General features: G+C 42.4%; 117 protein-coding genes, 1 tRNA gene and 1 pseudogene (2 of these 119 running past the window's edge). 44 read left to right on the forward strand and 75 right to left on the reverse strand.

Annotated features, from left to right (window positions below; all coding sequences use genetic code 11):
- The 3 genes in view from C7457_RS04375 to argS are tightly spaced (each overlapping or abutting the next) and all read right to left on the reverse strand, a layout consistent with a single transcriptional unit that may run on beyond the window.
- Positions 1 to 468: the 5' end (the start) of a TatD family hydrolase gene (locus C7457_RS04375; protein WP_121170358.1), read on the reverse strand. Its footprint begins 927 nt before the window's first position; 468 of the gene's 1,395 nt are visible here — the first part of the coding sequence; it begins with the start codon at positions 466 to 468; the stop codon falls past the left edge of the window.
- Positions 465 to 1,112, reverse strand: coding sequence for an SPOR domain-containing protein (locus tag C7457_RS04380; RefSeq protein ID WP_121170360.1), 648 nt, complete (start codon positions 1,110 to 1,112; stop codon positions 465 to 467). The genes C7457_RS04375 and C7457_RS04380 overlap by 4 nt, the downstream gene beginning before the upstream one ends.
- Entirely contained in the window at positions 1,112 to 2,752 is a 1,641-nt protein-coding gene (gene argS, locus C7457_RS04385) for an arginine--tRNA ligase (protein WP_121170362.1), read from the reverse strand. The genes C7457_RS04380 and argS overlap by 1 nt, the downstream gene beginning before the upstream one ends.
- A gap of 58 nt (positions 2,753 to 2,810) precedes the next feature.
- Here argS and hypF point away from each other — a divergent pair, with 58 nt between their 5' ends.
- The 15 genes from hypF (at position 2,811) to C7457_RS04460 (ending at position 17,095) form a co-directional block, all read left to right on the forward strand.
- Positions 2,811 to 5,057: a carbamoyltransferase HypF gene (hypF, locus tag C7457_RS04390; RefSeq protein WP_121170364.1), complete on the forward strand. Its 2,247-nt coding sequence runs from the start codon at positions 2,811 to 2,813 to the stop codon at positions 5,055 to 5,057.
- The gene (locus tag C7457_RS04395) at positions 5,041 to 6,213 is read left to right on the forward strand and encodes a nickel-dependent hydrogenase large subunit (RefSeq protein ID WP_121170366.1); all 1,173 of its coding nucleotides are present in this window, start codon (positions 5,041 to 5,043) and stop codon (positions 6,211 to 6,213) included. The genes hypF and C7457_RS04395 overlap by 17 nt, the downstream gene beginning before the upstream one ends.
- Before the next feature lie 16 nt (positions 6,214 to 6,229).
- The gene (locus C7457_RS04400; protein WP_121170368.1) at positions 6,230 to 6,967 is read left to right on the forward strand and encodes an NADH-quinone oxidoreductase subunit B family protein; all 738 of its coding nucleotides are present in this window, start codon (positions 6,230 to 6,232) and stop codon (positions 6,965 to 6,967) included.
- 11 nt (positions 6,968 to 6,978) lie between these two features.
- Positions 6,979 to 7,878, forward strand: coding sequence for a Coenzyme F420 hydrogenase/dehydrogenase, beta subunit C-terminal domain (locus C7457_RS04405; RefSeq protein ID WP_121170370.1), 900 nt, complete (start codon positions 6,979 to 6,981; stop codon positions 7,876 to 7,878).
- On the forward strand, positions 7,878 to 8,165 hold the full coding sequence (locus tag C7457_RS04410; protein ID WP_121170372.1) for an ArsR/SmtB family transcription factor: 288 nt from the start codon (positions 7,878 to 7,880) through the stop codon (positions 8,163 to 8,165). The genes C7457_RS04405 and C7457_RS04410 overlap by 1 nt, the downstream gene beginning before the upstream one ends.
- A 192-nt stretch (positions 8,166 to 8,357) precedes the next feature.
- Positions 8,358 to 9,437, forward strand: coding sequence for a hydrogenase small subunit (locus tag C7457_RS04415; RefSeq protein ID WP_121170374.1), 1,080 nt, complete (start codon positions 8,358 to 8,360; stop codon positions 9,435 to 9,437).
- Between the two features lie 29 nt (positions 9,438 to 9,466).
- Positions 9,467 to 11,212 (forward strand): nickel-dependent hydrogenase large subunit, encoded by a 1,746-nt coding sequence (locus C7457_RS04420; RefSeq protein WP_121170376.1) that lies wholly within the window; start codon positions 9,467 to 9,469, stop codon positions 11,210 to 11,212.
- A 49-nt stretch (positions 11,213 to 11,261) separates the two neighbouring features.
- On the forward strand, positions 11,262 to 11,909 hold the full coding sequence (cybH, locus tag C7457_RS04425) for a Ni/Fe-hydrogenase, b-type cytochrome subunit (protein WP_121170378.1): 648 nt from the start codon (positions 11,262 to 11,264) through the stop codon (positions 11,907 to 11,909).
- 65 nt (positions 11,910 to 11,974) lie between these two features.
- A complete protein-coding gene (locus C7457_RS04430) occupies positions 11,975 to 12,508 on the forward strand; it encodes a HyaD/HybD family hydrogenase maturation endopeptidase (protein ID WP_121170380.1) in 534 nt (177 codons plus the stop codon).
- A complete protein-coding gene (locus tag C7457_RS04435) occupies positions 12,509 to 12,745 on the forward strand; it encodes a HypC/HybG/HupF family hydrogenase formation chaperone (RefSeq protein WP_121170383.1) in 237 nt (78 codons plus the stop codon).
- Positions 12,746 to 13,096 (forward strand): hydrogenase maturation nickel metallochaperone HypA/HybF, encoded by a 351-nt coding sequence (locus C7457_RS04440; protein ID WP_121170385.1) that lies wholly within the window; start codon positions 12,746 to 12,748, stop codon positions 13,094 to 13,096.
- Positions 13,097 to 13,098: 2 nt separating this feature from the next.
- Positions 13,099 to 13,791 (forward strand): class I SAM-dependent methyltransferase, encoded by a 693-nt coding sequence (locus C7457_RS04445; RefSeq protein WP_121170387.1) that lies wholly within the window; start codon positions 13,099 to 13,101, stop codon positions 13,789 to 13,791.
- Position 13,792: 1 nt separating this feature from the next.
- The gene (gene hypB / locus C7457_RS04450; RefSeq protein WP_121170389.1) at positions 13,793 to 14,551 is read left to right on the forward strand and encodes a hydrogenase nickel incorporation protein HypB; all 759 of its coding nucleotides are present in this window, start codon (positions 13,793 to 13,795) and stop codon (positions 14,549 to 14,551) included.
- A gap of 55 nt (positions 14,552 to 14,606) precedes the next feature.
- The gene (locus tag C7457_RS04455) at positions 14,607 to 15,854 is read left to right on the forward strand and encodes a TolC family protein (protein ID WP_121170391.1); all 1,248 of its coding nucleotides are present in this window, start codon (positions 14,607 to 14,609) and stop codon (positions 15,852 to 15,854) included.
- Positions 15,851 to 17,095, forward strand: a complete 1,245-nt coding sequence (locus C7457_RS04460) for an efflux RND transporter periplasmic adaptor subunit (protein ID WP_121170393.1) — start codon at positions 15,851 to 15,853, stop codon at positions 17,093 to 17,095. The genes C7457_RS04455 and C7457_RS04460 overlap by 4 nt, the downstream gene beginning before the upstream one ends.
- A gap of 16 nt (positions 17,096 to 17,111) precedes the next feature.
- Here the strand turns inward: C7457_RS04460 and C7457_RS04465 are convergent, their stop codons facing one another.
- Positions 17,112 to 17,741 carry an energy transducer TonB gene (locus C7457_RS04465; protein WP_121170395.1) on the reverse strand — a complete coding sequence of 210 codons (630 nt, stop codon included), beginning with the start codon at positions 17,739 to 17,741 and terminating at the stop codon, positions 17,112 to 17,114.
- Entirely contained in the window at positions 17,725 to 18,162 is a 438-nt protein-coding gene (locus C7457_RS04470) for an ExbD/TolR family protein (RefSeq protein ID WP_121170397.1), read from the reverse strand. The genes C7457_RS04465 and C7457_RS04470 overlap by 17 nt, the downstream gene beginning before the upstream one ends.
- 60 nt (positions 18,163 to 18,222) lie before the next feature.
- On the opposite strand from C7457_RS04470, the gene C7457_RS04475 reads away from it, so the two are divergent.
- Complete coding sequence (locus C7457_RS04475) at positions 18,223 to 18,720, forward strand: MotA/TolQ/ExbB proton channel family protein (protein WP_121170399.1); 498 nt, start codon at positions 18,223 to 18,225, stop codon at positions 18,718 to 18,720.
- Here C7457_RS04475 and gatB read toward each other — a convergent pair.
- Positions 18,717 to 20,177: an Asp-tRNA(Asn)/Glu-tRNA(Gln) amidotransferase subunit GatB gene (gatB, locus tag C7457_RS04480; protein WP_121170401.1), complete on the reverse strand. Its 1,461-nt coding sequence runs from the start codon at positions 20,175 to 20,177 to the stop codon at positions 18,717 to 18,719. The genes C7457_RS04475 and gatB overlap by 4 nt on opposite strands.
- Before the next feature lie 116 nt (positions 20,178 to 20,293).
- Between gatB and C7457_RS04485 the strand changes: the two genes are divergently transcribed.
- The 4 genes and pseudogenes from C7457_RS04485 to serS all read left to right on the forward strand — a co-directional run bounded on the left by C7457_RS04485 (position 20,294) and on the right by serS (position 27,240).
- Positions 20,294 to 22,240 carry a transglycosylase domain-containing protein gene (locus C7457_RS04485; protein ID WP_121170403.1) on the forward strand — a complete coding sequence of 649 codons (1,947 nt, stop codon included), beginning with the start codon at positions 20,294 to 20,296 and terminating at the stop codon, positions 22,238 to 22,240.
- A 37-nt stretch (positions 22,241 to 22,277) separates the two neighbouring features.
- Positions 22,278 to 22,457, forward strand: a pseudogene (locus C7457_RS09015) (DNA gyrase subunit A); the annotation flags it as partial.
- On the forward strand, positions 22,434 to 25,961 hold the full coding sequence (gyrA, locus tag C7457_RS04495; protein ID WP_425480005.1) for a DNA gyrase subunit A: 3,528 nt from the start codon (positions 22,434 to 22,436) through the stop codon (positions 25,959 to 25,961). The pseudogene C7457_RS09015 and the gene gyrA, both read left to right, overlap by 24 nt.
- Position 25,962: 1 nt before the next feature.
- Positions 25,963 to 27,240: a serine--tRNA ligase gene (gene serS, locus C7457_RS04500; protein ID WP_121170404.1), complete on the forward strand. Its 1,278-nt coding sequence runs from the start codon at positions 25,963 to 25,965 to the stop codon at positions 27,238 to 27,240.
- Position 27,241: 1 nt separating this feature from the next.
- Here the strand turns inward: serS and C7457_RS04505 are convergent, their stop codons facing one another.
- The 32 genes from C7457_RS04505 to purC all read right to left on the reverse strand — a co-directional run bounded on the left by C7457_RS04505 (position 27,242) and on the right by purC (position 57,623).
- A complete protein-coding gene (locus C7457_RS04505) occupies positions 27,242 to 27,661 on the reverse strand; it encodes a hypothetical protein (protein WP_121170406.1) in 420 nt (139 codons plus the stop codon).
- Between the two features lie 8 nt (positions 27,662 to 27,669).
- Complete coding sequence (locus tag C7457_RS04510) at positions 27,670 to 28,629, reverse strand: prepilin-type N-terminal cleavage/methylation domain-containing protein (RefSeq protein ID WP_121170408.1); 960 nt, start codon at positions 28,627 to 28,629, stop codon at positions 27,670 to 27,672.
- Positions 28,626 to 29,048, reverse strand: coding sequence for a type IV pilus modification PilV family protein (locus C7457_RS04515; RefSeq protein ID WP_121170410.1), 423 nt, complete (start codon positions 29,046 to 29,048; stop codon positions 28,626 to 28,628). Before C7457_RS04515 ends, C7457_RS04510 begins: the two co-directional genes overlap by 4 nt.
- Positions 29,039 to 29,479, reverse strand: a complete 441-nt coding sequence (locus C7457_RS04520; RefSeq protein WP_170137351.1) for a pilus assembly FimT family protein — start codon at positions 29,477 to 29,479, stop codon at positions 29,039 to 29,041. Before C7457_RS04520 ends, C7457_RS04515 begins: the two co-directional genes overlap by 10 nt.
- Position 29,480: 1 nt before the next feature.
- Entirely contained in the window at positions 29,481 to 32,996 is a 3,516-nt protein-coding gene (locus tag C7457_RS08770; RefSeq protein WP_170137352.1) for a pilus assembly protein, read from the reverse strand.
- Entirely contained in the window at positions 32,993 to 33,265 is a 273-nt protein-coding gene (locus C7457_RS04525) for a hypothetical protein (RefSeq protein WP_121170414.1), read from the reverse strand. Before C7457_RS04525 ends, C7457_RS08770 begins: the two co-directional genes overlap by 4 nt.
- 175 nt (positions 33,266 to 33,440) lie before the next feature.
- Complete coding sequence (lptB, locus tag C7457_RS04530; RefSeq protein WP_121170416.1) at positions 33,441 to 34,181, reverse strand: LPS export ABC transporter ATP-binding protein; 741 nt, start codon at positions 34,179 to 34,181, stop codon at positions 33,441 to 33,443.
- A complete protein-coding gene (gene lptA / locus C7457_RS04535; RefSeq protein ID WP_121170419.1) occupies positions 34,159 to 34,644 on the reverse strand; it encodes a lipopolysaccharide transport periplasmic protein LptA in 486 nt (161 codons plus the stop codon). Before lptA ends, lptB begins: the two co-directional genes overlap by 23 nt.
- Position 34,645: 1 nt before the next feature.
- A complete protein-coding gene (gene lptC, locus C7457_RS04540; protein ID WP_121170421.1) occupies positions 34,646 to 35,170 on the reverse strand; it encodes an LPS export ABC transporter periplasmic protein LptC in 525 nt (174 codons plus the stop codon).
- A complete protein-coding gene (locus tag C7457_RS04545; RefSeq protein WP_121170423.1) occupies positions 35,167 to 35,634 on the reverse strand; it encodes a KdsC family phosphatase in 468 nt (155 codons plus the stop codon). Before C7457_RS04545 ends, lptC begins: the two co-directional genes overlap by 4 nt.
- The gene (locus C7457_RS04550; RefSeq protein WP_121170425.1) at positions 35,628 to 36,185 is read right to left on the reverse strand and encodes a metallophosphoesterase; all 558 of its coding nucleotides are present in this window, start codon (positions 36,183 to 36,185) and stop codon (positions 35,628 to 35,630) included. The genes C7457_RS04545 and C7457_RS04550 overlap by 7 nt, the downstream gene beginning before the upstream one ends.
- 38 nt (positions 36,186 to 36,223) lie before the next feature.
- Complete coding sequence (locus tag C7457_RS04555; protein ID WP_121170427.1) at positions 36,224 to 37,441, reverse strand: cytochrome c peroxidase; 1,218 nt, start codon at positions 37,439 to 37,441, stop codon at positions 36,224 to 36,226.
- A 64-nt stretch (positions 37,442 to 37,505) separates the two neighbouring features.
- Positions 37,506 to 38,141: a dethiobiotin synthase gene (gene bioD, locus C7457_RS04560; RefSeq protein WP_121170429.1), complete on the reverse strand. Its 636-nt coding sequence runs from the start codon at positions 38,139 to 38,141 to the stop codon at positions 37,506 to 37,508.
- Positions 38,104 to 38,391: a hypothetical protein gene (locus C7457_RS04565; RefSeq protein ID WP_121170431.1), complete on the reverse strand. Its 288-nt coding sequence runs from the start codon at positions 38,389 to 38,391 to the stop codon at positions 38,104 to 38,106. The genes bioD and C7457_RS04565 overlap by 38 nt, the downstream gene beginning before the upstream one ends.
- Positions 38,372 to 38,743: a flagellar export chaperone FliS gene (gene fliS / locus C7457_RS04570; RefSeq protein WP_121170433.1), complete on the reverse strand. Its 372-nt coding sequence runs from the start codon at positions 38,741 to 38,743 to the stop codon at positions 38,372 to 38,374. Before fliS ends, C7457_RS04565 begins: the two co-directional genes overlap by 20 nt.
- A gap of 14 nt (positions 38,744 to 38,757) precedes the next feature.
- On the reverse strand, positions 38,758 to 40,089 hold the full coding sequence (fliD, locus tag C7457_RS04575; RefSeq protein ID WP_121170435.1) for a flagellar filament capping protein FliD: 1,332 nt from the start codon (positions 40,087 to 40,089) through the stop codon (positions 38,758 to 38,760).
- A 9-nt stretch (positions 40,090 to 40,098) separates the two neighbouring features.
- On the reverse strand, positions 40,099 to 40,464 hold the full coding sequence (locus tag C7457_RS04580) for a flagellar protein FlaG (RefSeq protein ID WP_121170437.1): 366 nt from the start codon (positions 40,462 to 40,464) through the stop codon (positions 40,099 to 40,101).
- 52 nt (positions 40,465 to 40,516) lie between these two features.
- A complete protein-coding gene (locus C7457_RS08935; protein ID WP_121170439.1) occupies positions 40,517 to 42,028 on the reverse strand; it encodes a flagellin N-terminal helical domain-containing protein in 1,512 nt (503 codons plus the stop codon).
- A gap of 56 nt (positions 42,029 to 42,084) precedes the next feature.
- Complete coding sequence (locus tag C7457_RS04590; protein WP_121170441.1) at positions 42,085 to 43,968, reverse strand: motility associated factor glycosyltransferase family protein; 1,884 nt, start codon at positions 43,966 to 43,968, stop codon at positions 42,085 to 42,087.
- Between the two features lie 16 nt (positions 43,969 to 43,984).
- A complete protein-coding gene (gene pseI / locus C7457_RS04595) occupies positions 43,985 to 45,037 on the reverse strand; it encodes a pseudaminic acid synthase (RefSeq protein ID WP_121170443.1) in 1,053 nt (350 codons plus the stop codon).
- 24 nt (positions 45,038 to 45,061) lie between these two features.
- On the reverse strand, positions 45,062 to 46,231 hold the full coding sequence (locus tag C7457_RS04600; RefSeq protein ID WP_121170445.1) for an ATP-grasp domain-containing protein: 1,170 nt from the start codon (positions 46,229 to 46,231) through the stop codon (positions 45,062 to 45,064).
- Positions 46,203 to 47,219, reverse strand: coding sequence for a PseG/SpsG family protein (locus C7457_RS04605; RefSeq protein ID WP_121170447.1), 1,017 nt, complete (start codon positions 47,217 to 47,219; stop codon positions 46,203 to 46,205). The genes C7457_RS04600 and C7457_RS04605 overlap by 29 nt, the downstream gene beginning before the upstream one ends.
- Entirely contained in the window at positions 47,210 to 48,046 is an 837-nt protein-coding gene (locus C7457_RS04610; protein WP_121170449.1) for a cytidylyltransferase domain-containing protein, read from the reverse strand. The genes C7457_RS04605 and C7457_RS04610 overlap by 10 nt, the downstream gene beginning before the upstream one ends.
- 164 nt (positions 48,047 to 48,210) lie before the next feature.
- Complete coding sequence (locus C7457_RS04615; RefSeq protein WP_121170451.1) at positions 48,211 to 49,320, reverse strand: Gfo/Idh/MocA family protein; 1,110 nt, start codon at positions 49,318 to 49,320, stop codon at positions 48,211 to 48,213.
- A 23-nt stretch (positions 49,321 to 49,343) separates the two neighbouring features.
- Entirely contained in the window at positions 49,344 to 50,429 is a 1,086-nt protein-coding gene (locus C7457_RS04620) for an FkbM family methyltransferase (protein WP_121170453.1), read from the reverse strand.
- Positions 50,430 to 50,516: 87 nt separating this feature from the next.
- Positions 50,517 to 51,524, reverse strand: coding sequence for a UDP-N-acetylglucosamine 4,6-dehydratase (inverting) (gene pseB, locus C7457_RS04625; protein WP_245939582.1), 1,008 nt, complete (start codon positions 51,522 to 51,524; stop codon positions 50,517 to 50,519).
- A gap of 122 nt (positions 51,525 to 51,646) precedes the next feature.
- Entirely contained in the window at positions 51,647 to 52,828 is a 1,182-nt protein-coding gene (locus C7457_RS04630; RefSeq protein ID WP_121170455.1) for an RNA-guided endonuclease TnpB family protein, read from the reverse strand.
- A complete protein-coding gene (tnpA, locus tag C7457_RS04635) occupies positions 52,829 to 53,251 on the reverse strand; it encodes an IS200/IS605 family transposase (RefSeq protein ID WP_121170457.1) in 423 nt (140 codons plus the stop codon). It abuts the gene before it with no gap.
- A gap of 157 nt (positions 53,252 to 53,408) precedes the next feature.
- Positions 53,409 to 54,557 (reverse strand): UDP-4-amino-4,6-dideoxy-N-acetyl-beta-L-altrosamine transaminase, encoded by a 1,149-nt coding sequence (gene pseC / locus C7457_RS04640; protein ID WP_121170459.1) that lies wholly within the window; start codon positions 54,555 to 54,557, stop codon positions 53,409 to 53,411.
- Positions 54,558 to 54,596: 39 nt separating this feature from the next.
- Positions 54,597 to 55,721, reverse strand: a complete 1,125-nt coding sequence (gene ribD, locus C7457_RS04645; RefSeq protein WP_245939584.1) for a bifunctional diaminohydroxyphosphoribosylaminopyrimidine deaminase/5-amino-6-(5-phosphoribosylamino)uracil reductase RibD — start codon at positions 55,719 to 55,721, stop codon at positions 54,597 to 54,599.
- Positions 55,722 to 55,833: 112 nt separating this feature from the next.
- Positions 55,834 to 56,817 (reverse strand): tryptophan--tRNA ligase, encoded by a 984-nt coding sequence (trpS, locus tag C7457_RS04650; RefSeq protein ID WP_170137364.1) that lies wholly within the window; start codon positions 56,815 to 56,817, stop codon positions 55,834 to 55,836.
- Between the two features lie 80 nt (positions 56,818 to 56,897).
- Positions 56,898 to 57,623, reverse strand: a complete 726-nt coding sequence (gene purC / locus C7457_RS04655; RefSeq protein ID WP_121170463.1) for a phosphoribosylaminoimidazolesuccinocarboxamide synthase — start codon at positions 57,621 to 57,623, stop codon at positions 56,898 to 56,900.
- A 109-nt stretch (positions 57,624 to 57,732) separates the two neighbouring features.
- Between purC and purF the strand changes: the two genes are divergently transcribed.
- Positions 57,733 to 59,121 carry an amidophosphoribosyltransferase gene (purF, locus tag C7457_RS04660; RefSeq protein WP_121170465.1) on the forward strand — a complete coding sequence of 463 codons (1,389 nt, stop codon included), beginning with the start codon at positions 57,733 to 57,735 and terminating at the stop codon, positions 59,119 to 59,121.
- On the opposite strand, the gene C7457_RS04665 is transcribed toward purF, so the two are convergent.
- Positions 59,122 to 59,198, reverse strand: a tRNA-Arg gene (locus C7457_RS04665).
- 34 nt (positions 59,199 to 59,232) lie between these two features.
- Between C7457_RS04665 and C7457_RS04670 the strand changes: the two genes are divergently transcribed.
- From C7457_RS04670 to rplT, 6 genes are read left to right on the forward strand one after another with little or no spacing between them, the layout of a single operon-like run.
- Positions 59,233 to 59,505, forward strand: coding sequence for a hypothetical protein (locus C7457_RS04670; RefSeq protein WP_121170467.1), 273 nt, complete (start codon positions 59,233 to 59,235; stop codon positions 59,503 to 59,505).
- Positions 59,502 to 61,529: a peptidoglycan D,D-transpeptidase FtsI family protein gene (locus C7457_RS04675; protein WP_121170469.1), complete on the forward strand. Its 2,028-nt coding sequence runs from the start codon at positions 59,502 to 59,504 to the stop codon at positions 61,527 to 61,529. Before C7457_RS04670 ends, C7457_RS04675 begins: the two co-directional genes overlap by 4 nt.
- A gap of 41 nt (positions 61,530 to 61,570) precedes the next feature.
- Entirely contained in the window at positions 61,571 to 63,547 is a 1,977-nt protein-coding gene (gene thrS, locus C7457_RS04680; RefSeq protein WP_121170471.1) for a threonine--tRNA ligase, read from the forward strand.
- Positions 63,548 to 63,563: 16 nt separating this feature from the next.
- Positions 63,564 to 64,085, forward strand: a complete 522-nt coding sequence (infC, locus tag C7457_RS04685; protein WP_121170473.1) for a translation initiation factor IF-3 — start codon at positions 63,564 to 63,566, stop codon at positions 64,083 to 64,085.
- A 41-nt stretch (positions 64,086 to 64,126) separates the two neighbouring features.
- Positions 64,127 to 64,324 carry a 50S ribosomal protein L35 gene (rpmI, locus tag C7457_RS04690; protein WP_121170475.1) on the forward strand — a complete coding sequence of 66 codons (198 nt, stop codon included), beginning with the start codon at positions 64,127 to 64,129 and terminating at the stop codon, positions 64,322 to 64,324.
- Between the two features lie 59 nt (positions 64,325 to 64,383).
- Positions 64,384 to 64,737: a 50S ribosomal protein L20 gene (gene rplT, locus C7457_RS04695; protein ID WP_121170477.1), complete on the forward strand. Its 354-nt coding sequence runs from the start codon at positions 64,384 to 64,386 to the stop codon at positions 64,735 to 64,737.
- Positions 64,738 to 64,761: 24 nt separating this feature from the next.
- Here rplT and C7457_RS04700 read toward each other — a convergent pair whose 3' ends face one another.
- From C7457_RS04700 to rsmD, 4 genes are read right to left on the reverse strand one after another with little or no spacing between them, the layout of a single operon-like run.
- Complete coding sequence (locus tag C7457_RS04700) at positions 64,762 to 65,868, reverse strand: aminopeptidase (RefSeq protein WP_121170713.1); 1,107 nt, start codon at positions 65,866 to 65,868, stop codon at positions 64,762 to 64,764.
- Between the two features lie 19 nt (positions 65,869 to 65,887).
- Positions 65,888 to 67,642 carry an excinuclease ABC subunit UvrC gene (uvrC, locus tag C7457_RS04705; RefSeq protein WP_121170479.1) on the reverse strand — a complete coding sequence of 585 codons (1,755 nt, stop codon included), beginning with the start codon at positions 67,640 to 67,642 and terminating at the stop codon, positions 65,888 to 65,890.
- A complete protein-coding gene (locus C7457_RS04710) occupies positions 67,639 to 68,277 on the reverse strand; it encodes a 6-carboxytetrahydropterin synthase (RefSeq protein WP_121170481.1) in 639 nt (212 codons plus the stop codon). The genes uvrC and C7457_RS04710 overlap by 4 nt, the downstream gene beginning before the upstream one ends.
- Positions 68,277 to 68,855 carry a 16S rRNA (guanine(966)-N(2))-methyltransferase RsmD gene (gene rsmD, locus C7457_RS04715; protein ID WP_121170483.1) on the reverse strand — a complete coding sequence of 193 codons (579 nt, stop codon included), beginning with the start codon at positions 68,853 to 68,855 and terminating at the stop codon, positions 68,277 to 68,279. The genes C7457_RS04710 and rsmD overlap by 1 nt, the downstream gene beginning before the upstream one ends.
- Positions 68,856 to 68,907: 52 nt before the next feature.
- Here rsmD and C7457_RS04720 point away from each other — a divergent pair, with 52 nt between their 5' ends.
- Together C7457_RS04720 and C7457_RS04725 are read left to right on the forward strand one after the other, a co-directional pair.
- Positions 68,908 to 69,492, forward strand: a complete 585-nt coding sequence (locus tag C7457_RS04720) for a LolA family protein (protein WP_121170485.1) — start codon at positions 68,908 to 68,910, stop codon at positions 69,490 to 69,492.
- 174 nt (positions 69,493 to 69,666) lie between these two features.
- The gene (locus tag C7457_RS04725) at positions 69,667 to 71,703 is read left to right on the forward strand and encodes a molybdopterin oxidoreductase family protein (RefSeq protein WP_121170487.1); all 2,037 of its coding nucleotides are present in this window, start codon (positions 69,667 to 69,669) and stop codon (positions 71,701 to 71,703) included.
- On the opposite strand, the gene C7457_RS04730 is transcribed toward C7457_RS04725, so the two are convergent.
- From C7457_RS04730 to C7457_RS04745, 4 genes are all read right to left on the reverse strand, one after another.
- Positions 71,700 to 72,056 carry a NifB/NifX family molybdenum-iron cluster-binding protein gene (locus C7457_RS04730; RefSeq protein WP_121170489.1) on the reverse strand — a complete coding sequence of 119 codons (357 nt, stop codon included), beginning with the start codon at positions 72,054 to 72,056 and terminating at the stop codon, positions 71,700 to 71,702. The genes C7457_RS04725 and C7457_RS04730 overlap by 4 nt on opposite strands.
- Before the next feature lie 109 nt (positions 72,057 to 72,165).
- Complete coding sequence (locus C7457_RS04735) at positions 72,166 to 73,083, reverse strand: transglutaminase-like domain-containing protein (protein WP_245939585.1); 918 nt, start codon at positions 73,081 to 73,083, stop codon at positions 72,166 to 72,168.
- A gap of 12 nt (positions 73,084 to 73,095) precedes the next feature.
- On the reverse strand, positions 73,096 to 74,295 hold the full coding sequence (locus C7457_RS04740; protein WP_121170491.1) for a porin: 1,200 nt from the start codon (positions 74,293 to 74,295) through the stop codon (positions 73,096 to 73,098).
- A 10-nt stretch (positions 74,296 to 74,305) separates the two neighbouring features.
- Positions 74,306 to 77,821, reverse strand: coding sequence for a 4Fe-4S dicluster domain-containing protein (locus tag C7457_RS04745; protein WP_121170493.1), 3,516 nt, complete (start codon positions 77,819 to 77,821; stop codon positions 74,306 to 74,308).
- A 148-nt stretch (positions 77,822 to 77,969) separates the two neighbouring features.
- On the opposite strand from C7457_RS04745, the gene C7457_RS04750 reads away from it, so the two are divergent.
- The 3 genes from C7457_RS04750 (at position 77,970) to C7457_RS04760 (ending at position 79,863) form a co-directional block, all read left to right on the forward strand.
- Positions 77,970 to 78,623, forward strand: a complete 654-nt coding sequence (locus tag C7457_RS04750) for a DUF2155 domain-containing protein (protein WP_121170496.1) — start codon at positions 77,970 to 77,972, stop codon at positions 78,621 to 78,623.
- 85 nt (positions 78,624 to 78,708) lie between these two features.
- Entirely contained in the window at positions 78,709 to 79,113 is a 405-nt protein-coding gene (locus C7457_RS04755) for a CBS domain-containing protein (RefSeq protein WP_121170498.1), read from the forward strand.
- A complete protein-coding gene (locus C7457_RS04760) occupies positions 79,114 to 79,863 on the forward strand; it encodes a segregation and condensation protein A (protein ID WP_121170500.1) in 750 nt (249 codons plus the stop codon).
- Here C7457_RS04760 and C7457_RS04765 read toward each other — a convergent pair.
- From C7457_RS04765 to C7457_RS04790, 7 genes are all read right to left on the reverse strand, one after another.
- Complete coding sequence (locus C7457_RS04765) at positions 79,832 to 80,623, reverse strand: site-specific integrase (protein WP_121170502.1); 792 nt, start codon at positions 80,621 to 80,623, stop codon at positions 79,832 to 79,834. The genes C7457_RS04760 and C7457_RS04765 overlap by 32 nt on opposite strands.
- On the reverse strand, positions 80,599 to 82,161 hold the full coding sequence (locus tag C7457_RS04770; protein ID WP_170137353.1) for a lytic transglycosylase domain-containing protein: 1,563 nt from the start codon (positions 82,159 to 82,161) through the stop codon (positions 80,599 to 80,601). The genes C7457_RS04765 and C7457_RS04770 overlap by 25 nt, the downstream gene beginning before the upstream one ends.
- Before the next feature lie 204 nt (positions 82,162 to 82,365).
- Positions 82,366 to 83,205, reverse strand: a complete 840-nt coding sequence (locus C7457_RS04775; RefSeq protein ID WP_121170506.1) for a 4Fe-4S binding protein — start codon at positions 83,203 to 83,205, stop codon at positions 82,366 to 82,368.
- Positions 83,205 to 83,357 (reverse strand): hypothetical protein, encoded by a 153-nt coding sequence (locus tag C7457_RS08775; RefSeq protein WP_170137354.1) that lies wholly within the window; start codon positions 83,355 to 83,357, stop codon positions 83,205 to 83,207. The genes C7457_RS04775 and C7457_RS08775 overlap by 1 nt, the downstream gene beginning before the upstream one ends.
- Positions 83,335 to 84,222, reverse strand: coding sequence for an Mrp/NBP35 family ATP-binding protein (locus C7457_RS04780; protein ID WP_121170508.1), 888 nt, complete (start codon positions 84,220 to 84,222; stop codon positions 83,335 to 83,337). Before C7457_RS04780 ends, C7457_RS08775 begins: the two co-directional genes overlap by 23 nt.
- 10 nt (positions 84,223 to 84,232) lie before the next feature.
- On the reverse strand, positions 84,233 to 85,009 hold the full coding sequence (locus tag C7457_RS04785; RefSeq protein WP_121170510.1) for an inositol monophosphatase family protein: 777 nt from the start codon (positions 85,007 to 85,009) through the stop codon (positions 84,233 to 84,235).
- Positions 84,993 to 85,241, reverse strand: a complete 249-nt coding sequence (locus C7457_RS04790; protein ID WP_121170512.1) for a hypothetical protein — start codon at positions 85,239 to 85,241, stop codon at positions 84,993 to 84,995. The genes C7457_RS04785 and C7457_RS04790 overlap by 17 nt, the downstream gene beginning before the upstream one ends.
- A 63-nt stretch (positions 85,242 to 85,304) precedes the next feature.
- On the opposite strand from C7457_RS04790, the gene C7457_RS04795 reads away from it, so the two are divergent.
- Entirely contained in the window at positions 85,305 to 85,934 is a 630-nt protein-coding gene (locus C7457_RS04795; RefSeq protein WP_121170514.1) for a response regulator transcription factor, read from the forward strand.
- Positions 85,888 to 86,787 (forward strand): sensor histidine kinase, encoded by a 900-nt coding sequence (locus tag C7457_RS04800; RefSeq protein WP_121170516.1) that lies wholly within the window; start codon positions 85,888 to 85,890, stop codon positions 86,785 to 86,787. Before C7457_RS04795 ends, C7457_RS04800 begins: the two co-directional genes overlap by 47 nt.
- Here the strand turns inward: C7457_RS04800 and C7457_RS04805 are convergent.
- Genes C7457_RS04805 through C7457_RS04815 form a run of 3 tightly spaced genes read right to left on the reverse strand, consistent with a single transcriptional unit; the run spans position 86,771 to position 88,678 of the window.
- Positions 86,771 to 87,757 (reverse strand): hypothetical protein, encoded by a 987-nt coding sequence (locus tag C7457_RS04805; protein ID WP_170137355.1) that lies wholly within the window; start codon positions 87,755 to 87,757, stop codon positions 86,771 to 86,773. The genes C7457_RS04800 and C7457_RS04805 overlap by 17 nt on opposite strands.
- Positions 87,687 to 88,076, reverse strand: coding sequence for a hotdog domain-containing protein (locus C7457_RS04810; protein ID WP_121170520.1), 390 nt, complete (start codon positions 88,074 to 88,076; stop codon positions 87,687 to 87,689). Before C7457_RS04810 ends, C7457_RS04805 begins: the two co-directional genes overlap by 71 nt.
- A gap of 8 nt (positions 88,077 to 88,084) precedes the next feature.
- Positions 88,085 to 88,678 (reverse strand): YfjI family protein, encoded by a 594-nt coding sequence (locus C7457_RS04815; RefSeq protein ID WP_121170522.1) that lies wholly within the window; start codon positions 88,676 to 88,678, stop codon positions 88,085 to 88,087.
- Positions 88,679 to 88,762: 84 nt separating this feature from the next.
- Here C7457_RS04815 and prfA point away from each other — a divergent pair, with 84 nt between their 5' ends.
- From prfA to C7457_RS04835, 4 genes are all read left to right on the forward strand, one after another.
- Positions 88,763 to 89,839: a peptide chain release factor 1 gene (gene prfA, locus C7457_RS04820; protein WP_170137365.1), complete on the forward strand. Its 1,077-nt coding sequence runs from the start codon at positions 88,763 to 88,765 to the stop codon at positions 89,837 to 89,839.
- 67 nt (positions 89,840 to 89,906) lie between these two features.
- Positions 89,907 to 91,037: a radical SAM/SPASM domain-containing protein gene (locus C7457_RS04825; RefSeq protein ID WP_121170526.1), complete on the forward strand. Its 1,131-nt coding sequence runs from the start codon at positions 89,907 to 89,909 to the stop codon at positions 91,035 to 91,037.
- Between the two features lie 9 nt (positions 91,038 to 91,046).
- Positions 91,047 to 92,093 (forward strand): uroporphyrinogen decarboxylase, encoded by a 1,047-nt coding sequence (hemE, locus tag C7457_RS04830; protein WP_121170528.1) that lies wholly within the window; start codon positions 91,047 to 91,049, stop codon positions 92,091 to 92,093.
- A 1-nt stretch (position 92,094) separates the two neighbouring features.
- Entirely contained in the window at positions 92,095 to 92,988 is an 894-nt protein-coding gene (locus C7457_RS04835; RefSeq protein ID WP_121170530.1) for a hypothetical protein, read from the forward strand.
- Here C7457_RS04835 and C7457_RS04840 read toward each other — a convergent pair.
- From C7457_RS04840 to murJ, 12 genes are all read right to left on the reverse strand, one after another.
- The gene (locus C7457_RS04840; protein WP_121170532.1) at positions 92,985 to 93,311 is read right to left on the reverse strand and encodes an ATP-binding protein; all 327 of its coding nucleotides are present in this window, start codon (positions 93,309 to 93,311) and stop codon (positions 92,985 to 92,987) included. The two genes, C7457_RS04835 and C7457_RS04840, sit on opposite strands and share 4 nt — an antisense overlap.
- Before the next feature lie 21 nt (positions 93,312 to 93,332).
- Positions 93,333 to 93,584 (reverse strand): 4Fe-4S binding protein, encoded by a 252-nt coding sequence (locus tag C7457_RS04845; protein ID WP_121170533.1) that lies wholly within the window; start codon positions 93,582 to 93,584, stop codon positions 93,333 to 93,335.
- A gap of 87 nt (positions 93,585 to 93,671) precedes the next feature.
- On the reverse strand, positions 93,672 to 95,033 hold the full coding sequence (locus tag C7457_RS04850; protein ID WP_121170534.1) for a sigma-54-dependent transcriptional regulator: 1,362 nt from the start codon (positions 95,031 to 95,033) through the stop codon (positions 93,672 to 93,674).
- A complete protein-coding gene (locus tag C7457_RS04855; protein WP_121170535.1) occupies positions 95,011 to 96,009 on the reverse strand; it encodes a two-component system sensor histidine kinase NtrB in 999 nt (332 codons plus the stop codon). The genes C7457_RS04850 and C7457_RS04855 overlap by 23 nt, the downstream gene beginning before the upstream one ends.
- 17 nt (positions 96,010 to 96,026) lie before the next feature.
- Positions 96,027 to 96,428: a hypothetical protein gene (locus tag C7457_RS04860; protein WP_121170536.1), complete on the reverse strand. Its 402-nt coding sequence runs from the start codon at positions 96,426 to 96,428 to the stop codon at positions 96,027 to 96,029.
- 15 nt (positions 96,429 to 96,443) lie between these two features.
- Entirely contained in the window at positions 96,444 to 97,172 is a 729-nt protein-coding gene (gene rlmB / locus C7457_RS04865; RefSeq protein ID WP_121170537.1) for a 23S rRNA (guanosine(2251)-2'-O)-methyltransferase RlmB, read from the reverse strand.
- A complete protein-coding gene (gene gspG, locus C7457_RS04870) occupies positions 97,172 to 97,585 on the reverse strand; it encodes a type II secretion system major pseudopilin GspG (protein WP_121170538.1) in 414 nt (137 codons plus the stop codon). The genes rlmB and gspG overlap by 1 nt, the downstream gene beginning before the upstream one ends.
- On the reverse strand, positions 97,566 to 97,826 hold the full coding sequence (locus C7457_RS04875) for a DUF4911 domain-containing protein (RefSeq protein WP_121170539.1): 261 nt from the start codon (positions 97,824 to 97,826) through the stop codon (positions 97,566 to 97,568). Before C7457_RS04875 ends, gspG begins: the two co-directional genes overlap by 20 nt.
- Entirely contained in the window at positions 97,823 to 99,253 is a 1,431-nt protein-coding gene (locus C7457_RS04880) for an ASKHA domain-containing protein (protein WP_121170540.1), read from the reverse strand. The genes C7457_RS04875 and C7457_RS04880 overlap by 4 nt, the downstream gene beginning before the upstream one ends.
- A gap of 8 nt (positions 99,254 to 99,261) precedes the next feature.
- Complete coding sequence (locus tag C7457_RS04885) at positions 99,262 to 100,176, reverse strand: branched-chain amino acid transaminase (protein ID WP_121170542.1); 915 nt, start codon at positions 100,174 to 100,176, stop codon at positions 99,262 to 99,264.
- Positions 100,173 to 100,934 (reverse strand): prolipoprotein diacylglyceryl transferase, encoded by a 762-nt coding sequence (gene lgt, locus C7457_RS04890; RefSeq protein ID WP_121170544.1) that lies wholly within the window; start codon positions 100,932 to 100,934, stop codon positions 100,173 to 100,175. The genes C7457_RS04885 and lgt overlap by 4 nt, the downstream gene beginning before the upstream one ends.
- Entirely contained in the window at positions 100,935 to 102,449 is a 1,515-nt protein-coding gene (gene murJ / locus C7457_RS04895) for a murein biosynthesis integral membrane protein MurJ (RefSeq protein ID WP_121170546.1), read from the reverse strand.
- Between the two features lie 15 nt (positions 102,450 to 102,464).
- On the opposite strand from murJ, the gene C7457_RS04900 reads away from it, so the two are divergent.
- The 6 genes from C7457_RS04900 (at position 102,465) to C7457_RS04925 (ending at position 108,949) form a co-directional block, all read left to right on the forward strand.
- Positions 102,465 to 103,742, forward strand: a complete 1,278-nt coding sequence (locus tag C7457_RS04900; protein ID WP_121170549.1) for an NAD-binding protein — start codon at positions 102,465 to 102,467, stop codon at positions 103,740 to 103,742.
- A 1-nt stretch (position 103,743) separates the two neighbouring features.
- The gene (locus C7457_RS04905) at positions 103,744 to 105,195 is read left to right on the forward strand and encodes a TrkH family potassium uptake protein (RefSeq protein WP_121170551.1); all 1,452 of its coding nucleotides are present in this window, start codon (positions 103,744 to 103,746) and stop codon (positions 105,193 to 105,195) included.
- 89 nt (positions 105,196 to 105,284) lie between these two features.
- Positions 105,285 to 106,658 carry an FAD-binding oxidoreductase gene (locus tag C7457_RS04910; protein WP_121170553.1) on the forward strand — a complete coding sequence of 458 codons (1,374 nt, stop codon included), beginning with the start codon at positions 105,285 to 105,287 and terminating at the stop codon, positions 106,656 to 106,658.
- A gap of 51 nt (positions 106,659 to 106,709) precedes the next feature.
- On the forward strand, positions 106,710 to 107,471 hold the full coding sequence (locus C7457_RS04915) for a motility protein A (protein WP_121170555.1): 762 nt from the start codon (positions 106,710 to 106,712) through the stop codon (positions 107,469 to 107,471).
- 4 nt (positions 107,472 to 107,475) lie between these two features.
- Positions 107,476 to 108,177 carry an OmpA/MotB family protein gene (locus C7457_RS04920; RefSeq protein ID WP_121170557.1) on the forward strand — a complete coding sequence of 234 codons (702 nt, stop codon included), beginning with the start codon at positions 107,476 to 107,478 and terminating at the stop codon, positions 108,175 to 108,177.
- Positions 108,178 to 108,184: 7 nt separating this feature from the next.
- Complete coding sequence (locus tag C7457_RS04925; protein WP_121170559.1) at positions 108,185 to 108,949, forward strand: OmpA/MotB family protein; 765 nt, start codon at positions 108,185 to 108,187, stop codon at positions 108,947 to 108,949.
- Here C7457_RS04925 and C7457_RS04930 read toward each other — a convergent pair.
- The 6 genes in view from C7457_RS04930 to C7457_RS04955 are tightly spaced (at most 56 nt apart) and all read right to left on the reverse strand, a layout consistent with a single transcriptional unit that may run on beyond the window.
- Positions 108,930 to 109,889, reverse strand: a complete 960-nt coding sequence (locus C7457_RS04930) for a sigma-70 family RNA polymerase sigma factor (RefSeq protein WP_121170561.1) — start codon at positions 109,887 to 109,889, stop codon at positions 108,930 to 108,932. The two genes, C7457_RS04925 and C7457_RS04930, sit on opposite strands and share 20 nt — an antisense overlap.
- Positions 109,890 to 109,900: 11 nt before the next feature.
- Positions 109,901 to 111,334 carry a DegQ family serine endoprotease gene (locus tag C7457_RS04935; protein WP_121170563.1) on the reverse strand — a complete coding sequence of 478 codons (1,434 nt, stop codon included), beginning with the start codon at positions 111,332 to 111,334 and terminating at the stop codon, positions 109,901 to 109,903.
- A gap of 20 nt (positions 111,335 to 111,354) precedes the next feature.
- The gene (locus C7457_RS04940) at positions 111,355 to 112,215 is read right to left on the reverse strand and encodes a C40 family peptidase (protein ID WP_121170565.1); all 861 of its coding nucleotides are present in this window, start codon (positions 112,213 to 112,215) and stop codon (positions 111,355 to 111,357) included.
- Between the two features lie 28 nt (positions 112,216 to 112,243).
- Entirely contained in the window at positions 112,244 to 114,850 is a 2,607-nt protein-coding gene (gene secA / locus C7457_RS04945; protein WP_121170567.1) for a preprotein translocase subunit SecA, read from the reverse strand.
- A gap of 56 nt (positions 114,851 to 114,906) precedes the next feature.
- Positions 114,907 to 115,161: a hypothetical protein gene (locus C7457_RS04950; protein ID WP_121170569.1), complete on the reverse strand. Its 255-nt coding sequence runs from the start codon at positions 115,159 to 115,161 to the stop codon at positions 114,907 to 114,909.
- Positions 115,162 to 115,188: 27 nt separating this feature from the next.
- Positions 115,189 to 115,343, reverse strand: partial view of an MBL fold metallo-hydrolase gene (locus tag C7457_RS04955; protein ID WP_121170717.1) — the end only. It continues 595 nt past the right edge of the window; only the last 155 of its 750 coding nucleotides appear in the window; its start codon lies beyond the right edge, outside the window; the stop codon is at positions 115,189 to 115,191.

Genomic DNA, 115,343 nt, shown 5'->3' on the forward strand with positions numbered 1-115,343 from the left:
ACCGCTAAAGCAGTGAATAACTCCTTTTAATTCCCCTTTGAATTCCTTTTTAATAAATTCGGCCATCTCCTTAGCAGCATTTCTGGTGTGGATTATAACGGGCAAGTCTAGCTCCCTAGCTGCCTCAACCTGCATCTTAAAGATTTCGTACTGCTTCTCCTTGGGAGAGATGTTTCTATAGAAGTCAAGTCCCATCTCACCGAGGGCAACTACCTTAGAAGAGCTCCTTACAATCTCAACCAACCTTTCATAGTCTTTCTCTGAGTAGTTCTTTGCCTCGTGAGGATGAATACCTACAGAGGCATAAATATTCCTCCCTTGACCGGCAACCTCTATGGCCTTTTTGCTATCCTCAAGGTCGCATCCAACCGTTATAACAGCATCAAGCTTTTCTTCACACTCCTTAATTACCTCTTCCCTGTCCTCATCAAACTGAGGAAAGTGTATGTGTGCGTGGGTGTCTATCAATCCTTCCTCCACTTGAGTATGCTTTTGTAACCTGAGTTTAAGAGCTCCTTCCTAACGGCATTTGCCTCTTGCCAGCTCTTAAAATAGCCGACGATAACTCTTGCGTAATCACCTAAAAATTCAGTTTTTGCATTGAATCCCTTACTCTTTAACTCACTTGCAAGCCTTACTGCATTTGCTCTGTTCTTAAAGACACCAACCTGAAGGTAGTAAAGCTTTTCTGCCTTTTCAAAAGTACCAGTGGACGACTCAGCCTTTAAGGTCCCTGTTCCTTGAGGTTTAGAGGAACTCTCCTTTTCCTCTACTTCTCCTACACTCTCCTCTGTTTGATTAGTTTGGGAAGGAGTAGCAACTGGTTCCTCCTCTTTAACAACTTTCTCACTTTCCTCACTCTTCTCCTTCTCCTCCACCTGTTCTTGCTCTTTAGGAGCCACTATTTTTTCCTCTATTTGAGGCTGGGGTCTTGAAACGGGAGCTATACGGGCAAATGTTTTAACTATCTGTTTCTTCTCCAACTCGCACTTTGCCCTCTCCTCCTTTATACCAGCCTGCTTTCCAACAAAGTAGCCAACGGCGTAGGAAAAAACAAAAATAACAACGGTAGCCAAAGAAACTAAAATCACCAGTTTCCTATCCCTCTCCATCACATCCTCCTCGGTGCTTTAACGTTTAGTATCCCAAGACCAATTTCAATCGTCCTCCTTACCCCCTCAACTAAGTATAACCTCGCTTCAGTAAGTTCCCTATCCTCCCTATTTACAACTCTATGCTTGTTGTAGAACCTGTGGAGGGTTGAGGCTAGATCAATGAGGTAGTACGTTAACCTATGAGGTTCCCTCTTCAGTGCAGCCGCCTGAAGTTCATACCTTAAGAGGTAACACATTGAGATAAGCTCCCTCTCCTCCTCTGAGGAGAGGAGGTTAAGGTTAGTAGAAGATGGTTTAAATCCTTCTTCCTTTGCCTTATCAAGAACGCTACAGAGTCTAGCATGGGCATACTGAACGTAGTAAACAGGGTTTTCGCTCTTAGTTGACAGTGCAAGGTCAATATCAAAGTCTAAGGGAGTATCGTGCCTCTTAAGTAGGAAGAAGAAGCGAACTGCATCAACTCCAACCTCATCCATAAGCCACTTAAGGGTAACAAAATCCCCCTTCCTCTTTGACATCTTTACTTCTTTGCCACCCTTAAAGAGTTTAACAAGCTGTATCAAGATAACTTCAAGCCAGTCTGGATCTTTACCGAGGGCCTCAATTGCAGCCTTAACCCTGGGAATATAACCGTGATGGTCGGCCCCCCAGATATCTATAGCCCTATCGTAACCCCTTTTAATTTTATCCCAGTGGTAAGCTATATCTGAGGCAAAGTAGGTAAACTCACCGTTTGAACGCCTAACTACCCTATCTTTATCGTCTCCAAACAGGGTCGTTTTAAGCCAGAAAGCTCCCTCCTTCTCGTAAATCAGACCCTTCTCCTCTAAAATTCTCAAAACTTCCTCGACCTCTCCCTTCTCGTAGAGACTCTTTTCGCTAAACCAGTTATCAAACTCAACCTTCAGCTCTTTAAGGTCTTCTTGGATTTTCTTAAGGAGGAACTCTTTACCAAACTCTGAGGCAACCTTTATTGCCTCTTCCTGGGGGAGCTCTAAGAAATCTGGCCTTAATTTTAAGAGCTCCCTTGCAACCTCAAGGATGTACTCGCCCCTGTACGCATCCTCTGGGAACTCAACTTCCTCACCCTTTAACTCCTTTGCCCTTAGGTAGATTGAAAGGCCAAGGAGGTAAATCTGCCTTCCAGCATCGTTTATGTAAAATTCCCTCTCAACCTCAAATCCAGACAACTTCATAATCCGCGAAAGGACATCACCGACAACGGCACCCCTACCGTGCCCTACGTGTAAAGGTCCTGTAGGATTTGCAGAAACGTACTCAAGGAGAACCCTTTCTCCCTTACCTATATTGGTAGTGTAAAAATCCTCCTCTACGACCTCCTTAAGTATCTGTGAAAAGAGCTCCTGGCTAAATGTGAAGTTAATAAATCCAGCCCCTGCAACTTCAACCTTTTCAAACTCTGGAAACTTTGAAAGTTTCCTAACCACTTCCTCAGCAATTGCCCTTGGACTCTGTTTAACGACCTTTGAGAGGAGGAAAGCAACGTTAGTAGCAAGGTCCCCAAACTCCTTCCTCTTTGGCTTTTCAAATGAAGCCCTCTCAAGGATTTCCAGAGCGTCATCACCGTATATTTCAGATACAACTTCTTTAACTTTCTCTTTAATCAGCTCCTTCATAACTTAAACCCCGTAACAGTTAGAAGTTTTAAGCCAAATTATAAAGGAAGGGAAAGAGATGCGTTTAAAGGTAAATGTAACGGGAGTTGTTCAAGGGGTAGGTTTTAGACCCTTCGTCTACAGGCTTGCAAGAGAACTGAATCTAAAGGGTTTCGTTCTGAATAACGAACTTGGAGTAACGATTGAAGTAGAGGGAAGTAAGGAGAAACTAATTGAATTTTTAGGGAGACTTCAGGAGGAAAAACCTCCAGCGGCAGCAATTTACAGCATAAGCTCCCAGTTTCTTGAAGAGGTAGGGTACAGAGAGTTTGAAATTAAGAAGAGCCAGAAAGGAGGAGAAGTAAAGGTCTCTATTCTCCCAGACCTTGCAACCTGTAACGACTGTTTGAGGGAGCTCTTTGACCCTAAAGACCGAAGGTACCTCTACCCTTTCATAAACTGCACCAACTGCGGACCAAGGTACACAATAATCCTCTCACTTCCCTACGATAGGGAAAACACAACTATGAAAGACTTTAAAATGTGCCCAGAGTGTGAAAGGGAGTACAATGACCCTTTAAACAGGAGGTTTCACGCCCAACCAAACGCTTGTCCAGTCTGCGGTCCCCACGTTTGGCTTATTGATAGCCAAGGGAAGAGAGTTGCCGAAAGGGAAGAGGCAATAAAAGGCGTTGCCCAGTGGATTAGGGAAGGAAAGATAGTTGCCATAAAAGGACTTGGTGGTTTTCACCTTGTCTGCGATGCGACAAACGAAGAAGCCTTAAGGGAACTGCGCCTCAGGAAGAGGAGGGAAGAGAAACCCTTTGCGGTCATGTTTAAAGACATTGAACAGGTTAAGGAGTTTGCCCAAGTTTCCCCACTTGAGAAAGTTGCATTAAGGAGAGTTGAAGCTCCAATAGTCATTCTAAAGAGTAAGGGAAAACTCCCTAAAGAGGTTTCTCCAGATACCCAGACTGTTGGAGCCTTCCTGCCCTACACTCCTCTTCACCACATACTCCTAAGGGAAGTAGGAAAGCCAATAGTAGCAACCAGCTGTAACCTAACAGACGAACCAATTATGAAGGACAACGAAGAGGTTTTAAGGGAAGTTGGAAGACTCGTTGATGGAGCCCTCCTCCACAACAGGGAAATTGCCAGAAGGTGTGACGATTCCGTTGTAAGGGTCATGGGAGGTAAAATTGTTCCAATAAGGCGTTCTAGGGGATTTGCTCCTCTTCCCATTCTCCTTCCCTTTAACCTTAAAAGGAGTGTTTTAGCCCTTGGCCCCCACATGAAAGTTACAGTAGCTCTGGGAAGGGAGAACAGGGTATATCTATCCCAGCACATAGGTGACGTTGACAACCTTAAGGCAGAGGAGTTCCTAAAGGAAACGGTTAGGGACCTTACTAAACTCTTAGAGGTTGAGCCTGAAGTCGTAGTCTGTGATTACCATCCCGGCTACTTTACAACCAAGTGGGGAAAGGAGGAGTTTGGAAGGAAGTTGGTACAGGTTTACCACCACCACGCCCACGCAGTATCCGTCATGGCAGAGAACGGATTAGGAGTTGATGAGAAAGTTATCGCTCTGACCTTTGACGGGACAGGTTACGGTCCCGACGGAACCATTTGGGGAGGAGAGTTTCTGATTGCCTCCTACACGGAGTTTAAGAGGGAGCTCTCCCTCCTTCCCTTTCCCCTTCCCGGTGGGGAGAGAGCAGTTAAGGAACCTTATAGAACGGCAGTATCACTTCTCAAGCTGTCAGGGTTAGAGCCAAGCGAAGTTTTAGGAGAAAGAAAAGAGGTAAACTTCGTATCCCAAATGGTTGAAAGAGGAGTAAACTCTCCAATTACATCAAGTATGGGAAGGCTCTTTGACGGAATTTCGGCAATTTTGGGTCTTAAGGAGAAGGTCTCTTACCAAGCCCAAGGAGCAATTATCCTAGAGGAGGTCGCCCTTAAAAGTTCAACTAAAGAGAGCTTGCCCGTGAAGGTTGAAGGGGACAAAATTGACTGGAGAGAGATGGTTAGGGAAGTTGTTAGGTTAAAAGAAAAGGGAGTTCCCGCTGAGGACATAGCGAGAATGTTTCACAACTGGGTGGTTAAAGCCTCGGTAGAAGGAGTGAAAGAGCTCAGGGAAAAGTATGGGATAGAAAGGGTAGCCCTTTCAGGTGGAGTCTTCCAGAACAGGCTCTTAACGGAAACCCTCTCAGAAACCCTTAAAGGTGAAGGTTTTAAAGTCTTAACTCACCAACTGGTTCCTCCAAACGATGGAGGTTTATCTTTAGGTCAAGCAGTTTACGGAGGACTGGTTGAAAAAGGTAGTTAAAATTGAAGGAATACCTCTAACCGAAGGACACTCTGGGCTCTTCTTAAAAGTTGAAGAAGGAGTTATTGAAGAAGGGCTTTACTACGCCCTCGTTCCGGTGAGGGGGTTTGAAACCCTCCTCATTGGAAAAGATGCAAAATCGGCTCCAATAATAACGAGCAGGATATGTGGACTGTGTCAAATTACCCACTCAATAGCCTCTTCAAGGGCAATAGAGGAAGCCTGTGGAATAGAAGTTCCCCCCGAGGCAGAAGAGCTGAGGGAAGTCTTAGGTTTGGCAGTTAGGGTGTACAACAACCTTCTCCACCAGATAATCATATCTGAGGATCTATTTCCGGAGAAAATACTGCAGCTTGACTTTATACGTAAAGTCCAAAGGGTTAGAAGGTTTATAGGGGAAGTACTTGAGAGTATAGGTGGAGAGATTATCCACTCTCCAAACGTGGTTGTTGGAGGAATATCTGAACCGCTAGAGGAAATCGTAAGGGAAAGAATACTTTCACAGATTGATGAGGTTTTTAAGGAGCTCCAATCCCTGTATAGGGAATTTGAAGAAGCGATAAACCAAATGTGGAAAAGAGAAGGTCTTCCGGAAGACTTAGGGAAACACGACCTTGACTTCCTTGCAACTGATAAGTTTTACTCCGGCAAGATTGAAATTGACGACTTTTCTTTTCTAACGCCTCAGGAAATTTTGCCAGAAGAACTAAAGACGAGAGCTTCCAACCTCTTTCCCCTTTACAAGGGAAAGCCGGTAGAGACTGGACCGAGGGCAAGAAAGGTTCTTTTTGACGGGTATAAACCGAAAGGGGGAGTTAAGGAGCTTCACATTCTAAGGGCAAAAGAGAACCTAGAAGCCCTTAAGAGGATAAAAGAAATACTGGAAGAGAAGAGGTTTAATGGGGAGCTCTGGAACAGAGAATCACCTACGGGAGACGGGGAAACTCTAGGAATAGGCGTCCATGAAGCCCCAAGGGGAACTAACGTTCATGCAGTTAAAATTGATAAACGAGGAAGAATATTATATTATAAAATTGTAGTACCTACTGAGATAAACCTATTTGCAGTTAGCAGGGCTTTAAAGGGAGAAAGGGCAAGCTGGGCCGAGTTCATAGTTAGGGCTTACGACCCGTGCATCGTCTGTGCCTCTCACTGAATAGGGGAGAATTTAGATGTTTTTTAAGGATAAAATTCTAAACGAAGAAGAACCTAAGCTCAGCATCGGTTTCTTTCACCTCTCCAGTTGTTCTGGATGTCAGGTAGCATTCTTAGACATGTTTGAAGCCGCAGTTGAAATACTTGATACCGTTAAGCTCGTCTACTCCAACATGCTTACCCGCCAGAAGGAAATTCCTTACCTTGACGTTGCCTTCGTTGAAGGAGCACTTTGTCTTGAAGAGCAGCACCATCTGAACCTAATTAGGGAGCTCTCTGAAAAGAGCAAAATAATAGTTGCAATAGGAGGGTGTTCTTCATTTGGTGGAGTTAGAAGGTTTTCATGTGGGAACCAACCTCCTCAACCTCAACATCAGTCCTTTGTTCCTATAACTGAAGTAGAACTCCTAAAAGGAAAGGTTAAATACGCAATTCCTGGGTGTCCCCCAAACTCCTCACTCCTTTACAACTTCCTCCTTGCTCTCCTTGAGCTTAACGATGACTTCCTTCAACCTTTTGAAATTATGGCCCTATCAAAAAAGGCCTCCGGATTTGACGTAATAGCAGAAGTAGTTAATAAGGGGTTGTGCGTAGGATGCGGAACGTGCTCAGCAGCGTGTCCAACGAGGGCAATCTCCTTTAAAATAGAGTGTGCCAAACCTTCTTTTAATCCATCAATTTGTGTTCACTGTGGCTCTTGCCTTGCAAGCTGTCCACAGAGCTTTAAACCTTATCCACAACCTACTTATACTTAAGAGAGGTAAAGTTGCTCAGCCTTAATGAGAAGTTCTTAATAGGAAGCTACAAGAAAGTCTTCCTCGTGAAGAGTCAACGGGGAAATCCGGTAGAAACCTTATTTAAACTGATGCTTGAGAACGGCTTAATTGATGGGGTTTTAACCTGTAGTGAGAAAAAGGGTAAAGCTACCCCTTCCCTCTTTCTGAAGGCCAACCAAGTGAAGGTAAATCCTTTAAATAGCTACTTTGGAATAAATACCCTTTTAAAAAGGGCCCTTCAGAAGTACAGGTTAAACAAACTTGTCGTATTTGCTCCTCCTTGCGTTTTTGATGAACTTAACAAAACCCAGTACTTTGGAATAGGCAGTAACTGGACAAAAACTGCGGTAGCTCTGAAAGTAGGGCTCCTCTGCACAGGAGCTCTAACTGAAAACTCCCGACAGCTAGAGGCAATTCACTTAACAGGAAAAAAGGAAAAAGTCAAAAGGTTTTTCTACGACAGGGCAAACCTCGTTTACCAGCTTGAAAGCAATAGGGAAATTATTGTTCCTGTTAATGTCCACCATAAGTACATCCTTACTGCATGTCGTTACTGTCTAAACATGGGAGCAAAGGGAACGGACATAACGTACGTTCCTAAAAAAGAGCCAAACGAAGGCCTTTTCATAGTTAGAAGTGAAAGAGGTTGGTACACAATAGCCCAAGTTCAAAAAATTGCCCCTGCAGACCTTAAACTGAGAATATCAGAAAAGGAAGAAACAGAAGAACTCGTATCGCTCCTCAGGGATAAGAGCCTTCTTAACGTAAATGACATCCTTGAAAGGGTAGAACTTGGCTTACCTACTCCAAAGTGGAGCGATAACAAACTGAGGAAGTTCTACAGAGCCTGGAACAGCATTGAAGGAAACTTTGAAGAGGAGGTGTTCTAATGATTACTTACGAGGAAGTATCTGAAAGGGAACTTCTAGAGAAGGCCGAACTTTTAAAAGTTCTCGGTCATCCTGAGAGGCTGGCAATAGTTCTCCTAACACTCAACGGAGAAATGTGCGTCAAAGACATCGTTGAAACTTTGGGAATTTCGCAGCCAAAAGCGTCCCAACACGTTGGTCTCATGAAGGAAGTAGGACTTTTAACCTTCAGAAAGGAGGGAACGAAGGTACTCTATAGAGTAAACAACGAAATCGTTAAGGAAATTATGGAGATCTTATTTAGCTAAAAAGCAAAGCTTAGGTAAACGCAAAATTTGGAGTAAAGCCTCAAATATAAGGAAATTTTTATATTATTTGGTTTGTCAATTAATTGACTATCTTCTAAAAATAGAAAATTAGCATAATGTTGACTTTCGATTAAAGCTGGTCTAAAATGATTTAATGAAAAAGACAAGAACCCACTTTACGAGGAGGGCACCATGAATAGAAGTCTTTTCCTGGGGGGAATTCCCAAAACGATCTCCCGTAGAGGGTTCCTGAGAGCCTGTGCAATAGCTACCGCAGCTATGGGTTTACCTATGGAAATGGTTCCTAAGGTAGCTGAAGCTGCCTCAGACCCGAAAAGGCCTAGCGTTGTTTGGCTTCATTTTCAGGAGTGTACCGGCTGCTCAGAATCCCTCTTAAGAGCATCCCACCCAGACTTAGCGACTCTCATCCTTGACCTTATCTCACTTGACTACCACGAAACCCTTGCAGCTGCTGCAGGAAAGCAGATGGAGGAAAACCTAGAAAAGGCAATTGAAAGGGGTAATTATGTCCTAGTGGTTGAAGGAGGAATTCCCCTTAAGGACGGAGGAATTTACTGTAAAATCGCAGGAAAAACGGCAGTAGAGATTCTCAAGAAAGCTTCTGAAAAGGCACTGGCAATCATCGCAATCGGAACCTGTGCTGCTTACGGTGGAGTTCAGGCTGCAAAGCCGAACCCAACAGGGGCCGTTGGAGTTTCCGAAATTATTAAGGATAAACCTATAATTAACGTACCTGGATGTCCTCCAAACCCACACAACTTCCTTTCAACGGTTCTCTACTTCTTAACGTTTAAGAAACTTCCGCCAACAGATAAGTTTGGAAGGCCTCTGTTTGCCTACGGAAGGAAAGTTCACGACCACTGCGAAAGAAGGCCTCACTTTGACGAAGGAAGGTTTGCAGAAAGGTTTGGAGACGTTGGTCACAGGCTCGGATTCTGTCTCTACAAGGTCGGCTGTAAGGGTCCAGAAACTTACTCCAACTGTCCAGTAATTAGGTTTAACGACGTTGAAGTATGGCCTGTATCTGTTGGAAACGGATGTTACGGATGTACAGAGCCAAACTTCTGGGATACAATGACTCCGTTCCATAAGAGGCTTCCAAACGTTAAGATTCCTGGTGGAAAAGGTATCCAAACAAGTGCAACACAAATTGGTAAGGCTGCTCTCGGCGTAACTGCCGCAGCAGTAGCTATCCATGCCGGCGTAGGAATAGCAAAAAGACTAGCAACCGGATCAAAGTCTGAAGAGTAATAACTAAACCCACGGTGGGGAGGTAAAAGATGGCAAACAGAGTAGTAGTTGACCCAATTACGAGAATTGAGGGTCATTTAAGGATAGAGGTCGTTCCAGAAAATGGTTTTATAAAAGACGCTTACTCTTCCGCTCAGATGTGGAGGGGTATTGAAGTTATCCTTCAAGGAAGGGACCCAGACGACGCGTGGATGTTTGCACAGAGGATCTGTGGAGTTTGTACAACAGTCCACGCCATAGCTTCCGTTAGGTCTGTGGAGAACGCACTACAACTTGAAGTCCCCTACAACGCTCAGATGGTTAGAAACATCATCATCGCAGCCCACGCCCTCCACGACCACATCGTTCACTTCTACCACCTTTCAGCCCTTGACTGGGTTGACGTTGTTTCAGCTTTAAAGGCAGACCCACACAAGGCTGCAAAGATTGCTGAAAGCTATCAAAACTGGAAGTTAAACGGTGCAGCAGTATTTAAGGCTGTTCAGGATAAACTCAAGAAGTTCGTAAAGAGTGGTCAGCTTGGCCCGTTTGCTAACGGTTACTGGGGCCACCCAGCAATGAAACTACCACCAGAAGTTAACCTAATTGCCGTAACCCACTACCTCCAAGCCCTTGATTACCAAAGGAAGGCAGACCAAGCCATTGCAATCCTCGGTGGAAAGAACCCACACATCCAAAACCTTGCAGTAGGTGGCGTTTCAACTGCAATTAACCCTGACAACGAAGCAACCCTCAACATGGAAAGACTCTACTACATCAAGCAACTCCTTGAGGAAGTTAGGGACTTCGTTCACAACTGTTACGTACCAGACGTTATCGCAATAGCCGCCTTCTACAAAGAGTGGCTCAAGTACGGTAGGGGTGTTGATAACTACCTTGCAGTTCCTGACCTCCCACAGGACACAAAGGGAGAGACCTTTGACATCTACGGTGGAACTATAATAGGAGGAGACCTTTCAACAGTTAAACCGATTAAGAGCTTTAACGACAGGTACTTCATAGATAACGTTGCTGAGAACATTACTCACTCCTGGTACAGAGGTAGCTGGACGAGACATCCATGGGATGAGGAGACAGTTCCAGAGTACACAGACATGCCAGGGGGCTACGTCGATCCTCAAGGCAAATACTCATGGGCAAAAGCTCCAAGGTTTAAACAAGGGAACGACTACATTCCAATGCAGGTTGGTCCACTAGCACAAGTCCTTGTAAACTACGCCCTCGGACACAAGCTTACAAGGAAGTACGTTGATAGTGCACTTGAGCAGCTTAAGAGCGTCCTATCACTCCTTGGTGAGAACTCTGACGGCGTTGACATCAACGCCCTTCAATCAACACCAGGAAGACACCTTGCAAGGGCCCTTAGAGCTCAGGTTCTTTCAGACCTTGCCCTCAAACAGTGGGAGCAACTTGTTGACAACATTGGCCGTGGAGACCTTGAAATCTATAACCCACCAACCTATCCCAAAGGAGAAGTTAAGGGATGCGGCTTTCACGAAGCTCCAAGGGGAACTCTATCCCACTGGATTGTCATTGAAAACGGAAAGATTAAGAACTATCAGGCTGTTGTTCCTTCAACTTGGAACGCTTCACCTATGGACGACAAAGGACAGCACGGTCCGTATGAAGCTTCACTGATAGGAAATCCAATTGCCGATCCAGAAAAGCCACTTGAGGTTCTCAGAACTGTTCACTCATTTGACCCATGTATCGCATGTGCGGTTCACATGATCGACCCTGAAGGTGAAGAAATAGTTAAAGTAAAGGCTCTTTAAGAGGGAAGGGGAGCTCCCCTCCCTCCTAAAGCCAATGAGGAGGGAAAAAATGGCAATTTACGAGAAGAAATACGTATGGAGTATCCTTCTGAGGCTCTTCCACTGGACTTTTGCCCTATCAATATTTACCCTTGTAGTTACAGGCCTCTACATACACTGGCCCTGGACGAATACTTGGCTTGAAAGTAGCCATCAGTTCACAATGGCCATTATGAGGTGGATACACTTTGTGGCTGGTATGTTCTTTACATGTGCAGTCTTAGCAAGGCTCTACCTCTGGTTCTTCGGGAACAAGTACGAGAGAGTTTGGGACTTTTTACCGATTAACGGTAGGAATATAAAGAACCTCTTTTCAACCCTCCTTTACTACGCTTACCTTACGGACCATCACGAGGAGAGACTGGGCCACAACGCTCTAGCAGGAACCGCTTACTTCTTCACCCTAATCCTTGCAGTTATACAGTTCATCACCGGCCTCTACCTCCTCTACCCTGAAAATAACTTCTTCGTCTCCCTTGGAAGTGCAATGTTTGGAACACAGCAGGAGGCAAGGTTCATCCACTACATCCTCAACTGGTACTTTGCTTGGTTCGCCCTAGTTCACATCTACATAGTAGTCTGGAACGACATAAAGAACCCCGAAGGACTTATCTCTTCAATTTTTGACGGTTACAAGTTCCACAAGAAAGAAAGTTAAAAACAACTCAAGAAAGAAAGCTAAAGGGGGAGTTTATCTCCCCCTTTATTAATTTTGGAGGAAAGATGGAGAAAATTGGCCTAATGGGAGTTGGAAACGTCCTTTTAAAGGACGAAGGATTCGGAGTTAAACTCCTCTACATACTAAAAGCCAAGTATGAGTTTCCTGAAAACGTTATCCTTATTGATGGAGGAACTGCAGGGATTTTCCTCTCCCCCGAAATTGACTACCTTGACAAACTCTTAATTATTGACGTAGTTAAAGCTGAAGGAAAGCCTGGAGAAATAAAGGTATACAACAAAGAGGATTTCTTCATAGATAAATTACCTCTCAAGCTCTCTCCTCACCAGTTAGGCCTTCAGGAAGTTTTACTTTTAAACGAGATAAAGGGAACTTGCCCAAAGGAAATTAAGTTAATCGGGATAATTCCAAAGTCCGTTGAAACCGGAACAGAGTTAACTCCCGAACTTGAAGAGAGACTGGCTGAAGTAGAAAAAATGGTAATTAATGTATTGAGCGATTGGGGAGTAAGGCCAAAATTAAAGGAGAAACCTGAAAACCCGGAAATTTGGTGGGAAAGGAAAGTAAAGGAGGCTTAAATGTGTGTAGGCGTTCCGATGAAAATCGTTGAAATCAACTATCCAATGGCAGTTGCCGAAGCAAAGGGAGTAAGGAGGACAATTAGCCTAATGCTCCTTCCCGAAGGAGAGGTGAAAGAGGGAGATTACGTTATGGTCCACGTGGGAAACGCAATTGAAAAGATAGACCAGGAAGAGGCTAAGGAGATATGGAAGGCGTTGGATGAGGTATTGGAAGCCCTTGAGGAGGAAGGTTAAATGCATGAAACCTCAATAGCCATGGGGCTTCTAAATTCCCTAGAAGAACTGGCAGAGAGGGAAAAGGCAAAGAGAGTAGTCAAAGTAAAAGTTAAAATCGGAAAGCTATCGGGAATAGTTGTTGACTCTTTTGTTTTCGCCTTTAACGCACTAAAGGAACAAAGCCAAAAGCTAAAAGAAACAGAACTTGTAGTTGAAGAAGTCCCAATAACCTATAGGTGCAAGGACTGTAACCATACATTCCAAACTGAAAGCGTCTTCTTTCCCGAATGTCCTAAGTGCGGCTCTTTAAAGCTGGAACTCATATCAGGAGAGGAACTTGAAGTAGTCAACGCCGAGTTAGAGGTATAGGCATGATAGTTAAAGACATATTCAACGGAAGTTTCGCAAGCTACTACGAGAAAGTTATAAATAGGCTTTCCAGTCCCCTATACGTTAATAGGTGGAGAAGGAGCTTGGTAAGAGGAGCACTAGCCCTTAAACCTGAACCTGAGGTCGTAGTAGACTTTTGTTCAGGAGCCGGAAACGTAGGTGAGTTCCTACTCCAAGAAGTTCCCGAGTGTAAACTCATTAACTGCGACATAAGTTTAAAGCTCCTTAAAATGGCAAAGGAAAGGATGGGAAGTAGGGCCTACAACGTTTGCTCAGACAACAGGTTTTTTCCCCTAAAAGGAAACAGTATAGACATCCTATTTTCCTCCTTCTGCGTAAGGAACTCTCCACAGATTGAGCTAACGGTAAGAGAGGCAAAGAGATGTCTAAAGAAAGGAGGTATCTGGGCAGTCCTTGACTTTTTCAGGGTAAAGGAGAGGAACTTCTGTACTTCAGCAAACGAAGCGATTTTTAAGTCTTTCATGGAGCTAAACAAGTTCGTCTCAAAGGAGAACAGGAAAGCCATTGATTACCTGTTTGAATCAATAGAAAAGTTTATGACAGTTAATGAGTTTAAAGAGCTCCTCTTTGAAGAGGGTTTTGAAGTTGCTGAGGTGAAGAACTTCATGGGTGGAATAGCATCAACAGTAATTGGGATAAAAAGGGAGGTATAAAATGTGTGACGTATGCGGTTGCGGAGAACACAACCACGAAAGCGAAAACCTCTTTAAAGTCTCTGATGAAACCGGAAGGAAGAACGTAGAAATCAAGAAGAATCTACTGAGTAAAAATGACCAGGTTGCAATGCACAACAAGGAGCACTGGGATAGAGACGGGGTTTTAGTCATAAATCTAATCAGCTCACCAGGTTCAGGAAAAACAACCCTCCTTGAAAGGACAATTGAAGCCCTAAAGGATGAGTTCAAAATAGGAGTACTTGAGGGAGACATTGAAACTGAGAGGGATGCAGAGAGGGTAAGGGCTAAAGGAGCCGCTGCTGTTCAGCTAACAACCGGTGGAGCTTGCCACCTGGAGGCCCCCCTTGTCCACAAAGGATACCACGCCCTTACAAAACAGATGGGAGGAGCTCCCGACATCCTCTTTATTGAAAACGTAGGAAACCTCGTATGTCCATCTTCCTTCTACTTGGGAGAGGACGTAAGAGTAGTCTTAATTTCCGTTCCAGAAGGAGCAGATAAGCCTGCCAAATATCCAAAGGCCTTTAAGACTTCTCAGGTATTTATAATCACAAAAACAGACCTACTTCCATACTTTGACTTTGACGTAAAGAAAGTAAAGGAAGAAGCCCTATCCCTCAATCCGAAACTTAAAGTATTTACGGTTTCATCTAAAACCGGTGAAGGAATTGACCAGTGGATAGATTTCCTCAGGGAAAAGGTCAAGGAGAAGAAAGGAGCTCTTCAGGAGAAGTAGGGCCTTTGGCCCTTATTTTGTATTATTAGTCAAACTCCCAAAACGGAGTAAAGAAGTGAAGCTTCTAACCGCCGCACTCTTTACCTTAATTCCACTTTCTGCCTACGCTGTCACTCCTGAGGAAGTTGCCAAGTATCTCTTAAATAACTCTCTAGACATAAAAACGGCCAAAAAGTCTGTAGAGAAGGAAAGGATTAGTAGAGTGGTAACGGAAAGGGAGTTCTTCCCAGAAATTAACCTTTCGGCCTCCTTCTCTGAATTCTATCCGGACTTCAAGGAAAGCTGGAACCAGAAGTACTCCCTAGGAGCAACTGTTTCTGCTGAGCCCATTAACTTCCAGAGGTTCGTAAAGCTAGAAATTGACTCAACCAGGATTAAAGCTAAAGAGGAGAAGTTAAAAGAAACCCTCCTTGAACAGCTCTTTTTAGCCCTAAAGGAGCTCTACAATTTAAAAGCTTACCAGGAGAGAATACTCTTTAAGGAGGAATCTCTAAGGTCAGCCAAAGAGATACTTAAAGTAGCACAAGAGAAATATAAAAAAGGCCTAGTTATGATAACCGACGTTTTAAAGGCAAAATCCCAGGTTGAAAACGTTAAAGGGGAGCTCTCAAAACTAAAAGCCCAGTACAGACAGAGCTTTAACAGGCTCAACGAACTCCTTAACTTCTCCCTCAGTGAAGAGGAAAAGCCCCAGTTTGAGTTTTTGAAAGAGAAGGTCAGTGTAGAAAAGAAAGAGCTTTTAAGGACTGCACTTGAGATGCGACCTGAGGTTAAAGAAGCTAAGGAGGAGGTAAAGGAAAATTCTCTAAGAGTAAAATACACCCAGAGAACCCTATCTCCGAGGTTAAATCTAAGTTTCTCCTGGAACAGGAGCGGAACGTCATTCTGGCCTCAGGACAGGAACTACTCAGCAGGAGTAAGTTTGAACTTTCCGATATTTGACAGCGGCTTAACAACTTACAGGACGATGGCTCAAGAGAAAGAGAAAGAAATTTCCCTAATTAACCTAAAGAAAGTAAAAAACAGAGTAAAGAGGGAAGTCCTTGATGCAATTGCCGACGTTGAGTCTGGATATGAGAACTTAAAGTCAGCCAAAGCCTTCCTTGAGTTCTCAAAGAGGGCCTACGAGAGGACCTTAAACGAGTATAAGTTGGGAGTTTCCGACATCGTATCCCTCCTTCAAGCTTATACTAACCTTAAGGAGGCCCAGGATAGGTACGTCTCCTCACTCTTAAACTACAACATTTCCCTCTTATCACTGAAGAAAGCTACTGGGGAGCTCTTAACGGAGGTTAAAAAGTGAAAAAGGCAGTAGCACTTATACTCCTTCTCTTGGCAGTAAGCTTAGGTTTCTTCATAGTTAAGGGTAAGGAGAAAGGGAAAATTGTTCCTGTAGAAGTGACCCAAGTTAAAAGGGGTGAGGTGAAGAAAGTAATTGATGCAACAGGAATAATAAAGCCTCAAGTGGGAGCTGAGATAAAGGTAGGAGCGAGGATTTCCGGAACCGTTGTTAAAGAGAGGGTAAAAGTTGGAGATTACGTTGAGAAAGGTCAGTTAATCGCAGTCATTGACAACAGGGAACTAAGGGAAAACCTAAAAAGGGCAAAGGCTAACCTTGAAGAGGTAAAGAGAACCTATCCAAAGAGAATAAAAGTCCAGGAGCTGAAAGTTAGGTCTGCACAGGCAGAGGTTGAATCTGCTAAGGCAAAGCTAAAGGCTGAAGAGGAGAACTACAAACTTAGAAAGTGGCAATTTGAAAGACAAAGGGAGCTCCTAAAAATCGGCTACACAACTGAGGAGAAGTTTAAAACTGCAAAGAGGGAACTTCAGCAGGCTGAGAGCTCCCTAAAAAGTGCAAAGGAAAACTTAAAGAGAGCCCAACTAAACTTAAAAGCGGCCAAAGAGGAGCTTGAAAGGTTAAAGGTGGAGTTTAAGGAGAACCTTAAGAAAGCCGAAGCGGACTTTAAAACGGCCCGGGTTCGCTACTCATACTCCTACATCTACGCACCTAAAAGCGGAATAATCTCTTTCGTATCAACTCAAGAGGGCGAAACGGTTGTTGCAGGACTTAACGCTCCCCAGTTTGTAACGATTTTAGACCCTAAGAAGCTTGAAAACTGGATCTACGTTGACGAGACTGAAATAGGAAAAGTTAAAAGAGGAATGGACGTTATCTTTAAAGTTGACGCTTACAGGGATAGGAGCTTCAAGGCCAAAGTCGTTGAAGTCTACCCAAAGCCAAAGATCCTAAACAACGTTGTTTACTACATCGTAGTAGCTAGAGGTTTCAAAAATGCTGAACTCCTAAGGCCAGAAATGACCACCCACAACCAGATAATCGCAGGTATTAAGAGGAACGTCCTTGTAGTCCCAAACCAAGCTGTTAAATGGAAGAGCGGAAAGTTCATAGTCTATAAAGTCGTCGGGAAGGAAGTAGTAGAAGTTCCTGTTAAAGTAGGGTGGAGCGATGACAGGTATACAGAAATAGTTTCAGGCCTTAAGGAAGGAGATAAGGTAGCCCTATCTGTTAAGAAGCAAGGTTGACTTTAGGCTTCGCTACCTACTTTAACGCTTCTTCAAGGTTATACTCAACCTGAAGCTGAAAAGTTAAAGTGTCGTTTCTTACAGATTTGGGGATAGGGGGGAAAGCTGAACGCCTTATGGCCAAGCAAGTTGCCTCCTCTAAAATCCTCTGGCCGAAGAGGGGTTTACACTCAACCACTTTACCTCTCCTATCAAGGGTAAACCTAACCATAACCGGCCCTTCTATTCCTTCCTCCAGGGCTTCTAAAGGGTAGAAGATGTTTTCTTCAATAGCCCTCCTCACTGCCTCAACGTAGTCTGCAGGAAGGTTGCCATGAAGGGGCTTTAGTCCACCCCTCTCCTTTTCTTTAACAACCTCCCTCTTAACTTCCTTTTTGGGAGCTCCCTTAAGGGGCTTTTTAGACGTAACATTTGGCTGAGGTAACTTATTAACTTTCCTCCTTTCTTCCTTTACTCTCTTTCTACCCTTCTTCCTCTCTACTTTAACCTCTACACTCCTTTTGTGGGGTTTAATTAGGGAGATCTCAATTACCCTATTAACTTCCTTTAGAGGAGGAGTTAAAATTTGAGGAAGCGCTTTTATGAGGAGAAACTCAAGGAGAGCTGAAAAGACAAGTGCAATTAAGTACCTAACGGGAGCTCCCATTCTCCTTCCTCTCCTCCTCTGCAAGGAGGCCGACCGAGTTAATTCCAACTTTGTTTACAGCATCAAGGACTCTAACAAGGGACTGAACAGAGGCATCCCTATCTGCATCAATCGCCACTGATAGGTTTGGATTCTGTCTTTTAAAGCCCTTTAAAAGCCTCACAAGTTCGTCAAAGGTTAAAGGATTATTCCCGTAGTAGATAGAACCGTCCTTCTTAACCGTAATAGTTATAACCTTACTTTTTGGATGGAAGGAACTCTTTTGAAGGGTCTTTGGCGGATTGGTCTTAACTGCAAGGCCTGGAATTATGCTACCTGCAATTAGGACGAAGAAGGCAAGGAGAAAGAGCATAACGTCAACCATAGGAACTATAATGAGTTCAGGCTTTTCACTGCAGGAATCCTCCCTAAACTTAAACACTTCAAAACTCCTCTCAGTTTGATATAAATTAATTATAATCTCAAAATATCCGGAGGAAGCGTGTTCTTAAACATAGAAATTGCCCACAAACTGGTCTTCTACATCCTTTTTCTCTTCCTATTTGCCGCAACTACAGTGTTCATTGAGAGGCTTTTATACTTCTTCTTTACATTTCCAACGGAAAAGAAGTTAATAAAGAAAGAAGTTGAAAAACAGGACGAAATCACAGCCGAAGTTCTCTACCACTCCTACGCAGAAAAAACAGAGAGGGGAAAAGGAGTCTTAATGTTCGTTATTACAGCGTCTCCCCTTATGGGGCTACTGGGAACAGTTTTAGGGATAATGAACTCCTTCTTAACAATGGCAGAAAGGGGAGTTTCAGATATAGCTGCAGTTAGTAAGGGAATAGCGTTTGCTCTTGAAGCAACAGCCCTTGGAATTGTAGTTTCAGTAATTTCCCTCTTTTACTACTACGCTGTAAACGGACTCTCAAAGAAAGCCAAGGAAGAGCTAAAGAAGGCAGTCCTTGAAACAATCAAGTTAAAGGGAGAGGATTAAACCTCTCCCTCTAGAACTTTTGGAATTAACTCGTTAAGCAACTTTGGATTGGCCTTACCCCTCGTCTCCTTCATTACTTGACCGATGAGGAACTTTACGGCTTTCGTCTTCTTCTTCTCATCTCCTTCCCTGTACTGCTTGACAGCCTTCTCGTTGGCCTCCATAACTCTCTTTATAATCTCAACAAGGGCACTTTCATCTGAAATCTGAACAAGCCCCTTTTCCTCTACAACGGCCTTTGGCTCCTTACCCTCCTTAACAACCTCCGGTAGGACGTCCTCCTTTGCAACTCTTATTGAGATTACCCCATCGTCAACAAGCTTTAGGAGTTGAGCTATATGCTCCGGTTTAACAGGAGACTGGGAGAACTCCATCTTCTCCTCATTCAGTATCCCCAGCATATCTGAAATGATAATGTTTGCTACCCTCTTAGGCTCACCTAGGTAGGCCTTTGCAGCCTCCTCAAAGAAGGAGGCAAGTTCCCTACTCCTAACTAAAATGCTCGCATCGTAGGGAGTTAAACCGTACTCGGAAACAAAACGCTCCTTAACCTGATCGGGAAGTTCAGGCAGGCTCTCCTTAATAGCTTCAAGCCACTCCTCGTCTATTATGAGGGGAGGAAGGTCCGGCTCTGGGAAGTAGCGGTAGTCCTCAGCTTCCTCCTTTGTCCTCATCGTCTTCGTAATTCCCTTTGATGAATCAAAGAGCCTCGTCTCCTGAACAACCTCTCCTCCTCCCTTTACTACCTCTATCTGTCTCTTTATCTCATACTCAAGGGCCTTCTGGATAAATCTAAAGGAGTTTACGTTCTTTATCTCTGTCCTAGTTCCAAGCTCCTTACTCCCCTTTGGCCTTATTGACACGTTTGCATCACACCTTAAAGAACCTTCCTCAAGGTTTCCATCGTTAACGCCAATCCAAACCAGTATATCCCGGAGCTTCTGCATGTAGAGACGGGCCTCTTCAGGAGTTGATATATCAGGCTCAGAAACTATCTCAATTAGAGGAGTTCCGGCCCTGTTAAGGTCAACGTAGGAGTTCTCATCCATCCCTTCGCCGTGAATCGTCTTTCCTGCATCTTCCTCCATGTGAATACGCCTTATCCTGATTTTCTTCTTCGTTCCATCGCTCTTTTCTATCTCAACCCAGCCGTTCTCGGCAAATGGCAACTCGTACTGGGTTATCTGATAGGCTTTTGGAAGGTCAGGGTAGAAGTAGTGTTTCCTGGCAAAGACGGAGTAGCGGTTAATCTTGCAGTTTAGCGCAAGGGCTGCTTTAACTGCGTACTCAACTGCTTTCTTGTTAAGAACGGGAAGTGAACCGGGCATTCCTAGACATACCGGACAAACGTTAGTATTTGGGGGAGCTCCAAATTCGTTCTTACACCCGCAGAAAATCTTCGTCTTGGTAAGCAGCTGAGCGTGAACCTCAAGACCGATTACAGCTTCAAATTCCATCTCCACTCCTTCCTTTTAAATTTTTCTCCGGTAATTTTATCTAATTTAAAACCCTTTAGACCAAACCCGGCATCGGGTATAAATTACCTCCTTAAAAACAGATAGGAGAGAAGAGAGTGAAAAGGCTCTTATGTACCCTCTTTCTTATTTTAACTTTACTGAACGTTAACGGAAGGGCTTCTGAAAGTTACAAGGACTCCCTCCTCCCACCATTTGCAACAACAGTTTACGATAGAAACGGGAAGGTAATAGGGTTCTTTTATAGGAACGAGTTTAGACTCTACGCACCTTACAGGGAAATTCCGAGAAAACTCGTTTACGCTGTAATAACGGCAGAGGATGAAAGGTTCTTTAAACACAAGGGAATTGACCCATTAGGAATAGTAAGGGCTGCAATTAAAGACATCACAACGGGGAAAATAGTCCAAGGGGGAAGTACTATAACCCAGCAGCTTGCAAAGATGGTTTACCTCTCTCCAGAGAGAACCCTTGAGAGGAAGTTAAAGGAGTTGGCACTGGCAAGAAGGCTTGAGGAAAAATTAACGAAGCAAGAGATATTGGAGCTCTACCTAAACTACGTCTACCTCTCAAACGGAGCTTACGGCGTAAAGGCAGCAAGCTGGGTCCTCTTTGGTAAAGAGGACCTATCTGAGCTAACAACCGCCCAATGTGCTCTACTTGCCGGAATAATAAGGGGACCAGAGTACTACAACCCCTTTAAACACCCAGAGAGGGCCTTGGCAAGAAGGAACTTCATTCTTAAGAGAATGTATGAAAACGGTTACATAACGGCGGATGAGCTAAAGGGGGCCCTTTCTGAACCCTTAACCCCTCTTAAAAGGCCGAACAGACCCAGAACAGGCGGTTACGAACTTGACTTTGTAAAGTTTGAGCTCCTTAGGAAGGGGATTTTAACTCCAAAGGAGCTCTTTAGCGGCGGATACAAAGTACTGACAACGATTGACGAAGATATTCAGAACTACGCCCAAAAGGTACTTTCAGATTACCAGGAGAAGTACTCTAACTTGAGGAAATTAGACGACCTTCAGTGTGCAGGAATGGCAATAAACAAAAGGGGAGAAGTCCTTTTCATAGTAGGAGGCTCAGACTACAGTAAAACGAAATTAAACAGGGCCTTTCAGTCTTTAAGACCTATCGGTTCAACGGCAAAACCCTTTACTTACTTAACTGCCTTTCAAAAGGGATGGTCTCCTTTAGACTTTATATCAAATCAACCTATTGAGATGCCAATGGATAAATTTGACCCTAAAACTGGAGAGAGGGTGTGGTGGAGGCCAGAGAACTATGAAAAACGCTTTTCTCCCTTTATGACTTTAAGAGAAGCCCTCATGCACTCTGTAAACGTTGCAACCCTCCATCTTGCAATGAACTTCCCACAGGACGTCAGGAGGAACCTTATAAAATTTAGACTGATAAAGAAAGAGGATTCTTTTAACCTCTCCTACGTTTTAGGAAGCTTCTCCTCAAACCTATACAGGATTGTCAGAGCTTACTCAGGACTTCAGGACAACGGGATACTTAAAGAGCCCTTTGTAATTAAAAAGGTTGTCAACTTTAAAGGAAAGACAGTTTACAGAGGTTACCCTACGCTTAGGAAAGTGGCAGACCCCCAGAACGTCCAGATACTCCGCTCAATCCTAGAAGATGTAGTTAAGAGAGGAACTGCTGCAAGTATTTCCTACTTGACAAAATACTTTGACGTAGCTGGAAAAACCGGAACGACGAACGACTACAGGGATACCTACTTTACTGGTTTCACAACCTCCTTCGTTATGAGCGTATGGTTTGGAAGGGACAGCTATAAAACTATTTGGAGAGGTGCCACAGGAGGAGGTGTCGCTGCTCCACCTTGGGGTAAAATTGCTATGGAAATCTGTAAGAAGTACGGGTGTGGAAAGTTCACTCCAACGTACGAGGATATTGTGAAGAGTTATCCACCGCCAACCCATTTCCCTGAGAAGGAAATGGAGGAGATCTACTACGATCAGCTAATTAACTCCCTCGGTGAGGAAGTTACAGAAACTGAAGAGGAGGTCAACTAAAGTGGAGAGAGTAATTCAAGTTCCCATAGAAGACGAAATGAAACAGTCCTACCTTGACTACGCCATGAGCGTAATCGTAGGTAGGGCCCTTCCAGACGTTAGGGACGGCTTAAAGCCGGTCCACAGGAGAATCCTCTACTCAATGTACCAGCTCGGTTTAATACCCGATAAACCCTTTAAGAAGAGTGCAAGAATAGTCGGGGAATGCTTTGTTAAAGGAACGAAGGTTTCCACTCCTACTGGTCTGGTAAACGTTGAGGATCTAAGGGTTGGAGACGAGGTTTACACTTCAAAAGGCATCAAGACGGTAAAAGAACTCTACGTAATGCCGCCCCAACCTCTAAGGGAGATAAGGCTAAAAAACGGTCTTTCGGTTAAGTGTACACCGGGACAAATGTTTAAAGTTCTAACTTCCAAGGGAAAGGTAGAGTGGAAAGAGGCTAAGAAACTACAAAAGGGCGATGTACTGCTACTGCGATCTGCATACCCGGAAAACCTTCCTTACAAAAGGCTGGGTAATGTTATCCTTGATGAGGAAATTGCCTATTTAACGGGTCTTTTTATCGGAGACGGCTGGATTGAGAAGGATAAAAGAGGTTATCACCGCTTTGGCCTTTCAATAAAAACTCTTCCTGAAGCAGTAGAGAGGGTAAGGAAAACTCTAAAGAAAATAGGAATTGAACCGAAAGGTTCAGGCTCTACAGTCAGGGTCTCTTCAAGGGGAACGAAAAGACTAATGGAAATTTTTGAATGTACTCCTGAGGTTTCGTCCACCATAAAGTCAATACCTCAGTGGCTTTTCCTCTCAAAAAGGGAGGTTATCCTCTCCTTTGTTTCAGGTTTAATAGACAGCGATGGCTTCGTTCACAAAGACAGAAACGTAATAGTTATAACCACAACATCTAAGAAACTTGCTGAAGAACTCCAAATCCTCCTTTTCGCCATAGGAATACCTTCAAGGCTTTACACCAGCCAGCCCAAAAAGGGTAAAGTAGCAGTAGGGAAACATCAGATCTACAGGCTAGAAATTACTGGCAACTTCGTAAAAGAGCTTTCCAAAGCCCCCGTTAAAGCTCTAAAGTTTGAAGGCATTAAATTGGGAAAGTTTAAAAGGTGCTCCAGCGAAGAAGTTCCCTTCGTCGGAAAGCTTATCTTGGAGGAATTCTCTCAAAAACACCTTGGAGGAGGCTGGTACTTAGGAAGGAAAGGTCAAAAGGTTAGGTACGGCCTCAAGTACAAGGACGGGTCAAAACTCCGCTACCACAAGAAGTTGAAGGAAGATTTTAGACTCTACAGGAGCTCTATAACGGAGCTAGGAATTCTGCAAAAGGCAGAGTTAATAGGTTCAGAGCTTGAAGAACTCCTAAAAGACACATTAGACCTTAACTGGTTCTTTGATAGGGTTGAAGAAGTTAGAGAGCTCCCTCCCGAAGTTACCTACGACATTCAGGTAGAGGAAGAACATGAATTCATAGCAAACGGGATAGTTTCCCACAACTGCCTTGGTAAATTCCACCCACACGGTGATACTGCAGTTTACGATGCACTGGTAAGGATGGCTCAGGACTTTTCAATGAGGTACCCCTTAATTGAGGGACAGGGGAACTTCGGTTCAATAGACGGCGACTCAGCAGCTGCAATGCGCTACACGGAGGCAAGGCTTTCAAAAGTTGCAGTGGAACTCCTAAAGGATATTGAGAAGGATACAGTTAACTTTAGGCCTAACTTTGACGGAAGTTTAGAGGAACCAGAAGTCCTCCCTGCAAGGTTTCCAAATCTTTTAGTTAATGGAGCAGCAGGAATTGCCGTTGGAATGGCAACGAACGTTCCTCCCCACAACATAAAAGAGGTATGCCAAGCAGTTAAGTACCTTGTTGACCACCCTGAAGCTACAACAGAGGAACTCCTTAAATTCATAAAAGGTCCGGATTTCCCGACGGGAGCAGAGATAATTAACCCAGAAGCCCTTCCAAAGATATACAAGAGCGGAAGGGGAAGCATAACAATAAGGGCTAAGCACAAGATAGAGGAACTCAAAAGGAGAACTGCAATAGTAATAACGGAGCTCCCCTACCAGGTAAACAAAGCCGACCTCATAAAGAAGATTGCCGATCTTGTTAAAGAGAAGAAAGTTGACGGAATAGCCGACATAAGGGACGAATCAGACAGGGAAGGAATCAGGGTAGTAATTGAACTTAAGAGAGACGCAACTCCTCAAGTAGTCCTCAATAAACTCTACAAGTTCACTCCCCTTCAGACAAACTTCGGTTTCAACTTCATTGCCTTAGTAAAGGGTGAACCTAAGCTCCTCAACTTAAAGAGGTATCTAGAGGAGTTCATTGAATTTAGAAGGGAAGTGATCTTAAGGAGGGCTGCATACCAGCTCAAGAAAACAGAAGCGCGCCTTCACATACTTGAGGGCCTCCTTAAAGCACTTGAGAAAATAGATAGGGTAGTTGCGATTGTTAAAGGTGCACAGAACCCTCAAGAGGCTATGGAGAAGCTATCTGCCGAGTTTGGCCTTTCAGAGAGTCAGGGTAAGGCGATCCTTGACATGAAACTCCAGAGACTAACCGGTCTTGAAAGGGACAAGCTCAAAGAGGAACACGAGAAGTTAACTAAAGAGGCCGAGTACTTGAGATTCCTTCTTGAGGATTACGAAGAGCAGAAGAGATTAATTAAGGAAGATATGGATGAGATAGTGGAGAAGTTTGGAGATGATAGGAGAACCTCAATAGTTTCAAAAGAGAGTGAAATAGACATAGAGTCAATGATAGAGGAGGAAGAAGTAGTCATCTTCTTAACCCACAAAGGTTTTGTTGCCAGAACTTCCGCAAGCACCTACAGAACTCAGGGTAGAAGCGGAAGGGGAGTGAGAGGAATAAGGACAAGGGAAGGAGACTTTGTAAAGGACGTCATAACTGCCTCCTCAAAGGACTACCTCCTAATATTTACAAACCAGGGTAAAGTTTATTGGCTTAAAGCTTACGAAATACCGAAAACTGAACGTAGTTCTAGGGGACAGTCTATAAGGAACTTCCTTCCAGGAATGTCAGGAAACGAAATTGTCTCAAGGATTATTCCTGTTAAGGACTTTTCGGAAAGTAAGGATATCTTCTTCGTTACGCAGAAGGGTTACGTTAAGAGGACTCCTCTGAAAGAGTTCTCCAATCCTAGGTCAACAGGAATAACTGCAATCTCTTTAGAACCTGGAGATAGGCTTGTTTACGTAGGGCTTTCCGGAGAGAAGGATAACGTTATGCTCATCTCAAAGAACGGAAGGGCAATTAGGTTCCACGTTCAGGACGTAAGGCAGATGGGAAGGGGTGCAAGGGGAGTGAGGGGAATCCTTTTAGATGAAAACGACTCTGTAGTTTCTGCAACAATGGTAGAACCGGACGATAAGTACTTACTGATTGTCCTAGAGAAAGGTTACGGTAAGAGGGTTCTCATTTCAGAGTTTCCCCTTCAGAGGAGAGGTGGAAAGGGTGTAATTGCAACAAAAATTTCAGATAAGACCGGAAAAGTCGCCGATGCCCTTACTTTGAAGGATGAAGAGCCTATAATTCTCGTATCAAAGAAGGGGAAACTGATAAGGGTAAACAGTGGAGACATTCCAATCTACGGTAGACACACAAGGGGAGTGAGAATTCAAAAACTTGCTGAAGATGACGTAGTAGTTTCAGTCTCTAAAGTCCAAGAAGATGAAAGGGAGGAGTAAAGTGATTGATATAAAGCTTCTTAGAAGGGAACCAGAAAGGATAAAGGAGCTCCTAGCCCGCCGCGATAAGGTTTACGCCGAAATGGTGGATGAACTGCTAACTGTTGACAGGGAAAGGAGGGAGCTCTTAACTGAGATAGAAGGTCTTCAGGCAAAGAGGAATAAGCTCTCAAAGGAGATTGGAACTCTCTTTAAAGAGGGAAAGAGAGAAGAAGCCCTTTCAATAAAGGCAGAAGTTGAGGAGATATCAGAGAGAGTTAAAAGGCTTGAAAGGGAACTAAAAGAGGTTGAGGAAAGATTCAACCGCCTAATTCTTTCAATTCCCAACCCTCCACACCCTTCGGTTCCAGTCGGAGAAGATGAAGAGGACAACGTAGTAGTAAGGGTTTGGGGAGAGAAGCCGAAGTTTGACTTTGAACCGCTACCCCACTGGGAGATAGCAGAAAAACTGGGGATTCTTGATTTTAAGAGAGCTACAAAACTCGCCGGTTCAAGGTTCGTAGTCTACAAAAAGTGGGGAGCGAAATTAGAGAGAGCCCTCATAAACTTCATGCTTGACCTCCATACAACTGAACACGGATACGAAGAGATAATTCCTCCATTTCTAGTTAACACAAAGACTATGACAGGAACGGGACAGCTTCCAAAGTTTGAAGAGGACCTATATAAAATTGAAAATGAAGACCTTTGGCTAATTCCAACTGCAGAAGTTCCACTTACAAACCTCCACGCTGATGAGATTATCCCTGAGAAAGAGCTCCCCAAGTACTACACCGCATACACCCCTTGCTTTAGAAGGGAAGCAGGAGCCCACGGAAGGGATGTAAGGGGGATAATGAGGCTTCACCAGTTTAACAAAGTTGAACTGGTAAAAATTGTCCATCCCGAAAAGTCCTACGAAGAACTTGAGAAGCTTGTAAGGGAAGCGGAAAAGGTCCTCCAGCTCCTCGGCCTCCACTATAGAGTAGTGGAGCTGTGCACCGGAGACCTTGGATTTTCAGCCGCAAAAACCTACGACATAGAGGTCTGGATACCATCTCAAAACAGGTACAGGGAAATCTCTTCCTGTTCAAACTGTGAAGACTTCCAGGCAAGGAGGGCAAGAATACGCTTTAGAGATAAGAACGGTAAAACCCGTTTAGTGCATACCCTCAACGGCTCAGGACTGGCCGTTGGTAGAACGGTAATAGCAATACTTGAGCAGTACCAGCAGAAGGATGGTACTGTAGTAGTACCGGAAGTTCTGAGAGATTATCTAAAGGTAGACATTCTTAACTAAACTACTCTACCTCGTAAACGAAATCTACGATTGCTTTTTCAGCTGGGACATTTTTATTAGTAACTTTTACTTCAATAGCATAAACTGAGGCCCCAGTTTCGGGGTCGTCCAACTTTCTTAAAAGAACCGCAGTAGCTTGATAATCTCCAAAGTTTGAATAACTTCCCAAGTTTATAGGAGCGTTGAAAACGTTACAATTAACGTAATAACCACAAAGCTTATCCTCATTCATAAGTTGCATCAGGTAATTTGAAACTCCTTTAGCTACTTCAAGGGATGAGGTATATCGGGTTTCTATTCCCGTTATTTTTATTCCCGCTGTAACGAGGTAAAGCATTACTCCAGTAAAAGCAAGGGCTATAGTTGCCAAAATCAAAACTGTTAAAAGAGCTATTCCTTTTCTAGCATCCCTATAGTTCATACAAACCTCTACTTTATCAAGTTCATAGGTTCAATAGAAAGCTTAATAACCTTCCATCTATAGTGGAGAGAATCGGGAGACGAAGGAAGATTAAGGTTAACTCCATCAATACTTGTATTACCAGTAAAAGTATAATTAGGATCGTATTTACCTTCTCTGATTAATAAGTAAATATGAACAACTTTCAGGTTTTCCCTCTCATCAGCAGAAGAGGCACCAACAATGGCACTGTCAGTTACAGGATCAACGTAGGCTCTATTACCCCAGTCATACCTCACTTTAAAATCGGCAACACAGTCAAGGATAGGGTACAGGTGCCCAACGGTCCTTCCATTACGAACTTTCCAGGAAACTTTTCTACCAAGTGATGGTAAATCGGGACATAAAGGATTCTTAGAAGAGGTGTTATACAAGTAGTATTCAATCTCAACACAAGCTTGATTTGTACAGACAAATTTTTCTCCAGAGCGTAGTCTTATCTTTGGTACAGGATAAGCCAGATAGTAGCCAGCATCAGGACAAGCAAAGTTTGTATAGCCATTAACTACATCACCGGTAAGGTCCATGAAAACAGCTTTATTAGAAGGAAAAGGTTCAGAGGAACTATCAGGAGCTAGTTGGTCAGGAGGCATTCCAATTCCAGTGCAATTAACAAGAGCCCATCCTCTAGTCTGGTCATTTGAAGTATTGTAGGTTGAATGGATTTTAAGATGATAACTTCCTGAAGAGTCAACCTCTGTTCTTATAGGGAGGGTGGACTCGTTCAAGCCAATTCCATAGCCGGCGTGCTCTACATCTTGACGTAGAACTTCTAATCCTACACTACTCTCTATCTGCACTGTTGAAATAGTAGTCTGTTTCAGGAAATTTTTAAATAAAGAAATATAGCCCAAGTATATTGCAGAAAGGAGCAACAGAGTTATTACTAGAACAATTAAAAGTTCAATTAAAGTAAAGGCTTTTCTCATTCTTTATTCCTAATAACAGTAGTTCCAGAAACATGATGAAATTTACCTTGATACTTCCAGCAGACTTCCAGATTAATTCTCTTTAGCTGTAAATCCGTATTTTCGTTTATATCGTAATAAAGGCCATATTTAACTTTAAGGTTTCCAATGTACCTAGTAATATAATTCTTTCTAAGGGCATCTTGACAGTTAGTAGCTCCATTATTAAGCTCGGAAGTTACTTCCGCATAATCCATTTTAGCCAGTTCCTCTAGCTTTTCGTGAAGTATTCTAACAGCTTCGTACTGACAAGCCTTAGACATATTGTATTTTTTAGCATAAAGAAGTGTCGCAAGTAGTCCCAAAAAAACTATAGTAGAAATCGCAAGAGCTATAAGGGTCTCTATAATGGTAAATCCTTCTCTCTTTTCTAACGACACTTCCTTCTACCTCTAGAATCTACGTAGGTTTTCCCCATTCTTACTCTAACACCATTGGTTACTACACAGCTTACAGAGGGATGAAGGTTCAAATCTCCTTCATAAACTATAGAAGATGAACTGAGAAGGCCTTTCTCGTCAATTTTAACAGTTCCAGAAAAAGGAACCCCCAACTTTATTACTTTTTTATCACTTGGATCATCCAAGTTAATAACTATTAGTTCTTTATCGGAAGCAACAACCTTAAGTCTTAACTTTTGGCTGAAAGCTCTCATTCTCTGATACTCAATCTCAGAGTATACTCTTTTAGTAGCACTCTCAACCTTAATCTTTTTTTGCCACTTCGTATAACTGGAATACCCTAAAGTAAGCAAAACAGTCATTATAACTATGACAATAATTAACTCAAACAGAGTAAAAGCTTTTCTCAAGTTACCTCTCCAACCAAAGAAGTAATTTACCTGAAAGACCTTTCCCCGGTTTGATAAAAGGAGGGGCAGTTTCTGGAGCAATTCCAGTAAACCAGGCAGTTGCTCTAGCCCCCTCCTCCGACAAGATAGATGAAACATTGCTACTCGAAGGATTACCCGTCCATTTAATTGAAATCTCTTGAATATTGGCACCTGAAAGCTGAAGGAGAACGGTCCCTATAAAAGAATCTACTTTAAAGTTTTTACACTCCTGAGTTACACTGCCTCCAGTTGCACAGTTGAGAAGCCACATTCTTGAACGCCCACCGAAACCACAAACGTCAGAAGTAGGCTCAATAGTGGTAAACATAACGACGTTTAAGTTTGTCTCAGTTGGATCCGTAATTACCCTCTCTGCTAGGTATCCTACATCACCAGTATTTAGGTTAACGTACCAACCTACTCTATTTCCTGAATTAAGCTTAGTACAAACGTTATCAGAGTTAGATGAATTTGTAGCATTTACAACATCAGTTACAACTGTACAGCCAGTAGCATTACAGTTAAGAGGTAAACCAAAGAACCTCTCAATTCCTGAACTTTCCTCTGTCTTATAAAACCACTTTCCCGTTCCAAAATAAAGATATGGTTTCTCAAAGCACTCATTTACAACTACTTTAGCAGTAATCGGCCCTAAAGTAAAATAGGCATTTTTAGAAACATCCTTAACTGAATCTATTATAGTGACAGTCCAGTTAGAGGGAACACTATCCCTAGTGTCAAGAATGGCTAAACCACCAACCCACGAGCCTGAGAAATTCCTTGAAAAACCTATAAAGAGATAATCGGTATCTCCGTCACCGTTAAAATCGTAGCCCTCTTTGAAAAGTCGCCCTCCAAAAGAACCGTACTCGCCAGAAGGAATTTCTGCTTCAAGTTTACCTGTGAGGAGGTTAACAACAAAAAACCTAAGTTCCTTACACGAATCGCCCTTATAGGTTGTAGGGCCACTTGCAAAAACTAGGTAATAATTAGACCCTTTCTTAACGATACTGGGACCACTATAGGTAAAACCGAGGTTAGAATCGGTAAATTCCCAAAGTAACTTAGGATTCTCAGGGTCAGTAACGTCAAGGGCAAAATAAGAAGAGTAGCCGATTCCTGAAGAGTCATTAGGAGGACTTACACAGTTATCCATAGAGCAACCAGAAGTTGAACAATCAACTCCTCCTCCTAACCTCATTCCACCTATGAGAATTACCCTGTCCGAAACCCCATCTCCATTTTCATCAAGTTTATAGCTGAAAGGTCTTAAATCAACGTAGTAAATATGACAGTAATCCGGATTTGCAAGATACCTAAGATAGGAAAGAACGCTTTTGGGAATAAAAGCCCAAAGTTCATGCCCTAATGTATCATAGGTTGTTTCCGTTGAAGAGTCCTGAAGCCTCAAAGGTGTAGCGCTATTTGCAAGTTTCTTAACGTAACCGACCTTAAAGGCGTGAAGCATACCGTCGTTAGCCCCAACGAAGACTACGTCGTAATTTTCATAATGAACAACTGTTGGAGAGGAATAAACAATATCTCCTAGCTTCCAGACATTTCCAGAATCATCAAATCTCCTATCTCTACAGCCGTCAATATGTTTACCCCTAACGTACTCAATTAAGCTGTCTACACTTTCCCTAAGACAAGAAGGAAAATTGTAAGTTGAACCAAGATAAGAACTAAACTCATACTCATGAGCCCTATTAAAAGGAATAAGCCTCTCCCCATCAGTAGTAAAGATAACTCTACTGTCTGCAGATGTAAAAGCAAGAATTTCTCCTCCTTCCCACAGAGGGGTTGTATCATCAAAAGAGCTATAGGAGGCTACAAGAGTATCGGGTTCACCACTTGGTTTACTAGAATAGGCTTTAATGATCAAAGTTCCAGTATCTTCATCAAGATACCAATCAAGAATTCTATCTTCAAGAATCTCAAGGACTTTATCTGCTTTTGTATCCTCTCTTACATTCTGGCTTTTCTTCGTATTGAGAAACCACCACGTGTAGAGATACCCTATCCACTTAAGGTTATGAACACCAAAACTCTTCTTGTGGTAAAAGACAGATTGATAAAGAACAGTACCCCTTTTAGCTTTCTCAGGAAGAATGGAAGCTGAGGTTCCTGAAGCCCTTTTTATAATTTCTTCTATAACTTCCTCTATTGCCTGTTCTATTTTATAACCATCTTGGGCCTCATAATAGTTATCAGGAATACCGTCACCGTTTTTATCCCACTCTGCCCGCTCATCCGGAATACTGTTACCGTTAAAATCATCAAATCCGCCGTACTTTGCGGCTTTTTGAAGGAGCTCTCTTCCTACGGGTGATTCGTCAAAAACAAAAACGTCATACAGAGTAAGATTTTGCATTCCTTTAAAGTCTTCTCTTAAATCAGAAACGTGGGAATAGTAAGCTACTCCCTCAAGATAGTAAGTACCATCTCCCCAATTTGCTCTTCTACAGTACTGAGAGGAATAACCTTCATTTGAGGCAATTTTATCCATCCACTCTTTAATATTAAACTTGGAATCTCTTACTGTTCCTCTACCAAAACAAGTTCCTGGTAAATTCATATCTTTGGTAGATTCCCCATCAGTAATCAGAATAACAAAGTTTTTCTGACACCGATACTGAATTGGATCATTATCAGAGTAGTCTTCACGGTTGTAGGCAGAAACTTCAGCCTCAAAGTAACGAATAGCCTCATAGTAAGTCTCTGCAAGGGGAGTCCAAGTCCTTGGTCTTACACTTTGAATTACCTTAATTAATTTATTGTCTTCTCCAAGGCCATTAATATAATAAATTATACGTCCCCCATCCCTACCCCAATAGCCATCTTCATAACGATTACCATACTTATTGAAAACCATAACTCCATACCTAACTTTCGTCCAAGTTTTTTGAATTACACCTTCTGGCTTTTTATTAACAAAAACCCTTAGGCGATAATACCTACTAGTATGACTAACCGTATCATAAACTCTCATAGAATAAATCCTTCCCCCCCACCACCAATGAGAAGGATAAAAATAGTACCTATACCTACCCCAACTTCTCCTCAAGTCTCTATCAGGATCATCAATCAAATTCAACATGTACCCTGAACCATAAGAAGTATAATCGCCTCCAACCAAAACTTTCTTTGCTACATCAATTCTCCTCATAGTAAGCCAATTGAGAAAATTGCCGCTCCAGCTACCGCTGGAGGATTCATAAAAATACCCATCACGCCAATTCCTTTTATAGGCATAAGCATACTTCTTATCAGGATCAAAATAACCGTAATATCTGCGGTTAGGATCATAACTATCCTTATAAGCAAACTCGTACATACTCCCTGAGTTATCAAGAATTATTAATACGTTAGGAGGAACTGACACATATGCAAAAGGAGGAATTGAACAGTAACTTTTCATATCTGCCTTTGTAGCATTAGGGAAAATTAGAAACATCACAATTAGTTGTAAAACTATAAAAAGTACCTTCCTCATTGCGGAACCCTTTTAAGCTTTATTTCTTTTAAAAACTTACCTTTAACCTTAAAAAGAATGATGCATCCAGGTCTTAGAAAAGTTTTCTTTTTGTTGCCTTTCATAGAGGGTGAAAGATAAAAAACTTCTTTCTTTCCATCCTTTGTAGCAATGACAACTTCCTTTCCTGTAATAGATAAAACCATTCCCTCAAGAACTTTAGCATCAGCATAAGTTAAGAATGAAAAGAGCACTAGTAGGAAACTGATAACAAATAACTTTTTCTTCACGTTCCCTCCATCATCGATATCTACAAAATAATCTCATTTTTAGTTTTACCATAAGTTCCTCTTTCTGGGAAAACTTCCATCCTCCAGGTTAATCTATCAGTCAGAACTATATAGCTTAAGCGTTAGGCTTGAAAGGAACACAGGATATAACACGGCAAATAACGGATATCTAAACTTAAAGAGAAAAGTCTTCGCCTAAGTATATCCTTTTAACTATTTCTTGATTTGCTACCTTTTCAGGACTACCAGAAGCTACCACTCTTCCGTGAGCTATTATGTAAACTTTATCTACTATTCTCAGAGTCTCTCTAACGTTGTGATCGGTTATGAGAATCCCTATGTCCATCTCTTTAAGTTCTTTGATGAGTCCTTGAATATCTGCAACAGCTATAGGATCTATACCTGCAAAGGGCTCATCAAGAAGGAGAAACTTAGGGTTTATGGTCAGAGCTCTAGCTATCTCCAACCTCCTCCTCTCACCACCAGAGAGGGAAGCAGCCTTTTGTTTCCTCAAGGCGTAGATGTTAAACCTATTAAGAAGCCAGTTCGTCCTCTCTTCAATTTCCTTCTCTGAATAATCGTACATCTCAAGGATAGCCCTTATGTTCTCTTCAACCGTTAGTTTCCTGAAAATTGAAGGTTCTTGAGGGAGGTAAGAAATCCCTTTTCTGGCCCTTACGTAGGTAGGGTCGTTTGTAATCTCTTCCTCACCAATAAAAACCTTACCTCCATCAGCCTTTACGAGCCCAACTATACAGTAAAATGTAGTTGTTTTACCTGCACCGTTTGGGCCAAGAAGACCCACAACCTCTCCCTCAAAAACCTCAACACTAACGTTGTCAACTACTTTTCTCCTTCCGTAAACCTTTGTAATACCTTCAGCCTTTAAAAGGTTAAGGTCTCTTACTTTCTCCACCTTTCTCCTCAGGGAAGATTACGGTTTTAACTCTCCTCTTCTGACCAACTACCTCTACCCTTCCGCTCTTATAGGCAACAATTCTGTCTCCAACGAGAATGTTTTTCCCCTGCTTAAGCTTGGCGTTACCAATAAGAACTGCTTTCTCCTGAGCTGGGTAGTAAACCAACTGGTCACACCACCCCTCTCCCTTTTCACTCTTTATATGAATGTTTCCCATGACTACTATCTTCTTAATCTCCTTCCCGTCCTTTGTAAAGTAAATTATTAACTTATCTCCGTTAAGAATCGTCTTACCGTGTTGGGCTACAACGTTCCCTACATAAACTGCCCTCTTTTGGACATCGTTATAAGTTAGTTTCTGGGCCTCTATAACTACCGGAAGTTTTGGCTTTCCTCTTTGAGCAAAAGAGGGATTAAAGCAGGTAAATACAAGAAGAAGTACGATTATCAATCTCTTCATCTTACTCCCCATCTATCAAAGTTCTTACGTCCTGCGAGATTATAACCTCTCTCTCTTTAAACTTTAGAGTACAGTTCTTCCCAGTGGTTGTAGAACTTCTAATCTTTATAAAACAGCCCGAATTGGTAGTAAAGAACTCCCTACCTACAAAGTAAGTACCTTCCTGAGAAGCTCCAAAGAGCTGACCGCTTTTTAGCTTGACTTTCACTACCCTTAACTCTCCTTTTTCCCTATCAAAGAGGGCCCTTTCAGCCTCAATCACTATAGGCGGATCCCTGAAAACCTTCAAAACCGGAGATTGAAGCTCAATCAAGTTCCTCTCCTTAAAAACCGCCAAAGGGGACTTTAAAACCCACTTCTCCTCACCTGTAGAGTTTAATACAAAGTTCTCTACAGTCTGCCTTTGGTGAACTTTTACTGAAATCTTCTTTGGAGGACCCTCTCTCCTTGAGAGGAAAATAACCAGAGGAACGAGAGAAAGAGCAACCAAGACCAAAGCAACTTTATAAAAGAAGCTTCTATTCATTCCTCTTCTCTGTTCAACAGGTAGTCAATAAACTCCCTTACGGCTCCCTTTCCTCCCTCCTTACGGGAGACAAAGTCAACAATCACCTTAACCTGAGGAACTGCATCTGCTGGAGCTCCAGAAATTCCAACCTTCTTTAAAATGGGGATATCGGGAAGATCATCCCCCATGGCAGCAACCTCTGAATCACTTAAAGAGTACTTCTTCTTTAAATGTAGGTAAATTTCCTCTTTATCTGAGACTCCTTGATAGAGCTCCGTTACTCCAAGTTCCCTGCACCTCTTTTCAACCTGCCATGAGTACCTTCCGCTAACTACTGAGACAATTAAACCTTCTTTTATTGCTCTAACAATTCCGTACCCGTCCTTCGTATTAAAGAACTTAACTTCCCTTCCAAAGGGATCGTAGGTAATAGTTCCATCAGTTAAAACTCCATCTACGTCAAGGATTAAGAGCTTTACCATAGGGGGAGCTCCTCCTCTGAAACTGGTCTAAAGCCCGTAAACTCAACGTTTACGTTAATGCATTTTACACAATTGAGGTGACATCCACAGAATACCCCGTAAGGGTTCCAGTGGACGTGGCCGTGGACTAAAAGGGAACAGTTATTCTCCTTAAGCTCTCTGGTAACTCTTTCCTGAAGTTCAGTGTATCTGTAAGTCCTTAAGTCTTTTGAGGGAAAGTGGCAAAGGAGAACCCTTTTTCCTCTAACTTCCAAAAGATAGGAAAAATCGTAGACCTCTTCAAAGAAAAGGTAAAGTTCCTCCTCTCTAAACCACCAGTCGTGGTTGCCCTTTATTAAAAATTTCCTTCCCGGAATGAAGCTCCACTTTTCAAGGAAACCTTCTGGCAACTTCCAGGCAAAATCACCAATTACGTATAAAGCATCATCTTCAGTTAAAACAGCCCGTAAGTTTTCTAATATTACGTCCTCAAACCCTTTCCTTCTCTTTAATGGATTTAGCTTAAGGATATTTGAATGAAAGAAGTGGCAGTCAGCTATAAAGTAGTTCATAAGAGAAATTATAAGGGGGCAGAGCCCCCAAAGGAAGATTACTCTGGATTATTACCTGGAAGTTGAGGAAGAACCCTTGCCTGGAGGGGAACTTCCCCTGTCATTGAACGGAGGAAGTCCGCAATCTTCTTAGCTTCAGAGTCTATTAACTTCTTACCTAGTTCTTTCTCGGCCATAATCTTAACGGCCTCTTCCAGACTGTTGACAGAACCGTCGTGGAAGTAAGGAGCAGTCACACCGACGTTTAAAAGCTGAGCAGTTCTGAACATGTACTTATCTGAGGCTTTCTTAGTTACTTTATACCTTCCAAGGTCCTTATTCCACTTAAATTTATGGAACTGGCCGTCTGAGAGAACCGGACCGTTGTGACAAGCAGTACATCCGTACTTAACAAACAGCTTCATGCCCTCCTTCTGTTCTTTTGTAAGGGCACTTTCATCTCCCAGTAGATACCTCTGGAAAGGAGAGTTTGGAGTTGTAAGTGTCCTTTCAAAGGCTGCAATGGCCTTGACTACGTTTGTGAAGTTAACGGGATCTGGATCGTTTGGAAAGGCTTTCTTAAACAGCTCAACGTACTCTGGAATAGCCTTTAACCTCCTAACAACTATTTCAGGAGTTGAGTTCATTTCAACGTGAGCCTGAAGTGGACCCTTTGCCTGTTCCTCCAGAGTAGGAGCTCTACCATCCCAGAACTGAACTCTCAAGAAGCCGGCATTTAGAGTTGTAGGAGCGTTCCTTCCTCCAGTTTTCCACTCATGGCCTATGGAGGACTTAACGTTATCATCTCCACCGAGGGCCAAGTTGTGACAGGTATTACAGGAGATGACTTTACTCCTTGAAAGCCTCGGGTCGTAGTAGAGCATCTTACCGAGTTTAACCTTTTCGGGAGTTAAAGGGTTATCGGCCGGAATTGGCGGAAGTGCTGGAAGGGGGGTAAAGAACTTCTTGTACTTAGCGTAAGGATCCTTTGAAGAGTCAGCAGTTTCTCTAAGTGCCTTCTTACCAATAGAGGACTTTCCGTAGAGCTCCGAAGCGGCCCTTCTAATACCAAGACCCCGAGGCATTTTACCTTCCTTTACGGCCTTCCTAGCGGCTGAGATAAACTCAGAAGAAGTTTCATATTTCTTTAGAAGTTTTTCTTTTTCTGGAGCAAGAACGCCGTTGTGACATCCGGCACAGTTTGTTTCCCAAACACCTGCACTTGCAGAGGAACCGATTAACATGACACCCGTCAGAATAGTTAAAAGTTTTTTCATTTCTCCCTCCTTTTAAAGAGCCAAGAGTTTCTAATAAAAAGTATAGTTCTTTTGCAAGAAATTTTCAACTAAGGAGGGAGAGGGCAATAGAAGTGGCATCTTCAGGACGCGAGAAGGGATAGACCGGAAGGTCAAGGAGCTTTTTTAAACTTTCATAGTTACTTCTAAAACTATCATCTTCCTTTCCGCAGGAATTTAAGATAACGCCCTCAACCCTAACGCCTTCATCTAGACAAACTTTAACAGTTAAAAGAGTATGGTTTATAACTCCAAGTCTGTTAAGAGCAACAATTAGAACGGGAAGGGAGAGCTCCTTAACCAAGTCAAGGTAGAGGTAGTTCCAGTTTATCGGTACCATAAGCCCCCCAGCCCCCTCAACTAAAAGGAAGGGATAGCGTTTTGAGAGCTTAAGGATTAGCTCCTTTATTTTATCAACGTTAATCTTTACTCCCTCAACATCGGCAGCAACAGAGGGAGCAGCAGGAGTTTTAAGGGAATAAACAGGCTTTAGGTAAACTCCAGAGGCTTTGGAAAGGAGCTCTGCATCCTGACACGAAGGCTGGCAACCTGTTTCAACAGGCTTAAAGCCAACAGCATCAACGCCAAGTTTTTTTAGAGCTTTTATCAGGGAAAAACTAAAGTAAGTCTTCCCTACGCCTGTATCAGTCCCTGTAATGAAGCATATAGACTTTGTGCGCATTTAAGCCTTTTTCCTTCTTTGATATTTCAGATTCCAAACGGGATAGCTCCTTTTCAACAAGATTAATAATACTTGAAATCAAAGACTTTATAGAGACAATTTCGTTTTCTCTCAATTCTAATAAGTCAAGATCTTTCGAAATCAACTCAAGTTCTTCTAAAAGCAAATCCAAATCTTTTTCGGAAAGTTCTCCTTGAGAAATCTTTTCAAGATGCTCTTTTAAAATCTCTTCAACCTTTCTTCTGGACAACTTCCTTAAATCCTTCATAAACGGGAGTTAAAACTTCTATAATCTCTTCTAAAGGCTTGGAATCGTTATGAGCATTTGCTCTTAAAAGTCTATCTAAGCAAAATGCATAAACTGCATCTAAGCTCTTTGCTATTTCTCCCCCATTTTCCATGTCCAAAGAAGCCTTTAAAATAACAATAACATCAGTCACTTTTGATAGAATCTCAGCCTTCTGTTTAACGTTACCTTCTTTTATGGCTAAAATAGCCAATCTTAACTTTTCCAAAAGCCTTTCGTAAACTTCAACTAATAACTCCTCTTTTGAAGAAGGTTCCGAGTCTAAAGAAGTGTACGCCTTCAAGTACGGATTCAAAGTTGCCTCCTTAACTAACCCTTTTTGTTAGTTTGTTGAGATAAAGAAGATGCAAAAGCCTCTATCCTAGTCTGTAAGGACTTCATATTAGAAAGGTAAGTTTCAAGGCGTGCAAACCTTAACCTTTCCATTTCAAGTTCTTTATTTATCATATCTTTCATAAAGGATATCCGGCTTTCTATTGAATCAATTCGCTCAGAAATAACATTTTCCTGTCTGGTAAAAGAAACATCATAAGCGTTTAAGTAGTTCTCTACCGTATCAGCCAAGGATTTAATCTTGTCAAAAATTTCCGGATTCTTAACGAAAGAATCAAAGGCCTCACTATTTAAAGCTAAGTTACCTTTTGTATCCTCAACTGTTCCTACAGCCTCTATTAAACCTAAAGAACCAAGCTGTGTAGATATCTCCCGGAAAAGAAAAGAGGTAATTGAGTAAAGAGAATACTCTCCCTCTAAAGGAGCTCCCTTAGCCGTTAGAGAATCTAAACCATTCTTTAAATCGTTGTATGCTTTAAGAAAATCCTCTAAGGCTGACTTAAGGGAAGAAAAGTCCTCTGTAACTGTTAAATCAGCAGTTCCTTTCCCCTTAAGGGAGATAGACAAGCCATCTACAACCTCTATTCCATCATTAACGGAGGAAGTAAACTCTACTCCATTGAGAAAAAATTTAGCATCCTGAGCGCTTATAGTTTCGTAAGTATCATCTGAACTCTCACTGAAAATCCCGTTATTGTCTAAAGTATCGTCTATACCAGTAATTCTATTGTTTAACCCCGTCTTTTCTGAAGTTATTAAAAGCTGGTAGTCGGGAGAATCGGAAGTTCCTAGATTTATAACAGTAGCTTTAATGCGGCCAGAAGCGTTAATTTCATCAGCAATTTCCCTTAACGACTTTCCATTATAATCAACTTTTAATGTTTTCTCTTCACCGTCATCCAGATATTTTATTATTAATGAACCATCTTTAGTTATAGGAGAGTCTAAATCCTTAATAGGTTCCAAAGTTCCAACTTTGTAAGTATTTGCTTGAGCTAGTTGGTTGACTTCTACTTTGTAAGTACCTTTTACAGGATTGCCATCAACAGTAGCAGTTACCACAGAAGTATCACTGGAAGAGACTGAAATTGTATTGTAAATGTCTGGATTTTCTAAAGAAGTTGCTTTATCTAAAAGGTCTTTCAGTAAAGAATGAACCTGAGAAATTGCCTGCTTTTTCGCTAATAAAAGTTGCTCGTTGTGCTGGAGCTGCCGAACTGGTAACATTTTAAGCTCGCGCATTTTATCCAAATAAGCCTGATAATCAAAATCTGAAGCTAAACCACTAATATAAAATTCTCCAGCCATTATTTCCCCTTAAGCTTTTTCTTGAAGTAAAAGGCCCGCTATTTCATCTAAATATTTGGCTATTTTTAAAACATACTCAGGTGGAATTTGCCTAATCACTTTATTAGTCTGTTTATCTATTACCTTTACAACAGTAATGTCCGTATCTTTATCTATAGTTATTTGAAGTTGGGTATTGAGCATAGAGAGCTTTTTTTTAAGCTCCTCTACTAACTTCTCTAAAACTTCCGGACTCTTCTCCAGCTCTTTAGCTAAATCTACTTGGGAATTTTGCTGCTGTGAACTATTTCTTACGTTTTGAATTTGATTAACATCAGTACTCTGAAGGTTCATCTGAATGGAAGCCTGAAGATTAGCAACCTGTTTTACTTCCATTTCTACCTCTTAAAATTAATTAAAGGGGGGATTAAATCCCCCCTTTAAGTTATTACCTGAGAAGCTGAAGGACAAGCTGAGGAAGCTGGTTGGCCTGAGCCAGCATAGCCATACCAGACTGCATAAGAGTCTGATACCTTGTGAACTCAGCCATCTCCTTAGCAAAGTCTACGTTTCTAATTCTTGATTCAGCTTCTCTAGTTTGAGTAGCTGCAAAGTTGTTGTTATCAATAATAGCCTGAAGGTTCTGTTGAATTGAACCTAACTTTGCTCTCATATTATCTACTTTCTTAATAGCTATATCTACCACCTTTATTGAAATTTCTGCATCTTCATTAGAAGTAACTTTCAGATCCGTAAGTTTCTGCAATTCCGAAGTACTAACAGCACTTACTCCTAGACCAGCCTCAATTCCTGTAACATCCCAACCGAAAGAATTTGAAGACAAGACTTTAAGATCTCCCACTTTCATAGCAGAACCAGTACCACCAGAAACGCTTCCTGTTGCTCCTTCCAATAAAGTCGATAAATCAACAGTAGTACCTGAACCCGCTACAACCTCTAATCCAATAGTACTTCCATCAGTAGAAAGGACTAACCTTTCTCCGCTTTTTGAAGCTGTTAGCTCAACACCTGCGTTTTGAGCTGCTGAGTTAATATCAGCGATTAGTTTATCCAAAGTAAGAGTAGTTCCTGAAGCGTAACTTAAAGTAATATCCGCACTGCTTCCGTTTTTGTTACCTATGTAAAACTTGATAGTTAAACCACTTGTACCAACAGAAATATCTGAGAAGTTGGTATCGGCAACGCTCTTATTGAAAGCCATAGCTTCTATTCCCTTTTCTTTTAGCTCTTCAGAACTGTTAATGTAATCTGCTAAGGCCTTTGCATCTACTGCTCCACCATCATTAAAGGCTCCTGATAAGTCTACACCTTCTATTTTTACTGTATCGTTGCTGCTATTATACGCATAACCAGTATTAGCAGTTAACAAATTAGCATAGCTCTTTGAAGCATCTGAAACTTTCCCTCCCTGACCGTTAAGCATAAAAGCACCTAAATCGTCAGCCTTTGCACTATCTATTGATATTGTAAGAGTTTGTTGGGCTCTAGCTCCGTAATGGATAGCCATATCCTGGAAACTTCCATCTAACAGCTTTATTCCGTTAAACTCAGAACTTGACGCTATCCTGTCAATAGCATCAACAAGCTTGTTAATATCCTCCTGAAGAGCGTTCCTTTCATTAGCATCATTTGTATCACTAGCAGCCTGTGAAGCTTTTGTATAGATCGTTACAAGCTTGTCATAAATCTGCGATAAAGAAGATTCAGCTATTTGAGAGGCAGAGATACCATCTTGAGCGTTTCTTACACCCTGATCAAGGGCGTTTGCAACAAGCTTAAGTTGATCAGCAATAAACAACCCAGCAGCGTCATCTTTAGCTGAGTTAATCCTATAACCTGTAGACAGCCTTTCTAATGCAGTATTAAGGTTCCTCTCTGTTTTTAATAAGTTTACATGGGTAAAATCTGCTTGATAATTGTAGTTAATCCTCAGAGCCATTTCATACCTCCTTTACTGTGGTTTTATTAGCATTATCGGAACCAGCCTCAATTTTTTTAGACTTTTGCCAACTTTCCTAAAGCTTGAAACATAGAAAAAAGAGAATGGTAGATATAGCTCGCTAGCCTCTCTCTTTCTTTATATTCCAAATTAGAGAAAAAGTTTTTTGCTTCCATATCAAATAGTAGAACATACCTAACAAGAATCAAATAAACATGGTAAGCCATATTATCAAGGAGAATAAATTTAAAAAAATCAGAAGAGGCAAGGGTCATTAATAATTCAAACGATTTAACTAAAGCTTCCAAATCCCCTTTTTTTGAAAACTTATTCAACATTTTTTGCCAAGAGTTTAAGCTTAAAAGAATCTCATTTAACTCTTCTTTAAAACTCCGTTTAACTTGAATCTCCATTTTGCTAATGGATTTAAAATAATTTCTAAAGGAACTTAAAACTATTTCCTTAGGCTTTTCTGAATTTTCTAAAGATGAAGTAACCTCGTCTAAGGTTATAGAAACTGTTCCATCAATAAAAACTCCATCTGATGTATTAATAACGTAAAAATTTGGGTATTTCTCTTTATAAAACGAAATCTGTTCCTCAAATACCTTCTTTGACATATAAAAGTCAGCAGGAGCCCAAACTTCCCCGCCAAAGTTTCCTTTAAGCCACTTACCCTGTCTTTCCGAAAGGATGTACTTATCAAAATCCGTATAAAACCTAGAGTGCAATCTATCCTCTATCTTAGTTCCCAAATCTACACCAACCAGAACGAATTTTCTAAAACCAAGCCTTACAAAGAAATCAAAAGCAAAATTAAGCACAGTAGGTGATGGGAAAAGCGGAGCAGAAATGCTTTCAGATAGACTGAACATATTTGCAAATCTTCCCAATCCGAAGAAAAATCCCCTTCCTCCTTCAAATTTATTTATGTAATTCCTATCTACTTCCGGAGAACCGAAGAATAGAACTTCCCTCAAAGCTCCTTTATTAGTTACTTCCCTTAGAAAAACCTTATCCATATTTTTCATAGGATCTATAGCTACATTAATATCTGGAAGAACTCCCTCCATAAGTAAAGGTTTTATAGCAGATCCTAAAGCAACAACTAAATGTTTCTTCTGAATCTCCTTCAATAACGGCAAAGCTTTATCAACAGAAGGTCCTGAACCAATAAAAAAAACCTTTGTCTCTTTAGCAGGAAGTTCTACATCTAACAAAAATTCATTTCTAGAATTTACAATGTTTTTTCTCAGGGACAAAGCCGCATTAACAATGTTCTCCGGTAAAGAAGACAAGAGTAACTTTTCATAAATATCTTTCAAGCTATTCTCAATTTCTTTAAGCTCTTTGCTCTCATAAGATTTAAAGTAGGCACTAAAAGGACGTAAATTTATTATCTCCGTAATCTTAGGCTCTGCAACCGAAAAATCAATATAAAGAGAAAAATTCGGAATTTGGAGCAGTATCTTTTCTAAATCTATCAAACCTAAAAATAAATAAATAAACTCAGGACGCGGTTCAATAACAATTACATGTTCTAACTTAGGAAATTTTTTTTTAAGATTGGATATATGAAAAAAAGGGAAAGTCCCGAGAACAATTAAAGAATCAAGCTTTCTAACAAATTTTTTCCTTGACATAGAAAGAGTGGTGAACTTATTTTTTAAGTCCCTCAGTATCTTCGAAACGGGCCCTTCAACTACAAACGGCTTATGAATTAAGCCCAAAGAATCTTCTTTATCCAAAAGACCTAGAGCTGTTTGCTTTAAATTTACAAATCTCTGTCCTTTATATATCAGAGTGTAGTCATTCTTCTCATCTCTTAGAAAAAGCCCTTCTAGAGAACCATTCTCAATATACATTGACAGTTTTTTTACAAATGCAGGATTAAAACTTGCCAATAAGCTCAAATTTTTACGCAGAACAACTGGATTCATTATTACACTCCTAAAATTAATCTATCATATTCCAATTTAAAGGAGTTCCTTTTTTTATATTAACCTTCGCTTTCTTACCTATCACCTCCTTTAAGAACCGAGGATGTAATCCACCTGCAGGCCTTACAGATCTAACGTTTTCCTCTGTAAAAACTTCTCCAGCTTTAACATCCTTAACAACAAATAACGACCTAGCATACTTCCTAGCTTCCTTCATACTATCACTAAGCTCGTAAGAAACTTTTCCTAAAGCTATTTCCACCTCCCTTATAGCTTTCACCATTTCCTTGAACTCATCAGGCGTAAGAGAAAATGCTTTATCCGGAGTATCTAAATCCTTGGATAAAATAAAATGCTTTTCTATTACTTTCGCTCCTAAAGCTACTGCAGCAATTGGCACAGAAATTCCTAAAGTATGATCCGAAAGTCCTACTATACAACCAAAAGTTTCTATCATGTTAGGAATTGTCTTCAAGTTTACATCTTCCAAAGAAGTAGGATAAGCTGAAACACACTTTAAAAGAATCATCTGGTCATTACCAACTCTTTTACAAGCTTCAACTGCTTCTTGAATATCACAGAGAGTGGCCACTCCCGTAGAAATCAAAATAGGCTTACCTTTTGAAGCAACATACTCTATGAGAGGAATATCCGTTATTTCATAAGAAGCAATTTTATACGCAGGAACATCTAACCCCTCTAAGAAATCTACGGCAGTTTTATCAAAAGGAGTAGAGAAAAAAACTAATCCTAGTTTTTCAGCTAATTCCTTTAATTCGTAATGCCATTCCCACGGAGTGTAAGCTTCTTGATAAAGCTCATAAAGAGTCCTTCCATCCCACAAAGTGCCACCAGTAATTTGAAAAAATTGGTTCTTACAGTCTATAGTTATAGTATCTGGAGTATATGTTTGAAGTTTAACCGCATCTGCTCCGGATTCTTTTATAGCATAAATAGTATCTTTAGCCAATTCTATGTCCTGTTTATGGTTCGCTGAAAGTTCTGCTACAATAAAAGTAGGACCGTTAAAAGAAACTATTTTCTTTCCAATTCTTATTTCCTTCTGCACTTTATCCTCCTTTGTCTAGTTTACTTAAACTACAACTGGGAAAACTAATTCATTTATCCTCTGAACGACTTCAATCATTTCTTTCTCTGACTCAAAATCAAAAAAATATATCCCAACTTGATTTCTAAGATAATCTTTTATTTCTGTCCCTATATTCATTAATTGAATTTTATAGATAATTTTCCTTTTCAGGGAACTATCAACAAATATTTCTTTCAATACGCCGTTTCTTGATGCCATTAAACAATGTCTAACTACAAATCTCTTTCTGCTTGCTACAAGCAACGAATACTCTATCCTATCACCAATAAAAGCCTTAACAGTCGCCTCCGAATATTTTATCCCAGTCGAAAATTCAATTAGATAAGGGAAAAGATCCCCTGGTATCCTTCTAGAAACATCAATAATGTAAGGAATATTGTTCTTTAGGATAACCTGCAAATGGAAAGGACCATCTTTCAAACCTAAAAGCTGAATAATCTTCTTTACGTTTTCTCTTAGTATTCCCAATGAACTATTATTTATTTTTATTGGATAAGCCGTTGTTATTAAAAACTTATTTAAGTAAACATCATCTTTTGCTACAAAATCAAAGGCAATATCGTGATCTTTTACAAAAACCGAATAAGCTATGAGCTTGCCATCTATGAATTCTTCTACTAGGACTTCCTTTTCTTGAGAAGTTTCTTGAGCAAGTTTTATGGCTTTTTTTAAAGCGTTCCTGTCTTTAGCTACAGAAACACCCCTACCTCCAGAAAGACAAAGAGGCTTGACTATACAGGGAAAAGAAATATTAATAGCATCTATTTCTTCAATAGAAGAAACTTTCACTCCTTTTGGCACTAAAATATTGTTTGTTAAGCAAAACTTCTTAAAATTCCATTTATTATGAATTATATTAATCACATTCAAACTATCAAAATTTCCTATTTTGTGTTTTTTCCCTAAAATTATCGTATTTATTAAAGCCTTTTCTCCGCATCCGGGAATTAAAACATCAACTTTTTCATCCATAACTATCGCTGAAACCTTATCTAAATCATTAAAGTCTATTTTATAGCTTTTATCAGAGAACATATGTCCCACATAATAATCTCTATTTCCTAGAGTTATGACAAAATATCCCAATTTTTTAGCTGCCATAATAAGAGGAATATCTCTGTGACTACCTCCTAGTATCAATGCTTTTTTCACGATAGAACCTCACTAGTTTATTAACTAATCTTTTACTTCCACGACCATCAACAATATTTCTACCTATTAAGGATCTTCTCCTTACTTTAGTATAATTACTCATCATAAAATGAAGGCTAGACCTTATTTTACTTAGTAACAATGGATCTTCGTAACTTAAATACTCTTTTAAATAGCCTTTATTCACGAATTCATACAAACCTCTTCTCTGATTGTCAGCTACGCAAATAGCAATAGTAGGAATCTGCAAATATGCAAGTTCGTAAAGGGTCATGCCGGCAGCCGATATCGCTAAATCACTCATGGCCATTTTTCTAGCAAGCACTCCCGGATCTGGATTTAATAGAACTTCCACATCAGGAAAGTTCTGACGAATATCAATAGCTATCTTCCTGCTACCAGTTACTACTACCTTTCTGAACGAAGAGAAAGTATTTTCCTTTAGTAGCTTTAGAACTTTAGCAGATAAATTAATCACATCTGTTCCACCAAACATAAGAAATATCTGATTTATCCTATCTTTTTTATCTTTTCGAATTTTAGAAATTTCAAGAAAGGCTTTTCTTATAGGTATATATTGAGGACCCAACAGGTAGTAATTTGACTCATTTTTTCTATTCTCAAAGATTTTTTCAGCACATAAAGAAAAATTAACAATTATTCCTCTAGGATAATCTATTCTAGCATTATCATCTAAGAATACAGGAATTTTAACTTTGCTTGAAATTTCTTCATATAGGTCATAATCTGCAATATAACTATCAACAATTACAATATCAAAGTTTTCCAAAGTTTTTAAAACTTCTTTATTTTCCAACCAATTCACTTCTTTGAATTCAAGAGTTTTATAATATATTTTATCACTTAAATCAATATATACAACAGGTTTTATTCCAATCTCTATAAAAGCTTCGTAAATAGCTGAACATCTAATGACATGCCCCAATCCCCTTTTTTCTCCTCCTTCAGTTAGAATTGCTACTTGCAATTTTCCTCCAAGAACCTTTTCACTCTATTTAGTTCTTGTAATTCAAGTATTTTCACTGCTTCTTCCAGTTCTTCTTCAAAAGAGTCATAAATCTTCTTCTGAATAACCCTGTGATTAATTAGTTTTAACCATGGTTTCTTTAGGAATAACTCTATAATATCTTTCGTAGTGAAAAATTTCTTTTGTGGATAAAGATACTCAAAAACGGCACATAACAAAGCATAATCCTCAGGAGTATCTAAAGTAACACGTATGTCAGGTGCATAAAGAGAAGTTTCTGCTTTCATTAGCGCTATTCTGAATTTTTGTGGCGCTGTTTTATAAATATAAGGACACACATGCTCTCTCTCAAAATCTCTATTAGCTTCTCTATGAGCTAATTCCAAAGTAGAGAAAGTGAAAACTTCTACATCTCCACATCCATGAGGATAACTCCTTTCTACTCCAACATAATCTAAGTTATCCTTTAATAGTTTACTAATAGCTTTATCTACAATATTCCAATCAATGCAAGGACAATCACTTGTAATTCTTGCTATTATATCTATATTGTTTTTCCTAGCACATTGATAATACCTCTCAAGCACGTCTTTTTCACTACCTCTAAAGCATTTTACATCTTCCTTTCTTGAAATTTCAACTATAGGATCATCTTCAGGATTGACTGTAGTTGCAACTATTATTTCATCAAGCATATTCGATTTCTTTAATCTTCTTATAACTTGTTCCAGTACAGTGACCCCACTACCATATGGAAGATCTTTTAAAACTTTTTTAGGAAATCTTGTTGATGTAGTTCTTGCCTGAACAATTGCCGCTAATCTCATACTATATCTAACCTCTCAAATTTTACGCAGTGTTACTTCCCATCGCCGTAAATCAAAATGAATTTATCCATTCTTTATCAAGACAGTACAGGATTATCCTAATCAAAATTTATCTTTTCTCCCTGGAAAAGTCCAAGTAATAGACGATATCTCCCTATTTTTTCTCAATATTTTATCTCCACTTTATTATTAATTATTGAAGATTTAACAATTGCATCAAGCACTTTAAAACTCTCCTTTTCATCCTTAAATGTCCATATGACGGGATTCACAGAATAAGGTTTACCCTTTAAATAATTCTCTAAAGCATCTGCTATCTCATAATAAAGATTAGCAAACGCTTCTATAAATCCTGCCGGATGTCCAGGTGTCATTCTATTGTATAGTCTTACCTTCGAAATCTCAAGGTTAGCTCCTCTATCCAAAATACATTTTTTCCCGTTCCTATAGTTTACATATAGTTTCTCCGGTTCCTCCTGAATCCAAACAGCTGATGCCTTCGTACCGTAAATAGAAACTTTTAGGCCATTCCTATTTCCAAATGCAACTTTACTAACCCATAGAAAACCTGTTGCTTCATCTTCATAGTCCAATATCACCTTTACTTCATCAACAACGTTGTAAGAAGAAAAAGATTTAAGCACAGAATAAACAGATTTTATCCTTTTTCCAGTAAGATATTTAGAGAGACTTAAAAGATGAGACGCAAGATCAAGCAGTATAACAGGTATGTTACCATCTTTTTTTCTCCATACAGGAGGATAATCAACAGATTTTGGGGGTCTTAGAAAGCTTTCTTGAGGCATCTCAAGATGGATATTGATGACTTTTCCGAAGATACCCTCTGAAATCATCCTTTTTAATTCACAAAGAATAGGATACGCTATATAATTGTAAGTAATTACAAGGAATTTATCATTTAAGTCTACCTCATTTTCTAACTTTATTAATTCTTCTAAAGAAGAAAATAAAGGCTTTTCACATATAACAGGAATATCATTCTCCAATAGTTTTTTAACTACCCTAAAATGATCAGGCGTTGGAAGTAAAACAGACACTGCATCCAATCTTTTTTTTTCTTTCTCTATAAATTCTTCAAAGGAGTTATAGAAACGTTCTACATCCCAGAATTCTGCAGTCTTCTTATTTATTTCTAAATTTCTACTGAAAACTCCTGAGACTACTTTAAATCTCTTATCCATTTGACTAGCAACAAAGTGGGTATAGCCTACAACTGAGTTTAATCCACCTCCCAAAATACCTAATCTAAACAATGGATAATTCCTCCATAAAAACTTTAATTTTTAGGAACACAATAGAGTACAGTCTCTAACCCAAAATGCCCGTGAACTCTTATATAAAGTTTATAAAAGGAAAACTCCTTACTTATTAAAAGCGGTATTTCCCACAAATCTTCAGGACGATGATAAATAGATACAGCTAAATAAGGTTTCTCTTTTTTAATTACTTCCTTTGCACCTTTAAGAGCTTCCATTTCTGCTCCCTCTACATCCATTTTTATGTATGTAGGAGCTGAACCTTTTAGTATTTCATCAAGGGTTACAAGAGGAACAATATTTTCTGACGAAACATTAGATATCCTTGATGAGGAGCCTGCCGAATCAAAGCCTGCATATCCAGGAGAACTCCACACTGCAGCAGGAATGACAGTAAAATCCGTTCTTGGATATAAGTTCTTTAAACATTTTATCGTTTTATTCAAAATATGTATATTTTCCCTTCCAGGTTCAAAACATACTATAGATTCCACTTTCTCGCCATAAATATAAAATAGCCAAGGAAGTGTATCTCCTATAAAACTTCCAACATCCACAAATTTTATTTTTTTCCAACTTCTCGGAATTATACCCATTGGGAAATACAAAATCTCCTTTGAAGGAAACAAATAAGACTCATAGGAAAAATTTTCTCTAAAATTTATTATTCTTTCTAAGAATTTTTTACTTTGCTCATCTGCTAAAATATCTTCTACTTTACGAAGTTTTTCATAGTTTAACATCCTTTTTCTTTCTTTTCTCCACCAAAGATGTTCATCTTCTAAGAATAGTTTAAAAAATTCAGGAAATTCTTTTAACCATTCAGTAAAATTAATTACTTTAGTAAATCCATAATCTTTCAATATTTGTGAAGAAAACAGATATCTATCTCCAACTATTTCCTTTATTACTTTAGGAACTTTATAGGGAACCTCCAAAACAGAAACATAAACAACTACATTCTTTGGAGCATCCTCTAACTTGTAAATTGGTACATCCCCTAGAGAATTTCTTCCTGAATACTGATCTATATTTATACCTCTCTTCTTTAAAACCGAATATAGCTTCTTTCCAAGCTTCCCTGCGCCGTATATAGCTACTTCCATTATTGTCCTCAAAAAGCTGTTTTTAGTTTTTCACTAAAACTTTCGTTATTCAATTGTTATACCTACTAGCTTACAGTACGCAAAAATTTAAAACTTTATATTTCTTTTCAAAAGTTCCAATTTTTCTTTAAGCTCTTCAATAGAAAGCCATTTTTCATTTCTATCAGAAGAATATTTAAATCCTTCAGGAACCTTTTTAGCTCCTTTAGTAAATGCTCCACTTTTCTTTTTCCAATTGATAGAAGGATAAATAACATAATAATCGCCAAAATCATATGTTGTTCTTGCGTCTTCTTCAGTTATCATAATCTCATGAAGCTTTTCTCCTGGTCGTATTCCAACTTTAACTAACTTACAATCAGGACATATAGCTTTAGCTAAATCAACAATCCTAAAAGAAGGAATTTTTGCAACAAAAATTTCTCCACCTAAGGAATCCTTTAAAGCTCTTAAAACGAGAGCTACTCCTTCTTCCAAAGTTATCCAAAATCTAGTCATTCTAAAATCAGTAATTGGAAGTTCTTTTTTTCCTTTATTCACAAGGCTCATAAAAAATGGAATAACAGAACCTCTACTGCCTGCAACATTCCCATATCTAACAATAGAAAAAGAAGTTTTTTTTCCACCAGCATAAGCATTTGCAGCTATAAAAAGTTTATCCGCAACTAACTTTGTTGCTCCATAAAGATTAATAGGATTAACTGCTTTATCCGTAGAAAGCGCAACAACCTTTTCCACACCCCTATCAATAGCAGCATTTATCACATTCTCAGCTCCATAAATATTTGTTTTAACAGCTTCTATAGGATTATACTCCATTAAAGGAACATGTTTTAAAGCAGCAGCATGAATGACTATATCAACTCCATCAAAAGCCCTATAAAGACGCTCCTTATCTCTAACATCCCCTATAAAAAACCGCAATTTTTCTATATGTTTCTTAAATTCCTGTTGCATCCAGTACTGTTTATACTCATCCCTGGAGTAAATAATTACCTTTTTAGGATTAAAATCTTCCAAAATCTTTTTCGCAAACGCTTTACCAAAAGAACCTGTACCTCCGGTTATTAGAATCACTTTATTATCGATACTCACAATCTACCTCCTCGATTAGATTTAAACTAATCTACCAATATCAAATTTTAATTTGAAAATATTTATCTTTTTCTCTTACTAACATCTTCTCAATTATACTCTTTATGAAAGTGAACTACTCCTCATTTCAATGAGGAGTTTCCCGCTTCAACGAGGGCGTTAGCTCTCTCCACGGGCGTAAGCTCGGGCCGTTCCAGCCCTACCACTCGTATGGTGAGCAACCCCTTTAACTGTTTTAGTCCTTCCTTTAGCAGGTTCAGGGGTGCATTGTAATCCCTATCGTGTTCTGCTCCACACTTGGGACACTTCCACTTCCTATCAGACAACTTGAGGTTCTCGTTCTTGTATCCACACACAGAGTAGAGTTTTGATGAGGGATAAAACAGGTTTATCTTGATGAGCTTCCTACCGTAGAGCTTCGCTTTATACTCCAGATAAGAGATAAACCTTCTCCAGCTTGCGTCTGCTATGTGTTTGGAAAAGTTGCTGTTTTTGAGTAGTCCCTTGACGTTTAAATCCTCTACTATCACGGCTTGGTTATCGCCGATTATTTTCTTGCTTAGCTTATGGAGAAAATCGTTCCTCTGATTTACTATCTTTTCGTGTAACTTTGCTATCCTCCTTTGGAGCTTGAGATATTTCTTGCTCCCTTTTACCTTCCTTGATAGCTTCCTTTGGAGCTTTTGGAGTTTCTCTTCTGTTTTTAGTAAGTGTCTTGGGTTTTCTATTTTCTCTCCCGTTGATAAGGTACAGAAGTGGGTAAGTCCTACATCTATCGCTACTACATTCTCCGTTTTCGAAAGTGGTTCTATTTCCCTGTCAACGAGAACATTAAGATAGAACTTACCCGATGGAAGTTTTGTTATGGAAACGCTCCTTACTTTTCCTTCTATCTTCCTGTGCTTTTTGAACTTTATTGGTGTTTTGAGTTTTGGTATTTTGATTTTGTTTCCCTCTATGCGAAAGTGTTGTGGTATTGATATGCTGTTTACACTCTTTTTGCTCTTGAATTTGGGAAATTTTGCAAGTCCTTTAAAGAAGTTCTTAAAAGCTCTATCAAGCCACTTTACCGCTTCTTGAAGTGATTGAGTGTTTGCTTCTTTGAGAAAAGGGGATTCTCCTTTAAGTTTTGGAAGTAGTTTTTTGTATTCGTAGTAGTTCCACTTCTTACCTTCTTTCTCGTAGTTTTCTTTTGCTATCTCAAGGAGCTTATTGTATACAAACCTGCAGTGTCCTATCTGGCGGTTTAGAAACTCTACCTGCTCTTTCGTAGGATAAAGCCTGAATCTGTAAACGTAGAGCATCTATTTCCTCTTCTGGTTCTCTAAATATTTGCGTATCACATCCTCAGAATTTGAACCTATTGTTTCTATATAGTAAGACGGATTCCACAAATGTCCTTTCCACAGTTTCTTTTTAAGCTCTGGAAATTTTAAAAACAGTTTTCTTGTGCTTATTCCCTTTACCATCTTTACTATGTATGAAGGAGCTATTTTCGGATGTGCTGATACAAGGATGTAAACGTGGTCTTGCTCTCCTACTTCTACCATCGCTACTTCAAAACCTTTCTCTATTCCGCTTTCTACCATCACTCTCTTGAGGAAATCTTCCACTTCAGGAGTTAAAACTTTTTGCCTGTATTTAGTTGAAAATACTATGTGGTAATTGCAGTTATATACGCAGGTTCTCCCTCTTCTTATGTTGGATTTCAAGTTTGATTTTCCCATACAGATTGTATATCACGCTCACATGAAAAAGCAAAGAGATAGCGCTTATTCGTAACTGACACATAGTTACATAACGGCTTACGCCGTGCGCTGTATCTCTCCTTTGAAAAGGAGAGGATTAACGCAAAATTTATCCTAAATAAGATTTAGCTTATTTCTAGTTTTCATAAATTTCCCTGAAAACTCCCTCAACTATTTCCAAGATATAATATACATCTTTATCAGTCATACGAGGATATATAGGCAAACTTATTTCTCTCTCATAAAATTCCTCTGCCACCGGACATTCACCTCTGAAATACCCTAATTTTTGATAAAAAGGATGAAAATAAACTGGTATATAATGAACCTGAACACCTAATCCTTTTCTCCTTAGGAGATCAAAAACCTCCTTTCTTTTTTCCCTATCTTTTACCTTTATGGGATATAAGTGGTAAGCATGATACACATAGTCCTTTTCCGGAGGAATTTCAAAATAAAAATTACTCCTGAAAGCTTCATTATAAGTTTTTGCAATTTTTCTTCTTTTCTTAACAAATTTATCAAGTTTTTTGAGTTGAGAAATTCCAAGAGTTGCCTGAATATCACTCATACGATAGTTAAATCCCAAAAAATGCATTTCGTAATACCATTCTCCTTCCCAATGATTAATAAATTTTCTTTTATCTTTAGTTATTCCATGATTTCTAAACATCAAAAGTTTTTCATAAATATCCTGTCTATTAGTTAATACAGCCCCTCCTTCCCCCGTTGTTATGTGTTTAACTGGATGAAAACTAAAAACAGTAGCATCTGAATATTTACAACTTCCTATCTTAAAATTTCTATATTTTGCCCCTAAAGCATGACAAGCATCCTCAACTATATGAAGTCCATACTTATCAGCAACCTCTTTTACTTTTTCCATATCACACGGATGACCTGCATAATGAACAGGTACTATCAATTTAGTTCGAGAAGTTATCTTTTCTTCCAAAAGCTCAACATTTAGATTACCAGTATCCATCTCAACATCACAAAAAACAGGTCTTGCTCCTAAAAAAAGTCCTGCATTTGAAGTTGCAACAAAGGTTAAAGGAGATGTTATAAATTCGTCTCCCTGCTCTAATCCTACAGCAAAGTAAGCTGCATGAAGAGCAGATGTACCAGAGTTAAAAACAACAGCATACTTAGCTCCTAAGTATTCTGCTAATAAACTTTCAAATTCCCTAATTCTAGATCCTTGGGTAATAAAATCTGTCTTTAAAACATCAATAACAGCATTTATATCTTCATCGTCAATCCATTGTCTCCCATAAGGAATCATCTCTTTTACAAATCCTCCGACGTAAGCAGCAACTCTTTATCAAATGATATTTTTAACAATTTCCTTTCTATAAAGCTTAAAAACAATATCCTGACCATAAGTTTCAATTGAGAAAAGGCTAAAGTTGAAAATTTCACAAAGCTTACGTGAGCTACCTCTAAATATAGGAATAAAGTCTCTACCCATTAAAACTTTAGGAGCATAAAAAACATAGAACTTATCAACATTGGAATTTTCAAGGAGATATCCTGCCAAGCTGCTGCCTCCTTCACATAGAACCGAGTATACTCCCAGCTCCTCTTTTAAGGAGGTTAAAGCCTCCGTCAAATCTATAACTCCCTCAACCCCGAAAACCGGAAGTAGCTTGACCCCCAAATCTTTCAAAATTCCAGCTTTGTAGGTTAGAAGAGAGCTCTGATCAGTTATGACAACCAGCTCCGATGCCCTCTCTTTAACTAATCGACAGTTAGTAGGAATTTTTAAGGTAGGATCAACAACAACTGCAAAGGGTTGTTTTTCAACAGGATATTCTCTAACAGTAAGAAGAGGATCGTCTTTCAGAACCGTTCCTATTCCTACCATTACAGCGTTGTAGTAAGAGCGAAGTTTATGAACGTAAGCTCTTGCCTCTTTGCCTGTTATCCACTTTGAGTTTCCTTCCTTATCGGCAATTGCTCCGTCGAGGGTTGAAGCTAGTTTCAGTGAAACGAACGGACGAGGACTTTTTAAGTTAAAGACAAAGTCCTCTATGAGCTCAAAACACTCCCTTTCAAGAACTCCTACTTCAACCTCTATACCTGCCCTCTTTAACCTTTCAATTCCACCGGAAGCTACAGGGTTTGGATCCCTAACGCCTATAACAACCTTTTTTATCCCCGCCGAGATTATGGCTTCTGTACAGGGAGGAGTCCTTCCGTAATGGTTGCAGGGTTCTAAAGTAACATAAAGGGTAGCTCCCTTTGCTTCCTTCCCTGCTCTTTCAAGAGCAATCCTCTCAGCGTGGGGCAAACCTGCCCTCTCGTGGTATCCGGTTGAAATTACCTTACCATCTTTAACAACAACTGCACCAACGGCAGGGTTTGGAAGTGTTTTTCCCTTTCCCTTATAACCTTCAGAGAGAGCTAACTTCATAAACCATTCATCTTTTGTCAGTTCAACCCACAAAGGGAGCTCCTTTTATTAAAAACCTTTTAAGTGGTAATAAACGTAAAAAATCAGAAGGCCAACGAGGAAGATAAAAATCCCTATCTGTTTACCTACCGGCTTCTTAAGTCCTTTACACAAGGAAGTTCACCGCCTTCTTAATCTCTTTCATCTTTTTCCTGGCAATCTCAGAAGCCCTCTTTGAGCCCTCTCTAAAGATATCAATTAGAGAATCCCTATCTGATAGGAGCTCCTCCCTTTTACTCCTTATCGGTTCAAGGAAGGAGTTGATATTCTGAGCAAGGAGTTTCTTACACTGAACGCATCCTATTTCTCCCTTCCTGCAGGCCTCCTCAATCTCTTTAACCTTCTCTTCGGGAGTAAACATTTTATGGTAGGCGTAAACTGTGCAAACTTCAGGATGGCCAGGATCTGTCTTCCTCACCCTTGCAGGATCAGTAACCATTGAACGAACTTTCTTCTCAACTTCTTCCTTAGAGTCTGAAAGGTAAATACAGTTCCCATAGGACTTACTCATCTTCCTACCGTCAAGGCCGGGAAGCTTAGGAGCTTCAGAAAGGTAAGGCCTAGGCTCAACCAAGAGCTCCCCGAAGAACCTGTTAAACCTCCTTACAATTTCCCTGGAGAGCTCCAGGTGAGGAAGCTGGTCTATTCCAACCGGAACAGTATCGGCATCGTAGAGAACTATATCGGCAGTCTGCAGAACAGGATAGCCTAGAAAACCGTAAGTTGCAATTTCCCTGTCCTTGAGGTTCTCCATCATCTCTTTGTAGGTCGGGTTCCTCTCAAGCCACCTGACGGGAGTAATCATTGAAAGGAGCAGGTGGAGCTCTGCGTGTTCTTTAATCCAGCTCTGAACGAAGAGTGTACTCTTTTCGGGAGTAAGACCGCAGGCAAGCCAGTCGGCCATCATCTGAACCGTATTTTCGGCCAAATCTCTCGTATCTTGGTAAGAGGTAGTTATTGCGTGCCAGTCGGCTATGAAGAAGAAGCTCTCTGCCCTATCCTGGAGCTCCAGCCACGGTTTTAGAGCTCCAAAGTAATTTCCAAGGTGTAACTTCCCAGTCGGCCTCATTCCAGAGAGAACTCTCTTTATATCCTTAGGCTCTTCGTACTTCTCAAGGGCTATTTTCATTTCTTTGTCAACGTTTGAGAGGATAAGCTTCTTCTCCATACTTACTCCTCAACCTCCTCGTACCTGTCCATTATTCTCCTATAAACCTCTTTATAACTTTCAACTACCTTACCCATTTCCTTCCTGAACCTATCCTTATCAAGTACTTCACCTGAAGACTTATCCCAGAGACGGCATGAGTCTGGAGTGATCTCGTCTGCTAAAAGGATTTCACCGTTGCACCTTCCAAACTCCAGCTTAAAGTCAACAAGCTGAATGTCTATCTCGTCAAAGAACTTCTTAAGGAGCCCGTTTACTTCAAGGGCGGTCTTTGTCATCTGACCGAGCTCCTCCCTCGTAGCCCAACCAAAGAGGTAAACGTGATTTGGACAGACCATCGGGTCGTGAAGCTGATCGTTCTTGTAGAAGTATTCAACTAAAGGCTCCTTTAAAGGAGTTCCCTCCTCTACTCCATACCTCCTTGAGAAACTGCCGGCAGCAACGTTTCTAACTACTACTTCAACTGGAATAATCTCACACTTCTTTACAAGCATCTCCCTTGGAGATAGCCTTTCAACAAAGTGGGTCTTTATTCCGTGCTTTTCAAGGTACTTAAATATAACTGTTGAGATGGCACAGTTTATCACGCCCTTATCCTCAAGGACTTCCTTCTTAGCTCCATCAAAGGCCGTAGTGTCATCTTTAAAGTAGGCAACAAGGAGGTTATCACTATCGGTTTTATAGAGAACCTTTGCTTTCCCTTCGTAGAGCTTTTCTCTCTTTTCCATAATCCTTTCTCCTTTACTTAGTTAGTTTAATCACTGAAAATTATAAAGGAAAAAGCATAACCGGTGTATAATTTACAGCTCTACAAGGATTCCTCGTGAGGGCTTAAAGATGAAAGAGTACTGCGGAGTTTTTGGAATATACAACAACCCAAACGCAGCTTACTATACTTACCTTGGTCTCTACGCTCTTCAGCACAGGGGACAGGAGAGCGCCGGAATTGCAGTAACCGATGGAAATAGAATCGCCTACCACAGGGACTTTGGTCTAGTCTCATCCGTATTTAAGGATGAAAACTTAAAGAGACTTACCGGACACGTAGCCGTGGGCCACAACAGATATTCAACTTCAGGAGCTTCAGACTCGCCAGATAACATTCAGCCGATAGTTGTCTCCTTTAAAAACGGACAGATGGCTATAGCCCACAACGGAAACCTGGTAAACGCTCTTAAACTGAGGGAAGAACTGGAAGAGGAAGGTTCAATATTTAGGGGAACTTCCGATTCAGAAGTTATAGTTCACCTAATAGTCAAGTCTAAGAAAAAGAAGTTCCTTGACAAACTAATGGATGCCTTAGGTAAGCTCAAAGGAGCCTACTCCCTCCTTGTTATGACCAACAAGAAATTAATAGCGATTAGGGATCCTTGGGGATTCAGGCCACTGTGTATGGGTGAACTTGATGGAAGTCCAGTCTTTGCCTCAGAGACCTGTGCATTTGACCTGATTGGAGCTAAGTACATAAGGGACGTTGAGCCGGGAGAAATAGTCTTGATTGAAAACGGTCAGATGAGGAGCTACAGGATTCCCGGCTCAGAAGGAGCAAGGAAATCCCAGTGTATCTTTGAGTTTGTCTACTTTGCAAGGCCGGACAGCAAAATATTTGGGAGAAGCGTTTACGAAGTAAGAAAGGAGTTTGGAAGGAGACTTGCCAGGGAGAACCCAGTTGAGGCTGATATAGTCGTTCCAGTCCCAGACTCTGGAGTAGTTCCGGCACTAGGTTACTCCCAGGAGTCGGGAATCCCCTTTGAGCTTGCCCTAATTAGGAACCACTATGTCGGAAGGACTTTTATAAAGCCCCAACAGAAGATGAGGGATATAGGAGTAAAAGTAAAGTTAAATCCGGTACCAGAGTTACTTAAAGGTAAGAGGGTAATAGTTATAGACGACTCAATAGTAAGGGGAACTACGAGCAGGAAGATAGTAAGGATGCTCAGGGAAGCTGGAGCAAAGGAAGTCCACATGAGGATCAGCTCTCCTCCAACAAAGTGGCCCTGCTACTTCGGAATTGACACTCCCACTAAAGAGCAACTAATTGCCTCTTCCCACTCTGTTGAGGAGATCTGCCACTACATTGAGGCTGACTCTTTAGGGTACTTGTCCCTTGAGGGAATGATTGAAGCAGCAGGAGGAGGTAAGGAAAACTTCTGTACAGCCTGCTTTGACGGAGACTACCCGATAGAAGTTCCCGAAACGATAATCAAACAGGCTAAGAAAGATTAGTGGCGCGCCCGGGGGGATTTGAACCCCCAACCCCAGGCTCCGGAGGCCTGTGCTCTATCCGGTTGAGCTACGGGCGCAGAGGTTAAAGGATAATATAGGACTTGAAGGGATATGGGTAAACTCCTTCAGCTCAGTTGTATCCTACTCTACTTAGTATCAACAGTAGCCGCCATTTTGGTAGTTAGCAAAGTAATTGAAGTAAGGTCAAAGTGTACGGAAGAGAAGAAGAAGATAAGCTCTCTCGTTTCAGAAATTAGGGATTTAAAAGATGAAAACACGAGGTTAATGGTAGAGTATTACTCAAAGGTAAGACCAGAGTTGGTAGATAAGAATAGCAGTAACCTTAAAGACTTTAACGAGGACGAGGTAGAGTACATTAGATGAGGCTTTTTATCCTCTTTAAGGAGCTCCTTTCAAAGTTATACGGCTTCCTCAAACCCTTTAAAGAAGATAGGCTCAACTACTTCTTCTTTATGAGCCTCCTTTTAGTAATTATCTTTACGTGGAGGATATTTGACCTTTCATACTTTAGCAAGGAAAAGTGGTTAAAACTGGCCTCATCCCAGTTTACAGGGATATTTAAACTCTCAAGTGAAAGGGGAGAGATTTTAGACAGGAACGGAAGTTTACTTGCAGCGAGCTTAAAAGTAATCTCCTTTTACCTAAGGCCAACAGAGATTAAAGACTGGGAGCTCTTTAAGGAAATAATTAAGGGAAAACCTTCCGTAATTGAGCAGTACGCCCAGAAGTCGGGGATAGGTGAAAAGAGGATTTCCAAAATCTTAGAGACCCTTAAACCGCTATCCGTTATCTCAGATGAGGAGCTCCGAAAGGCCTATGAAAAGAAGTACACGGTAGTTGTAACTAAAAGCGGCAAAAAGATCAAAGTTCCCTTTGTTTGGCTGAAGAAGGACGTTCCTGAAGACCCCAAAGAAGTTAAAAGGGCAGTAAGAACTGCACTAAGAATTTACTACACCCTATCTGGAGAGAACAGGTTTAGAAAAAAACACCCGGACCTTATTGGATTTTTAACAGAGTACGTAAGAGTTTACCCCTACCAAGTTGGCTCAACTGTAGTTGGGATAACCAATAAGTTTGGAGAAGGTCTCTACAATCTTGAATACCTCCTTGAAAAGGAAAACGTTATAACTGGGGACGTCTTAAAACTCTCAGGAGAAAAGGACGTTCAGGGAAAGGTTTACTTAGGAAAGGAAGCAACTGTTTTCCTAAGGAAAAAAAAGGGGAACAACGTTGAGTTAACAATAGACGGGAACTTACAGTACATATTTGAAAAGACAGTTGAAAAGTATGGAAATAAGTGGCATCCAAACTTTATAAACGCCGTCCTTATGGACCCTAACAGCGGTGAAGTTTTAGCCGCAACCTCCTGGCCTTACTACAAGTACGGCCAAAAGAGGACAAAGGAGAATCTCAAGCACCTAATCCCAAGGTTCATTACTTCCCCTTACGAACCTGGCTCAGTTATGAAGCCTCTCGTTCTAGCGGCAGCCCTTAACGAAGGCTTAATAACGAAGGATACAGTTTTTCACTGCCCTCCCACAATGAAAGTGGGAAACAAAGTCTTTAAAAATGAGTTCCACGGAAGGGACGTAAAACTAAGGGCTTGGGAGATTATCGAGTACTCAGACAACGTTGGAATAATTCAGGTTGCCCAGCTCCTCGGAAAAAGGAAACTATACCAGTACTACAGGAATTTCGGCTTTGGTAAGAGGACGGGGATAGAGCTCCCCGGAGAAAGCCCCGGAATTTTACGCAACTGGAAAAAGTGGAGGGACGTTGACTTTGCCACTCTCTCCTTCGGACACAACATATCGGTAACTACACTCCAGCTCGCTGCAGCCTACTCTACTTTAGTAAACGGAGGGATTTACTACAAACCTAGGATACTCAAAGCAGTTATTGATGAGAAAGGGAAGGTCGTTAAAGAGTTTCAACCTGTTAAATTAAGGAGGGTTATATCTGATAGGACCTCAAAGGTGATGAGAAGGATCTTAACAATGGTTGTAGAGGGAGGAACAGGAGTAGGAACAAAACTCGTTAACTTCTACATCGGAGGAAAGACTGGAACCGCCGTAAAGTACGACCCTAAAATAGGAGGCTACAACAGGAGCAAGATAACAGCCACCTTTGCCGGTGCCTTCCCTATAACAAACCCCCGTTACGTTCTCGTTGTAACTGTAGATGAACCGAAAGTCCCCAAAAATATGCTCTGGGCAAGTAAAATTGCGGTTCCCCTCTTTAAAGAACTTGCCCAGAGGGTTTTGCTGTACGAAAGGACACCGCCGGATAAGAGGGAGTATAGGGTAAAACCTGGAGGGGAAATCACTTATACCGAAATTAACAGAGACTTTATACTTACTAACGGCCTTGAGCAGAAGAAAAAGTAGTAGAATTCACAAGATCAAAACAGGTGAAGGAGCAAAGGGAAATGATTGAGATAAAGTTACCTGATGGAAGTACTCTAGAGTTTGACAGGCCTGTAACTGTAAAGGAAATCGCTTCAAAGATATCAAAAAGCCTTGAAAAGAACGCAGTAGGAGCGGTCTTTAACGGCCAGATCGTTGACCTCCACACTCCTATTAAGGAAAGTGGAGAGATAAGGATACTAACTCCTAAAGACCCTGAAAGCCTTGAAATACTAAGGCACAGTACAGCTCACATTCTAGCAAAGGCCGTCAAGAACCTCTACGGAAAGGAGAAAGTTAAACTGGGTATAGGCCCGGCAACTGAGGAGGGCTTCTACTACGACTTTGACCTTCCCGAGACCATCTCCCAAGAAGACCTAGAGAAGATAGAGAGGGAGATGGAGAGGATAGTAAAGGAAAAAGAGCCCTTTAGGAGAGAAGCGATAAGCAGGGAAAGGGCTAGGGAGCTCTTTAAAGGTGACCAGTATAAACTGGAGCTCTTAGAATCAATTCCTGAAGGAGAGGAAATCTCAATCTACTGGCTCGGAGAGGACTTCTTTGACCTTTGTAGGGGGCCTCACGTTGAGAACGCCGGACAAGTAAAGGCCTTTAAGCTCCTATCAACTGCCGGCGCCTACTGGAGGGGCGACTCAAGGAACAAGATGCTCCAGAGGATCTACGGAACCGCATTCTGGAAGAAGAGTCAGCTTAAAGAGTACCTAAAACGCTTAGAGGAAGCAAAGAAGAGGGACCACAGGGTTATAGGTAAACAGCTTGACCTTTTTGGAATTTACGAGGAGGCCGGCCCCGGACTCGTCTTCTGGCATCCAAACGGCGCCGTAATCAGGCAGGAAATAGAGAAGTGGGTTGAGGAGGAGCACAGGAAGAGGGGATACCAGAGGATCTACACTCCCCACATAATGAAGGCAGACCTCTGGAAAATCTCCGGCCACTACAACTTCTACAGGGAAAACATGTTCTTCGTTCCAGTGGTTGAGCACAATGAAGAGGAGAGACTTGGAAACGAGGAAGTTCCTCTAACCTGTGAGGAAATTGAAAAGGCCCACTGGTACGCAGTAAAGCCAATGAACTGCCCTGGCCACATCCTCATATACAAATCCCAACCCAGGAGCCACAGGGAGCTCCCAATCCGCTTCTTTGAGCTCGGAACAGTTTACAGGTACGAAAAGAGCGGTTCCCTCCACGGTTTACTGAGGGTCAGGGGCTTCACACAGGACGACGGCCATATCTTCTGTCGCCCCGACCAGCTCAAAGAGGAAATTCAAGGCGTAATGGACTACATACTGGAGCTCCTTAGAATATTCAACCTTGACTACATAATCAACATAGGAACAAAGCCAGAAAAGTACATAGGAAGTGATGAGGCCTGGGAGCATGCAACAAAGGCCCTAATAGACGCCCTCGAAGAGAGGGGATTTGAGTACAACATAGTTGAGGGAGATGGGGCCTTCTACGGGCCAAAGATTGACATAGCCGTCTTAGACGCAATTGGAAGGAAGTGGGACGGCCCAACGATTCAGGTTGACTTTAACCTTCCAGAGAGGTTTGACCTAACCTACGTAGACAGGGACGGACAGAAGAAGCGTCCGGTTATGGTCCACAGGGCAATAATGGGAAGTATAGAAAGATTTATCGGCCTCCTCATAGAACACTACGCAGGCCTCTTCCCAACCTGGCTTGCACCTGTTCAGGTTGTAGTTATCCCTGTTAGCGACAAGTTCCTTGATTACGCAGAGCAGGTCTACAGAAAGTTAAAGGACGCCGGAGTAAGGGTAAAACTTGACGACGAAAGCGCAAAGGTCGGCTATAAAATCAGGAAAGCTGAAACCCAGAAAATCCCCTACATGCTTATCGTGGGAGCTAAAGAGATGGAAAATGGAACGGTTTCAGTCAGATCAAAGAGAGAAGGGGAACTTGGAACCATGACAATAGAAGAGTTTTTGGATAAAATCCAAACTGAAATAAAAGAAAAACGCTAATTGGAGGAGGTAAGCCATTAGTAAGAAGCTTGAACAAACGAGGGTAAACGAGAGAATCAGAGCAAGGGAAGTTCTCGTTATTGATGAAGACGGAACAAAACTCGGAGTAATGCCTACCTATAAAGCCCTTGAAATTGCCAGGGAAAAGGGGCTTGACCTGGTGGAGGTCTCTCCTAACGCAAAACCTCCGGTTTGCCGTATTATGGACTTTGGAAAGTACAAGTACCAGATGCAAAAGAAGATGCACGAAGCAAAGAAGAAGCAGAAAACGGTTGAAGTCAAAACTGTAAAGGTCCGCCCGAAAACCGACGAACACGACCTCCAGGTAAGGATAAAACAGACGAGAAAGTTCCTTGAGAAGGGGAACAAGGTAAAGGCTGTCGTTATGTTTAGAGGAAGGGAGCAGGCACATGTTGAGATTGGAGAAGCCCAGCTCATGAAGATATACGAAGCTGTTCAGGATATTGCAGAGATGGAGAAAAAGCCCAAGAAAGAAGGCAGAGACATGATAATGATACTTGCACCTAAGAAAAAATAGCTTATAATTCCAACCCGTTTAAAACCCAAAGGAGGCTTAAGATGCCCAAGATAAAGACCCGTAGGTCTGCCGCCAAGAGGGTAAAAGTTACGGCAAAGGGGAAAATAAAGCACTGGTCCCCTAACAAGAGCCACCTCTTGACAAAGAAGAACAGGAGAAGGAAGAGAAGGCTTAAGAAGGCCAAGTATCTAGAAGGAGCTCAGGCAGCAAACTACAAACAGCTGGTCATCTACATGTAGCTTGAGCAGGCTTAAAGACCCTTTAAAGGGCGCCTGCAAAGCTAAAAAGGAGGTAGAAGATGAGGGTCAAGTACAGCCCAAGAAGGAAGAGAAGGAAGAAGCTTAAGAAGCTGACAAAGGGTTACTTTGGAGGTCGTTCAAGGCTCTACAGGACGATGAAAATTGCAGTAATGAAGTCCCTCTTTTACGCCTACGAGCACAGGAGAACGAAGAAGAGGGACTTTAGGAGACTTTGGATTACGAGGATTAACGCTGCAGTAAGGCCCCTTGGACTCAACTACAGCAGGTTTATTCACGGTCTTAAGAAGGCTGGAATTGAGCTTGACAGGAAAATACTTGCAGACCTCGCTGTAAGGGACCCTGAAGCCTTTAAAGCAGTTGTAGAAAAGGCAAAGGCAGCCCTTTCTGCTTAAGTCAATTGGGGGCTTTTGCCCCCTTTAAACTTTTAGCTCTCCGTCCTCCATTAAAACGAAATCCCTTCCGTTCTTCAGCTCAAGGATAACTGTCGGCCTTTCAATTAAAAGGTCTATGTGGAGGTTCGCCTTTACCTTCCCCCCAAAGGAGCTGTTATCTCCAAGGGCTATGTGACAGGTTCCTAAGATCTTCTCAGCCTCTAAGATGTTAGTCTTAACCTTAGCCCTTTCGTTGGTTCCAACTCCAAACTCTGCAACGTTATCTGCGTTTCTCTCCTTATGGATCAAGGAATTGATGAAGGTTGAGAAATCGTCCTCCCCAAGAGCTTCCCTTACCCTTCCAGACTCAACTATAAACTTAACTGGAGATTTAAGCTCCCTATCTGGAGCGTAACGGGTTACGAAAACGCCCTCTGCAGTTCCTTCAACAGGAGCTACAAAGGCTTCCCCTGCAGGAAGGTTTCCAAAATCCCCCGGAGAACAGATTTTCCCCGTATCAGCAAGCCCTTCCCTTCCGTCTAAGGAAAACTTTAAATCTGTTCCAAGGGGACAGGTAATACGGGCAGAGACTGAATCTGTTAGGAGAGAGGCAATTTCTATAGAACGCCTTGAAACTAAGTTCCAGTTTGCCTGTAAAGAGGTATAGAACATAAAGGGTTCAAAGAGGGGCATACTTGCAAATCGAATTGAGAGGAACTCTGAACAGAGTTCCCTAAATAGGGTATGGGAGATTGAGTGTTGGTTAACGGCTATTACGGCAGTTGGAAGTTGATTTGGAGAAGTTGTTTCAAGGAGTATCTCCTTTACCTCAAGTTCGTCTGATGACGAGAGCTCCTTCTTTAAAATCCTCTCAAAGAGCCCCTTCTCTTTAACCTCTTCAACGAACTCCTGACCGAAAACTGCCCTCCAGACGCTCTCAGGGGGCTCAAGGCCGTGCCTTCCAGTTGGCTGGTAGGTATGGTGAAAAACCGGAATATTTAGGTTAGTAGCCTCCCAGAAGAGGAGCTCCCCAACCCTCTCCTTATAGGTATCTGTCAAAATGGCAAGTTTATCATCCCTTCCACAGCAAAGGTTCTGCTTAAGGACCTTCCTCACCCCCCTCTTTACCTCTTCATCCTTCCAGTCCCACATACCCACATCCCACCTCCGTTCAATTAAAGATTTCCTTGGCCCTCTCAATAACTTCTTTAGCAACCTTCATTGGTATTCCAATCTTTACAAGCTCCTCAGGAGTGATGAGGGCAAGCTCCCTTGGGTCGGGATAAAACCTGTTTAGGAGCTCCCTCCTCTTTACCCCCAGCCCCTTAATACCGTCAAAGGGACTCTTTAGCATCTCCTTAGTTCTAACCTTCCTATTGTAGGAAATTGCAAACCTGTGAGCTTCGTCTCTTATTGAAGTAAAGAGCCTAAAGAGGTGTGGGTAGTTCTTAAGTGGAACAACCTCCCCGTCGTCTGTAAATATAGTCTCCTCCCTCTTTGCAAGGGAGAAAACTCTAAAGTTAAGTCCAAGTTCGTCTCTAACTTTCAAAGCAACGTTAAGCTGGCCTACTCCACCATCAATAAGCGCAAGGTCTGGAGGCTTTACCTCACCAGATTTAATTCTCTTAAACCTTCTCCTTAAAACTTCCTCCATTGAGGCGTAGTCGTTAACCCCTTTAACGGTCTTAACCCTGTAGCGCCTATAGTTACTCTTAACGAACCTTCCACTTTCCCAAACTACGCAGGAACCTACAGTCCCGCGTCCCTGAAGGGTAGAAATGTCAAAACACTCAATTCTGCTGGGAAAAGAGTCAAGGAAAACCCTTTCAAACTCCTCAGATACCGCCTTTAAGGATAGGTTGTAACTAACAGGTTCCCTGTTCCTTTTAACGAGGGAAAGGAGCTCATTTGGAAAGAGCTCGGTCCTTATTGAAGGCTCAAGGGAGGTGAAATTGGCAACAACCTTTTCCGGCGGAGGGTTTTCTGAATAGGTGTTCTTTAGCCAAATTGTTCCGATAACGTCAACGTTAAGCCTTTCTTCACCGTAGTTAAAGAGAGCCTCAAGGAGACTCTCCTCCCAGGGGTCTACTGGATCAAAAGTAAAAATCTCCTTACCGTAAAGGATTCCGTTTCTAACAGTTAGCTTTATCCCAGAGAAGAGACCTCCCTTTTCTTCCAAGTAGAAGAAGTCGGCATTTGGAAACTCCTCAAATAGGAGAGCTCCCCTCTCATAAACGTTCTTTATAGCTATAAGCTGATCCCTCAGTAGGGCAGCCCTTTCAAACTGGAGGTTCTCAGCTGCCCTCTCAATTTCACAGTGGAGCTCCCTAATAAGCTCTTTTACGTTGCCCTTTAAAAAGGAGAGAGCTCCCCTAACCTGCTTCCTATAGTCCTCCTTCGTTACCTTTCCCGCACAGGGAGCAGTGCACCTTTCAATGTAGTACTCTAAGCAGGGCTTATCTCTCCTCTTAAGCTCTTTACACTTCCTAAGCTTAAAAACTTTGTGGATTAACTCCTTTAAACGGCGGGCATTTTTAGGGGGTATGAAAGGGCCAAACTTTTCTCTCCCAATTCCTCCCTCCCTCTTCCTAACGAGCTTAACCGTAGGATACTCTTCTTCGGTTATCACTAAATAAGGGTAGCTCTTATCGTCCTTTAAGAGAACGTTAAAGGGAGGCAAGTACTTCTTTATAAGCTCAGCCTCAAGGGCTAGTGCTTCCCTTTCGTTCTTTACAACTATGAAGTCAAAATCGGAGGAAGCCCTTACTATCCTATAGCTCTTATCGTTAGGGTTAGTTGCACTTAGATGTGTTGAAAGCCTGCTCTTTAAGTTCTTTGCCTTTCCAACGTAGAGAACCTTCCCACTCCTATCCTTAAAGAGGTAAACACCGGGGAGCTCGGGAACCTTATCTAACTTCTCCTTCATCTTTCACTGTAAGAAGCACATGAGTTTGGAGTTTCGTTTATTGATACCTTGTAACAGTCAACTCCCAAAGGCTTAACGTTTTCCTTTACAAAGTAGTAAAAGAACCTTGCCAAGTTCTCTGAAGTCGGAGAACCTTTAAAGAGGACAATTCCGTCAACTAGCCTCTGGTAGAAGTCAAGGATTGGGTCACTCTGGAGAGGAGAACTTCCGAAGGTAACGAAATTGCAGGTGGAAATTTTCCTTAAAGTTAGAGACCGTCCAAAAAAGCTCTTTAACCTAAAGTTCTCGTCAACAATGGTAATTCTCGTCTCAAAAGGAAATTTAATCTCCTTCCCGTCAAGGAGCTCCAGCTTGCTAAAGAAGAGTTCAAAGGCTGGGTCATCCACTCCGATAATCAGCTTGTGGTCAAAGCAGTCGTCAATAAATTCCTTTAACCACTTTAGGTGACCAAAGTCGGTTACCATTTGACTTTGAGAGAGCTCCCCCGTTAAGTAAACCGTAAGCTTATAGTTGTGGCCGTGGCCGGGAAGACGGCGACACTTAGGATAATCGCTACCCGCCCACTCCCTATTCAACCTCTGAGAGTGAACCGAGTGGGCTGCGGCAAACTCAAAACTCTTAGAAATTACGAACATTACTCCTCTCCTTCAGGATTGAAGTTTAAGAAGCTAACGATAGTCGTTCCGTAGTGGCGCTTTTCAACGAGCCACTCCTCATCTTCAGGTATAAAGGGGTTCTTCTTAGGCTCCTCCAGGATTAAAAGGCCATCTTCATCAAGTAACCCAAGGTTCTTAACCATATTGACAACCCTCGTGTAGTAACCCCTTTCGTAGGGAGGGTCTGCGTAGATAAAGTCAAACTTCATTCCCCTTTTTCCCAGCTTCTTAAGGGCTTTTGTAAAGTCATCACAGATGATTTCATACTTTTCAGGAGGAATACCTAAGGACTTCAGGTTCTCCCTTATGAGTTTACAGAAACGCCTATCACTCTCAACGAAAACGACCTTTTCTGCACCCCTGCTTAAGGCCTCAATTCCAACGGCTCCCGTCCCTGCAAAGAGATCAAGGAACCTGGTATCTTCAAGGTAGTTGTTGAGAATTGAGAAAACAGACTCCTTAACCCTCTCGGTTGTAGGCCTTAAAAGTTTAGTGTCCTCCCTTTTCGGCATTGATTTAATCTTCCTTCCTCTATACTTTCCACCTACAACCCGCATACCTTTACCTCTTTAGGAGTTTAAGTCTTAATTTAATCTAACGGAGGTTGGTGTGAAGTTCTTAGTTGTCCTTTTCCTTTCAATATTAACCTCTACAACGGCCCTCGGAGAGGAAGGGGAGCTCTACACCCTATTTAAAGGTGTTAACTCCCTAAAAATTCTCTTCTCACAGAGGACAAAACTTCCAGTTGCCGGAGATGAAGTTTCCCTATACGAAGGAGTAATCTACTACAAAAGGCCATTAAAGTTCAGGTGGGAGTACACTAAAGGAGCAAAAGTTCTGATAGTTTCAAACGGAGAGCTGGTAAAGAGCTCCATTGAAGGGGAGTGCCAGATAGCAGAGATAGCAGACCAACCGGTGTTTGCTCTAATTGAACTTATAGATAACCCAGAAAAGTTTAAAGAGGACTTTAGAGTAAAAGAGCTAAAGAAGAACAAAAGTTGGGAAGTTGTAAGAATAACCCCCAACCATAAGGACGCATTTTTCAAAGAGATAATCTTCATCATTAAAGATAAGAAGTTAAAAAAGGTTATTACCGTTGAGGAGGACGGAACTAAAGGAGAGTACCAGATAGAGGAAATTAAAAAGAACGTCCCCCTAGATGATGACCTATTCCAAGTCACTCCGTGTAATTGAAAGGTTGGCCTCGGCGGCCAACCAAAGGAGGGTACCATGGGAACTGGAGGGTGAAGTTAATTTATTACCTATATTAAAAATTTTCAAGCATTCTATCATTAGCATCATGATAAATTAGACCGAACTGAATCAAACTTGTAAAATTACCGAACAGTTTCAGACCCGGAGGTTAACTTGATAAAAAGTGTCTGCACCTACTGTGGAGTCGGGTGCGAGATAGGTTTCAACGGTAAAGGAATTGTCCCCTTACAAGATGGAGTCGTCAGTAAAGGAAAGCTGTGCATAAAAGGTAAGTTTGGCTACCAGTTTGTCAACCACCCTGATAGGATAAAGGGAGCTCTCGTCAAGGAAGATCTCCTGAAGGAGTTCAACTACAAACCGCAAGATTTTAAAAGGTGGAAAGGTAACTTCAGGAAAGTCCCCTACGAAGTTGCCTATAAAATTACCGCTCATAAGCTTAAGGAAATTAAGGAAAGGTACGGAAGGAGGTCACTTGCAGCAATCGGCGGCGCAAGGACTAGCTGTGAAAGTGGTTATCTCTTCCAAAAGTTTGCAAGGGAAGTATTTGGAACACCACACGTTGATAACTGCGCAAGGATTTGCCACGCCCCCAGCCTAAAAGGTTTAAGAGAGACGGTAGGGGAAGGGGCAGCATCTGCTCCCTTTGATGAAATCTACAGAGCCGAGTTCATCTTCGTAATTGGCTCAAACACTACTGAAGCCCATCCTATAGTTAGCCACAGAATCATTGAAAAGGCAAGAGAAGGAACTCCACTGGCAGTAGTTGACGTAAGGGAAATCGGACTCTTTAAGTTTGCAAAGTACCCTGTAACCCTACCTCTTGAATCTAACCTCCTGTTCTTAAATGCTCTGGCACGGGTAATCGTTGAAAGAGGCCTTTACGATAGGGAGTTCGTTAGTAAGAGGATCTCAAACTTTGAAGAGTTTAAAGAAAAAATCCTAAAGGACCCCACTACTAAACCGGAACTTTTCAGAAAACTACCTGGATACGAGGGAGTAACAGAACAGATTTACTCATTAGCAGAGGAGATTTCAAAGAGGAAAACTGTATTTTTATGGGGACTTGGAGTAACTGAGCACATTGACGGAAGTCAATCTGTAATGGCAATTGCCAACCTCGCCCTATTAACCGGAAATGTCGGAAAAGAGGGAACGGGACTAATTCCCCTTAGAGGACAGAACAACGTTCAAGGAGCCTGCGACGTTGGGGTACTTCCTTACTACCTACCAGACTACAAAAAGCCTGAGGAAATAGGTTATATGACTCCCGACATTATAGAAGGAGCTCTTAGGGGAGAGATAAAGGCCCTCTGGGTAATGGGAGAGGATATAGCCCACGTTCACCCGAACTTAAATAAGATAGAGAGAGCTCTAAGGAAAATTGACTTTCTAGTGGTAAACGAACTCTTTCCCTGTAGGATAACAGAGTTTGCCGACGTAATTTTTGGGGTTAAGAGTGCTTACGAAAAGGTTGGTGTGTACATAAACGCCGAAAGGAGAATGCACCTTTCCAAACCTCTCTTTGAGAGCTCCCTCCCCGATGATTGGGAAGTGATAGCAGGAGTTTCAAAGGAGTTTGGCCACGACTTCGGCTTTAAAAAGAGCGAGGATGTCTGGAACAGTCTAAGGAAAGAGGCGCCAGTTAGGTTTGGAGATGCAACGTATAAACTCCTTGAAGAGAACTTCTTAAACGCCCCTCAGTGGCCTGTGAAAGGTAACGGAGGAACTGAAATTCTCCACAAGGATTCCTTTCCAACAAAAAGCGGTAAGGCCAGTTTAAAGTTTAACCCCTACAGAATTAGGGGGATGGTAGAGGAGCTCTTTAAAAAGGGGAAGTTGGAAAGTTTTTACCTTACAACCGGAAGGAACTTGGTCCACTACAACAATGCAAATCAGACAAACAGGTGCTCTACCTTAAGGAAGTTCAAAACCTTTCAGGAAGACGTTCTCTACATGAATCCAGAAGACGCAGAAAAGCTTGGTCATCCAGAGAGAGTAATTCTAGAGAGCAAATACGGAAGGAGCTCCCCTCTCCCCGTTGAAGAAAACCCCCACATAAAGAGGGGAACCCTCTTTACAACGTTCCACCACAGTAAGAGCGAAATAAATAGGCTCTTTGGGGATGAGGCAGATGAACTCGTAAAAACTGCCAGATTTAAATCGGTAAAAGTAAAGATCGTCAAAACCTAAAAATGGCTTAAGTAAAGAACATCAGCCTTTCCTCCCTCAAAGGCCTCTATAGCCTCTTCAACTGTTTCTACTTTTGAAGGTAATTTATAAACCACAATGCCTTTCCTCATAAGTTTAATTAAAGGGGACTCAGGTATACTTATAACCAGTAGAGCATCTACTTCCTCCTCTGCTAAAAGATCAGCAGCATTTTTTCCTTCCCCACACCCTTCCTTACATCCTCCACAAGAGTAAGTATTTTCTACAAACCTCCTCTCACCAGTTGAAGTATCTACTAGCACAAACCCAGGTGCCGGACCAAACTGGAGGGAAACTCTATTTCTGTTTTCCTCAACGGGAATCGCCAGAATCATAGTACCTCCAAGGTAAACTGATTTAATCAGGGACACTAAAAATTAGAACTTGAACTTCTCCGAACTCATTGATCTCTATCAAAGAGAAGGGAGGAATTTCCTCCCTCTGTTACTTTAGTTTCTTAACGAAGTAGTAGGTTTTAACGCCGTCGGCAGGATAGAGATCAACCTCTTCGTAAGCTTTATATATGTAGTTTAACCTCGCTCCATGCTGGGCAGGTGAAAGGAGGATGTCCCTTCCCCTTGTTATACCAAAACGCTTGTCACACAAGTGCCCAAAGAAGTAATCTCTTTTTTCAGGGTGCTTTGAAGCCTCTGAAGCGTCTATTCCAAAAACTTTACCGTTAGGGTAGGCAACTACCCAACAGTGATAACCCTTAACAAGGCCATCCTTACTTATGGGAAGTCCTATCTCAAATACGGCAGGTATCCCAACAGCCCTTGAAAGGGCTATAAAGAAGGAGTGAAAGTCTGTACAGTTACCCTTCCTTGCATCACAGGCCCAGATTGCGTCTCCCCTTCCCCAACCCTTACCGCTCTTATCGTACTTCATATGGGAAACAACGTAGTCATAGATAGCCCTCAACTTCTCTACATCCGTCTCCTTACCGGAAGTAATCTCCTGTGCGAGCTTCTTAAACTTCTCAACGGGAACAAGGCGGTCAGAGAGGAGATAGCGAAGGGGAAGTTTACACTCTTCCTTTTTAGGTGAGAGCTCCTCCCTCTCCACCCTATATTCAACGGTAATCTTTATCGGTTCCCTCAAAGCTCCTTCGTGCCTAACGTAGATAAACCTGTTACCGTACTCTTTTTCCCTTTGAACTGTAAAAGTAAAGGGCGAAGAAACCTTAATGTTTTTAACCTTTTGCCAATCGTTTTCGTAAGGGAGGGGAATCCAGACTTCAACCAGTTTAGCCTTTGGCTGAGGTTTAACATCAACAACCTCCCTTACCTGATAGGTAGCAGAAAAAGAAGCGGTAGAAACAACCGTTAAAAGGAGTAAAGCCTTTATCAAAGTTTTAAACATTTCTTCCTCCGGTTAAAAGAGTAGCTGGAGTTCTGTGGTAAAGAGGTTATCGTCAACCTCCTTGCTCTCCCTCTGATTTGCAAATGTATAGGAAGTCCTGATTGCAGCCTGCCAGCCGTGAATCAGGTAGTATGCACCAACCGTCGTGTAGGATAGGTCGTACTTATCATCTCTATCGTCGTTAGGGTCAACCCAAGAGTATCTTCCGACCAAGTGAATTTTTTCATTAAAGGGTAAGCCATAATCTACCTGAAAGTAGTAACCCTTTGCATTTCCAAGGGATACAGAATCTCCACTGATGCCTTTAGCATCGGTTGGGTTATCAAAGAGGTATCCCCCTTCAAGGGTCAAGTTGTAATCCTTTAGACTTAAAGCAGCCTCAAAGTCCAGAAGACGGCGCTTTACAGACCTTGCCCCGTACTTTGAGTAGATGAGCTTTGATGAAGAATCGGTTCCGGTCTCATAACCTATTCTGAACTTTAGTAGGTATGAAGGAGTATCTACAGGCCTTCCCTCAAGGGCCAGAACGTAAGCGTACTTCTTATCCTTGTTGTAGATTTTGTCCTTGTTAGTCCAGCCTTCACCGTTTAGAACGGCTCCAACGAGCTTATAACCTTCAAACGGTTCATAGTTAACTTCTACTCCAACGTCCCTCCAGACCGGAGCAATTTTATTAACTGCAACGGGTCTTTCAGGAAGAGCTAGTTTGGTTCCGCTCTTAAGGTAACTCATCGATAGGGGAACTTTAAACTGACCGACTTTAACCGAAAGGGGAAGTGAGGAAGGAGTGTAGGTTACAAAGGCATCCCAGAGCTCTACACTTGAACCCCTATCTGCCCTTATCTGAATTTTGTACTTAAAGTCATTGTCCACTTTACCGCTAACAAAGAGCCTTGCCTTCCTAACTGTAAAGCCGTTTCCGGGATCCCCGTAGATTGACTTCCCTCCGGCTTCCTCTAAGTCCTGAGTCTGGGAAAACCTAAAGAGGACCCTTCCACCAACTTTCAGCTGGGTATCCTCTTTCCTAGCAGGAGAAACAATTCCTTTACTCTTTGAAAGTAGGGAGCGGAGCTCCCTGTTCTCCCTCTCCAACCTCTCAACTTTTTCCTCAAGCTCCTGAATCTTCTTTAAAATCTCCTGGTTTGAAATTTCTCCTCCGTAGGAAGGGGAGACTAGGGCAATCGCCGTTAGGATCAACAAGGCCTTCCTCATAACTCACCTCCTAAACCTTCTCTATCCTTACCCTCGTACTTGAGAAATCGGGTATTCCAGCAATAGGCTCAACTAGGGGAAGATTATAAAGCTGAGGATCAAGTCTGGTAATTCTATTCATAGTTATCCCTACTCCCCTTTTAGGGTTCACCTTCGTCCAGTTACCCTTTGCTACTTTACTACCACCGAGGAGAACTTCCTCTGCTTTTTCTATGTAAACTGGGGAAGCTCCGTGTTGCCAGTGTCCAAAGTGGTGGGAGTAGGCAACAGTTCCAGGCCTAATAAGGTTTGTAACCTTAACCTTCGTAATAACTCCCTCAGGGGAGGAAGCTGAGTAAACCTTTACTCTATCTCCATCTTTAAGGCCGAGCTTATCTGCATCTTCAGGGTTAATTTTAAGGTGGAAGTCGGGCTCATATACGAGTGCCTGGTTGTAAACGATAGTCCTTGACTGGGTGTGAAGGGCTGATTTGTGGGTAATAACGACAAAAGGATAATCTCTATCGACCTCTTCAACTGGTTTTCCAAAGTAAGTTGTTGACTTGTAGTACTTGAGAGTTCCCCAGTTCCTCTGACCTGTCAAGGAGTTCCTGCTAGTTCCAAGCCTTTCGTTCCAGATGCAGACTTTAGGAATTCCAAACTTAAAGTTACCCTTCTCATCAAAGACGCTATCAACGGGCTTAAAGACTCCGCCCCTAACAAGAACCGTGCAGACCTTTTTCCACTCTTCCTTAGAGAGTATGTCCTTATACTTTGAAACTGGGTAGTTCTTCTCCACAAACTCCACTTCCTCTTTGGGAGCTCTCCTAACCTTAGCGTTATGGGCAAGGTTTGAAATTCCCCTCAGGTAGTAGTCCTCAGGTCTAACCAGGGGATATAGTTTCCCGTCTTTACCCGGGATTGCCCTCTCTCCGTATCCAGGAAGTTTTAGGTAGGTGGCAACGTCTATTAGGAAAGTTTCAAGGCAGAAAGGCCTTCCATCTTTTGTCTTGCCGACTAAAGGTTCAAGAACGGGAGTTCTTACAGCAGTAAACTGACAGGCGGGAGCGTGGGGTGTTAGGAATCCGTAGTGCCCTTCAAGGTATGTAACATCGGGGACTATATAGTCTGCGAAAACGTTGGTCTCGTTTATCGTAACGTCTACAGAGATGTAGAGGGGAACTTTATCTGGATCGGATAAAGTTTCAATGAACCGCCTACCTCCCGGCATACTGTAGATAAGGTCTGAGAAGTAGGTAATAACTACCTTAACGGGGTAAGGGTACTTCTGGTCAATTCCCGAAATTGCAGAAACCGAAAGTCCACCTTTAGTAAAGGGGAACCAGGGAAGCTTTGAGGGATAACCTCTCTTTTTAAACTCTGTAGTATCCTCGTAGCGAGCTTTCTCCCTTGATATCTTAACTCCTCTGGGCTTCTTAGCCCCCGGGAAGTCCTTAAGGTCGTAAAGGCCATTTTGCCAGCTTGCAGCTCCCTTTCCCCTACAGAGGTATCCCCCTTTCCTATTGATGTTTCCTACTAAAGCGTTAAGCATAGCAAGAGCATAGCTTGCGTAAGTTCCCCCTACGTAGTTTCCTCCTCCGTGGTAGGCGTAAGCAACAGCGTAAGGAGAGTGCTCCCAGAACTCCTTAGCAACTTCCTCAATAGTCTTCTCATCTATTCCGGACTCTTCAGCGTAAAAGGAGAGGGGATTTTTAAACACGCTCTCTTTCATAAGGCTAAAGGCGGTCTTTACTTTAATCCCGTTCAGCTCTCCTTCCCACTCTAAGGTTGCCCTTTCAACTGAAGTTGCCGGAACGGGCTTTTTAGTTTCAGGATCTATAACAACTTCCTCATCGGGATTGCCTTTAATGGCTAAATCCTTAACCCTTAAGAACTTTCCAGCTTCTGGGTGTTTTTCATCAACGATCACCAAGTAGGTTGAGTTTGTATAGACGTTCCTTCCAGCTCTTTGGGCTGCCTCCATGTTAGGAATTGTAAGGAAGTCTTTGTCGTACCACCCATTTTCAAGCATCACCCTTATAATACCCATAGCAAGGGCACCGTCCTTTGTAGGCTTAATTGGAAGCCACCTGTGGGCATGGGCTACGGCTTTTGGAGCTCTAGGGTCAACTAAAACCAGTTTAAGCTCTCCCGAAGAAATCCTCCTTGCAATTATTGCCCCTGAAGTGTTAACTCCAGGCTGTTGAGCAGAGTAGATGTTTGAACCGAAAACCAGCATGTACTTTGAGTTCCAGTAGTCTGCCTTAAACTCAACCTGCTTACCGTCAGAGAGGGCATAGTTGCCCATCCTAAAACCGATTCCGCAGATGTCTGTATGAGCTATGTAGTTCTTTGAGCCGATAGCTTTAAAGACCCACCTCTTTATAAAGTGGCTCCTTCCTGCCTGAGAACGCCCTGTAAACCATACGAGTTGATTCCTCTTAGGGCCAAGCTCAGGAGCTTCTGGATCAACTGGTTCATCTGAGAGAACGTCCTTAATTCCAGGGTAGTAGCGCTCGTCCTCTATTTCTTTAAAGAGGTATCCCCCTTCAGAAACCTCTCTTATCAGTTGCTCCCAGCTTATAGGCTTAAACTTACCCTCTCCCCTCTTCCCTGCTCTCTTTAAAGGCTGAGTAATTCTGTAGGGGTTAAAGACGTAGTCGTTGTCCATCTGAGGCTTTGCGCAGGTGGTGGCGACCGCTTTAAAGCTCTCCCTCAAAGGAATTTCGTAGGGTATCTCTCTACCAGAACGGTTATAAGGGTGGTAAGGGTTACCGTCAACCTGAACGAGCTTTCCGCCTTTAACGGTAACCCTCAACCCACAGCGGGCGTTACAGGCAAGGCAAACGGTGTTAACAATCCTATCCCCTTCAGGTTTTTTAGTCTCAGGGTAGGAGTAAGGGTTAACTTCCTCAACCTCAGGAACGATCTCTGCATGGTGGGATTTTAAGAGAGCTCTCCTAACTTCAGGCCTTGACTTAAGGAGCTCCTTAAGGGGACCTGTAGGCCTATAGAGATTACCGAAGATTAGAGCTCCGCTGGGGCAGACTGAAACGCACCTTGGAATATCTCCACCCTTTATACTCCTTTCAAAACACATATCGCACTTTCTAGCCTTGTCTCCTCTATCAATGACTATCCCACCAAAGGGGCAGACAGGAACGCACTTTTCACACCCTGTACACTTTTCCTCTTTAATAACTACAACTCCCCCCTCCTTAACCTCTATCGCGTTAAAGGGACACGCAGAAACGCACGGGTGGTCAAAACACTGTTTACATATACTCTCCTGACTGAAGACTAGCTTTGCCTTAGGATAGCGGCCGACTTCCTCCTCTTTAATCCAGAACAGGTTTACCTCCGGAGTTTCGTTAAGGCCGTGCTCAAGCTGGCAGGCAGCCATACAGGCCTTACAGCCCATACACTTTCCCTGGTCAAAAATGAGAACCGGCTTAAAGAGCTCCCCTCCCTCTCCAGTCTTTACTCTAACACCGGCACCAACTAAAAGGGTTAACCCGGCTACTTTGAGGAATTCCCGCCTCTCCATAAGAATAGAACCTCCCTAAGGTTTAAAGGCATTTTAAAGAACTATACATGTTATTCAAAATTTCTATAGAAATTGACGGCAAATATAAACGATCCTATAACTTGATTTCTGCTACAATTGAGAGCTAAATAAACCTAAGGAGAGTGCGATGAGGAAAGAGAGCCTTGCCCTTGCGCTAATTTTAGCTTTATCGGGAACAACATTAACTGCGTGCGGTAAAAGTTCAGAGACTACTCCAAAGAAGGAAGAGAGTTCAAAAGCCATAGAACCAAAACCATTAACGGAACTTGCTAAAGAGGATAAGTCACAACTCCCTCCGGGACATCCACCCATAAATAAGAACCTTCCTGAAGGACATCCGCCAATCAAAAACATGCCTGAAGGCCATCCTCCAATCGGAGGGCAGAAAGAGTTAATGGCAATGCACAGCGGTAAAAACTTAACCCACTTTGACAGACCAATTAACATCCCAGAGGAAGTTCAAAAAACATGGAAGAGTGCAACAATTGACATAGTTGATAAAACCTCCGGAAAAGTAGCCAAAGAGGTAAAGGTTAAAAGCGGAGAAACTATAAGCTTTAAAGGACTTGAAATTAAAGTCCTATACGTTGTTCCTCACCTAGTCCTTGACAGCGGTTACACATCGGCTACAAACGAACCACAAAACCCTGCAATCCTAGTTGAAGTTAAAGAGAACGGAAAGACTATATATGCAGGTCCTATCTACCAGAAGTTCCCTCACATGTACAACGTAAATCATCCAAGGTATGAAATTATCCTGAAAGGAATTTCAAAGGAATAACTAAAAGGGGCCGGTCCGCCCCTTTCTTTACAACCTCCCTCCAAAAGCCCTAAATTAAAGGTTAGAACGTAAACTGGAGGGAGAGATGCCTGTAAAAGACCTAATAAAGAGAAAAGTAGTAGTAATTGAACCAGATGACACTGTAAAGTTGGCTGCAAAGAGAATGCAGGACAAGCTTATAGGAGCTCTAGTCGTAATTGAAGGGGATAAACCCATCGGAATAATAACCGATAGGGACATTGCAGTAAGGGTAGTAGGAGAGGGAAAAGGCCCTGAAACTACCGTAAGGGAAGTTATGACTAAAGACCCAATAACGATTAGAGAAGACGCCAGCTTCTTTGAGCTCACAAAGACCTTCCGAGATGCAGCAGTAAGGCGTTTAATAGTAGTTGATAAAGATGGAAGGTTAGTTGGACTAATATCCGTTGATGACGTGATGGAGCTTCTAACCACAGAGTTCGCGAATCTCATTTCTGCAATAAGGGGTTAAATGGAAGTAAAGGTAGAGACTCCCGTCTTTGAAGGACCTCTTGAGCTTCTGATTTACCTGATAAAGAAGAGAGAAGTTAGCATTTACGACATTCCCATTGCAGACATTACGGAGGAGTTCCTGAACTACATCTATACGATGCAGGAGCTGAACATTCCGCTGGCGTCGGAATTCCTCTTAATGGCTGCAACCCTTGCAAGGATCAAGTCTGAATTTCTAATACCTAGGGAAGATGAAGAAGACCCGAGGAAGGAGCTGGTTCAGATAATTGAGGAGTACTTAAAATCTAAAAGGGCTGCTGCTGAACTTGAAAAGTTAGAGGATAGAGCTTTAAAGTACCTTCCCCACGATCCTTCAGACCTAATCTTTCAGTTTCAGGAAAAGGTAAAGATTGCAAATACTGTAGATGACCTAAAGAGGGCGTTTAAGGAAGTCCTTGAAAGAAAGTTTAAACCAAAGATAAAGGTTGGGCTCAAGCTATCAAGTGAAAACTTTAAGATCTCAGATAAAGCAGAGGAGATAAGAGCTCTTTTAAAGAAAAACTACCTCCTAAAGTTCAGTAGCTTTATAGAGAAAAGCTCGTGCAAACTAGAAGCCATAACCTACTTCTTAGCAGTCCTTGAACTCTGCAAACTCGGAGAGGCATCAACCTTTACAGATGGAGAGGAAATCTTTATAAGCAGAGTAGTTCCCCTAAAGAGGGAAGAGTTAAAAGTACTTAATCTTTCCCTTTTAAACTCCTCTCAATAACTTCGGCTTTACTCTGAAGGTTTAAAATCCTGTTTATGTAGGAGACCCTTTCAAGGCTTCTACCGGAAAACTCAACTACTATATCAATGGGCAGGCCCATCTTAAGGAGTTTAGCCACGTAGGTATCTTTAAGGTCTGCAACTTTAAAGCCAAACCCTAACTTCTTTAAAAGCCTGTGAAAAGTTACTTTTACAGTTTCAGGCCTAACGTTTAGAAGAGGGGAGATTGGTAACTTTTCCTCCTTTATAGATTCAAGCTTCTCCCTAACTTTACCTTCAATCACAAACCGCTTAATCTTTCCTTCCTGAAGAACCGGTATTCCCATAAAGGTACTGTAGGAACTAACCTTCAGTTTACCAATTTCTGCAGGAGAGAGGCCTAGGTAAAGCATTAAAAGTAGAGCTGTTTGAAGTTCTTTACTCCTTAATTTTTTAACTTCTTCCTCAAAGCGTGAAATTTCTTCTTCCTTTACAGGTCTAAACTCTTTAAACTCCGCGGTTTCAGGAGGTACAAACTTTAACCTCCTCTTTATTCCCTTAAACTTTAAGTAGTGCTGAATCGCAGACATAGCAGTTCTAAAGCTCTTTTCCGTCCTATAACGGCCTGAAAAGTAACCGTAGAGCTTATCTTCACTGAAGTTAACGAGGTCGTAGTTATAGAGGGTTAAGAAGGCATCAAAGTACCTTAAAACCCTTTTGTAAGTATCTATCGTATTAGGCTTATACCCCTCTTCGACTAAGGCCTTAAGAAAGTCCTCCATTCCTCCCCCTCTCCGTAAAGGTTTGAGTAGAAGTAAAGGTTAACTGCAGTTCTTTTAACGTAATCCCTCGTCTCGGCAAAGGGTAGGTAAACGTCCGTGAAAATTACTAAATCTGAGGGTGTTTTAATTTTACCGAAGAGCTTTAAGGCCTTGCTAACCCTAGCAGGCCCGCCGTTGTAGCCAGCGGCAGCAAGGGGGAAGAGCTTAAACTTCTTTAGCAGAGAGTGGATGTAGTAAGAACCAAACCTGTAGTTAAGTTCTGGGTCAAAGAGCATTGATTTATCGTAGTCTTCCCTTTTTAGTTTTTTGGCTATGTACCTTCCAGTTAAAGGCATTATCTGCATAAGCCCCCGGGCACCGCTCCTTGAAAGGGCCCTCGGCTCAAAGAGGCTTTCCTGACGAGCAATAGAGAGGGAAATAAGGTCATCTTTAAAGAGAGGAGGTTTTGGATAGAGAACTGCAAGGAGGTAGGGATACCTTCCTATTTTCCCTCTAAAAGGAGATGCAAACTTAATACCCTTTCTGTAATCTCCACAGAGGTTCATGAGTAGCGCTGTTTGGGGAGTCTTTTCCTCTATCAGAGTTAAAACTTGGCAGTAGCCCTTTGAGTACAGGTAGTTTAACCCCGGATCGGTAAGCTTAAAACTCTTAAAAACCTCCTCCTTGTCAAAAGGAAACTTTTTAGGAGGGTTCAACATGAGGGAGTAGAAGTTAATTCTCTTTGGGAGCTCCCCTCTCCCGCTGCAGGCAACTTTCCACCACCTCTGGGGCACCGAATTTGAAATTTTCGCTTTACAGCCTTTAGTAAAGATTGAGTACCTATCTTTAAAGTAGGTATAAATGTCCTTTAGTCCTTTACGGTTAGACACTAAAGAGAGAGCGCTCCTGAAAAGCCCTAAGTCTTTCATAAAGAGGTAGTCAAGCATGTAAACTGAAGCTCTCCTTTTAACTGCTAAAGGAACAGGAGAATCAAGGAGTTGTTTAAAGTAGTTTAACTTTTCAACCGGCTCCTTTGATAGGAAGAGGAGGTAGAAAAACCTCTTTGGAACGCTTGAGAGCTTGAAAAAACTCTCTGCTGTATCCCTTCTACCTGCTTTCATGTAGGTATAACCTAGCAGGTAAAAATAGTAAGGGTCACCCCTTAAATAAGAAAGGTAGAAGAGAGCTTCATCGGTATTCCTTTGAGAGGCAAGGAGCCAAACTTTCTTTCTTAAAACCTTTGGCTCAAAAAGGAAGGAGGATTCTTTAAGGTTAAGCGAAAGAATATCTTCAGAAGGAGCATCAGCAAAGGAGAAGACTTCTTTTAAGATTTCTTCAGCCTCTCCTTCCCTCCCTACCTTTCTAAGGGAAAGGGCTACATTCAACTTACCGTATAAATTTTTAACTCCTTTAGCCTTTGCCGCTAAACTGTAGCTTCCTCTACTTAAACAGTCTTCAGAGTAGAGGAGTAAAAAGGGCTCTTTAAGCTCAGTTTCGGTAAGCTCTTTAAAGATAACTTGGCTACAGGCTCCTTCTTTTAGAGCCCTTTCAAACTCCAAGGCCTGCTTTAGAGTAAGAGCTACGGCGTTAAAGTTAAAGAAAAATAAGAAAAGGAACGTTAAATACTTCATGAATCGGATTATACCAGGAAAGGACCCCCGAAAAGGGGGCTATCTGACCGCCTAATGCGGCCGAAAACGGCTTGCTGTGGGGCTTGAGGGGAATTTCAGTTCAATTATCGGAAGGAAAACCTGAGAGTTGAGTTAACTCTCTTTCTCCTTACCCAATTTGATAGCACTTAAAAGGGGATTATTTACCTTAACTACAGGACACACCCTAACACAGTTTAGGCACCTTAAACAGGCCGGAGAGTTTGGGTCTTCATAAATCGGGTAGTTAACCGGACAGGCCTTCTTACAGAGGTTACACTCTATACACTTTTCCCTTTCAACAGAGAAATCAACTATGCTGAGCTTGTTAAAGAGGGAAAAGAGAGCTCCCAAGGGACAGACGTACCTGCAGAAGGGCCTCTTTATAAAGATAGAACCGTAGAGGAACATACTTCCAAAGGCAAGTTTAAAGAGGAAAAACGGACCTGCCATATTCAAAATTGCCGAGCTTACTGCAACCCAGTAGATACCAGCCTCCAAAGTTCCGGTAGGACATACCATACAGAAGTAGTGCTCCTTAAAGAGGAAAGGAAGGAGGATAACTCCAAAGAGAAGCATTAAATACTTTAGGTAAACAAAAGGCTTTGGAAGGTCAAACTTAACAGAGGGAACTCTGTTTAAAAGGTCCTGAATAAGGCCAAAGGGACAGACCCAACCGCAGATCCACCTTCCAAAGGAGGCCGAAACTGCCGAAATAATCCCCAGCGTAAACAGGGGAACTTTACTAATTACTAAAAAGTGGGAAATAGTTCCAATAGGACAGGAGTAAAGGGAAGCAGGACATGCGTAGCAGTTCATTATGGGGAAGGGAAAGGACTTTAATTTACCGGTATAGAGCCTTGCAGTTATGAAGTTGTAAAGGGGAAGGTTTGCAAGAAGGCCAGTTAAAAACTGGTAGAGTCTCCTGTTTTTAAAGAAGGGAACCTTCAACATTACTTAATCCCTATACACGTAAGACAAAGGATTTTCCCGTTGTTGTAGATAATCCTCAGTTCGTCCCTATAAATTCCAAGTAGTATTAAAAAGAGCGAGAGCAGGAGAGCCCCCGCAGCAAAAGTCTTCCTAGTTAGCCTTGGCAGTCTCACCTATCTCCTCTAACAGCCTATCCGTAATCTCTATAAGGGCTTTAGCAGAAGCGCTTTCAGGGTGAGCTATTACGATGGGAACGCCTTCATCTCCAGCTTCAACAACGGAAGGCTCAATCGGGACTCTTCCGAGGAACGGAATTCCAAGCTCCTTAGCCGCCTTTTCACCGCCCCCTACCTTAAACAGGTCTATCTCCTTACCGCAGTGGGGACAGATCAAACCGCTCATGTTCTCAACTATACCGAGAACCGGTACGTTTAACATCTTGGCAAAGCTGATAGACTTACGGGTATCAAGAAGTGAAACTTCCTGAGGAGTTGTGACTATAACAAAGCCGTCCATCGGCTTAATAAGCTGAGCAACGCTTAGAGCCTCATCTCCCGTTCCCGGCGGAAGGTCAACTATCAGAAAGTCAAGGTCTCCCCAGTCAATTTCAGCTAAAAACTGCTTTATAGCCTGGTGCTTCAGAGGGCCTCTCCACACAACAGGCTGGTCTGGATTTTCAAGGAGGAAAGCCATTGAAACTATCTTTAAGTTGGGCATTCCAAGGGGAATAAAGGGCTTAATGGTCTGGCTGTTGGGATCGGCAAACAGCCTCTGTCCCTCTGCTCCAAACATCTTAGCAACGTTCGGTCCGTGAATGTCTGCATCAAGGAGGCCTACTTTATAACCCCTCTTTGCAAGCTCTGCTGCAAGGTTCGTTGCCACAGTAGTCTTTCCGACTCCACCCTTACCGCTCAGAACTCCTATCCTGTGCTTAATCTTTGATAGGTTACAGGTAAGCTTTACATCAAGCGGGTCTTGGGCTGTCTTACAGGCGTCTGCATGGGGACACCCTTCACACTTCTTCTCATCGTATGCCATCTCTTCCTCCTTAGGTGAGGTGCTTTTGAACTATTTTTAAGAGCTCTTTGTAAGTTTCAGGAGAAGCTCCAACGATGTTTCCGCTCTCAAGGTAGTTATCTTGACCTAAAAAGTCAGAAACCACTCCTCCTGCCTCCTCAATTAAGAGGGCTCCAGCAGCTATGTCCCACGGCTTTAAAGACATCTCCCAAAAGCCGTCAAAAACTCCCTTTGCAGTATAGGCAAGGTCAAGGGCAGCAGAACCGCACCTCCTCAAGCCTGAAACCTTTAAAAAGACATCCTTAAAACAACTCAGATAACTGTCTAGGTACTCTTTCCCCCTAAAGGGAAAGCCTGTAGCTATAAGGGCTTCGGAGAACTTCCTCTTACTTACCCTTAACCTCTGGCCGTTACAGTAAGCGCCTTCTCCCCTTTCAGCAACAAAAACCTCATTTAGAATGGGAGAGTTTATAACTGCCCCTACCAGCTGACCCTTATATTCAATTCCTATTGAAACGCAGAACATAGGAAGTCCGTGAATGAAGTTCTTCGTACCATCAAGGGGGTCAACGTACCACTTCCAGTCTCCTTCACCTGTAAAACCTCCGCTCTCCTCAGCAACTATAGTGTGTTGGGGGAAAACCTCCCGTATCGTCTTAATAATAATCATTTCTGATTGTTTGTCAGCCTCAGTTACATAGTCATTCCTAGCTTTAAGCTCTACTTCCCTAACCCTTCCGAAGTAGTCAAGGAGGACCTCTGCAGCCCTTTCGGAAGCTCTTAGGGCAACATCAATAGGCGTCTCCATAAAAACCTCCAGGCTTAAATGTGAGGGAAATTAAATTCCCGTTTTCAATTAAGAACTCAACTTTAAAAGTATGGTGGTAAGAGACGTAATTAACGCCCTTTTCCGAAATCAAACTTTTTGTAAAGAAAATCGCTTCGTCCCAAGACTCAACGTCTCTAAACTCAACGTTTAAATCAAATCCCTTCAACGTAAAAACTCTCTCAACAGCAGCGATGAACTCTTCTGAAAGCATTAGCTTCCCTCAAGGGTCAGATTATTTTAATATACAGTTTTAAGTAAAGTTTTAAAGGGAACTATGAAAGTAGCGGTAGTTGAAGACGACCTATCGGTTGGAAACCTCATTAAAAAGGCCCTCTCTAAGGAAGGCTATTCGGTCAAGCTCTTTTCAACTGCAGAGGCTTTAAATGACGCAATATTTAGCTATGGAGAGAGATTTGACCTGATTATCCTAGACGTTATGCTACCTGGAACCGACGGAATTAAAGCCTGTAGTTTCTTAAGGGAAAAGGGAGTTGAAATACCAATAATGATTTTAACTGCCCTTTCTGAAGAGGAAGATAAAGTAGCAGGCCTTGACAGTGGAGCCGACGACTACGTTACAAAGCCCTTTAGCATCAGAGAGTTCCTTGCAAGGGTAAGGGCCCTCACCCGTCGCTCAAGGAGGTCTGCTAAGAGGGAGCTCTCCTTAACTACCAAAGGGGTAATAGTAAACGGGAAGGAGATTAAACTGACGACGAAGGAAAGGGAGGTTTTAAAGGTTTTAATTTCAAAGAAGGGCCAGGTAGTTTCAAAGGATGAAATATTTAACAAAGTGTGGAAAGGTGAGGGCTCAAAGAGGGTGGTTGACGTTTATATAAAGTACCTGAGGGATAAGTTAGGTGAGAGAATCCAGACAGTCTGGGGAATTGGCTATAGACTGGATTAGAGAACTTGGAAAGTCCTTTGAGGAAATTTTAATAGTTGATGAAAGGGGAGAACTCTTAGGAAAAGAACAGAAACTCTGGGAAAGGTACCCTTGCCCCGAAGCATTCAGGGCCCACAGGGAGCTCTTTGAAAGGGGAGAAGGCTCCTTTGAGTTTGAGGAAAAGGGAAGGAACTACCTATTTAAAGGTAAGAAAGTAGGGAAATTCGGAGTCTTCTTAAGGGAGGAGATAACCCTTAAAAAGGAGGTTGAGGAGCTAAAGAGGGAAGTTATATCAACCCTTTCTCATCAGATAAAGACTCCACTAACAGTAATTAGGGGAAACGCCGAAATTGCCCTTGAGTTCGGATCCCAGAGGAAAGATATTGAGGAAATAGTTAAAAAGTGCATTGAGATAGAGGAAATCCTTAAAGGTCTAAAGAAACTCTTTGAAAAACCGAAGAAGTTTCCGCTGGTTAACCTAAGACCAGTTGCCCTTGAGTGTATCAGGGAGTTTGAAGGAAGGGCAAGAGAAAAGGGAATAGAGATTATCCACAGTCTTAAAGACACCAACGTTCCAGCAGAGCCCACGCTCTTTAAACAGCTCCTTTTCAACCTAATTGATAACGCAGTGAAGTTTACAAAGAAGGGGAGGATAGAGGTTCAGCTAACCCACGAGTATTTAAAGGTTTCAGATACAGGAATCGGAATAGATGAGGAAATCAAGGAAAGGGTTTTTGAAAAGTTCGTTAAGGGAAAAAGAAGCTCCGGCCAGGGAATAGGCCTCTCAGTAGTAAAGGAGATAGTCAGGTTCCACGGCTGGAAAGTTGATTTTGAGAGCTCCCCAAAAGGAACGACCTTTACAGTTTACTTTTAAAGACCAAACCAATAATCTCAGATAGGAAGTCAAGGAAGTAAAAGAGCTTTAGGAAGTTCTCCTTCGTTCCAAACTTAACTGCAACGCCGTGGCCGATGGCGTGTCTGTTGAGAACTCCATCTTTATACTCAACAAAGGAGATATGGTTTAAAAAGGAAGGGAGCTCCTCTTGGCCGAAAACGTCCTGAAGGAGGAGTTTAGTAGCGTACTGAATAGTTACAAACTTCCTGTTCCTCTTCCTTATTAAGGCCTCAACGTCAGCCTCTAGAGTGTTCTCCTTAACGAAAGTATCCCAAATAACGCCTTCACACTGGGGAAAAAGGCCGTAGATTGCAAGCTCAATACAGTTGAGAGAATAGGCTTTCAGTATGTCCTTTAAGATCTTTTCTCTCCTTTTAAAGGGTGGAAGCTTCAGCCACCTCTCAAGCCTCCTTTCTAAAAAGTCAAGAGTTGAAACTTTTAAAATCCAATTTTTAAAGTCCTTTCCCTCAAAGGCATTGAGAATCTCTGAAGGCAAAAGCCACTCCTTCCTGTAGAACTCCCTTAAAAGCTCCTCATCCTTTACTTTCAGCAGGTACTTAGAGGCAGCCTTTAAAAGGAGCTCCTCAAACTCCTCCCTCCAGTTCTTTAAGTTCTCCTCCCACTTACTCTCTACCTCTTCCCTCTCTTTAAGCTTAAAGGCCTTTCTAAGGGCGTTGTAGATGTTCTTTGATCTTGAAGGGAAGAAGTAATCTTCTAGGGAATTTTCCTTCACTATCTCCTTTATCAACTCCCCGTGGTTCAGAGATTTAATCTCTTTCCTCTTTAGAGCTCCACCTGATAGGAGTTCAAGGAGGCGGAAGAAGAACTCCCTGGAGCTCCCCTCCTTCTCAGCCTCCTTCAAGACCTCAGAACTAACCTTAAGGCTTTTCAAGGACGTGGGTAGGGAGAACGAAGCAGACGAACTCTCCCCTAAAGACCTCCTCTCCATCTCTCCTTCCAGTAACTTCTACTACCCTTTTCTTACCTTCTGATGAGACCAGTCTACCCTCAAACTCAACAGTCTCTCCAACCTTCACAGGCTTTAAAAACCTAACGGAAGCTCCGCCGAGAACGACGTTAGGGTGGTTAACCGTAAGCATTGCACAGTAATCGGCAGCGCTAAACAGGAAACCTCCGTGGACGAGGCCCTTTTCATCGGCAGCCATAACAGGAGTTGTTTTTAACTTTACAACAGCCCTTCCATCTGAAAGGCAAACAGGCTCTCCGCTTAAACTCCTATCAATCCCAAGGTGAGTCTTAACCTCCATACTTCCTCCTACTTGCAGTTCTTAACGCAGTACCTGTAGGGAATTATCTTACCTCCACAAGAAGTAAAACAAGCATCGTACCTCTCCTTACAGCCACAGTCTGAAGGGCAGGAAGAGGATAGTTCCCTTATAATATCTGAAAGCTGAGGTTTCACCGGCCTTTCAGGAGGGGTGGGCTTAGTTTCACTTAAGGTCTGCAGGGCCTCTTCTAGGTCATCCCTCCTCTGGCAGGCGTAGTAGTCCTTGCCCTTCTTACACATCCTTTTAAAGTAGAGGTAGTCCTTATAGAGTTTCCTATAACTCCTGTTCCACTCAAGGAGCCTCCTCTGATAGGAAGAGTAGGCGTTCTGGTAGGCAGAGAGCTCCCTCTTGTAGTTCTTAAGCTCCTCCTTGTAGATATTCTCAGCACTCCTTCTAACTCTATCCAAACACTCTTGCCTCTTACCCATACAGGAAAGCTCACAGGACGTTAACTCTTCCTTACACTTACTCAAACACTCCCTATTGTCGGCAGGAGGTTCGTACCTGTAGGAAACTGCAAACTCAGGCCCTCCACAGCCTAAGATAAAGGGAAAGAGGAAAATCAGAAGCCTTTTAACCATGAAGTCCTCCTTAGTTGAAATAGGAAAAAGATCGGCTAACTTAATTAAAACAAAATCTAATGGGGTAAACAAATGGAAAAGGCAATTGAGAATAGGCTGGAAAAGATTGCCGAGAAGTTTAGAGAAATAGAGGAAAACCTTGGTAAACCTGAAGTTATTTCGGACCAGAAGAGGTTCCAGGCCCTTGCAAGGGAACACAAGGAACTTCAGCCTATATACGAAACTTACATGGAGTACAAGAAAGTTAAAAAGGGAATAGAGGAAGCCTTAGAGATAATAGATACTGCTGAGGATGAGGAGTTCGTTGAACTTGCAAAGGAGGAGAAGAAGGAGCTTGAAAGCAGAGCTGAAGAGCTTGAATCGGAGTTAAAGAAACTCCTAATCCCGAAAGACCCTAACGATGAGAAGAACGTAATCCTTGAAATCAGGGCAGGTGCAGGGGGAGAGGAAGCTGCACTCTTTGCCCAGGAGCTCTTTAGAATGTATTCCCGATACGCCGAGAGGAAAGGCTGGAAGGTTGAAATCCTCTCGCTCAACGAAACCGGCCTTGGAGGTTTTAAAGAAGTAGTTGCAATGATCTCAGGAAAGGGAGCTTACTCAAGGCTTAAGTACGAGTCAGGAGTTCACAGGGTCCAGAGGGTTCCCGTTACAGAATCGGGAGGAAGGATCCACACATCAACTGCAACGGTTGCAATCCTCCCAGAGGCTGAAGAGGTTGACGTTGAGATAAACGAGAAGGACTTAAAGATTGATACCTACCGCTCATCAGGAGCCGGAGGACAGCACGTAAACACAACAGACTCTGCAGTAAGGATTACCCACATACCTACCGGAATAGTAGTTACATGCTCAAATGAACGCTCACAGATACAGAACAGGATAAAGGCAATGAAAATCCTAAGGGCCAGGCTTAAAGAGCTCTACGAAAGACAGCAGAAAGAAAAGTTAGACTCTGCAAGGAGGAGTCAAGTAGGAACCGGTGATAGGAGCGAGAAGATCAGAACTTACAACTTCCCAGAGGGAAGAGTAACGGACCACAGGATTAAACTAACACTGTACAACCTCCAGGAGTTCCTTGACGGAGAACTTGACGAAATGATTGACGCCCTTGCTGCAGCAGAGCAGGAGAAGAAGATAGAGGCCCTCTCAAAAGAGGGTTAATTAAATTGTTTGAATTATAAAGTTTTTATCTATAATATCCCTTTTAAATTCCTTCAAGGAGAAATAAATGGCACAGAGAGAGGAGTTCCTTCCAAAGTGGATAGCCTGGGAAATAACGAGGCGCTGTAACTTAAAGTGTATTCACTGCCGCTCTTCCTCAACCATAGAGTCTGAGCAGGGAGACTTCTCAACCGAAGACGGAAAGAAGCTCCTTGAAGATATAGCGAAAATCTCAAAGCCGACCATCGTCTTAACTGGAGGAGAGCCCCTTTTAAGGGAAGATATATGGGAACTTGCCCAGTACGGAACCGACCTTGGATTTAGGATGTGTATAGCTACGAACGGAACTCTCGTTGACGATGAAGTCTGTAAAAAGATGAAGGAAGTCGGAATAAAAATGGTCTCCCTCTCCCTTGACGGCTCAACTCCTGAAATTCACGACGACTTCAGGAAACAGCCGGGAGCCTACGAAGGAGTTATTAAAGCAGCAGAGCTCTTTAACAAGCACGGAATACCCTTTCTAATAAACTCCTCCTTTACAAAGAGGAACGCCCACGACATTCCCAACGTATACAAAAAGGCAAGGGAGCTTGGAGCAAAGGCTTGGTACATGTTCATAGTTTTGCCGGTTGGAAGGGGAGAAGAGGCAAACGCAGAGCTCCTTGATGAGAAGGAAGCTGAATACTGGCTCAACTGGCACTACGAATTAGAGAAAGAACTGATTTTGAAGGGAGACAATACAATCTTAGTCCGCCCGACCTGTGCCCCCCACTACTACCGAATCTTCTACCAGAACGCAAAGAGGGACGGCCTTGACCTAAAGAGGAGAAACCTCGTTTTTGGAACGGGCGGAGGAAAGGGCTGTGTTGCAGGACAGTCAATTGCCTACATAGACTGCCACGGTTGGCTCAGACCGTGCAGCTACTTTCCAAATTCCGATATAAACGTCTTTGAAGTCCCCTTCCACGAGGCCTGGTTTAAGTCAAAAATCATGCAGGACATGAGGAAAGTTGAGGAGTACAAAGGCAGGTGCGGAGTTTGTGAGTACGTAAAAATCTGTAACGGCTGTAGGGTAAGGGCCTACTGGAAGTACGGTGACTACATGCAGGAAGACCCAATATGCAACTACATCCCGGTAAAAATGAGGCTCGGTGCAGGAAGTAAAACAGCAGTTTCCCAAACTAAAAAAGAGGATTAGGAGAAGGAAATGTCAATTAAAGAGCACCCAATCCTAAAGGCAGCAAGGGGAGAGAAAACTCCTTACACGCCTATCTGGATTATGAGACAGGCAGGCAGGTACTCCGAAAGGTACAGGAAGATTAGGAAGAAGGCCGGAAGTTTTATGGACCTTTGCAAAAACCCCAAACTTGCTGCAGAGGTTACCTTAATACCTATTGAGGAAATCGGAGTAGATGCTGCTATCCTCTTTTCAGACATACTCGTTCCCGTTGAGAAGATGGGAATAGGAGTAAAGTTCGTTGAGGGGAAAGGGCCCATCCTTGAACCTAAGGTTGAGAGCGTAGACGACGTAAAGAAACTAAAAGTTCCAGAACCTGAAAGAGACCTACCATACGTCCTTGAGACGATAGAGCTAATTAAGGAGAGGTTAACCGATAGGCCCTTGATAGGTTTTTCCGGAGCTCCCTTTACCTTAGCAAGCTACATACTAGAAGGGGGGAGCTCTAAGAACTACATAGCCGCAAAGTCAACGATGTGGAACGAACCGAAGCTCTGGGAAAGTTTAATGGACAAACTGGCTCAGACAGTAACAGAGTATCTCTCTGCACAGATTAGGGCAGGCGTAGACTTGGTTCAAATCTTTGACTCTTGGATGGGAGTCCTTTCAAAGGAGGACTACGAAAAGTACGCATTTCCTTACACTCAGAGGATAGTTAACGAGCTAAAAAAGAGGCACCCTGAGACTCCGATAATCCACTTCGGAGTAAACGCCCAGCACCTTTTAGAGGTAAACAACCGCCTAAACGTTGACGTAATCGGCCTTGACTGGAAGATCGAAATCCCCGAAGCCCTCGCAAAAATTGACAAGTCAATTCAAGGAAACCTTGACCCGGTAGCCCTCTTTACCGACGAGAAGTTAATTGAGAGTAAAGTAAGGAAAATCCTTGAAGAGGGTCTAAAGGCCAAGGGACACATATTCAACCTAGGACACGGCATTTTGCCACCTACAGACCCCAAAAAGGCAAAATACCTAGTTGACACGGTTCACAGAATCAGTAGGGAGCTCAGAAGTTAAAATGGAGAGGAAGGCAAAGTTAATCTTAACGGCTCTCCTCTTTGTGGGAGCCGTTGTTTCCAGCTACTTTGCCGTTGAAACTTATGCAAACTACACTTTAGAGAAGAAGTTTGCCAACAGGCTCTCAAAACTCCCCCTTTACGCTTCTTACAGGAAGTTCCACTACAACTTATTGAAGAACGACGTTGAGATAGATGACTTAACTTTTAAAGACAGCAGAACCTATATCTGCGTTGGAAAGCTTTACATAGACTTACCGTTTACAGCTAGGAAGAAGGAGGTTCCGCAGGCCTTCTCAGTTAAAGCTGAAGACCTTGAGCTCCCTTCCGACTTTCTCGGCTTTAGAGAACTTTTAAGGTTCGTCGGGTACAGAAACCCTTTTGTAACTGTTAACTTTGTCTCAAGTTACAGTTTTAAAGGTAACAGCATTGAAGTCTCCTCAACTGCAGTGGCAAGGAGGTTGGGAGGTATAAACCTAGAGCTCAAGCTTGAAGGGATAGATAGAAAGCTAACTCAGGAATTCCTTGAAGGGAGAATTCCCGTAAGGTACATTGAAGAGAAGGGAGCTCTTAAGGAGTTTAAGCTAACCTATAAGGACTTCGGCCTCTTCCAGCAGTTCCTCAGCTTCGTTGGCTCACAGGAAGGCCAAAAGCCAGATAAGGTGAAAGAGGAACTAAAGAGAAGTATTGTCCAAGCAATCAGAAGGAGAGGCGAAATTGCTGAAAGAGTAGGGCTACCACTCCTCCTTTTCGTTGACAACCCTGACTGCTTAAAAGTGGAAGTAAAACCTCCATTTCCGATAAAAATTTCTCAGCTGGTAGATATGGCATCTAAGAGGCCAAAAGTGGAGGAGATAATAAAAACCTTAAACTTAAGATTGACAACCTGCAATTAACCTTTTGAAGACTTATACTTCCTAAACCTCTTCTTCATCTCCTCAATTGGAATCGGCCTTGCAACCACACTCTTTGCAGGACAGACATTTTCACAGTGACGGCAACCGCTGCATATCTCCGGGAAATCTGGAACAATTTTCCCTTCCTCGTCAATACCCCTAGTCTCACAGAGGTTTAAACACCTCTCACAGTGTTCACACTTACTGTAGTCAATTGAATCAAGGTAGCTGGGAGTATAGAGAATCCCCCCTAGAGTTAAGTAGGCGTAGTTTCCGTTTTCATCAGAGAGTAAATCCTCTTCCCTTACGTCTAATTCCTCCAAACTGGAGGAACAGTTAACTCCTCACAAGAATGCATCTTCGGGACAGACAATCTTGCAGAATCCGTCTCCTATACACAGCTCCAACTTCGTTATTACTGCAACCTTTTTACCTTCAACCTCTTTAAGCTCTATACAGTTTTGAGGACATACCTCAACACACTCACTACAACCTGTACACTTTTCAATGTTAATTCCACCGGGATACTGGGGAACAAAGGGTGAACCATCCTGACACAGAATTACCCTTTTCCTCGGCCTCTTAAGTTCGCTCATAATCCAACCTTTAGCATAAAAAGTAGATTACAGTATAACTAATTTTAATAAATTGCAGAATACAAATATAGCATTGATTATTATCAATTAGAGCTCAATACCAAGTTCCCTTATCTTCTTCCTCAGAGTGTTCCTATGAATACCGAGAACTTTAGAGGCCTTAACTTGGTTGAAGTTACACCTTCTCAGAACTTCTGTTATTAAGATCCTCTCTGCACTTTCAATGACAACTCTATAGAGGTTATTTTCCTCCTTCTGCTCAACAGTAAATACCCTCTGGATGAAGGAGCGAATCGCCTCCTCAAAACTTGGAGCTCCACCCTCCCTAACAGAACCTTTCAAATCTGAAGCGGTTATGAAGTCTGAAGAGGAGAGGACCATAGCCCTCAAAATCATATTTTCAAGCTCTCTAACGTTGCCGGGAAAGTGGTAGGCCATCAGGAAATCAACAGCTTCTTCAGAAAGCTCTTTGAGAGGAAGCTTAAACTCGTTAGAAAACTTCCTGATAAAATGGTAGGCAAGGGGAATAACGTCCTCTTTCCTCTCCCTTAGAGGAGGTATTTCAACCTTAACAACGTTGAGCCTGAAGTAGAGGTCCTCTCTAAACTTCCCCCTCCTTACTTCCTCTTCAAGGTCCCTGTTGGTTGCAGCAACTACCCTTACATCAACTTTTTTAGTCCTTTCAGAACCTATCCTCCTGATTTCCTTATCCTGTAGGACCCGAAGGAGCTTTGCCTGAAGCTCTAAAGGAAGTTCCCCAATCTCATCAAGGAAAAGGGTTCCTCCGTCTGCCTGCTCAAAGAGCCCTCTCCTAGAGGAAAGGGCTCCAGTGAAGGCTCCCTTTTCGTACCCAAAGAGCTCTGCCTCAAGGAGGTTTGGAGGAAGTGCAGCACAGTTAACGGCAACAAAAGGTTTATCCTTCCTATCAGAATACCTATGGATAGCTTTTGCAATGACCTCCTTTCCCGTACCGCTCTCTCCAGTTATTAAAACTGTTATTGAGCTCCTTGCAACTTTGCCCACCAGCTTGAAGATCTCCTGCATCTTTTTGGAGCTCCCAACAACCTCCCCCTCCGAAACGAAAGAGTAATCTTCAACCTTCTCTCTCTTTAAAAACTTATCCAGAACCTGAGAAATCTCCTCAAAGGAGAAGGGCTTCGTTATGTACTCAACTGCCCCCCTCTCAATGGCTCTAACCGTATAGTCCACCGTTCCGTAAGCTGTCAAAATAACAATAGGAACTTCCTTAACCCTCTCCAAAATTTCAAGGCCGGAGAGTTTGGGCATTTTTATATCAACAAAGGCAACGTCAACTTCACCTTTCTCAAGTATGGAGAGGGCCTCCTGGCCGTTTTCTGCCTCAACAACTTGGTGCCCTTTACTCTGAAGGTACTTCCTTAAAACCAGCCTTATACTCCTTTCATCGTCAGCAACTAAGATCCTTGCCATCTCTCCTCTTCATAGGAATTAATACGGTTACCTGGGTTCCCACCCCCTTCTCACTCTTAACCCTTACCTCTCCTCCGTGTCCCTTAACAATCTCCCTAACTATAAACAGACCCAATCCACTTCCCTTCTCCTTAGTCGTGAAGAATGGAAGGAAAAGGTTGTCAAGTTCCTCTTCATCCATCCCTCTACCGGTATCTAAAAAGTTAACGTAGATAAAGTCTGCAGGCCTTATCGCGTAACCGGTTTCAACCGTAAGCTCTCTCCTTTTAGAGTTCTCCATAGCCTCAAGGGCATTCTTGACTATGTTTATAAAAGCTTGCGTTAGCTTATCCGGGTCAACAGGGATCTCAGGGAGGGAAGGATCAAAGGTGTAATTTACTTTAACTCCCATTGAGTTTATCCTGTGGGAAAAGAGGTTTACTGCCTTCTGAATTACCCTGTGAATGTTCTCATGTTTAAATGAGGGCTTTGAGAAATCGTAACCCTTTGATATGTCTTTAAGGAGCCTCTCTATCCTCTCAACTTCGCCTATTATAACGTTAGCAAGCTCCTCATCGTAAACCTTAAGCTCCTTAAAGAGCTTTGCAGCTCCCTTTATACCTCCAAGGGGATTCATTATCTCGTGGGAGAGGCCTTTCAGAAAGAGGTGAAAGTTCCCTGTAAAGGGGTTTTCTGGTACCGGCTCAAATATAACTAAAACTCCTTTTTTCACGGAGGAGACGAAAAAGGGGGAGAAGTGGACGAAAGTATCCTTTAAACGGTAGCCTATTACCTCTATCTCACCTTTAAAGGAGCGCTCAATCTGTTTATCAATTTCAGGGGAGGATAAGAGCTGGCTTAACTTCCTCCCCCTTAAGTACTTCTCCGAGCGGTTAAGGAAGAGCTCAAACTTCTGATTAACTTTCTCTACTTCACCCCTTTGGTTAACTATTACTAAAGGGAAAGGGTGGGAGAAGAGTAGATCTTCAAGCTCCAAAGTCCTTCCTTAATCAATTAGGTTATGAGGCCTCCGCCCCCTTTATTTCCGCCTTTTGGGAACTCCTTTAACTTTGATACGTCAATTGCGCCTGCTGAGGGAAGTTCTATACCGGCAGCAGCAGCCTTAAACTGCTGGTGAAACTCCTTTAACCTTGAACGGTCCCCAACGGGAACGATTGAGACTATCTGTGATTTAAGGATGTAAGCCTCTACAGGCTCATTTGCAGTAGGGTCAAGGGGCATAATTGTTGCCTGAGCTCCCTTTGTTGTAGGAAGAAGAGCAAAAGCTCCTGCCTCTTTGAGTTTTACGTGATCCGGTGAAATCTCCTCAACTATACCGATAATTCCAGAAGTCGGAACTACTCCCTCTCCACCGGCAGTTTGAATGAAAACCAGCTTACCTTTCAACTCTTCCATCTCTCTCCTCCAGGTTTATTTTGGGAGATTTAATATATACCTTTCCTTAAAGAGAGAGTAGAGAGAAATTGCAACGGCGTTTGATACGTTTAAAGAGTTAACGTGCCCTCCCATCTCTATCTCAACGAGCTGGTCAACCTGCTTTAAAGTGCTCCTTGAAAGGCCCCTTCCCTCAGACCCTGCAACGAGTCCCAGGGGAAAAGGAAAGGAAACTTTTGAAAGGGGCTTACCTCCGGCCTCAAGCCCAAAAAGCCAACCACCTGCCTCCTTAAACTCCCTCAGGGCAGTTGAGAAGCTGTTTACAACCGCAAAGGGAACGTAGAAAACAGCACCAGTAGAGGCCTTAACTACAGTTTCAGTTATAGTTACACTCCTGTCCTTTGGAAGGACTATCCCCTTAACCTTAAAGGCGTCTGCCGAACGGAAGATCGCCCCCAAGTTATGGGGATCCTCTATCCTGTCAAGGAAGAGGAGGTAACTCTTTTCATCTACCGTCCTCTTTAAGAGCTCTCCGTAATCTACAGGCTCAACAGGAGAGACTAGCGCAACTATACCTTGGTGTTTCTTCGTCTTTGAGAGCTCAAAGAGCTTCTTCTTTGGAACCTTTACTACCTTTATTCCGAGTTTCCTAGCAAGGGGAAGGATCTTTTCCCTATCCCTAAAGCCCTCTTCAACGTAGACCTTCAAGATAGGATAACCGGCCCTCAAGGCCTCTGCTACCGGGTTTACTCCGTAGATAACCATCACTGACTCACCTTCAGGTCGTCTTCCGTTCCCTCTTCACCGTCAGGGCCGGGGGAAACAAGGGTAAAGTGTTTCCCATCTGAAACGTAAATAAAGTCGTTACCCCAGGCGTCCTTGGGGACCTCATCAAGGTAAGGCCCTTTCCAGTTCTTCGGAACTGGCTCAACTTCGGGCTTCTCAACTAAAGCCTTTAAACCCTGTTCGGTTGTTGGGTAAATTGAGTTGTGGAGCTTATAAAGCTTTAACGCCTGCTCAATGTTCTTCATCTGAACCTTAGTTGTTGTTGCCTTGGCCTCTTCACCGCTCCTTAAGAACTTTGGAGCTACAACTGCAGCAAGAAGGCCTAGGATAACTATAACAACCATAAGTTCAATTAGGGTAAAGCCTCTCCTTTTACTCTCTCCACCAGTCATCTCCTACCTCTCTAACAAATTCAAGTTTTGTTACAAAGCCTCCTTCCTTCAAGTACTCTACAGCCTTCATTGCTTCATCGTAAAAGTCAGGAGCAACCCAGAGCTCTATAAGGCCTTCCTTAGAGCTCCTGGTCCTAACAGTAGCTATCTCGTGGTACCACTCAAAAATCGCGTTAATAAAGGCAATTTCCCTAGGGTCCACCCTGTAGAGCAAGTTCCTTCCCTTTATGAGCTTCCTCACAGCTCCATCCCCTCAAGGTACGCTCTCTCAAACTCTTTGCTCGTTGCAAGTTCAAGGACTTGAGTTTCAGACTTAAGCTCTTTAATCCTCCTTCTCTTTTCCCTACCTCCAAGCATTAAAGACGCTCCCCTTAGGGCTAGGTTGCCAACTGCTCTTGGAGGGGGTAACTCCTCAGGTATAAGCTTAACTCCCCTAACGCTCCTTGGGTCAACGTGACTTCCAAAGGCCCCTGAGAAGAAGAGCTCCCCTCCATCCCTACTCTCAGAGAGGACCTTCAGGGCTCCAAAAACTGCGCCCTTGGCAAGCAGGAACTTCCTAATATCGCTTTGGGTTAGTGCAACTACAGTTTCCCCGTCGTCGTAAAGAACAAAGGCCTTTTCACCGTTTACTTCCCTAATCTGCTGGGAAATTAGGGAAGGAGCATTAGGAGTAAAAGTCCCCTCTCTGTTTATCGCCCTAAAGCTCTTAAGGAGGTAGATTAGGTCAAAGTAGGCGCTTGCGCACATTCCCTTCGGCTTTTCTCCTCCAATTGTCAAGAACCTAAAGCTCCTTCCGTCAAAGAATACTTTGTAGACTGCCCCAGGTGAAGCTGCCATCCCAGAAAAGAGGCCAACTCCCTCAAATGCAGGCCCTGCAGGAACTGACGTGGCAAGCTTTTCATTGAGAGTGTAGTAACCAATTTCTGCATTAGTTCCAAGGTCTGCAACCAGGAAGTTCTCACTCCTCTCCTCAAGGACTAAGAAGTTTGAAAGGAAGTCTGAACCGACAAAGTTCTTTAAGGGAGGAGGGAAGTAGAAAAGTGTATCTGGAAAGGAGTCAAGGGAGAGCTCCCTCCCAGTCAAATAGACCTCCTCCTCAACTTCCAGGTTGAAAGGATACCTCTCAAATCCCTTAACAGGAAGGTTTAACATGAAGTGGTGGATTACAGGGTTTGAAACGGCAACGACGAAGGAAACCTCCCTACCAAACTGTTTTAAGAGGAGCTCAACAGTTTGAAGTAGGAGCTCCCTCAAAGTCTGGTAGTTTTCCCTTGACTGCTCTACCCTGGTTACTACGTCGGCTCCAAAGGAAGTCTGTAGGTTAACCGCCTTATAGCTATCTAAAAACTCTCCAGTTTCCAGACTGAATAGGGCAGCTTCAACTCCGGTTGTCCCTACGTCAAGGGCAACTCCAAAACCCTTTAGGTTTTCATCAACCGGAATTTGAGGAAGCTTCTCCCCTTTTCTAACAAGCTCCTGGTCCGGAACTTCAACTTCTCCCTTAAAGGGACCGAAGAGGAGGCAGGAGGGCTCCTCCCTACCTTCTACTTTAACTATACACTTTCCGCAGATTCCCCTTCCGCCGCAGTAGGCGGAGCGGATTAAACCTCTATCCCTTAAGACTTGATACAGGGTCTTTCCCTTTGGAACTTCTACAGTTAGCTTCATCTAACCCTTTAGTAGATAGGAGTTAGCCAGTGGGAGTACTTAGGGTTATCCCCCTTAACAACGCTAAAGTAGACTTCCTGAAGTCTCTTAGTAATAGGTCCGATTTCACCGTTTCCAACTACAACGTGGTCAATCTGAACTACAGGAGCAACCTGGGCGGCGGTTCCCGTGTAGAAGACCTCGTCTGCAACGTAGAGCTCACTCCTCAGAATCGGCCTCTCCTCAACCGTTAGGCCAAGCTCTTCCCTTGCAAGGGTTATTACGGCATTTCTCGTTATGCCCTCAAGGATGTTTGAAAAGGAAGGAGTAGTGATTAACTTCCCGTCCCTGACTATGAAGATGTTTTCCCCGCTACCTTCAGCAACGGTTCCGTCAGGATTGAGCATTATAGCTTCATCGTAACCGTTTAGGAGGGCTTCAGTCTTTGCAAAGGCACTGTTAACGTAAGCTCCAGCAACCTTACAGCGGGCGGGAATCATAGTATCGTTAATCCTGTGCCAGGAAGAGGTCTTCGCCTTTAGTCCCCTTGAAAGGTCAAGGTAGTCACCAAGGGGAACTGTATAGATTGCTATCTCCGTTTTATATCCGATTAACTTGGGAGAAATCGTAAGGTCTGAAAAGTAGGCTATGGGCCTTATGTAAGTATCCTCCTTGTGGCCACACTTCCTCAGGAGCTCAACAGTAATATCGGTTAACTCCTGAGCGCTCTTCTCAACCTTTAAGTTGAGAATCTTACAGTTTGCAAGCATCCTTTCGTAGTGCTCCTTCAGAAAGAGGCCGTAGAGCTGCCCCTTCTCCTCGTTCCAGTAAGCCCTAACCCCTTCAAATACGGCAGTACCGTAGTGGAAGGAGTTTGTCTGAATGTTTATGTTTGCCTCTTCAATTGGAACGAACTTACCCTCAAAGTAAGCGTACCTCTTCATTTCTCCTCCGCTCCTTTCCTACTTCTGTAAATTAGAATAGTTAAACCTGCCAAAAGCATTATAATACTAATAATCTGGTTGTTACTGAAAAGACCGAGGACATCCTTAGGAGTTGCCCTTAAGAACTCTATAGAGAACCTAAAGAGGCCGTAGAGTATAAGGTAGAAGCCGAAGATCTCTCCAGGAAAGCGCCTCCTTCTATAGATCAGGTAGAGGATCAGCGCAATTAGGAAGTTTGCAAGTGATGAGAGGGGCTGAGTTGGGCAAAGGGGAACTCCAAGGGGAGCTGCAGAGTGGGGATCCTTAAAGACAATGGCAAAATGAGAGTGGCACTCCCTTCCGTAGCAGCATCCTGCCATGGTACAGCCAATCCTTCCAAAACCAAGGCCGACGGAGAGGGCAATTGAGGTTATGTCTGCAAACTTCCAAATCGGAATCTTCCTCTTTCTAATGAAGTAAAGGGCAGTTAGAGCTCCGAAGATAACCCCTCCGTACCAGACAAGCCCCCCTTCCCAGATAAATAGAACCCTATAGAGAGGCTTTGCATACTGGGGATTGTATATGAAGAAAAAGAGTCTCGCTCCGATTAAACCAGCAACAACGCTCCAGAACGCCGTATCAGCAACGTCCTCCCTCCTTATTCCCTCCCTCTCTGCAAGTTTTAGGAGAATCAAGGAGCCGAAGAAAATTCCAAGGGCAACCATAACCCCGTAGGTGTATATAGTAATCGGCCCAAACTTAAAGAGTATCGGGTGCATCTATACCTCCTTCTTTAAAAAGGCTAAAAGCACTTTATCTTTAAATAGGAAGAGGAGAAAAAAGTAAGCCAAAGAAGCAAAGAGAATAGTCCCAATCAAAACTGCAAGTTTAAACCCAAAGGAACTCCTTGAAAAGTAAATTAGACTTCCAAAGTAAGATACAATTCCAACGGGAACAGAGAAGATTAGGTACTTTAAACCCAACCTCCAAATACTGGGAAAGAGAGAGTAATTGAGCCTCTTTGATAGGAAAAAGGATAGGAGAAGCAAGTTTAAAAGGGAAGTAAAGCTCGTTCCAAGGGCAAGGCCGGGAGCTCCAAGACCGAGTACAAAACAGAGGATCAGATCTGTAAAGAGGTTAAAAATCAAAGTCCCTGCAGATACGTAAACGGGAAGCTTAAACTCTTCAATTGAGTAAAAGGCGTTTGTAAATATCTTCTCAAGGGAAAAGAAGAAAAGTCCGACTGAGTAGCCTACCAAAACCCAGTAAGTCCCGTTGAGGGCTTCAACAGTGAACTTACCGTGGTTAAAGACAATATCAACTATCGGCTTACCGAAGAATACAAGGCCAACAGCAGAAGGGACTATAATGGTAGAACAGAGGGTCAATCCATCTAGGAGCTCCCTCCTTAAATCCTTCCTATCCTCCTTACTTGAAAACCTAGGAAGGAGGACTTGAGAAAGGCCTATCGCAAACATCCCCAGAGGAAGCTGAACGAACCTGTTTGCGTAGTAGAGGTAAGATATCGCTCCACTTGTTAAAAAGGAGGCTATAACTGTATCAATCAGCATTGAAAACTGCCTTACTGCAAAACCGAAAATGCCTGGAACTGTATTCTTCAAGGTCCTCAAAACGTCGGAAGTCACCTTAAAAACCGGCTTTAAGGGGAAGGATAGCTTCCTTAAGAAGTAAACCTGAAGTAGGACCTGAAGGATACCCCCAAGGATAACCCCGACGGACAAACTCTCAATAGAGAGGTAACTTGAGAGGAAAAGGGCACAGAGAACCATTGATAGGTTAAAGAGGGTAGTTGAAAAGGCAGGGGCGAAGAAGTGGTTTAAGCTGTTTAAAATCCCTCCCATAAAGGCAACCAGGCTGACAAAGAGGATGTAGGGAAAGAGCTCCCTCAGAAGCTTAACAGCAAGGTAGAAGGAGTCTCCTTTAAAGCCCGGAGCAATCAACTTAACGATGTATGGAGCAAAAACTTCTCCCAAGATTAGGGTAAGTATTAGAAAGGAAAGGAGGAGGGTAAAGAAACTTCCGGCAAACTGGACTGCCTCTTCAAAAGAGCTCCTTAACTTCTTCGTAAAGGCGGGAACGAAGGCAGAATTGAAGGCCCCTTCTGCGAAAATCCTCCTTAAGAGGTTTGGAACTCTAAAGGCAACGAAGAAGACGTCTGTTAGAGCTCCTGCTCCAAAGAGGGTAGCTATAACTATGTCCCTTACAAGGCCTAAGAGGCGACTAGAGAAGATTGAGAGTGATACAATAGCTGCTGACTTTAATAACTCCTTCATGGTGGGGAATTATAATTGAAAGTCTGCGTAATAGGTGCCGGAGTTGTAGGCAGCTTCCTAGCAAAGAAGTTAAGTAGGGAAGGTTACGAAATAGCGGTTGTTGACGTTGACCCATCAAAACTTGAACAGCTTTCCCTCACTGCAGATGTTTTAACTATAAACTGTAACGCCCTTGAAGTTAACTGCTTAAAGAAATTGGACGACTTTGAACTCTTCGTCGTCGTTACGGAGAGCGACGAGAAGAACGTTGCGATAACTACACTACTAAAATCGCTCTTTAAGAAAGAGAGAATCATCTTCAGAGTAACCAACAAAGCCCTTTCCTCCCCTCCCGTTAAAGAGTTCCTAAAGGCTGAACCTGTAAACATACTCTCTGAAACCGTCCAGAAAGTTCTACTGAGCGTTAAGTACCCCTTTGCAAAGGAAGCCATAAGGCTTGAAGGAGAAAACCTTATAATCTTGAAGATTGAAGTAAGCGTTGAGAGTCCTATTGCTGGGAAACAGATTGCAGAGCTCTCACCCCTCAGGAGGGAGCTCCCCTTCACAATAGTTGCAGTTGAAAGGGAAGGAAGAGTTATAATTCCAAAGGGAGAGGACTTCATCTTCCAGGGAGACGTAATCTACGTTGCAGTTAAAGAGGAGAAGGCCCAAGAGTTGGCCAAAGTCTTAAAAATACCCTATCAGCCGGTAAGACTTGTCTTTGTGGTAGGTTACTCGCCCTTTACCGAAGACCTCATCGGGAAGCTATCTGAGCTAAAGGATTTAAAAGTAAAGTTTATATCAAGGAATAAGAGAAAGTGTGAAGAGATATCCGGAAAGTACCCTGAGGTTGACGTCTTCTTCGGAGAGCCTACAGACGCCGAACTCCTCAAACAGGAGGGGATAGACAGGGCAGACCTAGTTGTATCAATAACTGAGGATGAGGAGGCGAACATACTCTCTGCAATCCTCTCAAAGAGGTTGGGTGCAAAAAGGGCATGTGCACTTATAACCCACCCTGAGTACGAGGAAATCGTTGAATCTATAGGAATAGACATACCGATAGCCCCAAGGAAAGTCCTTGCTGCAAAGGTGTACAGGCAGTTAAGTAGGAGGAAGTTCTTAGAGATTGTTGAGCTCTCAGACAACCTGGATGTCGTAGAGATAGACGTTGAGAAAGAAAGTTTAGTAAAGGATTCGGACGTCTGCGGTCTCATAGTTGCCGTAAAGAGGGACGGGGAGACAGAAATTGCAACCGGTTCTACCCTCTTAAAGCCGAAGGACAAGTTAATCTGCGTTGTTGAGAGGAAGTAAATTGAGGCTCTCCCTAATCTTTAAGTACGTAGTGACGATACTCTTCTTCCTCTCAACCTCCTTCCTAATTCCGGCAGTCTACTCCTTCTTCTCAAAGGACGGTTTAACGGAGAACTTCCTATTTCCGCCGATTTTGATGGGAGCTCTCCTACTACTTGCACTCCAAATTAAAGAAAAGGTATCAGACGTAAACGTCAAAGAGGCCCTTTTAGTCGTAGCTCTCGTCTGGTTCCTCTTCCCAGCACTTTCAGCAATGTGCTACATGGAAACCGGAGCTATTCCCAGATTTGTAGATGCCTACTTTGAATCTGTCTCAGGTTTTACAACTACAGGAGCCTCAATCCTTACAGACATTGAATCACTTCCAAAGAGCGTCCTCCTCTGGCGTTCGACTACCCACTGGATAGGGGGAATCGGTTTTGTTGTTTTCTCCCTCTCCCTACTACCCCTTTTGGGAACGGGAGGAGCCCAGTTAATGAGAATAGAGGCTGCAAAGGCCGTTGAGGAGAAGGTTTTACCGAGAGTTAAAGAGGTAGCAAAGGCAATCTTAACTGTATATATAATCTTAACTCTACTTGAAATAGTCCTACTAAAAATTGTTGGACTTCCCCTCTATGAGGCGGTTAACCACACATTTGCTACGGTAGCAACAGGAGGTTTCTCAACTAGGAACTCAAGCGTTGGAGCTTTTAACTCATTTTTAGCTGAGATGATTATTGCGGTTTTTATGATTCTCGGAGCTCTTAATCTCTCACTTTACTACAGGGCCTTTAAAGAAAGGAACTTAAAGCTCTTCTTATCATACTACGAAGTTAAAAGCTTCCTGATAATAATTTCTATTTCAACAATAGTAACGACCCTAGTCCTCTACTTTCAGAATTATTACCCTAACCCCATAACTGCATTTAGATACGCCTTCTTTCAAATTGCAACTGCAGCAACAACAACCGGGTTTGCTTCAACAGACTACTCCAGCTGGCCCCCCTTTATCTTGGCCCTTTTAATGATACTGGCCTTAATAGGAGCTTCCTCAGGCTCAACAGCCGGAGGAATAAAGCAGTTTAGATTCCTGGTAATGGTCAAGACTGCTATGAAAGAGCTTAAAAAGACAGCCCATCCGAGACTCGTTTATAGGATTTCCCTAGGAGATAAGATCCTTGATATCTCACTCCTAAACACAATTTGGGCTTTTATTTCAATCTACTTTTCAACAACCATCATCTTCGGATTAGCCTTAACCCTTTCAGGCTACGACTTAATAACCTCCTTTTCAGCCTCAATAGCCTGCATAACAAGCTTGGGACCTGGTCTTGGAAAAGTCGGTCCTGCAGGAAACTTTGCCTTCTTCTCAGACTTTGACAAACTCCTCCTATCAGTTGAAATGCTCCTTGGAAGACTTGAAATATTTCCAATACTAGCCCTTCTGATCCCAGAGTTTTGGAAAGAGTATTAACAACTATGAGGACATGGCACTTGAAAACCTTTAAACATGAGTATATTTCCAAAGAAATTCCCGAAACTTTTATCTTGGAGGTATAGAAGATGAAAAAAAGCAACTATATAGAAAAGCTAAAGAAAATTTTAGGCACAGAAAAAGTTAAAGATTCAACTTCCTGGAGGTTATCGTACGCTTACGATGGAACACCTACCGGATATAAGGGAGTACCTGACGTTGTTGTCTTTCCTGAAGATGAAGAGGATGTAGCTAAAGTTTTAGCGTTTGCAAATGAGAATAGGATTCCGGTCTATCCGAGGGGAGCAGGTTCGGGGTTAACGGGAGGTTCAGCTCCACTTGAAGGAGGAATCGTAGTTTCTACTGAGAAGATGAACAGGATAATTGAGATTGATGAGGACAACTTAGCCGTTCTAACTGAACCGGGAGTTGTAACTTACGAGCTCCAAAAGGAGGTTGAAAAGAGAGGGCTTTTCTACCCACCTGACCCTTCAAGTTACAAGTACTCAACAATCGGCGGAAACATAGCAGAGAACGCTGGAGGGCCAAGGTGCGTTAAGTATGGAGTAACTAAGGACTACGTAATGCAGCTAGAAGTTGTATTTGCAGATGGAACGATTTCAAAGGTAGGCTCCAAAGCAGTTAAGTCTGTTGCAGGGTACAACTTAAAGGACTTAATAGTTGGCTCTGAAGGAACCCTTGCCTTCATAACAAAGGCTTACCTAAAGCTCATTCCTTCACCTGAGGCAGTTAGAACAGCAATGGCAGTTTTCCCAAAGGTTGAACAGGCAGCTCAGGCAGTTGCCGACATGTTTAAGAACAAAGTCATACCTACTGCATGTGAGTTCCTTGATAAAAACTCAATAGTTGCAGTTGAAAATTACGCAAAGATAGGACTTCCAACTTACGCTGAAGGACTTTTAGTAATTGAGGTTGACGGATACGAAGCTGTAGTTGATGAGCTGATAAACAGGGTAATAAAGGTCTGTAAGGAGGCTGGAGCTGAAGAAATTAAGAGGGCATCTACACCAGAAGAGAGAGAAGCCATCTGGCTTGCAAGAAGAGCGGTTTCCCCTGCAATTGTTCAGCTTAAGCCGAAGAAAATTAACGAAGACGTTGTAGTCCCTAGAAACAAAATTCCGGAGATGATTAAAAATGTTTATAAAATAGCCGATAAGTATAATTTGATGGTTGTTAACTTCGGCCATGCTGGAGACGGGAACATTCACGTTAACTTCATGTACGAGCCGGAAGAAGAGGAAAGGGTTGAAATGGCTGTAAGGGAAGTTTTTGAGCTTACTCTCTCACTGGAAGGATCAATTTCAGGTGAACACGGTATAGGGTGGATGAAGAAGGAGTTTCTACCCCTTGAGGTGGGAGAAGCCCTTGAGAAGATGAAGGCTATTAAGAAAGCTCTAGACCCTAATAACATACTAAACCCGGGGAAGATCTTTGACCTCTAAGGTCTTTCCCCTTTTATTGTACTTCAATACTCTTAACTAGGTGGTGAAAAGATGGATATAGCCACCCTAATAGGTATAGGCGGTGCTTTCTTACTTATCATTGTTTCTATTGTAATCGGAGGAAGTCCTGGAGCGTTCATTAACATTCCCTCTCTCTTAATCACAGTCGGCGGTGGACTTGCCGCAGGAATGGCCGGCTTTCCCATGGGAGAGTTCATAAACGGCCTAAAGGCCATGCTTAAGGCCCTCAACCCCGGGATGCCAAACCCTATAGAGGAAATAGACTTTTTAACAGATGTAGCAAAGAAGGCTAGGAAGGAAGGAATTTTAGCCCTGGAGTCCGACATTGATACTTTCTATTCAAGGGACCCCTTCTTCGGCGGAATAATGAGAATGTTAATTGACGGACTTGAAATAGAAGAGATAAGGAGTACAGCCGAAGCATCCATGGCGCAAATAGAGCAGAAACTATCAACAGAAGTATCGGTCTGGGAATCTCTGGGAGACCTCTTTCCAGCCTTTGGAATGATCGGAACGCTAATCGGTCTTATCCAGATGCTCCAGAACCTATCCGACCCTTCAGCTCTCGGTCCCGGAATGGCCGTAGCGATGATTACAACCCTCTACGGTGCAATACTTGCCTATACTCTATGTATTCCCATTTCTAAAAAGCTCAAGTACTACAAAGACCTTAAAATGCTCTTCCTTGAAGCATACCTTTTAACTGCAGAAGCAATAGAAAAGGGAGTTAACCCAAACATACTCAGACAAAAGCTTGCAGGTCTCTTTGGAGTGGAAGTAGAAGAGGGTTAAGTAGATGGCAAGAAAGAAAAAGGAGGAGTGTAAAGCTCCTCCTGCCTGGCTCACAAGTTTTGGTGACCTAATGTCCCTCCTTTTAACCTTCTTTATTCTCCTCTACTCTATGTCAACTATTTCCCTTGAAAAGTTCTACCAGGCAATAAAGGGAATAATTGAGGCCTTCGGCGGCCACTACGTAGTCTACGAAGAAAGGGTAATAAGGGGTAAAAACGTTCCCGTCCAGATGCCGAACATGTACCCTAAGATGAAGAGCAGAAAGGAAATTGAAGAAAAAGTCCACAAAATAAGGGAAACTTTAAAAGCTCTTGGAGTTGACTCTGAAGTTGCAAAGTACGGCCAGAGTATAAGGCTGAGAATAAACACAGATAAGATCTTCCCTCTTGGAAGTGACAAACCTTACCCTGAAGCAATTCCTCTAATTATGGAACTCTGTAAGAAACTAAAAGAGCTTGATTTACCTTTAACTATAGAAGGACACACAGACAACACTCCAATTAGAAATGGAAGGTTTCCCTCAAACTGGGAGCTCTCAGCTGCAAGAGCAACAGCAGTCCTAAGACTCTTTATTCAGTGTGGCTACGACCCTAAGAAACTCTCAGCTGCTGGCTGCGGAGAGTACCACCCAATAGCTCCAAACACAACTCCAGAAGGGAGAGCTAAAAACAGGAGAATTGAAATAGTGATTCATCTACCAATGTAGGAGTAGGATGGCAAGGAAGAAAAAGGAAGAGTGTAAAAGCGTACCGGCATGGCTAACAAGCTTTAGTGACCTAATGTCACTCCTTCTGACCTTCTTCATTCTCCTTTACTCTATGTCAACTCTTGATATAACAAAGGCAATGAAGTTCCTATCATACTTTCAAGGAGAAAAAGCAAAAACTTTTAAACAGATTTCCATAGTAAAACCTATAAAGATCTATACAGAAGATGTTGCCCGAAAGATAAAAAAGCTAATAAAAAGACTCCTTCCGGTATACGGTTACCAGCTGGTAGTAACTGAACAATACGTAATGATCAGGCTCTTTAACAAAATTCTCTTTGAAAAGGACACTGTAAAACTAACTCCCCAGGCTAAGAAAGCCCTTGAGAAGATAGCTCAGGTAATAAAATCCTTAAACGGAAACTACAGGGTAAGAGTTGAAGGCCACACGAGTAAAGGTGAACCTACCAAACCGATAAAAGGTGTTAACGACAGTTGGGACCTCTCAATTCTAAGGGCCACTCAAGTTGCAAAGTACTTAATATCAAAGGGCGTTGATCCTAAAAAAGTTTTCGTTGTCGGTTACGATGCTACAAGACCCCTTTATACCTGGAACAATCCAATACTTCAGGCAAGGAACAGGAGAGTTGAAATCTACCTTGAAGTTGCAGTTCCTAAGGAAGAAGAGGAGGAGAAGGTTCTAATAAAGAAAAAGGAGAAACTCCCCACCAAAGGCGGGGAGGAACGGAAGGCTAGTTCAGAAAAACGTTAAGTTTCTTCCTCATTGCATACTCTCTCATCTTCTTCTTAGCCCTGGTTTCAAGCTGGCGAACTCTCTCCCTGCTTATCCCTAACTTCTCACCTATCTCCCTTAAAGTCTTAGGTTCATTCCCGTCAAGTCCAAAGCGCATAATAATTATCTTCTTTTCCTGAGGAGTTAACTGCTCAAGCATTTCCTGAATGCTCTGCTTGAGTTCCTCTTGAACTACCTTTTCCTCAACTTCAGCGGTCCCTTCACCCTTAAGGAAGTCCTTAAAGGTAGTATCTTCCTCATCACCAATGGGAGTATCAAGGGAGAGTGGAACCTGGCAGATGGAAAGGAGTCTCTCTATCTCCTTAGGCTCCATCCCAACGTGCTGCGCAAGCTCCTCTATGGTTGGTTCCCTTCCAAGCTCTTTAAGGAGCTCCCCGTAAGAACGGGTAATCTTGTTGACTAAAACTGCCTGTTTTACAGGTATCTTAACAGCACCTGTCTGCTGGGCAAGGGCCTGCATTATGGACTGTCTAATCCACCAGACTGCGTAGGAGATAAACTTAACTCCCTTATCAGGGTCAAACCTTCTAGCCGCCTCAATCAGCCCCAAAATCCCCTCAGCTATAAGGTCGTGAAGGGGAAGACCGCAACCGAGGTACTTCTTTGCAACGCTGACAACAAACCTTAAGTTTGACTCAACAAGCTTCTTTAAAGCTTCCTTATCCCCCGCCTTTGCCCTCTTTGCAAGCTCAATCTCCTCCTCCCTCGTTAAAAGAGGGATCTTTGAAATTGACTTTAAGAAAGCGTCCAGAGAGTCCTTATCAGGAACAAAGGATTCAATTAAAGTAGGATCTATCTCCTGATCAAAGAGGGTAAGACTTGTCTCTTCTCCCTCAAAGTCTAAGTTATCAATATCTACATTCTCTTCATCTTCAAATAGAAACTCCTTCTCTTCCATACCAACCTCTCCTAATCTTCAGGGTTTAAAACTACGTAAATTACTCCTTCTCCCCTTACTACTTTAAGGAGAACTCCGGAGCTACCTGCCTTCTTAATAATACTTAACAAGTCATCAACACTCTTAACGGGCCTTAAATCCTTGGGAGTTACACCAGCAGCGACAATAATATCTCCCTCTCTAAGGCCTGCATCATCAGCAGATGAACCTGAGCTAACCTCAGTAACAATTAAACCGTGCTTGACCCACTTTGGAACTCTCAACTTGCTCTTCAAATCAGGAGTTAACGGCTGAACGGAAAATCCAAATTTAGACATTAAATCAACATGGGCAAGTGACTGGGTTCCCGGCATTTGGCCAATTTTCACTTTAAGGACCTTTCTCTTACCGTCCCTAATTACAGTAATTTTGACTTCCTCACCGGGCTTTGTATTTATTACTTTTAACTGAAGGTCTGTAACGTTCTTTACAGGTTCTCCGTTAAACTCAACAATTATGTCTCCAGCCTTCAAACCTCCCTTTTCAGCAGGACTGTTGGGCATGACTTTAGTTACGAGAACCCCTTCTTTAACGCCAAACTTCTTAGCAAGTGAAGGAGAAACGTCCTCAATGTAAACTCCAAGCCAACCCCTTATTACCTTACCGTACTTAAGGAGGTCATCCATTACTTTCTTTGCTATGTTTATCGGAACTGCAAAACCAAGTCCTTGAGCATTCCTAACTATAGCCGTATTGATCCCGATAACCTTACCGTGAATGTCACAAAGAGGACCACCGCTGTTGCCGGGATTTATCGCAGCATCGGTCTGGATGAAGTTCTCTATCGGGTTAAGGCCTAAACCGTGTCTTCCCTTAGCAGAGATAATACCGTGGGTCACAGTCCAGTTTAAACCGTAAGGGTTACCAATTGCTATAACGAATTGACCAACCTTTATCCTATCTGAATCCCCAATTTCAACTACAGGAACCTTTTTATCTCCAACTTTTATCTTTATTAGAGCAACGTCGGTCTTTGGATCAGTTCCAACAACTTTTGCCTTATAAACGGAGCCGTCACTCAGTTTGACCTTTATCTTCTTAGCCTTTGATACAACGTGGTTGTTCGTCAGTATGTATGCCCAGCCGTCTTCAACCTTAACAATGAAACCTGAACCCAGAGAGCGTGTTTCAAAACGCCGGGGAATCTCAGGGAACGGAAATCCGAAATCATGAAAGAAATTCCTAAACTCGGGGGGAATGGGAGGGTGCTTTATTTCTACCTCAGAAACTGTACTAATATTAACGACTGCAGGCTTAACCTTTTCAACAACTTCCTCAAAAACGTTCTGGAGGGATTCAACAACCTCGTAGTCCCGAACCTGAGTTGAAAGGGCCGGCTGGGAGGAGAAAAGACCAAAAAGGAAAACTGCAGCCGTAAAACTCCTTAGAAGCTGTCTGGTGTTCATCGCACTACCTCCTTTTGATTTTACTTGTTCTCTGTTAAAGCGTAGATTATTTTCTTAACCTTCTTCTCACTTAGAACCCTCTTTGCACCTATGAACCTTCTCTTAAAGTACCTCTCACTCAAGCTGGAAATAGCAAGGCCATGGTACATTGATGAAAAGTGGATAAATCTGCCGTTTCCTATGTAAATACCTACGTGGGAAGGATAACGGGCGTAAGTTCTAAAGAAAACCAAGTCTCCAACTTTTAAGTTACCAATATCAACGGGCACACCAACGTTAAACTGAGCCCTTGCAGTCCTTGGAAGTTTAATTCCAAGTTTCCTATAGACGTACATCGTAAAAGAGGAACAGTCTAGGCCAAAGTGAGGGTTATTCCCACCGAAAACGTAGGGAGTATTCTTCAGTTTCTTAAATATCTCAGCAAAGAGCTTAAAGAGAGCTCCCTTATACTCAGGATCGTTAAGAATTGAAAGGCTCCAATTATCGTACTTTACGTCCAAGGGAGTAGAAAGAACCTGCGCAAGCTCTTCAGCCTCTCTGTAAACAACTTCTGTAAGAGGGTTAATCTCACTCCCTACAATTTTTGAACTCAGAGCCTGTTCCGATTCTTTCTTAAGGAATGCTATAGTCTCACCGCTCTTTCTAGGCTTAAACTTCCTGTACCAAGAAGGAGTATGTCTTGTTCCGGGAATTATTAGCTTCTGTCCAACCCTTATAGTATTACTCCTCAAACCGTTCAGCCTCTTTATCTTAGACACAGTTGTGTGGAACTTCTTAGCAATCTTGTAGAGGGAGTCACCGGGTTTAACCCTGTAAATATCAGCCTGGACAGGTAGAGCAAAAGTGAAGGCAAGCACAAGGGAAGTTAACAATCTCTTCAAACTATCCTCCTCCAATACCCCTTGCTAATTATACCTGATGGAGAGCAGAAGCCCCTTCCTTTTCAATCTCAACCTGCTCCTTTACGTACCTGTAGTAGTTAAACAGAGAATCAACAACTCCATTTTCTATGTTTGAAATGAGGTCCTCAAAGAGGAGAAAGGCCTCCTTCTTAAACTCAATAACTGGATCCCTCTGACCGTAACCTCTCCAGCCAATACTTTCTTTAATGTGGTCTAGAGCTCTTAAGTGCTCTCTCCAGTAGTGGTCAAGACGGTCAAGCATAACCATCCTTTCAATTTCCCTCAACTGTCCTTCACCAACTAAGCTCTCAAGCTCTTGGTACTTCTTAACTAAAGTATCGTAGATAATTTTGGCCAACTTCTCCCTGTCATTAAAGGCACCTTCAATCTGGAGCTCCACAAGCCCGTTGTAGGTCTCGGGAATCGGAAATTCAAAACCAAAGCGTGTTTCAAGGGTCTTCTTAAGGTCTTTAAGGTTCCACTCATCTGGCAACATACTCTCTGGAGCAAAGATGTCAACAAGTTCCCAAGCTATATCCTCAAAGAACCCAAGTATCTCCTCTTTAAAGTTCTCTCCTTCTAAGATTCTGTTCCTCTGCTCGTAGATAACCTTCCTCTGAACGTTGTAGACCTCATCGTACTCAAGGAGCCTCTTCCTAATCTGGAAGTTCTGCTCCTCAACCCTCCTCTGTGCGTTCTCAAGGGCCTTACTCACCATCTTGTGGGTTATTGGCTCATCCTCAGGAACGTTCATAATCTCCATCATCTTCTTAATTCTGTCCGAACCAAAGAGCCTCAGGAGGTTATCCTCTAAGGAAAGGAAAAATCTTGACTCTCCAGGATCTCCTTGCCTTCCGGCACGACCTCTTAACTGGTTGTCAATCCTCCTAGACTCGTTCCTCTCCGTTCCAATTATGTAAAGGCCTCCAAGCTCCTTAACTTTTTCCTTCTCTTTCTCGGTAATCTCCTTGTACTTTTTAAGAGTTTCCCTGTAAATTTCCTCGTACTTTTCCTTACCAACCTTCTCAGGAGTTATCCCTCTCTCTCTGAGCTCCCTCTTTGCAAGGAAGTCAGGGTTACCTCCGAGGAGAATATCAGTTCCCCTACCTGCCATATTTGTGGCGATAGTAACAGCCCCAAGCCTTCCTGCCTGAGCCACAATCTCTGCTTCCTTCTCGTGGTACTTAGCGTTAAGAACCTGATGGGGAATTCCCCTCTTCTTTAATAACCTTGATAGGTACTCTGAGTCTTCAATTGAGTTGGTTCCCACCAAAACTGGACGGCCAATCTTATAGTTCTTCTCAATTTCCTTTACTACCGCCTCAAACTTCGCCCTCTTTGTCTTAAAAATTAAGTCTGGATGGTCCTTCCTAATTACAGGTTTGTTCGTCGGAATAACTACAACATCAAGACCGTAGATCTCTTTAAGTTCAGCCGCTTCTGTCTCTGCAGTACCCGTCATACCAGCCAACTTCTTATAGAGCCTGAAGTAGTTCTGGAGAGTAATCGTCGCAAGGGTCTGGTTCTCAGCCTCAATCTTTACCCCCTCTTTCGCCTCTACTGCCTGGTGAAGACCGTCGCTCCAGCGCCTTCCCGGCATTATCCTTCCTGTAAACTCATCAACAATCACCACTTTTCCATCTTTAACTACGTAGTCAACGTCCTTCTTGAAGAGGTGGTGGGCCCTTAAAGACTGGATAATTGCGTGGAGGAGGTCTGAAAACTTTGGGTCGTAGAGGTTAAAGTCTTTCATTCCTGTCATTTTCTTTACAATCTCTTCCACCCTCTTAATTCCCTCGTCGGTCAAAACGGCAGTCTTGGTCTTCTCCTCTACCTTAAAGTCCCTATCTTTCTTAAGCTGGCGGACTATTCCATCTGCAATGTAGTAAACGTCAACGCTCTCCTCTGAAGGACCAGAAATAATTAAGGGAGTTCTTGCCTCATCTATGAGAATTGAGTCTGCCTCGTCAACTATTGCGTAGAAGAGGTCCCTTTGAACCTTATCCTCCTTTGAAAAGACCATGTTATCCCTTAAGTAGTCAAAACCAAACTCAGAGTTGGTTCCGTAGGTTATATCCCGAGAGTACATCTCCTTCCTTTCTTCCTTCTCCATCTGATTTTGGAGGAATCCAACGGTCAAACCTAAGTAGTTGTAGACAGGACCCATTAACTCGGCGTCCCTCTTAGCAAGGTAGTCATTAACGGTAACAATGTGAACGCCTTTACCCGCAAGGGCGTTAAGGTAGGCAGGAAGGGTTGCAACAAGAGTTTTACCCTCACCGGTCTTCATCTCCGCGATATTTCCTCTGTGAAGGACTATTCCACCTAAGAGCTGAACATCGTAGTGGCGCATCCCTAAAGTTCTCTTTGCAGCCTCCCTAACTGCAGCAAAGGCTTCAGGGAGGATTTTGTCCATGTACTTAAACTTCTCTTCGTCTGTAGGGAGTTTCTCTATCTCTGAACGCCACTTGGCAGTTAAAGACCGGAGCTCCTCCTTACTCTTCTTCTCAAACTCTTTCTCAAGGGAATTTATCCTTTCAACTATGGGCTTTAACTTCTTAATTACCCTTTCATTCCTACTTCCAAATATCTTGGTCAAAACAGCATTAATCATCCTTTCCTCCGGAATTAGTTTTAAACCTTAATTGAATCCATAAAAGTTGGAAGGATCTAGGGAGAAGCCCTTGGAGGTGAAGATGGAAGGTGGTAAGACGGTTTTAAACTAAAGGAGTAATTAAAGGAAATAGCGCTCCTTTCACCCCTTTCTCTAAGCTCCTGTTTAGATACAGCCTCTTTAGAAGTTTTACTAAGGATTAGTTCAACTTTCGGAGAGTCTTCAAACGAAAAAGAGTACCCTGTTGGCGTGTAGCTGCAGGTAAAGACCGTTAGAAAAACAATACCAACTATTAAGCTCTTAAATCTCATAGCCAATTAATAATATTTCATTCAAACTTAAATGTCAAAAACAGCACTCTGGTTTGGAAGTATTGGCTTAACCTTATCCCTAACGCCACAGACAAAGCTGTAACTGAGAAGCCTTTCAAGGGCTCTCTCCCCCTTCACGTAGTAGGGAATAACGTGCCAAGTTCCAAAGTGAATAGGAATCA

Origin of the sequence: Thermovibrio guaymasensis (genome assembly GCF_003633715.1) — a bacterium.
Taxonomy (GTDB): domain Bacteria; phylum Aquificota; class Aquificia; order Desulfurobacteriales; family Desulfurobacteriaceae; genus Thermovibrio; species Thermovibrio guaymasensis.

Bases quoted from the DNA above. Each gene is read 5' to 3' on its own strand.
- C7457_RS04380 (WP_121170360.1), bottom strand. From the start codon at position 1,112: ATGGAGAGGGATAGGAAACTGGTGATTTTAGTTTCTTTGGCTACCGTT.
- argS (WP_121170362.1), bottom strand. From the start codon at position 2,752: ATGAAGGAGCTGATTAAAGAGAAAGTTAAAGAAGTTGTATCTGAAATA.
- hypF (WP_121170364.1), top strand. From the start codon at position 2,811: ATGCGTTTAAAGGTAAATGTAACGGGAGTTGTTCAAGGGGTAGGTTTT.
- C7457_RS04400 (WP_121170368.1), top strand. From the start codon at position 6,230: ATGTTTTTTAAGGATAAAATTCTAAACGAAGAAGAACCTAAGCTCAGC.
- C7457_RS04410 (WP_121170372.1), top strand. From the start codon at position 7,878: ATGATTACTTACGAGGAAGTATCTGAAAGGGAACTTCTAGAGAAGGCC.
- C7457_RS04415 (WP_121170374.1), top strand. From the start codon at position 8,358: ATGAATAGAAGTCTTTTCCTGGGGGGAATTCCCAAAACGATCTCCCGT.
- C7457_RS04420 (WP_121170376.1), top strand. From the start codon at position 9,467: ATGGCAAACAGAGTAGTAGTTGACCCAATTACGAGAATTGAGGGTCAT.
- cybH (WP_121170378.1), top strand. From the start codon at position 11,262: ATGGCAATTTACGAGAAGAAATACGTATGGAGTATCCTTCTGAGGCTC.
- C7457_RS04430 (WP_121170380.1), top strand. From the start codon at position 11,975: ATGGAGAAAATTGGCCTAATGGGAGTTGGAAACGTCCTTTTAAAGGAC.
- C7457_RS04435 (WP_121170383.1), top strand. From the start codon at position 12,509: ATGTGTGTAGGCGTTCCGATGAAAATCGTTGAAATCAACTATCCAATG.
- C7457_RS04440 (WP_121170385.1), top strand. From the start codon at position 12,746: ATGCATGAAACCTCAATAGCCATGGGGCTTCTAAATTCCCTAGAAGAA.
- C7457_RS04445 (WP_121170387.1), top strand. From the start codon at position 13,099: ATGATAGTTAAAGACATATTCAACGGAAGTTTCGCAAGCTACTACGAG.
- hypB (WP_121170389.1), top strand. From the start codon at position 13,793: ATGTGTGACGTATGCGGTTGCGGAGAACACAACCACGAAAGCGAAAAC.
- C7457_RS04465 (WP_121170395.1), bottom strand. From the start codon at position 17,741: ATGGGAGCTCCCGTTAGGTACTTAATTGCACTTGTCTTTTCAGCTCTC.
- gatB (WP_121170401.1), bottom strand. From the start codon at position 20,177: ATGGAATTTGAAGCTGTAATCGGTCTTGAGGTTCACGCTCAGCTGCTT.
- C7457_RS04505 (WP_121170406.1), bottom strand. From the start codon at position 27,661: ATGAACTATAGGGATGCTAGAAAAGGAATAGCTCTTTTAACAGTTTTG.
- C7457_RS04510 (WP_121170408.1), bottom strand. From the start codon at position 28,629: ATGAGAAAAGCCTTTACTTTAATTGAACTTTTAATTGTTCTAGTAATA.
- C7457_RS08770 (WP_170137352.1), bottom strand. From the start codon at position 32,996: ATGAGGAAGGTACTTTTTATAGTTTTACAACTAATTGTGATGTTTCTA.
- lptA (WP_121170419.1), bottom strand. From the start codon at position 34,644: ATGAAGAGATTGATAATCGTACTTCTTCTTGTATTTACCTGCTTTAAT.
- lptC (WP_121170421.1), bottom strand. From the start codon at position 35,170: ATGAATAGAAGCTTCTTTTATAAAGTTGCTTTGGTCTTGGTTGCTCTT.
- C7457_RS04545 (WP_121170423.1), bottom strand. From the start codon at position 35,634: ATGGTAAAGCTCTTAATCCTTGACGTAGATGGAGTTTTAACTGATGGA.
- C7457_RS04550 (WP_121170425.1), bottom strand. From the start codon at position 36,185: ATGAACTACTTTATAGCTGACTGCCACTTCTTTCATTCAAATATCCTT.
- C7457_RS04555 (WP_121170427.1), bottom strand. From the start codon at position 37,441: ATGAAAAAACTTTTAACTATTCTGACGGGTGTCATGTTAATCGGTTCC.
- bioD (WP_121170429.1), bottom strand. From the start codon at position 38,141: ATGCGCACAAAGTCTATATGCTTCATTACAGGGACTGATACAGGCGTA.
- fliD (WP_121170435.1), bottom strand. From the start codon at position 40,089: ATGGCTGGAGAATTTTATATTAGTGGTTTAGCTTCAGATTTTGATTAT.
- C7457_RS04580 (WP_121170437.1), bottom strand. From the start codon at position 40,464: ATGGAAGTAAAACAGGTTGCTAATCTTCAGGCTTCCATTCAGATGAAC.
- C7457_RS08935 (WP_121170439.1), bottom strand. From the start codon at position 42,028: ATGGCTCTGAGGATTAACTACAATTATCAAGCAGATTTTACCCATGTA.
- C7457_RS04590 (WP_121170441.1), bottom strand. From the start codon at position 43,968: ATGAATCCAGTTGTTCTGCGTAAAAATTTGAGCTTATTGGCAAGTTTT.
- C7457_RS04610 (WP_121170449.1), bottom strand. From the start codon at position 48,046: ATGAGATTAGCGGCAATTGTTCAGGCAAGAACTACATCAACAAGATTT.
- C7457_RS04620 (WP_121170453.1), bottom strand. From the start codon at position 50,429: ATGGAAGTAGCTATATACGGCGCAGGGAAGCTTGGAAAGAAGCTATAT.
- C7457_RS04630 (WP_121170455.1), bottom strand. From the start codon at position 52,828: ATGCTCTACGTTTACAGATTCAGGCTTTATCCTACGAAAGAGCAGGTA.
- tnpA (WP_121170457.1), bottom strand. From the start codon at position 53,251: ATGGGAAAATCAAACTTGAAATCCAACATAAGAAGAGGGAGAACCTGC.
- pseC (WP_121170459.1), bottom strand. From the start codon at position 54,557: ATGATTCCTTATGGGAGACAATGGATTGACGATGAAGATATAAATGCT.
- purC (WP_121170463.1), bottom strand. From the start codon at position 57,623: ATGGAAAAGAGAGAAAAGCTCTACGAAGGGAAAGCAAAGGTTCTCTAT.
- purF (WP_121170465.1), top strand. From the start codon at position 57,733: ATGAAAGAGTACTGCGGAGTTTTTGGAATATACAACAACCCAAACGCA.
- C7457_RS04670 (WP_121170467.1), top strand. From the start codon at position 59,233: ATGGGTAAACTCCTTCAGCTCAGTTGTATCCTACTCTACTTAGTATCA.
- C7457_RS04675 (WP_121170469.1), top strand. From the start codon at position 59,502: ATGAGGCTTTTTATCCTCTTTAAGGAGCTCCTTTCAAAGTTATACGGC.
- thrS (WP_121170471.1), top strand. From the start codon at position 61,571: ATGATTGAGATAAAGTTACCTGATGGAAGTACTCTAGAGTTTGACAGG.
- rpmI (WP_121170475.1), top strand. From the start codon at position 64,127: ATGCCCAAGATAAAGACCCGTAGGTCTGCCGCCAAGAGGGTAAAAGTT.
- rplT (WP_121170477.1), top strand. From the start codon at position 64,384: ATGAGGGTCAAGTACAGCCCAAGAAGGAAGAGAAGGAAGAAGCTTAAG.
- C7457_RS04700 (WP_121170713.1), bottom strand. From the start codon at position 65,868: ATGTGGGACTGGAAGGATGAAGAGGTAAAGAGGGGGGTGAGGAAGGTC.
- uvrC (WP_121170479.1), bottom strand. From the start codon at position 67,642: ATGAAGGAGAAGTTAGATAAGGTTCCCGAGCTCCCCGGTGTTTACCTC.
- C7457_RS04710 (WP_121170481.1), bottom strand. From the start codon at position 68,277: ATGTTCGTAATTTCTAAGAGTTTTGAGTTTGCCGCAGCCCACTCGGTT.
- rsmD (WP_121170483.1), bottom strand. From the start codon at position 68,855: ATGCGGGTTGTAGGTGGAAAGTATAGAGGAAGGAAGATTAAATCAATG.
- C7457_RS04730 (WP_121170489.1), bottom strand. From the start codon at position 72,056: ATGATTCTGGCGATTCCCGTTGAGGAAAACAGAAATAGAGTTTCCCTC.
- C7457_RS04735 (WP_245939585.1), bottom strand. From the start codon at position 73,083: ATGTTTAAAACTTTGATAAAGGCTTTACTCCTTTTAACGGTTGTTTCT.
- C7457_RS04740 (WP_121170491.1), bottom strand. From the start codon at position 74,295: ATGAGGAAGGCCTTGTTGATCCTAACGGCGATTGCCCTAGTCTCCCCT.
- C7457_RS04745 (WP_121170493.1), bottom strand. From the start codon at position 77,821: ATGGAGAGGCGGGAATTCCTCAAAGTAGCCGGGTTAACCCTTTTAGTT.
- C7457_RS04750 (WP_121170496.1), top strand. From the start codon at position 77,970: ATGAGGAAAGAGAGCCTTGCCCTTGCGCTAATTTTAGCTTTATCGGGA.
- C7457_RS04755 (WP_121170498.1), top strand. From the start codon at position 78,709: ATGCCTGTAAAAGACCTAATAAAGAGAAAAGTAGTAGTAATTGAACCA.
- C7457_RS04760 (WP_121170500.1), top strand. From the start codon at position 79,114: ATGGAAGTAAAGGTAGAGACTCCCGTCTTTGAAGGACCTCTTGAGCTT.
- C7457_RS04765 (WP_121170502.1), bottom strand. From the start codon at position 80,623: ATGGAGGACTTTCTTAAGGCCTTAGTCGAAGAGGGGTATAAGCCTAAT.
- C7457_RS04775 (WP_121170506.1), bottom strand. From the start codon at position 83,205: ATGTTGAAGGTTCCCTTCTTTAAAAACAGGAGACTCTACCAGTTTTTA.
- C7457_RS04780 (WP_121170508.1), bottom strand. From the start codon at position 84,222: ATGGCATACGATGAGAAGAAGTGTGAAGGGTGTCCCCATGCAGACGCC.
- C7457_RS04785 (WP_121170510.1), bottom strand. From the start codon at position 85,009: ATGGAGACGCCTATTGATGTTGCCCTAAGAGCTTCCGAAAGGGCTGCA.
- C7457_RS04790 (WP_121170512.1), bottom strand. From the start codon at position 85,241: ATGCTTTCAGAAGAGTTCATCGCTGCTGTTGAGAGAGTTTTTACGTTG.
- C7457_RS04795 (WP_121170514.1), top strand. From the start codon at position 85,305: ATGAAAGTAGCGGTAGTTGAAGACGACCTATCGGTTGGAAACCTCATT.
- C7457_RS04805 (WP_170137355.1), bottom strand. From the start codon at position 87,757: ATGGAGAGGAGGTCTTTAGGGGAGAGTTCGTCTGCTTCGTTCTCCCTA.
- C7457_RS04810 (WP_121170520.1), bottom strand. From the start codon at position 88,076: ATGGAGGTTAAGACTCACCTTGGGATTGATAGGAGTTTAAGCGGAGAG.
- C7457_RS04815 (WP_121170522.1), bottom strand. From the start codon at position 88,678: ATGGTTAAAAGGCTTCTGATTTTCCTCTTTCCCTTTATCTTAGGCTGT.
- C7457_RS04825 (WP_121170526.1), top strand. From the start codon at position 89,907: ATGGCACAGAGAGAGGAGTTCCTTCCAAAGTGGATAGCCTGGGAAATA.
- hemE (WP_121170528.1), top strand. From the start codon at position 91,047: ATGTCAATTAAAGAGCACCCAATCCTAAAGGCAGCAAGGGGAGAGAAA.
- C7457_RS04835 (WP_121170530.1), top strand. From the start codon at position 92,095: ATGGAGAGGAAGGCAAAGTTAATCTTAACGGCTCTCCTCTTTGTGGGA.
- C7457_RS04845 (WP_121170533.1), bottom strand. From the start codon at position 93,584: ATGAGCGAACTTAAGAGGCCGAGGAAAAGGGTAATTCTGTGTCAGGAT.
- C7457_RS04850 (WP_121170534.1), bottom strand. From the start codon at position 95,033: ATGGCAAGGATCTTAGTTGCTGACGATGAAAGGAGTATAAGGCTGGTT.
- C7457_RS04860 (WP_121170536.1), bottom strand. From the start codon at position 96,428: ATGGAAGAGTTGAAAGGTAAGCTGGTTTTCATTCAAACTGCCGGTGGA.
- rlmB (WP_121170537.1), bottom strand. From the start codon at position 97,172: ATGGTTATCTACGGAGTAAACCCGGTAGCAGAGGCCTTGAGGGCCGGT.
- gspG (WP_121170538.1), bottom strand. From the start codon at position 97,585: ATGACTGGTGGAGAGAGTAAAAGGAGAGGCTTTACCCTAATTGAACTT.
- C7457_RS04880 (WP_121170540.1), bottom strand. From the start codon at position 99,253: ATGAAGCTAACTGTAGAAGTTCCAAAGGGAAAGACCCTGTATCAAGTC.
- C7457_RS04885 (WP_121170542.1), bottom strand. From the start codon at position 100,176: ATGAAGAGGTACGCTTACTTTGAGGGTAAGTTCGTTCCAATTGAAGAG.
- lgt (WP_121170544.1), bottom strand. From the start codon at position 100,934: ATGCACCCGATACTCTTTAAGTTTGGGCCGATTACTATATACACCTAC.
- murJ (WP_121170546.1), bottom strand. From the start codon at position 102,449: ATGAAGGAGTTATTAAAGTCAGCAGCTATTGTATCACTCTCAATCTTC.
- C7457_RS04910 (WP_121170553.1), top strand. From the start codon at position 105,285: ATGAAAAAAAGCAACTATATAGAAAAGCTAAAGAAAATTTTAGGCACA.
- C7457_RS04915 (WP_121170555.1), top strand. From the start codon at position 106,710: ATGGATATAGCCACCCTAATAGGTATAGGCGGTGCTTTCTTACTTATC.
- C7457_RS04920 (WP_121170557.1), top strand. From the start codon at position 107,476: ATGGCAAGAAAGAAAAAGGAGGAGTGTAAAGCTCCTCCTGCCTGGCTC.
- C7457_RS04925 (WP_121170559.1), top strand. From the start codon at position 108,185: ATGGCAAGGAAGAAAAAGGAAGAGTGTAAAAGCGTACCGGCATGGCTA.
- C7457_RS04930 (WP_121170561.1), bottom strand. From the start codon at position 109,889: ATGGAAGAGAAGGAGTTTCTATTTGAAGATGAAGAGAATGTAGATATT.
- C7457_RS04935 (WP_121170563.1), bottom strand. From the start codon at position 111,334: ATGAACACCAGACAGCTTCTAAGGAGTTTTACGGCTGCAGTTTTCCTT.
- secA (WP_121170567.1), bottom strand. From the start codon at position 114,850: ATGATTAATGCTGTTTTGACCAAGATATTTGGAAGTAGGAATGAAAGG.
- C7457_RS04950 (WP_121170569.1), bottom strand. From the start codon at position 115,161: ATGAGATTTAAGAGCTTAATAGTTGGTATTGTTTTTCTAACGGTCTTT.